The following is a 115,343-nucleotide window of genomic DNA, read 5'->3' on the forward strand; positions in this document are numbered from 1 at the left end:
TTCGCTAAAATATTTAAGAGGCCATCCTGATTGCCCGCGCAGAACCGACTCGAACTGGGTGCAATCGATGCTGTCGCCGATTCCTGTTTTCTGGGCCCGGATATAGGCCGCTAAAGCTGCCCAGGAAGCGTATAGCGCGGTTGTTGCGTCACACATGTAAGGGTTCGTAGCCATTGGGACGTCTTCTGTTCCATTCACGGAAACGAGGGTGCCAAAGGCCTGGCCGATGGCATCCCAGGAAGGCCTTTCCACGTAGTTCGGATCTCCGCTTAGGCCGTAGCCGGTTACGTGAACGATAACCAGCTTCGGGTTGACTTCCCACATGGTTTCATCGGTTATTCCCCAGCGTTTCCATTGACCCCCTTTTGAGTTTTCAATAAAAATATCGGCCTCTTTGATCAACTTGTAGAAAACCTCCCGGCCTTGAGGAGAAGGAATATGCAAGGCCAAAGCTCTTTGGTTGCGATGATCCTGCTTAAATGCCGAACCACCGGCAGCCCGGCTTTGATCAGGCACAACAGCACTTTCGATATTGATGACTTCAGCTCCGAAATCAGACATCATCGTAGCCGCATAGGGGCCTGCTGTAGCAAGTCCTGCACAAATTACTCTGACCCCTTGTAAAGGGCCGAATTGTGGAATCTCTGCACGTTTCATTAAAGCCACTCCCTTATTGTTTTTTATTTTTACTTTTTATATTTCTTCAAAATAGCCCGTCCGGCGATATGAACCATGATTTCATCAGTACCCCCACCGATCCGGTTGGCACGGCAATCCCTCCAGAATCTTTGAATCCTGGTCTCTGTCGTATAGCCGATACCGCCAAAGATCTGCATCGCATCATCAATGACCTCTTGGGCAGCGCGGGCAACATAGTACTTGCATAAGGCCGAAGAAATCTGAACGGATAGACCGTTTTCTTTCTCCCAGCAAGCTTTGTAAAGCATGCTGCGCACTGTCTCCAGCTTAATCTGCATTTCGGTGATTTTCTTCTGAATCAGTTGAAAGTTCCCGATGGGTTTCCCAAATTGCACCCTTTGGTTGGCGTAACGGACCGCATCGTCAAAGGCCCCCTGAGCCCACCCCAAAGAGGCGGCAACGCCGGCCAGTCTCTCAATTTCAAAGTTTTTCATCAGTTGGAGGAAACCTTCGCCCTCAACTCCTACCAGGTCTTTTTCTTCGACTTCCACATCTTCAAGATAAAGTTCATAGAATTTGCTCATTTTGAAACCAACTTTACCGACAGCTTGCAGCTTAATGCCTGGTTTGGTCATATCCACCCACCACATAGAGATGGCTTTATGAGGGTTAGGCGCCTGGGAATCCCGGGTTAAAAACAGGCAATAAGGGTATTCGCCGGCATTGCTGATCCAGGTCTTATGGCCGTTCAGGTAAACTTTGCCGTTTCTGCGGGTAGCCGTAGAGGCGATGGCACTGTCGTCCGACCCGGCTTGAGGTTCCGATATTCCCAGGCTGAAAGCCATTCTGCCCCGGCCGGCGTATGCCATGGTGATGCGTTTCTGTTCTTCATTGCCAAAGGTCAGCATATCGTCGATCAGCATCGCATTGGTAAACATATAAGCAGGCCCGCCTGCCCGGGCTAATTCCTCAATGACCATGATCTGGGTCAGAACGTCGCAGGGTGTGCCTCCGTACTCTTCCGGCACTCCAAGAAGTCCGAATCCGTTATCCATCAGGGCATCCGCCAATTTATCCGGGAACACATGGTTTTCATCGCATTCCGCAAGATAACTCTCCGTTATTTCATTGGCCAGGACTTGCCGCAAGCTTTCGATTAACAGCTCCTGTTCTTCTGTGAGTCTAAAATCCATTGTTCAGTCCTCCGTTTTTTTCCGGTCAGCCTAACACCGATAGTTGATTTAGAAGAAGTCAGGCACCCCAGGAATTTTTCAGGTATTTATTTTCAGATATTTACTAAATAACTTTTTGCTTTTCCAGTTCCTTGATCTGCTCTTCGCTGTAGCCGATAGCTTTCAGGACTTCTACCGTATGCTCTCCGTAAAGGGGTGGCGGGCTATAGATCTGAGCCGGGTTTTCAGCAAATTTTACCGGGAAGGCAAAGTTGCGTATCGTCCCCTCCACGGGATGTTCCACATCGACGGTCAGGTTTCTGGCTTGAACTTGTGGATCCGCCAAGGCCTCTTCGAGATTTTTAACCGGTGTAAAGCAGATATCCAGCGGCATCAGCAATTCCGTCCACTCTGCCTGGGTTTTGGTTTTCATGATGGCACTGACCGCTTCGATGAGCTCCGCCCGTTCCGGGTCCGGGGAATATTGCAGGGGAGCCAGTTCCGGGCGGCCGATGCCCTGGCAGAAGCCTTTCCAGAACTTCGGTTCGGCAGCGGCCAGTGAGACATAACGGCCATCCTTGGTTGCGTAGATATGGCAGCAGGCATCGACACCCGTGGTCACTGTTTCGCCGCGCTTGGGAACCCCTCCGCCCGTGAAGTAATCACCGGCATACAAGCCAAGGAAGGGCATAACTCCATCCATCATAGCCACATCGATATACTCGCCCCGGCCAATCGTCCTGCGACCGATAATGGCGGCCAGAATACCGATGATAGCCCACATGGAGCCGCCGGCGATATCGGCAATCGTAATTCCCGGCATAACAGGCGGCCCGTTGCGGACGCCGATAGAGTCCAAAACTCCCGCGATGCTCAGGTAGTTCGTATCATGTCCTGCCATGGTGCGGTAAGGCCCATTTTGCCCGTAGCCGCTCAAGGAGCAGTAGATTAGATTGGGGTTGACTTCCCTGACATCCTGGTAACCCACCCCCAGTTGATCCACCACCCCAGGCCGGAAAGATTCCAGTATGACATCATAATCCTTCACCAATTGCAGGAAGATATTTCTTCCCTCATTGGTTTTTAAATTAAGTCGCATACTCTTCTTGTTGCGGTTATGCATCAGGAATTCCATGGTTTCTTTCACCACCGGTTTACCCATGGTCCTCATATAGTCGCCGCCTTGGGTATCTTCGATTTTCAGGACTTCGGCACCCATGTCCGCCAGAGTCATGGTGCAAAAAGGCCCCGGCAGCAACCGTGATAAATCTAAAACCCGTATACCCTGGAGCAGCATGGCCATTTCCAACACCTCATTATTTATTGCGATATTTTTTCAGGATAGCTCTGCCGGCAATGTGAATCATGATTTCATCCGTACCTCCGCCGAAACGGGTGTTGCGGACATCCCTCCACAAACGGGATATTCTGTGGTCTTTGGTGTAGCCGATGCCCCCCATAATCTGCATAGCGTCATCAATGACTTGGTTTGCTGCCCGTACGCAATAATATTTTGTCGTTGCTGAGGAAATCTGCAACGACATGCCATTCTCTCTCTCCCAGCAGGCCTTATAAACCAGGTTGCGCATGTTCTCAATTTTGATGGCCATTTCCACGATCTTTTCCTGGATCAGCTGGAAGCTGCCAATTGGCTTGCCGAATTGCACCCGTTGATTGGCATAGACAGCGGCATCCTCAAAAGCAGCTTCAGCCCACCCCAAAACACCGGCAGCAATCTGAATGCGTTCCACCTCGAAATTTCCCATCAAATTCATGAAGCCTTCCCCTTCGACACCGACCAGATCTTCCTCCTCAAGTTCAACATCTTCCAAATAGACTTCATAGGTTGGGGCCGTATTGCCGCCAATCTTTTCCCAGGGCATCACCTTAACACCCGGCTTGCTCATATCAACCCACCACATGGAGATCGCTTTATGGGGATTCGGCGCATTAAGCTCCCGGGTAAGGCAGAGCATATAGGGTCTTTGTTTGGCCTCAGTGATAAAGGTTTTATGAGCATTGATATAGACCTTGCCGTTTCTGCGTGTTGCCGTAGCCATCATGGTACTGTCATCGGAACCCGCACCCGGCTCAGTGATACCAAGGCTGAATGCGCATAGCCCTTTCTTGGCATACTCCATGGTTATCGCTTTTTGTTGCTCATTGCCAAAGTGCAGAATATCATCAATTAACAAGGAGTTGGAAAAGCAAGGAAAGGGTACGCCGAATTTTGACATCTCTTCAGTGACAAGCATCTGAGTCGTAATGTCGCATGGGGTGCCGCCGTATTCCTCCGGAATACCCAAAAGGGCAAAGCCGTGTTCAACAAAGGCGTCCGCAATTTTTTGAGGGAATGCGTGGTTGTCGTCACACTCTTTCAGATACTCATGGGTGGCCACCTCTTTGAGCACCTCGCGCAGTCCTTCAAGCAGCAATTCCTGCTCTTCCGTCACTCTGAAATCCATTTTTCCATTACCCCTTTTCATCTTTTTTGACTAGTCGTAGTACAATGCAATGCAATTAACGTGCCAGGTTTCACAAGTCCTTTAGTCCCTTATTTACTAGGGCGAGACTTTGACAATCTCAAGAAAAATGACCGAAATTCAAGACATCGGGCCAACTTGTCTCAAATATCGGTCATACCCATCCCAAATCCCAGGGATTCTTTGAATTACTGTCGAAATTAAATTCTGCAGGGCAGTCCAAGCTTGTGCTATAATGATCAATGTAAGCATCAGCAACTTAATGGTATCCGTAAGGAGGCGACATTGAGTGTTTGCGAAATACAATCATGAAAAAACCAAAACAATCTATTATGACTTTATTAACAATCATGCCAATGTTGAATTATCTTATTTAAGAAAGGATATCATCCATTCCTGGCAACGCTGCAATTCAGCGCCTATTGATCCCTTCAAATCCAAATTTTCGTTTCCAGCGGAATTTGCTGATCTTGATTCTTTTACCAAGCAAGAATGGGATTATGATCGATTTGTGGTCAATAATAAATTGGCATTGGAATTTTATGATTTTTTAATATCGATTCACGCTGCCATTTACTATACTGATTTAAACTTGAATATCATAAGAAGTTATGGGGACTCTGATTTACTTAAACGATTAGCCAAACTAAATTGGGATATCGGAACCAACTTATGCGAAGAAAATATTGGCACCAATGCAGCTGCTTTATCCTTTCAGACCAAAAAGTTAGAAGTCGTTGTCGGTGCAGAACATTACTGCAAAATATTGCACCCCTATGTCACGGCATCCTGCCCATTTAATTCTTCGTATTGGGTTATAATCGCCAATCATTCCAAGTTTTCCCCTTTTTTAAGCAAGTATATCGAATTGTACACAAGCTATCTTAGTTATAGAAATCAAGCGGAAGAAAATAAGCTGGCTCTCGCCATATCACCTCTATATACCGAAGATAAGCTAAACCCCAAAGCTAAAATCCTGATCAACGAAATTGGCAAAATCATCGATGTCAGCAAAAGAGGTCTCCGCTTTTTCAATCTTCCTCCTAATAGCTTTAAGAATAAGTATCTAAAAACACTAATTCCTGATTTGGAGCCTGCTTTGCGTTGCTTAAGCTCCAATGACATTCATCATTTGGACTTAAACGTACAAAATGTTCCTATGCATGTATACTGCCAGTCGGTTAGAAATAATGAAAGCAACATCTATGGCATGGTTATTACTCTGGAATCCAAGGAGCCTCTTAACCACAAAACACGCAGCACTTATCATTTCAGTGATTTAATTGGAGTGAGCCCCCGCTTTATGCGTATTAAAAAAATGGCGGAACGTGCTTCTTTAAATTCCAGCAATGTCCTCATCTATGGAGAGAGCGGGACAGGAAAGGAATTATTTGCCCAAGCCATCCATAATAGCAGTGAACGGAAACATGGTCCTTTTATCTCCATAAACTGTGCTGTTTTACCAAAGGAACTTATTGCCAGCGAATTATTTGGGTATGCAGAAGGTGCTTTTACTGGTGCCCGCAAAGGAGGCGCACCGGGAAAATTCGAATTGGCGCAAGGCGGAACTCTTTTTCTGGATGAAATCGCCGAGATGCCCATCGATATGCAATCTGCTCTATTACGGGTATTGGAAGAAAGACGAATTACGCGGCTCGGTGATGATAAACTTATTGAGCTTGATGTTCGGATTATAAGTGCCACAAATAAAAATCTAAGTGAAGCTATAGCTAATAAAACGTTTCGCTTGGATTTATATTATCGGTTAAATGTTATTCCACTCGAACTAATCCCCTTGCGTGAGCGCAGCGAAGATATCCCCCTATTGATTGAATACTATGTAAATCTTTATAATGAGCAATTTCAGACGAATATTGCTGGTTTTACACCGGATGCTCTGGCTATGCTGAAAGAATATAACTGGCCCGGCAATGTGCGGGAACTTCGCAATATAGTCGAGAGAGGAATTAATCTGTGTTTCTCCGATTATATTACTGTTGAGGACCTTCCCACTGAAGTTGCAGAGTATACTTTCAATAGGGAAAACCTAAGTATCAATCATAGCAATAACACCGTCTTTCAGGAATACAAAAAAAAGATCGCAGAGATGAATCAAATAAAAGATTCACTTGCTAAATGCAATGGCAATAAAGTAAAAGCCGCTCATCTTATGGGTCTTTCACGGTCAAAATTCTATCGTAAGCTGAAAGAATACAACTTAGTGGAAAAATGAACAGCAACCGCCGCAGGCGGGCCAGTTTTCATCACCATACACAGCACACACCGAAATCTGACCACTATCCGGGTAGCCGACCTTCCCTACTGCCCTTCAGATGCAGATACTCAAGCTCCCGGGATTGTCTTGCTACAAAGCAATCCCAGGAGCTGACTTTTTTTGCATGTAAAGCCCCCATAGGGCCGCTTATCTTTAAAAGTATATTCTGCTCTATCAGGATTTACCGATGGTCTCTACTTATTTGATTCTCTTTTTTGATTTTCTTAAAGTGCTTGAGATGCACCCTTTCATCGGATCAGCTGTTGAAAGATCCGCTGCTCAAGCTGCTCGGACGGTGTGTCTATGCGTTCACCGTCAATGGCGGCATACACTCCTTGGCCGGGGTGATTTTCCTTTAAGCGGATGGTTCTGGCCGTGACAAAGGAGTCCATTTTCAGCTTCCGGATCTTCCCGGAAAGTGCCGCGAACAATTCCCTTGAACCTTGAGCCGTACATTTATCACAGGTACACAGAGTAAGCTCATGGGTTACAAAAGCGGAATCCGCCATTCTACGGTCATGTTTGGCAACAGGTTCCCTTTTCACAGCTTCATAATGGGTGTGCAGCAATTCGTGGGCCAGGGGTGAATTGGCTTCTCCGTAATACTCATCATAAAGGCGCAGGATATCGGGGTTTTCCTGAGATTTGCGATACCGGGAGGTTTGATCGATATTGACGAGAACCTGCTGCCGCTTCTCCAGAGTATCGATCTTCTCCGGCACCGGATGTCCCGCTCCGCAGATACAGCCCCCCGGGCAGGCCATCACTTCGATCAGATCATAGCCTACTTCCGTACCTTCAATGATCTTCTCCAGAATCGGCTCAACATTGTGCAGTCCGCTGATCACCGCTACATTGACCTTCTTGCCTTTGGCTTCCACGGCAGCCTCTTTGATCCCCTGGAGTCCGCGCACTTCCTGATAATCCAGCTGGTCTGTCAAGACCTCCCCGGTCAGTTTCTCCACCGCCATCCGCAGAGCCGCTTCCGCCACGCCCCCTGAGGCCCCAAAGAGAATCCCCGCCCCGGATACTCGTTTATAGGGTTCGCAGAAATCCTGAGGCTCCACATCGGCGGGCTCGATCAACTTAATATCCGCCATTTCCAGCATTTCGGTAGAGGTCAACACAGCATCCACATCCCGGATTCCCTCTGACCTGAACTCCGGTCGGGCTGCCTCATACTTTTTGGCTATGCAAGGAACAATGGAAACCACATAAAGATCCTTGGGGTCGATTTCCGTCAGTTCCGTAAAGTGATTTTTCACCGTAGCTCCCATCATCATCTGGGGGGATTTGCAGCTGGAGAGATAGGGAATGATTTCCGGATAGCGGCGCTCCACGAAATTGACCCAGCCCGGACAACAGGAGGTGAACTGGGGGATCCGCTTATGGCTTTGCAGGCGGGTTAAAAATTCTGTGGTTTCTTCCACAATGGTCAAATCCGCCGCAAAGGTAAAATCAAAAACTTTATCAAAGCCGATCTTTTTCAGAAGTCCGGCAATAAACCGGGAAGCCTCCTGATAGGAAACCCCATACTGGGAAGAGACCACACTGCGCACTGCCGGAGCTACAAACGCTACGGTGGTTTTGCCCAGATCATTGAGGGCTCTGAATACCCTGCCGATTTCACTGCGGTAGTCCAACGCGCCGCAAGGGCAGGCATTCACACACTGGCCGCAGCTGACGCAGTCGGTCTGATCCAGGGGCAGTCCGCTCTTCGTCCCCACCAGCTGACGGCCATGCTTCATATAGAAGCTCAAAATATCGGGACCTTCCACTTCTGCGCAGGCGGCGATGCAACGGCCGCAGGAGATGCATTTGTTGTGATCGCGGATGATAATGGAATGATCCTCGACAATAGGGATATAGGGCCGTTCATGGACCGGTTTCTTAAACTCAATATGGTGCAGACTAGCTTCCTGGCGCAAGTCACAGTCATAACGCTCATAGCAGCCGCATTTTAAGCAGCGCCGGGCTTCCGCTCTTGCTGTCTCTTCACTGAGCCCTGTCTCCACTTCCCGGAAATTATCCCGTCGTTCCGCCGGTGGCAGTGCCGGCATGGGGGCCCGTTTCAGCCGGGGAATCTTCTCAAATTCCCACTGGGGCAGATCTTCCAGGGACCCGCGGCTGCAGCTGTAATCCACAGGCTGCTCCTTGACATAGCCTTTCATCAAAAAGCTGTCCATAGCCTCCGCCGCATGACGTCCGGCCGCCACAGCCTGAATAACTGTAGCCGGACCTGTGACACAGTCGCCGCCGGCGAAGATATTCATCTCAGAGGTCTGCATGGTCTTGCCGTTGATTTCGATATCTCCCCACTTATTCAGCTTGACAGGAAGATCATGATATAAGAACTGGGTATTGGTGCTTTGACCGATGGCCCCGATAATCGTATCCGCTTCAAAGGCCGTCTCGCTGCCTTCAATGGGAATCGGCCGGCGCCGGCCGGAACGGTCCGGCTCCCCAAGGGTCATCTTGATACAATGAAGCAGCTTGCGCCGGCCTTCGGCGACGATCTTATGGGGGGCGGTTAAAAAGTACATTTCAACTCCCTCGTGAATTGCTTCTTCCACTTCATAGGATTCCGCAGGCATTTCTTCCCGGGTCCGGCGATAGACCAGTTTGACGGAGCCCGCCCCTTTGCGCAGCGCGGTCCGGGCGCAGTCGATGGCCGTATTGCCGCCGCCGATGACGACCACATGCTCACCCAGCTTAATGTCCGCTCCTTTCGTCACCTGCTCCAGGAAGTTGATGCCCAGCCAGACTCCTTCCAGATTATCTCCTTCGATCTGCAGGGGTGTTGCCCGCCAGGAACCAATGGCCAGATAGACTGCATCAAAGTCCTGATGCAGATCCTCCAACCGGATATGAGTGCCCAGGGCTTTGTTGGTCATGATTTTGACGCCCAGATCGGCAATCAGCCCGATCTCCCGATCCAGAGTCTCCTTGGGGAGGCGATATTCCGGAATTCCGTAGCGCATCATGCCCCCGGCCCGGGGGTGGCGTTCGAATACTGTGACATCATGTCCCTGAATGGCGCTGTAATAAGCAGCACTCAGCCCTGAGGGACCGGCGCCCACCACGGCAATTTTTTTGCCGGTAGATGCTTTTTTACGAGGTGCCCAGGGTTGTTCATGGGCAATATCCCAGTCGGCAATAAATCGTTTGACATGATTGATGGCCACCGGCTCATCGATTAAATTCCGGCGGCATTGGGCCTCACAGGGATGAGGGCAGACTCTTCCGCAAACGATGGGAAAAGGGTTGCGCTCCTTAATGACCTTAATCGCCGTCTCAAAATTGCCGTTGCCGGCATGGCTCAGGTAAGACTGGATATCGATATTGGCCGGGCAGGTCATGACACAGGGCGCCACACAGTCGGCATTATGATCCGCCAGAATCTGCTCCAGACGAATTTTGCGGTAATGCTCCAGCCTCGGACTGTTGGTATGAATGATCATACCTTCCTGAATCGGAGTATGGCAGGCTTTCACATCCTGTTGTTCGCTGCCTTCTCCCAACTCCACCACACATAGCCCGCAGTTGCCATTGGAACGCTCCAGCCGGATATCGTAACATAAATGAGGGATATGGATATCCTCCTGAAGCAAAGCCTGAAGAATCGTCAGATCACCATAGACTTCCATCTGTCGTCCATTGACGGTTACCCTGATGCGTTGCTGCTTCGTTACTTCTTTCATTCCTTACTCTCCCTTCGCCGCCTTTTTCTTAATCGGTCTATGTTTGCAATTGTAGTAATTTTCACTATTTTTTACTGTTTTGTCAAGCCCCTATTTGCTGATTACAGTTTTATCTATAGTTTAACCGCGCCAGAGTGGCGCGGTTATTACGGTAGCCCATAAAAAATTCAACTCTTGATTAGCGCATAATTCCCGTCCAGAAACCTTAAATAGGTACCCTCCACCTCGTTGATAAACCTCAAGGTGTCATCATAAACGCCCAGCTCTTTTAACAACTTAACATCCTTTATCTCATAGAGTAATATCCTCCATCTGTCGTTGTCTTTTTTACATATCTTCTCCCCTTTTTGCAGTTCTTTCAGTCTTGTCCTTCTTATTTGACTCGGCAATTCAGTCCAAAACTCAGCGATTGACAAGTGTTCGATCATCACCAGCTCGTCACTAATCAGGCAGCCCAGAGAGCGGAAAACGCCCTTTTCCGTGTATTCAGCCTGCATCCTGCAAAGGGTAAGATGCTTTAAGACCTTACTATCGTCACCTCCATCACCCAGCTCATCCAAATAACGTTTTAGGACAGGTTCCACATAGGTTTGATTAAAATGAAAGGGATTCAGCTCCTCAAACAGCCGGTACATGCATCCTTCCCAATCATATCGTCGGAAATGATAGGTTCCCATATCCACATAGCTAATGCTTGCCTGACTTCCCCAATCATATTTTGTGACATACTTAATTTTGCTGGAATTATCTCCCCATACATCCTGATAGTATTCTGCCAATTCTTTCTCATTGCATCCCATAACCATAATAGAAGCATGACAGAAGATAAAGAGTGGGATATGGAGAAAACGCACCCATTGCTCATCTCTGATCAGCAGATTCTCAGAAACAACTTCATAAAATTCAGGGTCATGTTTCAGATAGGATAGATAAACATCCTCCGCCAAGAATTGATTGACCCGCAGCACAGGCTCATCCCGATACATAAACATAATAAAGCTTTCCGTGCAAAAGTTTATGAGCTTTTTTATTAATTCCAGGTCTTCCCGGCCAATATAGGACAAGAGCATCATATAAAGACTGCTTTCCCGTTCAGGAAGATCATCTCCCGATGTTTCCAAAGTAGCCAGAAGCAGTTCGACAGATTCTTTGGTCTGCAGAAAGTTATAGATATAATAGGGCGTCCCCGTATTAAGGGTCTTTTTCAGTTCTTCTTTCAGCTGCGGATTGAGGCCGCTCTCAGCAATCATCTCTACAATCTGTTCCTCTTCCAGGTCGGTTTCGCCTGGGCCCAAAAGCCAGGTTTCAGCATCTTCCTTAACGGCTTCAAGGGCCCTCTCTTCCTGATCCATACCCCCATGTGACGGCTTGGCGTACGCAGCTTTTTTTCTCGTTAAAGGCACCGGTTCTCTGCCGCATAAGTCGAGTACCTGCCGTCCGAATTCTTTGGTATAGCGCAGGCCGAATTCCTTAAGAAAGTCCGGTATATCATCGACCAACCTATCCAGCTGTATATCCATTGCGAATTCTTCAAGAAACTCCAATTCAGAAAGGATCGTATTCTTTAAATTCTTTTTTATGCGTGGAAAATAAGTCTTATAAAATACACCGTACTCTTCCGGAAACACGTCCCGGAATTTTTCCATAGCCCGATAATGATAGACGCTGAAGGCTTCCTCATAGTAGTTATCAATCACGGCCTTGCCGTTGAAAACCATCCCTTTTTGGCTACAGCGGCCAATAATATCCGGCAGATTATGTAGGTCTGTGTATTGAGCTTCCGGATCACTGCTGCCCATCGTTAAGCAATAATCCTTTATCTCCCTTTCTAAAAACCGCCCAAGGGCAGGATGTCTTTCCGGGTTGTAACAGCGCAGCAGATGAAAAAACCTATGCAGGTGTTCGTATTCATAGGGAAATGTGTCCACATCCCAATTCCAACTGCCGTCATAGTCCCTATAGCTGTCACCATAGTCCTGGTAATGTAAGATACATTCCTCGACAATAAGATCAGCAACTCTCCTGCTGCACTTCATGGATAGATGTTCCAGGAGAAATTGCAGCTGGTTGTATAACGTGCAGCATTGTAAAAGGAGCGGAATATAGTGCTCACCGTTTTCTTCAAGGTGCTGATACAGAAAATCCTGTACGGCCGGCATGCTGAACCTTAACATAACGGCTTCTTCTTCCTCGTCGTAAAACGATTTAAGCATCGTCTTCTCCAGTTCCGCTATGGTCTCGCTCAAATTCTTTACCGTAGTTTGCCTGGTGCAATCATGAATATATTTTTGGTAGCAACGAGCCATATCCGTTAAAAGCATGGGGGTCGAAGAAATCAGCAAAAGCATGGCCACAATTTGGGCTTCCGGAGAGAGATCAACGAAAATAGCTTTCCAGAAAGCACTGGGGTTGTCAAAGTAGTCACATAACTCCTCATAATAGTCTTGAGGAGAACACTCTCTGTCAGGTTCCCTGGCCAGAAATAGCGCCAGCACACGCGGGTTGTAATTCCGGTGACTTACAATCTCACTGGACTTGGCGAACAAATAATCCACATAGTGATAATCAAGCTGTGAGGCATAAAGATGACGAAACAGGATGCTGGCCTTTTCATCCTCGCCGTACTCTTCCATGGTGCAGATTAATGCATATTGAGCCAGGGTTTCTCTGAGGGCAGGATGTTTTTGTAAGCCTTGTTGGAGAATATATTCTCTTGTAGTAAGAATCAGGCGCTTCTGGCCCTTGGACTCAATAATACGCCTGATCAGCTTGTCCAGGCGATTTTCATCGTTTCTTCGTGTATAGTCATCATGAAAGATGCTGCCCCAAAAGTCATCCAGAATGATGACTTGCTTTTGCTGATCATCCATCATCGCGTAGACATCATGAATGGAATTGGCCCAGATGAATCCGGCCAGATTATCCGGCTGCAGGTAGGCCAGAGCCAATAGGTAGGCCATGGTCGTTTTGCCTACGCCGGGCTCCCCCGAGATCACAATGATCTGGTTCTGAGACCACTCCCGCAATGCCTGGCGGTAAATCCTGGTGGGGGCAAAAACTTTTGACGCTTTAATAGCATCTTTCAGATCTTCCGACGACTCTTTGTAGGCAGCCCGGTGCACAGATTCTTTTAACAACTTTTCCAGAACGGCAAGGTTAGGTGACCAGAGCTTGGGATAGGCATACTGGATGTGCTCATAGGATGGCTCTCTGAGCAGACGGTTGATATCCTTGCTGCTTAAAATATCCCTGGTGTTGGTGATATACCCTGCAAAGAGCTCTACAATCTTTGTCTTCTGCTCGGGATTAAAGTCCATTGAGACACCCAGGATATAACGGTCCGGATTCAATTTTTTTACTTTGGGCAATTCCCTATGCTGCAGGCCGCGATACAGCTTATTAAAATCCTGTGGGCAGCGTTTGGCCTGAACAATGATCCTTTGTGTGTTATCCGTATAGGAACCGTCAATCCCGGAATCCCGCCCTTCCTTATAGGTTTCCAGAAAGATGTTATCCCGGAGCTGAAGATATCGCAAACCAGATCTTGAAATTCCAGCGGTTCTAACAAAGCATGAAAATCATAATTGGACATGTTTTTTCCTCCCCAATCGAGTTACCTCAGATCATTGTCAGAAAACTCAAAAGCGTTCTCCCTGAAATAAGAAAAAAACCCCTTTATTCGAATATTATACCATTCGAATAAAGGGATTTTCATGCTGTTCTATTTTTTATTGATTTTGCCAGGTTGTTCCCTTCGCCGCTCAAATTGGCAAGCGCTTGCCAATTTGGTAAGGCGGGACTTTCTGGAGCTCTGTCTTTCCTCCACGACCCGATCCGGTCTGCGGTAAACCGTGCCCGTTTCTCCTTGGGAACGTCTTAGCGGAATGCTCTCCTGAGTGTACTCCAGATCGGCAAGCGCTTGCCAATCTGGTAAGACAGACTGTGGAACCTATACTCCATCAACATTCCTGCCTTTACTCGGAAATTCCCAGCTCAGCCATTAACCCTTCCTTAAGGATTTGGGCGAAATTCACCTTATTTTCTTCTCCCAGATCCTTTAACCATTTGGGAATCATGATGTTTTTGGGAACTTTTTTTCTATCAATGGCCTGCCGGACCTCCAGCGTATCAGCCTCCAGCACAATAACCTCGGCCCCCTCCCGCTTCGGCCAGTCAACAGGATCAGAAGCTTTCGGGATGGGTTTGTTGTCCTTCTCCATATGGTACAGATGAATCCCCAAAGAAAGTTCCGCATCATGATAAGCGTCTTCCTGAGTTTCCCCCTGACAGATCAGGCCCGGCAGATCCGGGAAAATGACAATATATCGACCCGACAGGGCATTGCGCTCCATAGTGGCCGGAAAAACATACTTCATGATCATAATTACCAGTCCTTTTCGGTCGCTTTACTCATAGTCTATGTGGCCAAGATATTAAGTGTGACAAACCCGGTAGACAAATTCCAGGAGTAATCATTTTTTAACGAATCAAGACATCGATGATGTGGCGGCAGCTTTGCGAAGGGTCATTGGTCCATATCTTAAAACAAGAGGCGGTCCCCTGACCGCCCCTTGAGCCTCTTAATTATTTATTACCATAATGCGTACGACAGCTTGCTATAACGATTATCCCATCAGTCATACGATAGACAAGCCGGTTCGTGTTATCGATACGGCGGGAACACCACCCGGTTAAATCGCCGCGCAACTGTTCCGGTTTACCAATTCCATCATAACCATTGTGCTCAATATCCAGTAAAAGTTGATTTATTCTTCTCAGCGTTTTTTTATCTTGACTTTGCCAGTACAGGTAGTCTGCCCAGGCTTGGTCAGTCCATAACTTTTTCATCACTTAATCACCAAGTAAATCATGAGCGGTCAACTTACCTTCGTTGGCATCCTGAATGGATTGTCGTAGCATTTTCATATTCGTTGGGTTATAAAAACCATCCGTATTCAACGTAATATCAAAAGGTATTCCACCTTGGCGAAGGGATTGCCGCACAAAAATATTAAACGCCGTTGTCATATTCAAGCCTAACTCATTGAAAAACGCTTCAGCCTGCTCTTTCAGCTCTTTATCAATCCGGATATTCAAGTTGGTCGTTTCAGCCATTTTATTCAAACCTCCTTACCAATATTTATTGGCTATTACTTATATTTTACTTCATTTTATGTTCAAAATCTAATCTTTGCACATAAATTTATAGACAAATTCAACCACTATACGTAAAATTACTTCCCGCCTCTCTCCCGGAAATATCCAAATAAAATGTCATGATAGCGAATACAGCAACTGTTCCAAAATAAGCATACAGGGCAATAGCCAATACAGCCAAAATAGCTGAAGAAGTAATGAGTGCACTCACTGCGAGGCCTATTAAAGTTGTAATAAGGGCAATGGGTATGATGAATAAAAGCACTTTGCCTAAATCGGATTGAATCCGGGCCAAGGAAATTTGGGCTGCCTCGATAAGTCCAGCATTATCAGCAACGATAACATAATCCCAAAAAATTAGGTAAAAGGACAGAATCAGCAAACCTATCATGAGAAGCAGTGCAAGGGGCCCTAAGTCGATCCAGAACGGCGCGGAAACCAATAATAGAATGAGCATGAGTAACGCCTGTGCCAGAAAACGGCCAAAAAATTGTTTTCCTGTTTGTATATAGGTGCTTGCACTGACTTCCTGCTCATTAATTCCTGCCAGGATACACCCCAGAAACCCTCCTTTGAGAAAAGCGCCGGCCAGTAGATAAAGTACAGCTATCAATACAATCAAAAAAACATTGTCTAAATAGCCATAAGGTAAATTAATGTTAAAGGTATCCGTACCCTGATTCGCAGTATTTAAGACCTGGGTAATGCTTGGCAGCGCCGAGGGAATGGTCAATTTAAGGGTAATTCCCTGTACAGATCTCAGGATAGTCCCCAGTTGCAAAAGATCAAGAATTATGGGAACCAACAGCAAGGGATAATACTTGTTGGCCAAATGAAAGCCTTTGCTCAGATTCATCTTTTCATCTCCTCCAAAGTTTCCTACATTAGTATAGTTCAGTGTTTTTCCCTTATTTCCTTCCAATTTCAGCAAGTCAAGTAAAAAGAGCCCCCTTTCAATTCATGAGATTATAAAGGGCTCAAAAGACCAAAGGCATATCGCTAAACGTTCACAGATTTGTTAACTCTATTTCTCTTTCTCTCTTAACTCCCTAGCAGCAAACGCAATCAACTCCTTCACAGTTGGTACACTATTCTCACGCTCAACACTTTCCTGAACCATCTTTTCTCTTTCAGATCTACTCGGCCTATTATAGGCATGCTCAATTGCAGCCTGCATATCTCTTTTAACTTCCGTAGCAGATACCCCATGCTTTTTGGCTACCTTGCGATAAATTCTTCTCATATTCATGGTCAATCACCTCATCAACTAATCTCATAAGACATTAATTAGATTATAGACGATTAAATAATACATTTCAGCATATTTATTTAATTTAATCGTCCGATATCACCAATACTATCTATTAGAATCAGATGGAGGTGATCTTATGGACGATAGCTTTATTCGCAGCAGAATCAGTGAATTACGGATTCAGAAAAATGTTTCCGAACGAAGTATGAGTATTGACCTAGGGCATAGTCCCAGCTATATACACAGCATAGTTTCCGGCAAAGCTCTGCCATCCATGACCGAGTTTCTCTACATCTGTGACTATTTCAGGATCTCCCCAAAAGAATTCTTTGATGAAGGAACAAGCTATCCGACTTTAATCAAAGAAGTCATTAATGATTTAAAGGCCTTGGACGAAAAGCAAATAAGCAATATTCACGAGATCATTAAAGGTCTAAAAAAATGAAGCAAGTTAAACAACCTGCTTCATTTTTTATTATTTAGTTTAAACTAACTTCCTGCCCCTAGTGGTTCTGCAAGAAACTCAATTCGGGATAGCTGTTGTACAGAAAACACTCTTATGTTTGGAAAAATATGCTACACTAACAGTACAGGCTGCTCTGGGACGGTTAGCTCCTTCCTTTTCGGAAGGGGGTGGTATGATGACGGTTTACGAAGCACTGACATTTGCGATTGCATTTGCCACGCTTATAGTATTAGTCATAACCAAAAAGAAATAACCGCCCCTGCTTAACGCGGCGGTTATTCCTTAATATAACCAACAAATTGAGCTAACCGTTTTCCGGTTAGACAGCCTGTAGGGCTGACGTGTTTGCACCACGTCGGTCCTTTTCTTATATTATATCCAGCACCAGAAGAATATGCAAGTATTCGAAAAATGTGTTAGAGATAATCACAGCCGCAACACAAACCACGCAAATAACGAGACAAAACATAAACCTCAACAAACCAATTCCACCATCATAAATAAGAAACTTCTCTAACTCCTCAAACTGTCTTTGCACAGTTATTACCAAACATAAGCCAATAAAACAGCACATACTATTTTATCACGTATTCTATATTAGGAGTTGATAAATTATGAATTGCCCTTTTTGCCATATCCATAATCCAATCGTGGAGAACGAGCTGGCCACTACTTTCTACGACAGTCACCCTTTAAATCAAGGGCATCTTCTGATTATCACCAAACGGCATGTCAGCACTATCTTTGATGCGACTCCTCAGGAAAGGCTGGCTATTTTTTCCCTGCTTGATATATGCAAATCCCTGCTTGATCTTGCATTTGAACCAAACGGTTATAATATCGGCATGAATTGTGGCGAAGCAGCTGGGCAGACTGTTTCCCATTTGCATATTCATTTGATCCCCAGATACGCGGGTGATATGGAATCTCTTAAAGGAGGAATAAGAGGATTGATCCGGAGGGACGGAGGAATATACGGCCTTTCCAACCAGGATAAACAACGTGTTCCGATGATAGGAGCATCCTTTTCCACTTGAGCAGAAAACACCTCTTTTTTCCAGGTGATATACCCAGGAATAGAGGTGTTTTCTATAACTAATGAACAGCCCATTTTTTCTGGAAAGATTTGCAGCTCCACAACTTTTGCCGCTACTCCACGAAGGTGATTTTATCCTTGTCCGGGACATGGGGTGGTTTTGTCGTATTGGCATGCCCTAACAGCACCGAACAGCCAAAAGCATAGCCTTCAGGGAACCCCAACCGCTTGCTGAATTCTTCTGCCCGCAGGCCGCTGGCAAAGGCCAGGCCGGTATACCCGCACATAATATTGGCTATCCCCAGGGATGTGGCGGCCAGGGCGATAGTTTGGCATAGGATACCGCAGTCCACCAGGGCGGGACCATATTGGGTCGGATCAATCGGGACAACAATCATGCAGGGGGCTCCGTAGAACAGCCTGCCGCCCCGCTCCATAATTCTGTTATAAGAGGATTGATCCTCCATGCCGGCAAGATAGGCCAGCCCTTCCGCTTCCATTTCCTGCATCAGTTCTTTGTTCTTGACCACAATGACCCGCCAGGCCTGACGATTCATACCACTGGGAGCCTGTATCGCTGCTTCGGCTATGGCCTGCAGCAGTTCATCCGAGGGCATTTCATTCTTGAAATCGCGGCAGGAATACCGCTCGGCTATTACCTTCAAGGTTTCATTCATCATGCATTCCCCTTTATTCTATAGTATTTTTCTTGATTCTATAGTATTTCATAGAAGCATTCTTTAGATACCAAGGCTTAAAATGCTTCAGCTGCTTCGGGCCGAATGATTATTACTGTTCCTTCTCCTCACGTTCCTCACGAAGGTCTTCCTTCATGATCCGGTGGAGTTTATCCAAGAGTGCAATCAGGGTCGCCATATCCTCTTCCCCCATCTTCTCCAAATAAATCTCCAACTTTTTCTGCATCTCATGAAAGGCTACGCCCAAGGCTTCTTCCCCAAGCTCAGTCAAACGGACATAGACCATGCGGCGGTCACTTTTAGGCGTAATCCGCTCCACATAATTCTTGTCTTCCAGGGAGTTAATCATTTGTGAAACCGCCGGTTTGCTGATCTCAAGGTGCGCACTCAAGGACGAAATGGTTATTCCTCCCTCGCCTGAGTGATGCTTAATCAGCTTCAGCATCATAATTTCCCGGTGAGGAATTTCCCCGTTTCCCCGGAAATTCAAGCTCAGCTGGCGGAACTTTTTGATGCTCTCTAACAATCTCACCGTCTTACTTTCCTGCATGAGGCTTCCCGTCCTTTCCTTATGCTTTCCTTCTATTTCTATATTTCATTTAAATTTCCCTTTTTTATCCCGGACTAGATAACCGGACCGCTGCCCAACGAACATCAATTCGCTGCAACGGTCCTTTTGTTTAGGAAGAGCTCATCCCTCCACAAAAATCCTACCTCAGCTCTACATCACAGATCATTCCCGCCTTAAACAGGCTATCCGGATTCTCAAGCAGAATTTCGATTTGGAACATGCCGGTTTTAGCATCTGAGGCAGGAGCGATATTGACCACTTTACCTTGGGCGGCGGCATTAATAGCCTGCACTTTAACCTCAGCTGTACTGCCGACTTTTATCTTCGCAATATTCGTTTCGGTCACATTGATATGCACTTTTACCTGTTGAGTATTGACCAAGGTCATGGCGGCTGCTTGGGGCGAAGCCATCATACCCACCTCAATGGTTTTGGCCGCTACTTCACCAGCCATCGGCGCTCTCACAATACAGTCGTCCAATTTCTTTTGGGCAATGTCCAATCCGGCCTGAGCGCTGGCCATTTGAGCGGCGGCTGCATCAACAGCTCCTTTAGCTGAATTCTGAGCCGTTTGCAGTTGGGCATGGGTGATCTCCACTTTGTCTTGGGCATTGTTCAGCTCTACCTCTGATACCGCTCCGCCATCATAGAGTGCCTTGATGCGGATATAGTTATCCATCGCCTCATTATAGGCAATCTGGGCTGGGGTAACAGCGGTTTGGCTGTCATAGGAAGCTTTATTATGATTATAGGAAGCTGCGGCTGCATTATAATTGGCAGTAGCCTGCTTTACCTGCAACTCCAGATCCGTGCTGTCCAGTTGGAACAACACATCTCCCTTTTCCACACGCTGGCCGATGCTTACATTAATCTTGCTGACTTTACCGGCAACATTGGGGATGATCCCCATCTGCTCGGCGGCTTCAAGGACACTGCTGTAATGAACAGCCTGCTGGGAGTCGGTGTTTTCGCCCCCTTGAGCACCTGACGGAGTGTTGACAGGTTCTTCCTTAATGTGAATTTTCACTGTGGCATTCATCCCAAAGGTCAAAGGCAGATTATCCTGGTTGTCAATCACCACTTTGACAGGGATCAACTGGGTTACCTTGGCATAGGTGCCGCTGGTACTGAAGCTTGAGGCGCCGGAGAAATACGTTTGGGTAGCCCGGTCGATCTCCTGAACCCTCCCTGGAAAGGTTACACCGGGATAGGCATCCAGCTTTACATCCACCCGTTGTCCCACCTTAATCCTGGCAATATCTGTTTCTTCGATATTCACCCCGATATAAAGGTGATCCGTATCCGCAATGACCGCCAATTGGGAAGCAGGGGTCACTGCTTGCCCTTGAATTGAGTTATTTTTAATGACCGTGCCCTGAATCGGTGAAGTGATATAGGGTAAAACTGCCTGGCGTCCGAGAACTTGATTCTTCTCTACCAGATCACCCTCTTTTACCTTCCACTCCAGCAACTCCCCTGAAGCATTGGGGGTGATGGTATACATTTTCGCTGTGACTTTAGCATTATCCGTGGTGAAATAGCGGCTGTTCTCATTAAAATAGTAAAACCCTGCACAACCGGCAATCAGGACGATAACCGTTAAGATGGCCAGAACTATCCCTTTCCTGCTTTTTTTGCCTTTGACTTGCTCTTTCAGCTGTTGCTGTTCTTCGCTCTTTAATTGCACTCCCATGATACGCTCCTCCTTTTTTCAATCCAAGGAAATCTTAAACTGCTTCGGCCTCTTCAAACTGGCTCTGATAGAGATCGGCATAGAATCCATTCTGGGCTAACAATTCCTCGTGATTTCCTTGTTCCACGATATCGCCGTCTTTTAATACTAAAATCATGTCCGCATCCCGGATCGTGGAGAGCCTGTGGGCAATCACGAAGCTGGTCCGGTTGCGCATTAAGTTTTCCATGGCTTTTTGAATCAGGATCTCCGTTCGGGTGTCCACGGAGCTGGTGGCCTCGTCTAAGATCAAAATCTTCGGGTCGGCCAGGATGGCCCGGGCAATGGTAAACAACTGCTTCTGTCCCTGGGAGATATTGCTGGATTCTTCATTAAGAACCATATCATAGCCCCCCGGCAAAGCACGGATAAACTCATCACAATGGGCCGCCTTGGCTGCTTCCATGACTTCTTCATCCGTCGCCGCAAAGGTACCGTAGCGAATATTTTCCTTAATCGAAGCATTATAGAGCCAGGTATCCTGAAGCACCATGCCAAACAAGGAGCGCAGATCATGGCGGCTGAAGTCATAAATGTCATGATCGCTGATCAGGATTCTGCCACTGTCAATTTCATAAAAGCGCATTAAAAGTTTCATAATCGTGGTCTTGCCAGCCCCGGTGGGACCGACAATGGCGACTCTCTGGCCGGCTTTGATGTCCGCGGAGAAGTCATGAATAATTTGTTTATCCTTGCTGTAGCCAAAACTCACATGTTCAAAACGGACATGGCCGCTGAACTGATCCAAGGTGACCGGATGAGCTGTTTCCGGGGTTTCTTCCCCTTCCGCCAAAAATTCAAAGACCCGTTCCGCCGCTGCCGCTGTGGACTGCAGGGTATTGGAGATGGAAGAGAGCTGGGCTATGGGCTGGGTAAAGGAACGCATATATTGAATGAAAGCTTGAATGTCCCCGATGTCCACGACCCGTTTAACAGCCAGGTAGCCACCGAGAATACTGACCACCACGTAACCCAGGTTGCCTACGAAACTCATCACCGGCATCATAATGCTGGTGACAAATTGGGATTTCCAGGCCGAATGATAGAGTTGGTCGTTGACCCGTTCAAAAAAAGCCACGGACTCCGCTTCCCCATTAAAGGCCTGCACAATAGTGTGACCGCCGTACATTTCCTCAATATGGCCGTTAAGCTCGCCCAGGGAGTGTTGCTGTTCCCTGAAGAAGCGCTGAGAGCGTTTAATCACCACGCCCACAATCCCCAGGGATAAGGGGATAACCAGCAATGCGGCCACGGTCATCATCCAGCTGATGGACAGCATCATGATCAGAATACCGACGATGCTGGCCGCTGAAGTGATGATTTGATTTAAACTCTGATTGAGGGTCTGGTTGATCAGATCCACATCATTGGTGATCCTGGACAGGACCTCCCCATGGCTTCTCGTATCATAATAATTCAAAGGAACTCGGCTCATTTTCTCCGCAATCTCTTTGCGCAGCCGGTAAGTGACATCCATGGCCACCCCGGACATCAGGTACCCTTGCACGTAGGAGCAGATGGAGGAGATTACATAAAGCACCACCAAGGCCCCAATAATTTTACCGATATAATTGAAATCCGTCAGAAGCCCCGTCTGGTTATACCAGGCGAATAACCCTTCCGCCAGTTTCGTGGTGACTTTACCCAGCAATTTTGGTCCCACAATCGTAAATACAGTGGAGAAGAGGGCAAAGAAAACCACGATGGAAATCGTTGTCTTATGGGGAGTTAAATATCCCGTCAAGGTGCGGAGTGTTTTATTAAAATCCCTGGCTTTCTCGCCCCCGCCGGGCCCACCGGGCCCTCCAGGGGGACCGCCAAAAAATCCTCTGCCTCCCCCCGGACCCTGGCGACCAGGCCCGAAACCTGTTTGTTTTTCTGCAGCACTCATCTCGCCAGTTCCTCCTCACTTAATTGCGAATAGGCGATTTCCTGATAGACTTCGCATGTTTGCAAGAGTTCATTGTGAGTCCCTTTACCTACAATACGGCCATTGTCCAGGACAATAATTTGTTCGGCATTCATAATCGTACTGACCCGCTGGGCTACCAAAAGGATCGTGCTGGTCCCGGTTTCCCGCTGCAAAGCCCCCCGCAGGTTCCGATCGGTCTTCAGATCAAGGGCGGAAAAGCTGTCATCAAAAAGGTAGATTGGTGCATTTTTTACCAACGCTCTGGCAATGGACAGACGCTGCCTTTGGCCTCCGGAAACATTGGTGCCGCCCTGGGCGATGACCGAGTCATAGCCTTCTTCCTTGGCCGCGATAAATTCGGTGGCCTGGGCAATCTCGGCTGCCTTGGCTAAGGTCTCCTGGGTGGCCTTTTTATCTCCATAGGATAGGTTGGAGCGGATGGAACCCGAGAAAAGAGTGCTCTTTTGGGGAATATAACCGATCTTTTCCCGCAGGGATCGCCGGGTGACGGTGCGGATATCCTGGCCGTCCACCAGGATTTCACCGGCAGTTACATCATAGAAGCGCATGAGCAGATTCAGCAGGGTGGATTTACCGCTGCCTGTAGAGCCGATAATGGCTGTGGTCTGACCTGCTGGGGCAAGAAAATTAATATTATGCAGAACCGCATCTTCCCCTCCGGGATAAGCAAAGTTCACATTCCGGAATTCAATCGTCGGCTGAAACTCTTCCCGGAAAGAGGCCGGTTCCTCAGGGTCGGCAATGCTTTCCTCTTTCTCCAGAACCTCGGCAATCCGATCTGCCGCCACCGCTGCCCGGGGGAACATAATAAACATCATGGACATCATTAAAAAGGCCATAATGATCTGCATGGCATATTGCATATAGGCCATCATGTCGCCGATACCCATTTGAAAAGCTGAGACATGTTTGGCACCCACCCAGACGATAATCACCGTAACCAGATTCATAATCAGCATCATGACCGGCATCATCAAAGCCATAGCCCGGTTGACGAAAAGGTTCGTCTCCAGCAGATCCCGGTTGGCTTTGTCAAAGCGGGCGCCCTCGAACTTTTGGGTGTTGAAGGCCCGGATCACCAGCATTCCTTCGATGTTTTCCCGAGCCACCAAATTCAAGCGGTCGATCAGGGATTGAATGAGTTTAAACTTGGGGATGACCACGATAAATAAGATGACCACGACCCCGATGAGACAGAGAACGGCAATCCCGATAATCCAGGACATGGACGAACTGCTGGAAATGGCTTTGATGACCCCGCCCACTCCCAGAATCGGAGCATAAAACACCAGGCGGATCATCATGACTAACACAGTTTGCAATTGGGTGATATCGTTGGTGGTCCGTGTAATTAAGGAAGCCGTGGAGAAATGATCGAACTCAGCATGAGTGAACTGCTCGACTTTCTTAAAAACGCCCGAACGCAAATCCCGGGCCACCCCTGCCGCCGTCCGCGCAGCAAAATAGCCCACCATCACGGAAGCGGCCGTTCCCAGGAGCGTGATCAGGAGCATGGTCGCCCCCGTTTTCAGGATATAATTCGTATTTCCGGTCATGACTCCGGTATTGACGATATCCGACATATAATCCGGTAAAGCCAAATCACAGTTGGCCTGTAAAAACAGCAAGGCAACGGCACCAAGAATATACCCGTAATAAGAGCTAAGATACTTAACTAATTTAACCATATAACCTCCTCCACCCCATGGTCAGGTAATTTGTCCAATTATTAGCATTGAAAATGTCATAGAGTTTTTTCCTGCAGTACTTACGGGCTATTCGGTAAGTATATTAAAAGTTAATTAACTTAATAATTAACGTAGTCAAGTTTAATATTCTTATCTTCTTTTGTCAACAGGGTTAAGATATGTGAATTTTTAGGTTAAATGAGAAAGTATAGTAGGCAAGCTATGCCTTCTGGTAGTAAATAAAAAACGCCCCTGCGAGGCGTTTTAAGAAATAGGCAGCATAATTATATCTATCATTCCGGTACACTATAGCTTATATTTTTTCAGTTTCACATCAAGCTCTTGCGTGATCTCATCTAATTTACGGGTAACTTCATTCATCTCTTCCAATATGGATACCTGACCGCCGGCTGCAGCAGCGATCTCCTCACTTGAGGCAGCAGCCTCTTTCGTAACAGCGGAAATATTCTCAATAACCTTTAAGACCTCATGGCGATGATTCTGAATTGAGGTCATCCCTTGCTGGATCATGGCGATTTTCGAACTGATCGATTCGGTAGCTTCGGTGATATTTTGGAAAGCGTCATTGGTATGTAAGGCAGCTTCATTCTGCTCCTGGGAGACAGCCTGAACCCGCTGCATGGAAACGATAGTCAGGGTTGACTGATTTTGAATGGTGTGTACCAAGCTGCCGATTTCCACAGTGGATACCCGGCTTTGTTCAGCTAATTTCCTGATCTCCTCTGCCACTACAGCAAATCCCCGCCCGGATTCACCGGCCCGGGCTGCTTCGATCGCCGCATTTAAGGCCAGCAAATTGGTTTGTTCGGCAATACCTTCCACCGACTCCAGAAGCTGCTCAATATTCTTAGTGGAGTTGGTCAGGCTTTCGATGGTTTGATAAATCTGTGCCAGAGCGGCATTGGTTTCCAGAGACTTTTCCTGAAGAAGGTTGACCGACTGCAGCCCGACGCTGTTCAGCTGCTTGATGTCTTTTGTATCATCGCTTACTCCCTTGAAACGGTCCGACAATAATTCGATTTCCTGGGAGAGGTTTTCCATTTTCTCTACCCCATACTGAACCTCATCGGCCTGCCTGGAAGTGCCCTTGGCAACTTCTTCAATGGATTCAGAAATCTGGCTAACTGAGCATAAGGCTTCTTCAGCTTTGCTCCTGGTTTCCTTGGAAATTTGAATAATGGCATGAAAAACCTTGACAAAGCTCGTAAGTGAACTACCCCCGCTTACGCCTCGCTAAGAAGCGGGGGCTTCTTGGCAAAAGTTTGGACGTTGGCTTCCTGCTTCATCGACCGCCGCCCTCTGCCTTAGCATTAGGTCTTACACGATTTCCACAGGCGTAACTTCGGGCGGTTCCCGCCCTATAGAAAACTTATACTTAGGCTATTTTACTCAGACCACGGGCCAGGATGAGCTTGGAGCTTACCAAGTCACGATCCATCACTAATCCACAGGACGGGCACTCATGGACCCTGACGCTTAAGTCTTTGGGGACTGACTCTCCACATAAGCAGCTCTGTGATGTGCCCTTGGGGTCAACCAGGATGAACTGTTTTCCTTGGCGTTCACATTTATACCGGATGTAATTTCTGAACTGACCCCAGCCCGCATCATGAATACTTTTGGCTAACCGCCGATTCCGAACCATGTTGTGTACCTTGAGATCTTCCATGACGATAAGATCATAGCTTCTGACCACTCTAACGCTTGCTTGATGGAGAAAGTCCTTGCGCTGATTCGCTATTTTTGCATGTATTTTAGCTACTTTTACCTTGGCTTTCCCTCGGTTGTGTGAACCTTTCCTTTTGCGGGAAAGCCTCCGCTGGGCTTTAGCCAGTTTTTTCTCCATCTTACGATAATACTTCGGGTTATCAATCACCTTTTCGTCAGAAAGCACAGCAAAATGATTCAAGCCCACATCGATCCCCACAGCTTGGCTGGGATTTTCAACGGGGGCAACATCCGGAATCTCAGCAGTAAGATTGGCGAACCATTTTCCTCCATGATATTTGATATTGACACGTTTTATCGCTTCCACCGGAAATTTCCGGTGAGTCTCCATCTTCACAAAACCTAGTTTGGACAAATAAATATAACCTGCTCTACCGAAGGTTCTTTTCACGTTATCGACTTGAGGGTAAGTCAATGATGAATAGTGATCGCGGTTTTTGAAACGGGGATACCCGGCTTCCTTGGCAAAGAAATGCTGATAAGCGCTATCTAAGCGGCGTAGAACATCTTGGAGAACTTGACTGTGAACTTGGCTGTACTCGGGATGGGCTTTCACGAATGCCGGTAAGGCATTCTGCTGCTGGTTATAGGTTAGGCCATGACCAGTTTCCTTGTAAGTTACCTGCCGTTCGTTCAGGGCGTGGTTGTAGAGTTTGCGGCAAAGCTTCAGGGTATGAAACAGCTTTTGTTCTTGTTCGCGGGAGGGATAGACCTCATAGCGATAGACCATTTGCACAACCTCACCTCTTCTCCCCTTGAGATTCGATATATTTTTTGAGACTATCCAAAGGTGCTCCGCCGGTTGTCACCATACAGTAGCTTTGAGACCAGAAATACTCCTTCCAGAGTTGGTGACGAAGGTGAGAGAATTCTTTCTTGATCAGCCGGGATGATGCGCTCTTGTAAGCATTGATGTACTTGGATAGCTCAGAATTAGGATGAGCTTTGAAGACGATGTGAATATGATCACGATCATGGTTGTATTCCAAAAATGTAATATGATAGTTTTTTCCGATCGATTCCCCGATCTCCCTTATACGGAGGGCAATCGTATCATCAATGGCCTTTCGGCGGTATTTAACAACCATAACTAGATGATAGGTAAGTAAGAATACTGAATGATTGTTATTATCCAACTTTGCCATATAATCAGTCCTTTTTTATCTACGACTGATTATATTATATCGGAATATTCTACCAAACACTATGGATTTTTGTGAATGCGCATAGAGCGATTCATCCCCCGCCTGTGGAGGACGGGGGACTTCTCGCAAGTCATGTTCATCCCCCGCCTGTGGAGGACGGGGGACTTCTCGCAAGTCATGTTAAACCCCGAATATCTTCAATAATCTCATTAAAAGATGACGAGATTTTACCGATAAAGCCAAGATCCTTAAATTCGGCAAGGCTTGAATAATCCCCTTCTCTGAACTGAAGGATTTGCTTTTCAAATTTGGCTAACAATTTTTTGTTGGCAAAACCGGAGAAAATGGCAATAATGCCGTAACCGACGGTACGATCAGCAAAAGCAAAGGGATAATATACCAAATATCAAGAATTCGCCAAAGAATAACCCCTAAACCCAAGCTCAATAAAAGATTGACCATGAATGAGATAAATTTAAAATTGCCTATAAATTTTTTGTAATTCATTTTAAATTTCATAGTTCATTGCTAATAAACATCTTAATTGCTGATAAACACCTAATTGCTGAATAAAACCTTTATAGCAGACAATGATGCTACAGCATCCTTTTGCTCCTCCGCCAGCATGATATGAATGGAAGTACCAAATAATGCACCCAGGGTAATCCTGGATAATAGTGACGGCGAATAGCCTTCACTATTTTGTGTTGGGGCAATATCCTTGATAATGTATTTTTCAATCAATGCTGTAGAGTCGTCGAAAAGCTGGCGAAGAGGTTCCCTGAAGGTATCGGACCAAAGAGCCATGCTGGTCACATCAAAGAGCAGCTTGAACAATCCCGGATTCTTGAGAAGCGTGTCCTGAAAAAACTCGATCAGGCAGGCCCTTTTCTCTTCTTCCGATTTGCCTTGGCTTAATTTATCTTCTAATTCCTGCAAATAGCGTTGAGCCAAAGCCCTGATGACCTCAATGAATAATCCCTCTTTGTTTTTATAGTAATAATTGACCTGACTCAGGACGACTCCGGCCTCATCGGCTATATCCCGCAGGGAAACACTGGCATAGCCCTTTGTGGATATACATAGGACAGCTGCATTGAGGATTTTTTCAGACTGACCGATTTCTTTCTTTTCATACATAATGATTCGCTCCTCTGGGTGGATCTAAACACTACAGACTTAATTCGGACGTACGTATGATTTGAACTTAGCATGAAACTGCCAGAGAGTCAATTGCCTGCGCCATTATATTTAACCCTTAATCTGTTCCCCTCATTCGTACTCCGGCCTGTAAAACACCTTTGCCAAATCCAGATTCAAGCCGGGGAAATCAGGATGGGCAAACATATCCCCCGGACCACTGACAACTATCAGAACATAACGCTCATCTCTAAGCACAAAAGCTTCCAGGATGTTCTCTTCAGGATCAACAAGCCAATAATGGGGAATCCCTGCCCGGCGGTAAATCTCCAACTTGCGGAGACGGTCTTTCCGGCGATTGGAGGGTGACATGACTTCCACCACCAGATCACAGGGTCCGTCAATACGCTCCGGACGCATGATGCTTCTGCGGCTGCCGGAGATAAAAAGGATGTCCGGCTGCACTACATTCCTGGAGGTCAAGGTAACATCCAGAGGCGCCATAAACAGTTCACCCTCCGGATCAAAGCCTTCAAAGAAATCAGCCAGCTGCCGGGACAAAGCAAACACAACCCTCTGATGATGGGTGGTCGGTGACGGTTCCCTGATCAACATCCCTTCCAGCACTTCGAACCGGTAGCCCGGTTCTTCCGGAATTCTGACATAATCTTCATATGTATACTCGCCTTGTTTGGCATAACCAAAGCTTTCTTCTTTGACAGGCAGGTCTTCTGCAGATATCTTGCCTGCGGTCAGAGCCGCCAGCACAGCCTCTTTTTCATAGCGGTATTGTTTTTTGCCCAACTCCATAACAGGTATCTTTTTTTGCCGGGTATATCTCCAGACTGTATCCACCGACAAGTTCAGCATTTCCGCCACTTCCTGGGCCGTCAGCAAACTACCCATAGAGCCGCCTCCCTTATCTTTTATCAGTATAATTATACAACTGGAAACAACTATAATCAATTATGATCAATTAAAACCAACTTTATAAATACAGGACTCTGCCTTTTAAGTATAAAATATTTTATATCACCTTATATCACCGCTCTAAAAAACAAGCGATGGCAGAAAAATCTCCATTGCTTATTCCGTCAATTCTTCCCTAACATGAGTCAGCTTTTCCGGAACCTCCCATTGATTATATAATTTCTTCTTCAGGCTGCCGTTCTTTATTTCTTTTCCTAGTCGGAGAGTTTCCAACAACGCCCAATATTTATCGATCAGTGCTATGATGAGAGCTTCTTTATATTTGGGGGGCGTCACAGTCAAAGGCCACATATGCCTAAGGATAATGTCCTTTTCCCGATCATTTAACTCAAAAAGCTCATAGGCATTTTCCAGAGCCGTCAGGGGATGGGTAAACCCGTGCAAACCATTGTCAGGTTTGGTGGTATGCCAGTCATACAGGAAGAAATCATGCAGCATTCCTCCTCTGGCAGCCGAACGCCAATCAAGCCCCAGCAGCCTGCAGACTTTATACCCGGTGTAAGATACGTATAAACTGTGTTCCAGGCAGGTTGTCCGGCCATGCTGGATGAAGTCTTCCATCATCAGGACTGATTCATGATCCAACAAACCCTGAAGGCACTCCTTATATTCAGCCAAACTATTGAAATTTGCTCTTGAGCTCAGTCTTGAGCTTATCCACTTTTTCATTGAGGATGCTCCTTACATCACGATTGATGATGTCGGCATTTAAAATGAGCAGGCGTGGGAAAGCCTGAAAAATGCGCCTGTAACGAAGAATTTTCTCATAGTATTTAAGCAGTGAAAAGCTGCTGTGGTTTAGAATGGCATTGCGTAAGTCTAAAGTATCGGCTACTGATTTAATTGTATCGACGAGGAAATAGACAAAGAGCAATGCGGAGAGAGCTATTTTGATCTCTGACGGTATGAAGAGAACGAGCCCGGCGATCCCGGGATGAACGATTTCCAGCAGAACCAAGGCCAGCACTCCCCACAAAAGGGAGTACTTCAGGCAAATATAGCCGTGGAGGTTAGCAAAATCTTCACTGTAATCCCACCATTTGCAATGGAATACTTTTTCCAGCATAAACCCGGTAATGTATTCAAGCGTCGTGACCAGGATAACCGCCACAGCAATGCTGGCGATACCTGCTGCTAAGGCGCCAGAGAAAATCGTTCCTACCCAGGTTGAGGATACTATAATTAAAACGGCACCCAAACCATAGATGGGACAAAAAAATCCATTTAAAAATCCGCGATTGACAAATTTCTTGTGCGTAATACTGGCATAGATCGTTTCCATAATCCATCCTAAACAGGAATAACAAGCGAAGAGCAAAAAGATATCCAAGTAATTCATAACTCCGGTTTCCTTTCTTTTTACGCAGCTTTGTATTATGGAAATTTAATTCGGACGTATGTACGAATTGATTTTAACATAAAACTGCCGGAGATTCAAATGGTGCACCGGTGCAACATTTGAATTTTCTTCCCCCCTCAAAAATTACACCCCCTCAAAACTTCAGTCTGAGGGGGATTGCTTACTTGTCTAGGCTTTATTGATTTCCCAAAAGCATCGTTTCGGTGAAACGATTTTCTCCTCTTTCTTGAGGGTATTCATAACCTTTTCAACCTCTTTCTTATCAATCCCCGTGGCTTCTGCCACATCTCCGGTGCGGGCCGGTTGCTCAGCCTTGGCGAAGAAGTCCAAGACGGCCTTATAATTATCCATTTGAAGTCCCCCTGTTTTTTCGTTTTTTGAGATTGCTTCGCTTGAATCCGACTGCTGTAATTGTGGAATATTATAACACAGAACTTCAGAATTTATAAATATTCATAGGGTTTTACAATTTAAGTTTGTTCAGCTCATCCCGGAAAGCCGGCCTTCTGGGGTACTTGAGAAGCAGGCTCTGCACCACATCCCGGGCTTCTTTTTTTCCGCCTGCCTTCTGCAGTGTCCGGATAGTGGCACAGACTCCCCGATAATGACTGCGGGTATTGGCAAGGGCTGCAGCCTGTTCAATATTGTGCTGAAAGATCCGGCAGACCTCTTCCCGGTATTCAGCCATCAGATATTTATAATACGAATCGATACTGTGGGGATTGGCAAAGACATATTGCATGAGTCTCTCCCACTCCTGCTCTTCCACCAGGATCTGGGCGTATATTCCCCGGTGATCCCTCTTTCTCCCGGCCAAACGCTCAATCAGCTTCGGATAGACATCAGACCATTGATCTGTGGAATAGGTACTTTTCAGATCCTGATAATGCTGGAAGCTTCCCTCCTCCACAAACTCCAGAGCCAGGCTGCGCCGATTATCCAACTGACCGGTACGGATATAGGATTGGTAGCGATGTTCCCTCCAGCGATTCAGCAGTCCGGAGTAGCCTTTATCCTTTTCTTCCCCTTCCAGGCAAAGCTGGATGATTCTTGCTTCATCCCCTTCCCCCATAGCCTGATGAATGGCCATTTCCCTGAATTTGCTGTAGTTCAGATGCTTATTGAGAAAAGCAGTGGCTTGGGCCTCCCCTTCAAATCGGCAATGCAGTTCATATTGAATCAGGAGGATGTTTTCGTTCAGATATTCCGAAGTCCAAGAGTCTTTTTGACTGGCGGTTATAAGTTTCTTCAGGCAATTCTCCATACGCTCTCTTTCCGCCGGTGTAACGATAAACCCGGCACTGCGCCGGAGAAGATCGATTTGGCAGTCGATCCACCCTCGATAACGCCTGTTATCCGCTTCTTCCATGATGAGTGCGAAAATCTCTTTCCGCTCGGTCTCGGTGAGATCCTCCAGCTCCTCCCTCACTTCATCCAGCACCTCAAATCCGTCTCCCACCGCTACGCCAATTCCACCGTCGGAGTCGTCACCATATTGAGTCATATCCACCGCTTCCCCGATCACCAGCAAGGCTAAGCGAACGGCTTGCACCGCCTTGCCCTTGCCCAAGACATCCCTGCTTTTTTCCAGAACCAGCTCTGTTCCCTTTAAAGCTTCCCACATCTGGTCGTACCCAATAAATCCATGGCGGTCCGAATTCTTATCGATATAGCTCTGAATCAGCTTACGGCAGCGCTTGACCTCCTGTTGATCGTTTTCGTCACCGAAGGCCAACTCAATTCTGGTTTTTAATTCCTCGGACTCTTCAGCCAACATAAGCAAAAAATCAGCCAACGCTTCTTGAGAAGCCTTCTCCAGCATTTTCTTGATGGCCTCCTTTTTGGGGTCCTGCCGGCTTTTCGGCATCGGAATAACTTGCTGCTCCTGAACCTCTGATTTCCTTTCCCGTAAGGCAAAATAGACAGCTGCTTCGTGTTTGCAGAACTCACCCAGGTCATAGGGACAGTCACACTCACTGGCTAGAATAGTGTTATCTTCAGCCAATTCTACATAGATCCGATATCGGGCATTTCCCTCCACCTCAGCCTGATAAAGGCCGGCTTCCGTTTCTTTTAAAGAACGGATATGACCATCCTGATAGTATTGATACCCTCTCTCCAGGATCTTCTTTTCCATCTCATGCTCAAAGCTATCCAAATTCATGATTCTGCGCCCTTCTTTTTGTTCACTTAGTGCCTCAATCAAAATACTTCTGATACTTCAAAAACTCATCCTCTGCCAATACATCCAGCTTACCGCCGGTCTGCTGCAGGATTACTTCACGGCAAAGTCCCATGCGGTGCAGCATGGGGGCGATGATCGAGTTGGTCTGCTGCAGGTAGGCGGATATATCCTCAACGCTGATGGGCAGTTTATAACCTTGAGGGCTGCTGGCCAGAACGACCCGGGCATCCCTTAAGGGAGCGACGATTTTCCGATACAAAAAATCTTTGCTGAGCCGGGTATCGGCATATTTAGAAAGCACGGACAAGATCTGCTTTGAAGTAATAAATTTATAGGGATTGCCGTATTGGGCTTCAAAAATCAAATACTTGAGAAAGCTGACCTGGAGGCGTTTCTCCAGCTCCCCATCCCTCTCGTGTTCGCGGATATACCCTCTGGCCTTGCGGAAAGCCAGGTTGGCAATCTCTTGGTTGAAGCGGCTGTTGTCGGCGGCGGGATTCAGGTTCACAGCATTGTCACCGGGAATCTTTTCAATGTTGAGGATTTTCCAATAGAGGATATTCAGATAATCCCCAGTATTTTCTCCATGGAGCTGTTTACCCACCGTTCCGCCGAGCCATTCTGCCAGTTGCGCCGGTCCGCTGTGCCGGCTGGCCACGAAATCAAAATCATACTGGTCAAACAGATTCTGTACCGGCCGCTCTCTTCCGACATAGTCCTTAAATCCGGCCTGAAATTCAGAACGTCCTGTTGGCTCTTCCGCAATCTGCAGTTTCGGATAAGCATGATAGAGATTTTTATAGAGCTGATCATAAAGATGCTTGACAAAGGCCCCTTTAAAGTTGGTCACGGGAACATCCCGAAAGAAACGGCCTTTGTCGGCAATTAAAAAAATCAGATTAAAATCCAGGGGGATCAGCTCATTCAAAACCTTGACCCGCAGTTGCTCCTCCTCAGTGAAGCCGATCTTCTCCAGGGATTTTTCCAACTGGGGAATAGCTGAGTTGGCCACGATGACCGCGCACACAATGTAGAACTTAGAAGTATCCTCTTGGCCGAAATCGAATCCGAAATCCCCCCACTCTTTTATGAAAGCGGTGCGTCCAGGCTGATCGTTCACTTCTGCCCTGTTCAAATCATCCAATGAGATTTGTTGTTTCATGTGTACCTCCCCCGCTTTTTACAGCTTTACCCGGGAATTTTTGCAATTATTCTCCAGGCCCTTGTCATATTCCTGCTTATACCAATTCTATCTCCTGCCTACCCTCTTATTTACTGCCTAAAGTAAACCCGGCAGGCGTCGTGAAGACACTGCCGGGTTATTTATTAACACATGCCTCGTTAGCGCTTAGGATGCCTGGGTCGCATACAGCCGTGCATAAATGCCCCCACGCCGGATCAGCTCATCATGGGTGCCCATTTCCGCGATGCCGGTCCCTTCCAGCACTACGATCGAATCCGCATGCCGGATGGTGGACAGCCTATGGGCAATAATCAATGTAGTTCTTTCTCTGGAGATTTCATCCAAGGCCCTTTGAATTTCCTTCTCGGTGCTGATATCCAAAGCCGAGGTGGCTTCATCCAGAATAAGAATAGGGGAATTTCTCAGGATCGCTCTGGCAATGGAAAGGCGCTGCTTTTGCCCACCGGAAAGCCGCACACCCCGCTCGCCGATCACCGTAGCATAACCGTTTTCCAATCCTTCAATAAAGCCATGGGCATTGGCCGCCTTGGCTGCGGCAACCACCTGCTCCTGGGTGGCATTTTTCCAGCCATAGACGATATTGTCATACACCGTTCCGTTAAAGAGAAAGGTATCCTGCAGCACCATGGAAATATTGTCCCGCAGGCTGGATAAGGTCACATCCCGGATATTCACTCCGTCGATGAGCAGCGTTCCCTTCTGAGGATCGTAGAAGCGGTTGACCAGGCTGGCAATCGTAGTCTTCCCCACCCCTGTGGTGCCTACCAGAGCCACCGTTTGCCCGGGTGAAATCTTAAGATGAATATTCTCCAGGATGGGAAGCTGCGGATTATAGGCAAAGGAGATTCCTTTAAATTGTATCTCTCCCTTGACCCGGGGAAGGGTTTTCGCCCCTCGTTTTTCCTTTACATCCGGCACTTCGTCCATGACCTCAAAGACTCTTCGGCATCCGGCCGTGGCCTCCCCGGCTATCTCCATAAGTCCGGCCAGGCTTCTGACCAGATTATAAAACATGCTCAGATACATCACAAAACCGACAATATCCGCGATAGCCAGCTCCCCCAGGGCGACAAGGCGCCCGCCGCCAATAATAATGCCGACAGTACCCAGGGCGGTGATGAAGGCCAGCAGTGGATAGGTGGTCTCAAAGAAGAAACTGGCCCGCAAATAAGCCCTGGTATGGCGCAGGGATATGCCGGCGATTTTGGCTTCTTCCTGGGATTGCCGATTGAAAATCTGAATCTCCTTGATACCGGATAGGTTATCCTGAACCGTTCCGGAGAGCTCCCCCCGTACTTTAGCATTTTCTTGCCAAAGGGGCGCAAGGTATTTGCTCTGCCACAGAGTGATGGCCAGCAGGAAAGGAATCGTGGCCAGACTTAACAGGGCCAGTTTGATATTAATGGTTAAAAGGAGAATGCCCACTCCCACAAAGGTCAACCCATTGACCACAAAATCCGGAATAACATGGGCCAGCAGAACCTCTGCCTCCATGGCATCGTTCACCACCCGGCCGGTCAAATCCCCGGTACGGCTTTTGTTAAAATAGCGCAGGCTCATATGCTGGAGCTTGCTGTAAAGCTGAGTCCGCAGATCGGCCACATAATGCAGAGCAGCATAATGATTCATATAACCGGAGACGGATTTTCCCAAAGCCTGCAACGCTGTGGCCCCCAGCAGGAGCAGTCCGATCAACAAGGCCTGGGCCGCAAAATCCCCGCTGTTTCCTGTGGCCAGCTCAGTCAAATCACGCAGAGCCCAGGGAGAATAAAAACCTGCCAGAGTAGATACGACAATCCCTATAAACCCTACGATCAAGTGCAGCCAGTAAGCTTTTGCGCCTTTTAAGACCCGAAAGGCAATCTTCATATGGCCATTTCTCCTTTTCCCACCGGTTCCTCTCCCCGCAGCAGCTCATAGGTCAGACAGACCAAACGGCCGGTGCGGCTCTCCCGGACGATCTCCGCATCAATCGAGAAAACATCCTTTAATACCTCAGCCGCCATGACCTTGTCCGGGCTGCCATGCATAATGATCTTTCCGCCCCGGATGGCGATCATCGTGTCGGAGAATCGTGCCGCCAGATTCAAATCGTGGAGCACCATGACAATGGTAACTTTTTGCTGGCGATTCAGGTCATAGAGCAGCTCCAGGACTTCCAGCTGATGAGCCAGATCGAGATAAGTGGTGGGTTCATCCAGCAGAATCAAATCCGTTTGCTGGGCAAGGGCCATGGCGATCCACACCCGCTGACGCTGGCCACCGGAAAGAGTATCCACCTCCCGATTCTCCAGCTCAGATAATTTGGTCACCGCAAGGGCCCAGTGGATAATCTTTTTATCATCTGGGGTCAGCTTGCCGAAGCCCCGCTGGTGAGGAAAGCGCCCGTAAGCCACAAGCTCGCTGACCGTGAGACCGCTGGGCGCTGTAGGAGTCTGGGGAAGGATCGCCATCTTTTTCGCCACTTCCTTAGTGGAAAGCCGGCGGATATCCTCGCCGCTTAAATACACCACCCCGGTCCTGGGCTTGAGAATACGCCCCACAGCCTTGAGGACTGTGGATTTTCCGCAGCCATTGGGACCGATGATCGAGGTGATTTTTCCCCGGGGAATAGTCATATCCAGATCGCTGACGATCAGCGACTCATCATAGGCTATAGCCAGTTTTTCTGTGGAAATGCTGTTCATATTGACCTCCTAATTCGCTTTCGCCAACAGATACAAGAAGTAAGGGGTACTGAGAACTGTAATGACGATGCCCGTCGGCATATCCATGCCAAAGCTGATGGTCCGGGTGATGGTATCCGCCAGCAGGACCACCAATGCTCCCACAAGACAGGAGGCCGGCAGGAGCAGCTTATGGTTCGGACCCACCAGCTTCCTGGCCATATGGGGGGAGATCATGCCTACGAAGAAGAAATTGCCCCCAAGGGCCACGCTTCCCGAGGATAAGGCCACCGCCGCCAGGGCAAGCCCCAGGAACTTACGTTTTATGGCCACGCCAAGTCCTGTAGCCGTCTGGTTCCCCAGATGAAGGGTGTTGAGGACACGGGATTTATAAAGCACATAAGCGCAGAGGATTAGAGTCCAGGGAGCCAAAATGGCCAGATACTGCCAGTCATCCCCCCATAGGCTGCCCGCCTGCCAGCGCAGCATAAAGTCCATCTGATTCTGGTCCAGCTTCAGGGTAAGCAGGGTGGTCAAGGCCCCGTAACCGCTGGAAAGAGCCACACCGGTCAGGATCAGCCCCGTGGGGGACATATCCACGCCCCGGCGGTAGGACAGCAGGAAGATCAGAGCCGCCGCCGTAATTCCGCCGACAAAGGCCAGCAGGGGCAGGACAATGGCCGAGGACATCCCGGACAAAGAAAAGTAGACCACGAAAAACAGGACAAAAAGGCCGGAGCCGGCGCTGATCCCTAACGTTCCCGGGCTTGCCATATCATTGCGGAGGAGGCTTTGCATAATGCAGCCGGAGGCCCCCATGCCCAAGCCCACGAGAAGGGCCAGAACAATACGGGGCAGGCGAAACTCAAAGATGATCAGATGCTGCTTAGCCGTCCCCTGACCAAGGACCACATTCAGAACTTCTCCGGGAGACAGATTCATCTTTCCGGAATTGATGCCGATGACCGCAATGACCAGAATCAACACCAGCATAGTGAGCAGGATGAAGATTCCGCGCTTCATGGTAAAACGCTGCTTTCTCATTCAAACTCCCTCCTTTGCTTGCGGGCAAGATAAAGGAAGTAGGGCACACCGATCATCGCAAAAATAACGCCAAGGGGAGTTTCATAGGGTTTATTGAGCAACCGCCCCGCCAGATCTGCCGACACCGTCAGCAGAGCACCGTAGAGGCCGGATGCAGGAATAATATAACGATAATCCACCCCAACCAGATAGCGGATAATATGGGGGGTAATGAGCCCGACAAAACTGACCGGACCCACGACAATAACCGAAAGACCGGTGAGCACCAGCACGATCAGGGTGGACAGTCCTTTCACCAAGCCGGTCTTCAGCCCTAACCCAGTGGCTACATCTTCTCCCATACTCATCACCGTCACGGAAGGAGATAAGGCTACCGCTGCCAAAACCCCTCCGGCAAAGAAAGGGGCGATCATGGCCAGCTCGCTCCACTTGGTCCCGGCTGTCCCACCGGCTGTCCAGTAGAGAAGCTCATGCCCCAGATTATACCTGATGGATAGATACTGGGAAAAAGCTCCGAACAGCATGGAAATGGATAACCCCGCCAACACCAGGCGCTGAGGAGTCATACCGCCCCGGCCCAGGGAGGCGATGAAATAGGTTATTCCTGTGGCAACTGCTGCACCCAGACAAGAAAAAAGCATCAACTGTCCATAGGTGCGGCTGGGCAATAAGGCCATGGCCAGAGCCATGGCAAAAGTTGCTCCGGAGCTGATGCCCATCAGACCTGAATCGGCCAGAGGGTTTCTGGTAGTGCCTTGCATGAGGGCGCCGCAAATGGCCAGGCTGCACCCGACAATAATATCGGCCACGGTACGGGGAGAACGGAGGGTCTGGATGATCTGGTGCTCTGTCAAGGCGGGGTTGAAATCAAAGAACGCCCCCCAGGCCGTGGACAATTTCATGTCGGCAGCACCGAAAGAAATCGACGACGCCGACATGGGAACCAGCAGCCCAGCTCCCACCAGCATATATAAGGTAAAGAGCGCTGACCCTTTACGCCGCTTGGTCAAAGGCTGTTGCATGAACTATGTTCCTTTCGGAGGCTATTTTTTTAGTGTATTGAGGGCATCCACAATATAATCGAGCTGACCTGTTAAGCTCAGGACATCGGAATAATAGAACAGTCCGCTCAGCTTTCCGGGGATGGTGACCACATTGCCTGCCTGCACAGCAGGAATGCTCTTCCAGATCGGACTCCTTTCATATTCAGTGGGGGTCTCTTCTGCCCCGTTATCCTGGCGGAACCAGAGGACATAGTCGCCGAAATACTCTGCCGCCACTTCATAGCTTAAGCCGCCCCGGCCTTCCCCGGTCCTGGCAACGAGCTCTTCCAGTTTGGCAGGCTTCTGCAAGCCCAGGTAATTGTAGACCAGGGTCCCGCCCCTGGATCCTGTCTCATAATAAACCCCATAGGAACCGGAGCCCCAATCTTCGTTAATGCTGAAGGTCTTCCCGGCAAATTGCTCCCCATGCAAAGCCTTTTGCGCGGCGGCAAGTTTGGTCTCGAATTTCTCTACCACTGCTTTAGCCTCTGCCGTCCGGTCGGTGGCTTCACCAATGAAGGCAACCCGCTCCAGGGAATTTAGATCCCCCTCCGGAATGACCAGCACTGGAGCAATCTTATGGAAAGCGTCGTAGTCGTCCATCTTATAAGTAATAATCAGATCCGGATCAAGCTTTAAAATATCCTCCTGATCCCAGGTTTCGATCTTGGTGGTTGAGGCTAATTTCTCATAGAAAGGCATGGTTTCATGTTCCCAGCCATAATACCCCGCTACATTTAAGTCCAGAGCAAAAACATCGCCCACATACCAGTTGACGATGACCCGCTGTGGCTTAAGAGGAACTTCAATATCCCCCATCACCGTGCTGACTATGCGGGTGGTGCTTTCCGGTTCTATAGCCTTGTCATCAGGCTGTGCCGACGAGCCGGACGCAGCGTTGGAATTCTGGCAGCCTGCGGCCGTCAGCAGCAGAGCCATGCCCAGCATCATTGGTAGCAAGCGTTTCATCAGTGTTCTCATGTTTATCCTCCCTGGCATTCATCTTTATAACCAAGCCGGGCGCGCGCTGCCGGAGGAGTTAGCGTCAACTAACTCTTTTGTATCCTATCACGCTCGCATTTTTGCTGTCAATCATCCCCATAGAGCAGCAGGGAAACTCAACTGTTCCTGACCCCCTCGCCAATCCTCATTGAGCAAGGGATTTTTCCGGCTTCATGGCGATTCATTTTGGATTGCCCTTATCACGTTTTGGATTATATTTCAATTGAAAATCATTCTCAACATTTGCTATACTATATTCATTGAAAGAATAGAGCAGGGAGGGCTACTATTGACACCTACATATCAGCCGCTCGGCTGGGAAGCATGGGCAGAGCACTTCGGCTTTGCGATCAGACATCATAAGCATTACGCCCATTATACCCTGCCCTCCACCTGGAAAAACGGCTGGCTCAATGAAGTCCGACCTATGCCGGGCTTATACGCTTCCAGCGCTTGGTTTACCCCGGAAAAGACCCTGGACTATACCATGAACATCGCGCAGCCCTGCCTCTGGATTTTTTGCATTGACTGCGGTGATATCACTCTGACCCAGCGCGGCAAACCTGCCCGAAAACTGAGCCCCTTCACCCAATTATTCGTCAATACAGGCAAGCCCTTCCGTTTGACCTTTCCGGCCGGTGTTCACGCCTGCTTTACCAGTATCCTGATCTTCGACTCCTGCATCCAATCCTTTCTTGAAGCCCATGGCTTCAACTATCCGATTGGGGTCCAGGATGCCAAACAGTGGAAAACTCCCCATGTGGACAGTCCTAACGTCATGATGGTCATGGAGCAGATCCGCTGGGGTGTACGGGGGAACCGCCTGCCACCTCCAGCCTACCTGTGCAAAGCCATGGAGCTTTTGTGCATTTTCGCCCATAATCTGGATCAGGAACGGCATAAGCATACACGCCGCCACTATGTCACCTGGAACGATGAAATGAAACTCTACCGGGTCCGGGACCGGATCGACACGAACCCCCTTGAGCCTCCCTCTATAGAAGAGCTCTGTTATCTGGCGGAAATGTGTGAAAGCAAGCTGCGCATATCCTTCAAAAGCCTCTATGGCACGACCCTTTACGCCTACACCCGGGAGGCGGTCATGAAGCGGGCCATGCAGATGCTGGCCAATGATGAGCTGAATATCAAAAATATCGCCGCCCTGTGCGGGTATGAGAACCCGGCTAAATTTGCCGCAGCCTTCAAAGGAGTGCACGGCATCACTCCCAGCGATTTTCGCAAATGTTTTGGACTGTAAAAAGCAACAACTTCAATATAATAGACATATCATAATGGACATATCGTCTTAAGTACGAATTGAAGTGGAGCTATGCTATACTAAAGCATCAGAAAAGCCTAAAAACGTCATGTTTCGATAAATATCGATAAATACCGACAAAACAGCAAGGTCAGCGGAAAGGAGTTATGAACACTATGGCTATGGACATCGATGAACTTATCGAGTATTACTCTTATGCCCAGCCCTCATTGAAGGATACATACAGGGAATCCATGCCTCCTCAGGAGAAACTATACGGGCATTATACCAACTCATCAGGCAGCGGGCTGCTCATCCCCTTGAGCGGTAAAGCTTGCTACACCCTCAATGGCACCCCTTATGAGCTGAAGCCGGGGATCATCCTTCATGCCGGAGCCTATATGAATCTGGATAAGGAGATTATCAGCGACCAGACCTGGCATTACGTAGTGGTCCATTATAATATAGCCGAGCAAGACACCGCCCTTTTCCCTTGCTATGATTCTCATTTTCTGATCGAAACCGGAATCAATGCCAAGATCGCCAATTACGGGGAGCAGCTCAACAGAATTGAACATACCTACGGAAAATTGTCTTCCCTGCAGCTAAGAACGCTTTTTGCCGCCTTGCTGGAAGAGATTGTGACCTCCGCTATACGCTATCAACAACGGGATGATGAAAAAATCGTCGCTGATGCGGTTAATTTTATCCATGAGAATTACACAAAAGGTATCACCATCGGCCAGTTGGCAGAATTTTACGCTATAGACATCAAACGCTTCAGTTATCTTTTCCAGAAAAATGTCGGTGTCCCCGCCCTTGCCTATTTAACCCGGCTGCGCATAAACCATGCCAAGCGATTGCTGCAGACATCTTCCTACACAGTGGCGGAAATTGCTGAAAGCGTCGGCTATCATGACAGCTATTATTTCAGCAGATTGTTTAAAAAACAGACCGGCCACTCGCCGACCGGTTTTGCTATGTTGGACGCGAAAAAATCCATCACAGGTTAGAAAACGTCCATTTCCTTCCCTAAGCCAAGTTTGCTACAATAAATACGGTTCACGGGCTGACGAAAAAGCAGTTTTTTTTGAACCCAAAGTTAGCTCAAGCTAACTTCAACTAGCGAAAGAGGAGTTGCGTCTAAGTGAAATTCAAACCTTTGCAAAAATGGCTGGGCCTGAGCTTAAGTCTTTTCCTCACCCTGGGACTGAGCGCCTGCTCTCCATCCCCGGCAGCTCAACAGCCCGGGAACGGTTCCCCGGTCCAGTCAGGTGAAACGACACCACCGGCTTCTGCGGCAACAAGAACCACTTATCCTTTGGAAATCAACAATTTTGATGGGGAGGGCAATCCCTTCACTCAAGTCTTTGCCAAGGCTCCGGAACGGGTTGTCGCCACAACCCAGGCAAGCATTGAAATCCTGCTTAAGCTGGGTCTGGGTGATAAAATCGTCGGTGTTGCCAATATTATCAGTGATTTCCCTGAAGATATACGGGCTGAAGGGCAAGCCCTGCCTGTGATCGCCGATCAGTGGCCGCCCATGGAGCTGGTTTTGGGCGCATCCCCTGACCTGGTTATGGGCCGGGCTATGGACTTCCATGAAAGGGAATACGGACTGGGAACAGTGCAAGCTTACAACGATATAAAAATCAACAGCTACATCTGGGCCTCCAGCAGCTTGACCGGCTCTCCCACCATGGAAGATATCATCCGTGATATCCGTACCATCGGTCAAATCTTCGACGTTCAGGATAGAGCCAACGCCTATGCCGATGAGCTTCAAGGTAAGCTGGATAAAATCATCACCACCCGTCCAACGGGTGGTTTGCTCTGAGGCTATAAGCCTCTGTTACCGGCCAGCGCCTAAAGACGCTGGCTTTCACTTCGTTCAAGCTACTTTGCCTTTGCCACTTTTGCAGCCCCTAAAGGGACATTTGTATTGCTTACTACCCCTTGAAGGGGTCCTCATACTCCTTCACACTTAATTTATCCAGGGCTATATCATGCTTTTCTTGTTCTTGGATATACTTCGTTATGGTCGCTTCGTTTAGCCCTACTGTGCTCACATAATACCCTTCCGCCCAAAAATGACGATTGCCAAACTTATATTTCAAATTGGCATGTTTGTCGAATATCATTAACGCGCTTTTTCCCTTTAAATATCCCATAAAACTCGACACACTTATCTTGGGCGGGATACTTACTAACATGTGTACATGATCCGGCATGAGATGCCCCTCAATCACCTCTACTCCCTTATACCCACACAGTTGTTTTAGAATCTCTCCTATGCTTTCTCGATATTGATTATAGATTATTTTTCTTCTATACTTAGGAGTGAAGACGATATGATACTTGCACATCCATTTTGTATGCGCTAAGCTATACTCTTTGTTAGCCATGAAAACACCTTTCCTTCCGTTAATTTAGTAGCTTGAACATCTCTACTTTAACCGGAAAGGTGTTTTCTTTGTATAACTTTTTGTCGCCACCCGCGTAGCAGGTGGTTTTTTGTTTCGCTCTCGCTCAACAGGCTAAAGCCCATAAATCAAGGCTGCCCTGGAAGGCCAGCCCAGCGGCAAAACCGCTCTGATGATTACGGATTTTGACGGCAGTACCTATGGGCAATATGGCGCCAAAGCCAAGCTGCAAAATGACTTCCTGGCCAAACTTGGCTACACGAACGCTACTGAACAAGGGGGCACCGGCCTGGGCCTGGAAAACATGATCGCCATCAACCCCGACATCATTATCTACATCGACTATGTGGGCAGTGCCCTGAAAGCAGAGGAAGACGTCTCTAATCTACTCTCCCAGGCCCCACTGCAAAACATTCCGGCTATTGCCAACAAGGCCGTCTATCTTGTGCCGTTCAACGATATTATGGGCCATGGCTATTGTACCCTCGAGGGTCTGGCTAAACTGGCCGAAGAAATCTACCCGGGCTCTATGAATTAATCACTGAGCGGCAGCAGTCCGATCCGGACCGGCTGCCGCGATGTTTTCCTAGCTGGAGGTGACCTGGTGCTTCTCATCAATAAAACTCTGCTGAAAATGGCCAAGGGGCTTTGGCTCTGGATCTTCACTACCCTGGGGCTTAAGCTTTTTACCTTGGCTGGAATCGCCCTCTTTGCCCGAGCAGCCTCGGGTTTTCTGGCTTCCATGGCTATCTCCCCGGAACTTACCGACGGTCTGGGGGACGCCCTCCTATGGGCATTGGCGGCTTCCCTCATGACTCTGACAGGCGAGCTTCTGGTGGGCGAGGCGGAATACCGCTGTGGCGCTAAGGCCCGCCTTATGTTCCGTGACAAGATTTTCACCAAGCTTCTCCAGCTGGATACCGGAAATCTGGAGAAGATCGGGATGTCCGCCGCCGTGGCCGCAACGGTGGATGGTGTGGAAGCCATGCAGATCTATTATTCCAGATATCTGCCCAGCCTTTTGTATGCTCTGAGCGCACCCTTTTACCTGTTTTTCCTTCTCAAGGACGTTTCTTTGCCCGTGGCCGTTTTCCTGCTGTTGGTCACACTGGTGCTGCTGCCGGCCAATAATCTGTTCAAAATAATTATTAAAGGACTTAAGGCCAACGTCTGGGACAGTTTCCGGGAGCTGACAGGATATTATCTGGAAAGCCTGCGCGGCTTGACCACCCTGAAGCTCTTTAATCAGGATCACCCCAGAGAGGACATCATCCGGGCTAAAGCCAATACCTTCAATCTCCGGCTCATGGAGATCATCAAACATAATTTTGTCTCTTTTCTGCTTTCCGACGGCCTTATTTATCTTTCCGTCTTCCTGTCGGTGATTTTCATCTCTGGGCAGCTCAGCCGGGGCCAAGTCCCTCTCGCCAGCGCCCTCATGGTCCTGATGCTGGGCTACGGGTTCTTTGCCTCCATCCGGCATCTGATGGAGATCACTCATTTGGCCCTCAACGGCATTGCGGCTGCTCAGAACATAGGAGATTTGTTGCAGATCGACTCCTCAAGACCCATTCTGCCCCCTGGCAATTCCCCAAAGGTTCCCTCTCCTGGGGGCATCCACCTGGAGAAGGTATCTTTCGCCTATGCCGGCAGAAAACCCGTCCTTGACGCCATTACTCTGGACATCCGCAAAAATCAGGTAACAGCGCTGGTCGGAACCTCAGGCAGCGGCAAGAGCACTATGGCCGGATTGCTGGTCAGGTTTATGGACCCCGGCTCCGGGAGCATTTACTTGGACGGTGTCGATTATGCTTGCTATGCTCCGGATACCCTGCGCCGGCAGATCGTAATGGTACCGCAGCAGGTAGGCATCTTCAGCGGCACCATTGCCGAGAATCTCCGCATCGCCGCCCCGGCTGCCGGCGATGAACAACTGTTGGATGTCTTGGAACAGGTCCGGCTTCTGGACTGGCTCCTCACTCAGCCGGAAGGCCTGAATACGCAAGTAGGCGATGCCGGGGGCAAACTTTCCGGCGGTCAAAAACAGAAACTGGGGATCGCCCGGGTCCTGCTCTGTGACGCGCCTTATATCATTTTTGACGAAGCAACCTCTAGCGTGGACCCGGAGAGTGAACGAGATATCTGGGCCTGCATCGCTGAACTCAGTCAAACCCGCACCCTGATCATCATCTCCCATCGACTGTCCACCATTCGGGATGCTGATCAGATCTATGTGCTGTCAGAGGGGCGGGTGGCCGAATCCGGGCAGCACGCCCAGCTGTTGGACCATAAAAAACTGTATTATCACCTTGTCCAGGAGCAGTCCGCCCTGGAACAGCACGGTGCACAGCAGCAGATGGAGGGAAATGCATCATGACGAAGACTCCGACCCCTACCTTGACTCTTGTCCGTCGCCTCTTCCGGATCGCTGCCTCCGAAAAGCGTGATTTGACCGTTTCCACCCTGGCCAGCATCCTCGGCAATCTTGGTCATGTCGGCTTGATGGGGTCAGGTGCCCTGCTGATTTCAGCCAGTGCCGGACTGCTGACTTCCCCTCCCGCCCTCTGGGCAATATTGATGCTGATCTGCTCCTTGGGAATCGGTATCTGCCGCTATCTGGAAGGCATTTACTCCCATACCGCGGCATACAGGCTGTTGGCGGATATGCGGGGGGATCTGTTTACAGCGCTGCGGCGCCTAGCCCCGGCCCGTTTGATGGACAGGCAAAAAGGCGACATCCTTTCCGTAGCCATATCCGATATTGAGACCATTGAGTTCTTTTTTGCCCATACCATCGGCCCCCTCTTTACAATGATCCTGCTCCCCCTTCTGACCCTGCTTCTGGCCCTCTCCATCCACAGTTCCTTTGCCTTGGCTCTGTTGCCGGTTTATATCATGATCTGTGTGGTTCTTCCCCTGCTGGCCATCCGCCTGGGGCGCTCTATCGGACAGAACTACCGGGAACGGCTGGGCAGGCTGAACTCTTTTATGGTGGAGAGCATCACTGCCTTTAAAGATATCCAAATTTTTCGCTTCGGCGAGAAACGGGCTCAGCTGGGTGCGGAAGAAACCCGTGGCATCAATCGGGCCGCTCATGCCCTGACCATCCACAGGCAGCTGGTTGTCTCCGCTCCGGCCTTTTTCATCTATCTGGCCCGCATCCTGGTGCTGGCGATTGCTTCCCTGCTGGCCGCCCGCGGCGTGACCCATCCTGAGGACATCATCCTCTTGTCTTTTGTGGTCTCCGCATCCTTTTCCTCCACCCAGTCCCTGACCACCGTCATCTCCAATCTTTTAGAGACTTTTGCCGCTGCCCAGCGCTTTTTCGCTATTCTGGACGACGAACCGGAAGTCAGGGAGGCCGAAGATGCTCTGGAGCTGGAGAGTATAGAGCGGATCGAGTTTGCTGATGTATCCTTTGCTTATCACAAAGAGCAAAACCCGGTTCTGCAGCACTGGAATCTGACCATTGAAAAGGGAGACAAGATCGGCATTGCCGGTGCAAGCGGGATCGGTAAATCCACCCTTACCCGCCTGCTTCTGCGCTTTTGGGAGCCAACCGAAGGGGAGATTCGAATCAACGGCATTCCCCTGCAGCGCCTGTCCCTGCAGCGCCTCCGTTCCCGCATTGCCATGCTGGAGCAGGAAACCTTTATCTTTGACGATACCATCACCGCCAATATTGCCCTGGGCAAGCCCGGGGCTACCCGGGAAGAGGTAGTGCTTTCCGCCAAACGCGCCCGCATTCATCAATTCATCGAAACTCTGCCGGAAGGCTACGATACCCGGATGGGAGATTTGGGCGGCCGCCTTTCCGGAGGGGAACGGCAGCGGATCGGGATAGCCCGGGCTATGCTCTCCAACCCGGATATGCTGGTCATGGACGAACCGACCAGCAGTCTGGATATTCTCAACGAAAAGAGTCTTCTGCAGACCCTCCGCGAGGAATACGCGGAGACGACGCTGCTCATCGTCTCCCATAGAAGCTCCACCCTGGCCGATTGCAACCGTATCCTGCACATGGAAAATCAAAATAACACCCTCATCAGGAAGGAGTCCACCTAACATGGAGCATGCCAGCGCCCAACGTCAAAAGACCACAACCAACAAGAATACGATCTTTGTCTTTTCCCTCCTTGTTTTGGGGGTTCTGATCCTGCTTTCCATGATTCTCTCCACATCTCTGGGCCAAGTGCAGATTCCGGCGGCTCTCACCTATAAGATTCTTTTCTTTAAACTGACGGGGGTAGCCCTTGGGGATATCTCAGAAATCACTGCCGGGTCCTTGCAGTACATCGTCTGGGATATCCGCCTGCCCAGAGTTCTGACCGCCCTGCTGGTAGGCGCCGGTCTGGCCATGTGCGGCACCATGATGCAGGCCGCGGTAAAGAATCCTCTGGCCGATCCTTATATCCTCGGCGTTTCCTCCGGGGCCTCGCTGGGAGCGACCTTCGCTATTTTGATCGGCTTTGGGGCAGCGGGCCTGCTTTCCCAGATCAGCGTAGCTTTCGGGGCCTTTAGCGGAGCCTTTGCCGCCTCACTGGCGGTTCTGGCTCTGGCGGAGCTGAGCGGGAAATCCACCTCCACCAAGCTGGTATTATCCGGCATGGTGGTCAATGCCCTATGCAACGCCTTTGCCAACTTTATCATTTTCTTTGCCAATGATTCAGAGGGGATTAAAAGTGTCACCTTCTGGACTATGGGCAGTCTGGCCGCCGCCAAATGGGAGAAGCTCCCGGTTCTTTTGATCATCATCCTGGCGGCTTCCCTCTTTGCCTTATCCCAGTCCCGGATTTTAAATACCATGTTGATGGGCGATGAGGCGGCAGTCACTTTAGGCGTAAATCTCACAGTCTACCGCCGGGTCTATATGGTTATCTCCTCCCTGATCACCGGGGTGGTGGTTTCCTATTGCGGTATGATTGGTTTTGTGGGCCTGATTATCCCCCATATCGTCAGGGGATTTCTGGGGTCGGATCATCGCCGGTTGATGCCGGTTGCCATTCTGACCGGGTCCTTGTTCTTAATCTGGGCAGATCTCATCGCCAGGATTATTCTGCCGAAGACGGAAATCCCGATCGGTATCATCACCGCTATGGCCGGTGCGCCGGTCTTCATCTATATGCTGATCAAACGCGGTTATCGGTTTGGAAAGGAATAATTATGAACTTGGAAGTCAAGCATATTTCAACCACCTTAGCACGAAAAGAAATTGTCAAGGATGTTTCTCTGCAAGTGGAGAAGGGCCGCTTTGTCGGCCTGATCGGTCCCAATGGCAGTGGGAAATCCACCCTTTTGAAGACACTGTACAAAGCCCTGCCCGCCCAGGGGGGAACGGTTTTTCTGGATGAGTGCGATGTTCTGGGTTCCAGCCCCAAAGCTGTGGCCAAGCATATGGCTGTGGTCGGTCAATTTAATGAATTGGATTTTGATTTTACCGTCCGGGAAATGGTTATGATGGGCCGAACCCCTCACAAAGCCTTGTTGGAGGCGGATACAAAAGAGGATTTCGTCATTGTTGATGCCGCTCTCCGGCAAGTCGATCTCCACAGCTATGGGGAACGGAATTATTCTTCATTGTCCGGAGGAGAGAAGCAGCGGGTCATCCTGGCTAGGGCTGTCGCCCAGCAGCCTGAGTTTCTCATTCTCGATGAACCGACCAATCACCTGGATATCCGTTACCAGCTTCAGATCTTATCCATAGTCAAAAAGCTGGGCATCGGTGTCCTGGCGGCTTTACATGATCTGACCCTGGCTGCGGACTATTGCGACTATCTTTATGTGCTTGACCGGGGTTCCGTCGTAGCCCATGGCGAACCTCCAGCGGTCCTGACCAAGGAGCTGATTGAAGAGATCTACGGTGTCCGCTGCGAAACCTATCCCAATCCGGTTACCGGAAAATTCGCCGTGGCCTATTTCGCTGACTGATCCAGTCAACCAATCAAAGTCAATCAAATCTTCCGCAGAAATCTCCGGGTGAAAGCGGTTATCCATAAGCAGCAAATCAGGAATCCTGCCAAAAAAGAAAACCAGTCCGCCCCCTGCCCTACTATTTTCCCCACCCAATAACCAGGCAGAAAGGCCCCCAGGTATTGATAAGGCCTGGGGACAAACCAGACCATCAATAATCCCAGCAGATTGAGACTGGTCAGTTTGGAAATGGCCAGGCCCTCGACCCGGTTGCCGGCTAAGGATACCACCATCATTGCCAGCGCGGCCCCTGTTAAGGTGCTGAGCAACCCGGCGGCGAGGATCTGCAAGAAGGTGAGATGGGCTATGCCGCAAAGCATGGTCACCACGATCAGACAAAGAAAAGACCACACCATCGGCAAGCCTATCCTCGCCGCCAGATAAGCATATCCCTCCAGAGGAGTTATTTGATAATAAGCCCCGGTTCCTTCATCCCTTTCTTCAAGCAGCAGAAAGGCACTGACCATGGCTAACAGCATCGGCGTTAAGATAATGATCATCCCATCGGCTAAAGAATACCATGGCTTTATCGACAAGGCCCCCTGCTGAAACAGCCAGGCATCGGCCTTGGGAATGCCTATTTTGACCAGCAAGCCGAATAGGAAAGGCGCGGCCAGCAGGACTAACAGCATGCCATCATAGGTTATTTGCCGCAAGCCGATTTGGAATAACTTGAGGGTTTGCTTCATAGCTTGCCGCCCCCTTCCCCTTGCAAGGCTGAGGGAACACGCAGCAAGGCAATCCAGATGGAAATCCCCAGCCAAATCATCAGTCCAAATAAAAAAACTATACTTCCCTGTTCAAGCTGGCCCTTAATTGAACCATCGATCAACCGCCAGAGGATCGTGCCCGGCATAATCTCCAAAACCGGATGGCTGATCTGAAAAGCCACTAAGAGGGGCGGGAGTATCAATATCATTCCCACCGGAACCCCCTTGACCATATAGCTGTTGACCGAGTTGGCATAGGTGGCCATCGCCAGGCCCAAGAGAGTAAAAATACAGGAGCCTACAAAGATGCTGCTGAGCAGCAAAGGATAGTCCGCTGAGCCGGGATGGCTGAAACGAACAATAAAGAAAGCGGACAAGGTGGAGATCATGGCCAAAGACAACCCTTTGGCCAAAATATATTCAATTGGCTTCAGCGGCGAAATGCCGTAAAACCGGTGGATTCCTTCATCTTTTTCCAACAGCCAAATGCCCCCGACAAAGAAGAAGCCCAGGGTTGCCGGATCGGTCAGCAGGATGAGGGAGGCACCGATTGCTTTGTGTTGATCGGGTAAAAAGTACAGAATAGCACAATACAATACCGTAATAAAAGCATACAGAAAGTAAAAGCCGTATTTGGCCTGATAGCGTATATCATGAACTGTCGCCATAAAAAGCCTCATTGCAGCTGCCTCCCCGTCAAAGCTATAAAAACCTCCTCCAAGGTCCGCTCTTTGGAGTGAATCCTTAGCAGTGAACCGTTCTGCAAAGCCTTAACAAACTCATCATCCTGGCCCAGTTGGGTGAGGGTGCTCCGTCTGTCCACCGTTCGGCCATCCCTTCTATAGGAATAATTGACTTCCGCACTGCTGCTCCGCTCCACCTGAAAAGCCTGGGGGGTATTCAGGGCTCTAATTTTACCGTCCACAATAAACGCCACCCGATCGCACAATTCCCCGGCATCATGCATGTTATGGGTCGTAAGAATGATGGTTTTTCCTGCTTCTTTCTGCTCCAGCATTATATCCTTTAAGATTCTGGCATTGGCAGGATCCAGGCCGCTGGTGGGCTCATCCAAAAAAAGCAGCTGGGGATTGTGCAGCAGGCAGCGCACAAAACCCAGACGCATCTTCATCCCTTTGGAATAGCTGGCTACTCTTTTATGGGCATCATTCTGCAGACCCACCTGCTCCAATAAGGTCAGCGGGTCCAGAGTTTTTTGATGGTAAAGGGAAGCAAAATACTGGAGGTTTTCCAGGGCTGTAAACTTACCGTAGAAATTGGGGAATTCAAAATCCACGCCAATCCTTTCATAAAATGAACTTTTACGGTGTTTCATTTCCGTGCCCAAGACCTGAACCTGGCCTTGATAGTCTCTCAACACTCCTGTGAGGATTTTTTGCAAAGTGCTTTTGCCGGCTCCCGACGGACCGAGAAAGCCAAAAATCTCTCCCTTCCTGACTGTGAAGCTGATGTCCTGAATAACATCCCGCGGAGCACCCGGATACTTATAGAATGCACCTTCTACTTTAATCATCATAGCTTGCCCTCACAATCTGTTCAATCAGGCTATCCAGCAGCAGGTTTACGACCACAGCATGGTCCGCTTCTTCCTGCTGCAGATAGGCAATTGCCACATATAAGGCCTGAAACGCCTTAGCCACCACGGGAAGTTCATAAGCAAACTGAACCCCGTATTCCTGCAATTTGACCAGTGCTTTGCTGTCCTCAAACCCATGGGCGTCCAGCACATCCTGGGGCAGCTTGCGCTGCAAATAACTCATGACAGCAGAATCCGTTTTAACCAGTATGGGATACTCCTTTACTCCCTCGAGCATCCGGCCAAAAGACCGCTTCGTCAGCTCCTGAGGCCGGAGATCCTTATGGTCTGCCAAAAAATCGTCCAGTTCCTGCCACAGCTTCATCTGACACTGTTCAATAATATCCATATATAAATGTTCTTTATTGGTGTAAAAAGCGTAAAAGGAACCTTTGGCAATCCCAGCCGCCTGGACTAAATCATCCACCGTTACTTTCTTCACCCCATGAGCTACAAACAGCCTCTCTCCTTCCCGCAAAAGCTTTTCTCTGATCATTTCTTTTTCCGTATCAGAAAATCTCGGCATCTTCTCACCTCATACAATCCATATGACTAAAACATTATTTTAGTCATATGGATTGTATCCCTTTGCCAGGAAGAAGTCAATATCCTCTTGCCAGGCTTCCGGCCTGCCTTTTCTCACACATGAAAAAACGCCCCCTGAGGGACGTTTTTAGAGAATAAGCGCCATTATGATGCTTTATCCCGAGTGGGAGCGGATTTTTTCCACATTGCGATTCATCAGCTTACGCCCGATAGGTTCATTTTAAGTGGGAACTTAAGTGAATTATCTTAATTTCTTTTCAGCATTATTCAAATGTACTCTCATAAATTTGTAAGCATTTTGCTTGTCTCCGTTTTTAATAGCCTCCAGAACATTTAAATGTTCCTTAATAATTCCTTCTTTTCGGGATGTAGTTAACTTATATTGTTGATAGTTAAGTTCAAAGAAATGCTGGATTTTTTGCTTGATATTGGCAGACACTTCTACAAACACAGGATTACGAGTAGCCGTTGCAATCGCCTGATGAAACTCAAAGTCGAAATCTGAAGCCTCTCCACGATATCGTAAATCATTTACTATTCTCTGATGGATATCTTCAAGAAGGAAAATATCATCATCCGTTCGATTTTCTGCAGCCAGACCAGCAGCCTCCACATCAACAGCACGGCGATATTGATACCAATGGAGAAGTTCCAAAGAGTTGTTAAGGCTTAATCCCGCCGTAGGATCTAATGCGGAAGGTAAAGCTTTTATATAGGCCCCACTACCATGCTTGATTTCCATTAAGCCGAGAGCAGACATAACACTTAGAGCCTCTCTGATCGTCGGCACACCCACCCCGAAGGCATTACTTAAATAAGAGAGGGAAGGAATTTTATCCCCAACCTTAAACCCTCCCTGAACTATAAGTTCGTTAATTTTTTCAATAATTTCTTCATGCAATTTCTTCTTTTTTATAAGCAAGTTTGGTTGCACTCTTAAATACACCTACCTATCAACAAAGGAAGCTATAAATACTTCCTAATAAACTCCTGCTGTCCTATTAATATTTTACTCTATTTTGCTCTGTTGAAACATTCACCCAATATATTTCTTCCCAAATCATGATAATCCTTTTTTGTTGTAGTCTAATATCATAATATTACATCCTGATTCTATAATAAAAGCAATCCTGACACTTTTCAAGTAATGGGGATGAGTCCTGCCGATCATCATAAATAAATAAAAAACCGCCTTGGATCTAAGACGACTTTTCCAGCCTACCTAAATATATTAAAGGTTGATTTCATAAGAGTTTTAAACATATTCCTGAAACTTGGTATTTAGATTACTCCGAAGATTACTCCTGCTAAAATCATCACCGCCACCATTCCAAACCCCCAGAGGATGTTGAAGCGCTGATGATCGGAATAGTTCACCTTAGCTAGGGCAGCCAGAAGCAGTGGAGAAGCCAGCAAAGGACTTAAGCCGTAACCGATTTGCCCTAGGAGAGCTGCCCGGCCAATCGCTGCCGGATCAATTCCGAAAACTGCACCCGTCTGAGCGAGAACAGGCACAACGCCATAATAGAAGGAATCCGGAGTCATAACCAAAGTGGAGATAAAGCTAATCACCGCAGTAAATACAGGCAGGAGTCCGCTCAATGCTTCAGGGATGACAGTGACCATTGAAATGGCCATAGCATCGATCATTTTAGTTCCTGAGAAGATTCCTGTGAAAATTCCGGCGGCCAACATCATAACCGTTGCAAAGGTGGCATTGCCTGAATTGGCTGTGATACGTTCTTCCATTTGCTTAAAGTCACGATAGTTAATGAAGATCCCGATGGCAAAAGAAACCATGAACAAGACAGCAGGCTTAGCAACTTTAAGAACCAGGCAAACAATACAGCCCACAACCAGGAGAAGGTTGAACCATCTTAACTTAGGACGTTTAATGGATTGATCCTGTTCTCCGAGAATGTTTGCCATATCTATGGTTTCAATTTCAGCAGCCGCTCCTTTAACATACCCTAATCTCTTGCGCTCTTTAGTCCCTAACATATAAGCCATAAACAGGAGATAAATACCACCGGCAATCATAGCGGGAATCAATGGCGTAAAGAGTTCACCGACTCCCAGATCCAATACAGCCATAGTTCTTGCCGTAGGTCCCCCCCAAGGGGAGGAGTTCATGAGATAAAACCCTAAAGCAGCAAGACCTGTCAAAATCAAAGGATTCATACCGACTTTCCTGTATAAAGGAAGCATTGCCAGCGTTACAATCATGAATGTTGTCGGCCCGTCACCGTCCAGGGAGACACACAAGGTCAAAAGGGCTGTGCCAATGGCAATTTTGACCGGGTCATTCTTGGCAAATTTCGCAATAGCTGCAATAAGAGGATCGAACAATCCGGTATCGATCATAATTCCGAAGAAAAGAACTGAGAACATGATCATAATAGCCGTCGGCGCAACGGTTTTGATGCCATCAAACATCATAACCCCCAGATCCGTAACACTTACTCCGAGCAATAAGCCCGCAGCAATGGGTACAAAAACCAGCGCCGTAATAACATGCAAACGTTTTGTAAGAATCAATGTGATAAAAACAATCAGGGTTATGAAACCTAATCCTGCCAGCATTTGAACACTCTCCTTCTCTTATGAATTGTTGCACTAACAAACAGGAAACCTGCGGCATCCCCTCCTTGAGGATTGATAAAGGGTTTTATAATATGAAAGTCAGAAAGTCTTATTCAGACTTTCTGACTTTCATATTATATCACAATTATTTCTTTGTCAATTCTAAATTTACTCATTCAACCAATTTTTTTGACGATTGTGAATAATACATGTCGAAAATGCTCTTGAGGTCTTAGAAGTTCAACAATAAATTGCCTTTTTCGTCAAAAGGTATTGCCATAGGCTTGCTTAAAATCTTCACACCTTTAGCAATAGCTTCATCCACCATGTTTTCAGTAATATAAATATGCTCTAAGTCCTTTGTATTTTTTAGGACACTTAAGCGCAACTTTTCATCATGCAATACATTGGCTGTTTTAATCGCAGCCTGAAGCACCTGCTTGTCGTTAGGCAGGACCATGGGAATATTTGCCGTTTTGATTACCGTAGATGTAAGCACATTGGGATACATATTCTGGAAGTTTATCTTGTCATAGAGACGCTGGGTGATCACGTCACCGAATCCGACACCAGCCGCATTGCCATCGGATTTGTCCGTCAAGGACAGTATCCCGATTTTAGAAACACTGATATCATTTTTAAAGAAATCCGTATTAAACCGTCCGGTGACATTGGGATCTAACCCCGTTCCGGAAATGTCCTTCCCCATGGAGCAAACAATCAAAACATCAGCTTGCTTCCAAAAATTTTTAGGAAGGTATTCATTCGCTAATTTTAATAGCTCTTTTTCCTTTTCCAGGATTTCCTCAGGATCCAAACAAGCGATTCTGGCTACCTTATTGTAGCCATTTTCTATTGTGCCTACGCCAAAAATGACTTTATTCAGGCGCAGGACCTCTGTGCCCACTTCCTGGACGATCCGTGGCATTTGGCCGAAGCCGGTTTTATGGTAGTTTTGAGCTCCATGCTGTTTGCCCAGACCGATAGCCATCATTTTCATTAAACCGCTTTCATAAGGCCCTTTAAACGAAGTATGAGCCTTGATACGGTTGATTAAGATGATCCCGTCGGCTTCATAGGCGTAACGGTCCATAAAAACAGGACGGCCGTCCGAAATCCTGCCAACTTCAACGACCTCCATAGAAGATTTTATGGGAACGCCCATGGTCGCCTCGCTTATCCCATTCATTTCCAAAACATGAATCTGTCCCTCTGCGGTGGCTCCGCCGTGACTTCCCATAGCCGGAAAAATAAAGGGATGGGCACCTCTTTCTTTAACAAGGTCACAGACAGCTTTGGTGATTTCAGCAATTTTATGAACCCCTCTGCTGCCTCCGGTAATAGCAATGGATTGGCCCGGTTTAATATTTCGGTAGCCTCTGGAGTTTATCAATTGTTCTCGAACACAGCCTTCGATATCTTCTATATAATCCTCATGAAATCTTTGTTCAACCTTCACCACCTTGGGGATAGGCACCGGCTCTAAAATACTCTCAATAAATCCCATGATAAAAACTCTCCTTAATTTGCAGTACCTTTCCCTAAGCAAAAGGGTACGCTGAACGCACTTATCCGAGACGGCAGGCTATCCTTCGTACCTAATGCTTAAAAGAAACTGCAAAATAATCCTCTCAAATCAGATCACTTGAGCTGTTTCTAAAATTCTCCTGATTTCTTCCCTTTTCTCATCACTTACTTCTTGAAGAGGTTTTCTTACATACCCCCCTTTATATCCCATCAACTCGCAGGCTCTCTTCAGGCCGGAGATACCGTAGGTGGCCGTGACTGCCGTGTTAATCGGAAATATTCTCTGATATAAATCACGGGAGGCTTCTCCTTCACCTTTGTGATACAAATTATTGATCTCCACGCATTCATCGGGGTTGCAGTTTGCCAGAGCCAGTATTCCCCCGTCCGCCCCTAGGGTTAAGGCCGGATAAAGTGCTCCGGCAGTTCCTACAAAAAGGCTAAAGTCATCCTCCTGAATTAAGCGAACTAAAGAGGCAAACTGAACCATATCTCCGGAACTGTCTTTGAGCCCAATGATATTCGGATGCTTGGCCAATTTGGCAATTAAGGCAGGAGCCATATTTACATGAGTAAATTTCGGAACATTATAAAGAAGAATAGGGATTTGGGTTCCATCGGCGACCATTGTAAAATATTCTTCCAAAGCGGCTGAAGTCATGGCCTGATCATAAAAGCTGGGGGTCAGGATTAAGGCGCAATGAACGCCCAGGTCGGCAGCCTTATTGGTTAAGGCAATGGTCTCCCGGACCGTTTCCATTCCGGTTCCGGCCATAACTAACTTGCCATTGGCATTGTCTACAGTGATCTTAATCAGTTCCAGTTTTTCTTCTTCACTGAGCAGAGGGGTTTCACTGTTGGAGCCTAGGACCAAAAGTCCGCTCATTCCCGTTTGAGCCCATTTCCGGACATTGAAGGCGAATGCGTCGTAATCCACATCACCATTTTGTTTAAAGGGTGTGATCATAGGTGCCATAATACCTCTAAGTTTCTCCATTTTCTCTCTCCTTTTATTAGTTTGCTCTTTATAAATCTCTTCGGCCCACGCAGAACAATTCGTCGGCTCCAATCCATTCGGATTTGGTTTTCTCGCCGTTGGCTATGCGGATCACCATATCCAAAAGTTCCTTTCCTTTTTCCTCAATGGAAGTCCCTTGGGAAATAATATCCCCGGCATTAAAATCGAAGTTATCTTTCATCTGCTCAAAAGTAAACTCATTGCCGGTGATCTTAACAACCGGTGCAAAAGGGAATCCTGTGGGATTGCCGCGGCCGGTTGTAAAGGCCACGATTTGAGCTCCGCATCCGATCATCCCTGTTACGACTTCACCGTCATGGCTTTCATAATTCATTAAAAACATGCCTTTTTTACCAGACTCCGGGGGAACCGCGTATTCTAAGACATCCACAATAGGAGAGCTCCCTGACTTATGAACGCCGCCCATAGCTTTTTCTACAATGGAACTGACTCCGCCGCTGAAGTTTCCTGGAGAAATCAGAGCGTTGCGCCCTTCATAACGCTCATCGATGCGATTGCGCAGGATATCCTCCACCTCATAAATAGCGGCATACACCTTTTTAGCTACATCTTCACTAACTGCCCGTTCCGCCAGAATATCTTCCGTACCAAGCAATTCATTAAGTTCCGACAAAATTGCGCTTCCGCCTTGCTCACAAAGCAGATCCGACATCGCTCCCAGAGTAGGATTGGCTGCAAGTCCGCTGGTTGCATCAGTTCCGCCGCATTTCAGGGCGACCATCAATTCGGAAATATCGCATTCTTCACGAGGGCGGTTAAACTCTTGACGAGCAAATTCCCGGACTATGCCGACCCCTTTTTCAACGGTGGGAAGGGTACCCCCTTCTTCCTGAATGATAATCATCTCCACAGGCTTACCCGATTTCTTAATCCCTTCATACAATTCGTTGGGTGTGAAACGCTCGCACCCTAACCCTACAACAAGGACCGCCCCAATATTGGGATGAGTTCCCATGGCAATCAATGTCCTCGCCGTCAGTTCAAAATCGTAGCCAATTTGCCCGCAGCCCAGGGGATGGCGGAGGGCGATTGCTCCTTCTACCTTACCGGCAATAAGTTCCGCTGTTTTATTGGCGCAAAAAACCGAGGGAATAACGGCAATATAATTACGAACACCTACTCTTCCATCAGGACGTCTATATCCCCTAAACTTCATGCCCATTTATTTCGTCTCCTTTTTCGTTCCGCGAATGCAGCTCATATTATGGCTATGAATCCAGGTGCCCTTGGCAACAGCATAGTTCATACGTCCAATTTCCACACCGTACTTAATCACTGCTTCATTCTCTTTTAAATCAACCATCGCCACTTTATGGGCAAACTCAATATCTTCTTGGAGAACTATCTCTCCCTGAGGGGTTTGAATACTATCCCCTTTGCCGGCATTTTCATAAAGCACCGCAACATTGTCTCTCGGGTCAACAATATGACTTCTTCTTAACATCAAATACGCCCCTTTATAGGTACTCGGCAAACTCTGCCAGAAACTCATCGATTTCCCGGCTGTTTTTTTCCGTCACATGATAAGCCGGCCGGCGGCAATAGCTGGATTTCAGGATCCCGCGCCGTTTGAGAATCTCCTTTTCAATCGCCAGGAGGGACTCCGGGTTAATCATCCAATCGCCAAGGTATTTTTCCATCTTACCGTAGATTTCTTTTGCTTTTTCCTCATTGCCGGCATCCAGCTCCTTGAAGATTGCCGCATAGAGTTCGGTGAAACCACCTACAGTCATTACCCCCCTGACCCCGATTTTATAGAGCTCGACAATTTCCAACCCTGCCCACCCTGTCAAGATGGGCATATCCGGTTTCAAGTCGAGGAATTTCTGCATAAAATCTTGCGCCGGGCGATACTCCATCTTAAAGGCCGCGTGAGGATACTTATCGGACATGGCCACCAGTTCTTCTTCAGGCAAATACAGCTTTGTGGCTAATGGGGCATATTGAATAAGCACAGGAATATCAACCGCTTCCAGTATGCAGATCATATGCCGGCGCACTTCCTCTACGGAGGGAGAAAAGTAGAAGGGGGGCATCACCATTAACATATCCACCCCAAGAGCTTGGTATTTTTGGGCCGTCTTTACCGCCACATCCGTGCTCCAGTCTGTAACAGACAATACACTGACCACCTTCCGGCCTTTAAGGGTATCCAAAAATACTTGGGTCAGCTCTGTTTTTTCAGCGTCGGTAAGCTTATGGTATTCGCTGGTCATGCCATATAAAACAACGCCCTCAGCTCCGGTTTTGGACAGATAATTAAGTTCCTTGGCAAATTCCTCATAGTCCACGCTTCCATCCTCTTGAAAAGGTGTAAATGCAATCGTATAGGAACCTTTAATTCTTTGCATTAAATCAGACATTATATCCCCTCTCCTTCCAAAGCAAATGTGTTCTCGGCACTCTTAAACAGACAAAGTCTGATTCACACTTCTAGGGATAGACTATCATAAAATAAATTTTTTGTCTATTCAAAGTTTTGCTCCCTATCACCTAATTCTTATCATTCAAAGGGAATCATCTGATAAATGAGAATGCTAAAAAGGCCTAAGTCAATCTCACTATGGAGACTTCTTTAGGCCTTTTACCTTGTCATGATTTTTGCTATTTTTTCTGAGCATTGCCATGCATTTAAAAGGTGTTATCTGGATGTAGCGCGATCAGCTGCTCCGCTCTCGCTAATTAGTCACTTATGAACAGCTCTCCCACTTGCTCTTCCTTCCACTTCAGTACAAAATGGTCTCCAGCAGCGGCTACACCGACACCGGCAGGCGTTCCGGTGAAAATAATATCCCCTTCAGCCAATCCGAAGTGTTGGGCACAGAATTCTATGATGGTGGGAATATCAAAAATCATCTCCTTGATATTTCCTCTTTGCACTTCCTGTCCATTCTTCTCAAGGGTAAAATCATGGCCGGCCGTCCCCTCCAGCCCTTCGAAAGGCAGCCATCGGGATAGTACGGCTGAATTAGGGAACCCTTTAGCCAGCAACCAGGGCAGTCCTTTTTTCTTCAGCTCATCCTGAACCTCTCTTAAGGTAAAGTCAATCCCTACAGCTATTTTATCAATAACCGCTTCGGCTTTCATGCCGGGTTCATAGTTTTTGCCCACATGAACAACCAACTCCACCTCGTAATGAACATCACCTTGGCCTTTGGGCATAACAACAGCCTGCCCCTGACCTTCCACCAGAGCATGAGTGGGCTTGGCAAAGAGAAAGGGGGAAGTTGGAACCGCATTGTTGAGTTCCTTGGCATGCTGCAGATAATTGCGACCGACACAATAAATGTTTTTTACTACCATATGTACCCCTCCAAAACGTTTCATTGAGTTTAACATAAAATAAATTATAACCTACATTAGGTACTACTGTCACTCCTTGACATATTTTTCAAATGCTTATGAATAATCCACCCAATAGATAAACCCGGGACAAAACATGATCATCGATCCGTTTTGTCCCGGGTATTCACGCTTAGCTATCTCCGCCTTGGCTATTTTAGCTGTTTATCTCCCGGCTAGTTTAGCTGTCTATGCTTTGAGTGTCCTTGCTTGGTAAGTCAAAACTCTTTCTGTCATGCATGCCTTTGCCAAAGCCCTTGTCTCCGGGGGCAAAGGTACCGTTCTTCATCGCCTCTTTTTGCTCATCCAGGCGGGCCTGAGCCTCGGTCAGCCATTCGGCAATCTGCTCATCCGTCATCTTTCCGGAACTTTTCATGGCTTCTTCCTGATCCTGCAAACGGGCCTGGGCTTTTTCCAGCCATTCAGTGATCTGTTCTTCGGTCAGGGGCTCACCGGCTTTGAACATCATGGTGTCGTGATGTTTCTCCAGACCCAGCCCCAGTCCCGGTACCTGGCCCTTATCCAGAGCTTCTTCACTGTGCTGCTTCCTCTGGCTGATGGATTCTTTCAGTTTATCCGCCTGTTCCTGAGTCAGGAGACCGGCTTCCACCTCTTTGTCCACGATTTGCTGCTGAATTCCAAACATCTGCTGAGTCAGGCTCTTGATTTCCGCCAGCTTGGCGGAATCGACCGCATCCGCTCCCAACACGGTGGTTGCCCCGGCTGCCAGAAGCACCGCACTCAGCACTCCGACCATAAGTTTTTTCTTCATTAAAAATTCCCTCCTTTTTTCGTCTTAACCCTTTATGTACGCCTTGGTCAAGACTACTCTTTCAGCATAACCCTCTTTGCTGAGAAAACGCTTAAAGCAACCTGAGTATCTCTTTAAGGCTTACTGAAAGTTTGCTGAAAAAGTGGAGGAACTCTTTGAACGCCCCGATCCTTAGCAAATGGCTGCAGCCTATTCGAGGCAGCAGCCATTTGCTAATTTGTTCAAGTGTTAATGTTGATGTTGATGTTGATGTCCAGACATGGCCTGTTCAAATCCAGGTTGTGTCACCAGGATATAGCCTGACAGCAGAATCAATAAGATACCTATCACCGGACGCAGCTGCTGGGTCCACCTGTTCATCTTGAATAATCTTCTTACCCCGGGGACAAAGGCCATAGCCAGCAGGAGGCTATGCCCCAGCCCAAAGGCTCCTAAAGCTAAGGAAGAATAGATCATGTGACCACTGGCCATAGCCGTTCCGCTCATCATCAGAATAACCGGTGTAGTACAAGGAGAGGGGGCCAAAGCGAAAAAACTGCCCAGGACCCAGGGGCTCAGGCCTTTCTGGTAAATATGCCGGAGGGGGCCGTTTTTCCGGGTAACATAAAACCCCGAGACCTTGACGGGAAACCGGAAACCCAGCAGGATTGCCCCGGCAGCAAGGTATAAAACGCCTAAGAAGATCGCCCAGTACATACCGGGCAAACGGAAAAGTATCCCCACCCGGGCGGCCAGAGCACCGATCAGCATCAGGGTTAAGGTAAACCCTAAGATAAACTGAATAACCCGGCTATACCCTTCCTGACGTGCCCCACCTATTACTAAGGGGATCATGGCTCCCATGCAGGGATTAATGGACAGAACAATTCCTCCCATAAACATGGAGACCATTAACCACCAGGAGCCATTTTCCATACCGAGCATCAAAGAGTGAGCTAAGGAATCCATTCTTCACCACCCTTTCTTGACCTTTTAAGGTATTTTTATGTCCAAGAAAGAGGTTAAAGAACCAGAAACGTCCTCATCCCGCTTTGTTTTCGGGAACAATATATTCAGCGCAAACCAATCTTCTGCGGCATCTATGCTGACATTCCCTCCGTATTCCTGTACGGCGAGATCGATGATGGAGATTCCGGCTCCATGACCATCGGGATCCGGCTTCGTGGAAAGCAGCTTCCCTTCATGCCACCTCAATCGACCGCTGTAATAATTTTCAAAGCGCAGGATCACCCAGTTATCCCCTTCAGAAACACGGATGGTCAGCTCTTTTTTGTTTTCTTCAACGTATTGCAGGGCTTGAATCCCATTATCGATGGCATTGCCGAAAATAGTGGCGATGGCCAGAGGCTTCAGAAAGCTGAGCAGCTTGCCATCCAGCAGCATAATCATCCTTATCCCCATTTGCGAGCATTCCATTCCTTTGCTGATCAGGACGACGTCAAGTGCTTCGTTGCCGGTATGGTGCAATTGGTCGTAAGCATTTATTTCCTGTTCGATCTGCCGGATATATTCTTCGCGTTCTTTGCCATGTTCAGCCACATCAAGGCAGAGCAGATGGTTTTTGAAGTCATGGTACCTGCGGTTCAGGATATCCACCGTTTCTTTCCTGAGCCGGTATTGCTCGTGCTGGCTTTGCAGCATGGCTTCCATGCGTGCCAGCTCGATTTCCTTTTGACCGAGGGCCAGAGTATTGTTGTATCCCATGACCACAACCAGACCGCAAAAGCTGCACACTTGAGCGATGATCGCCGTGGTCAGAGGCAGGTTTGTTTGCTCAAAGCCCATGATAAGCCCCAGATTGGTAATATAAATCACGGGGATAATCGCAATATACAGCCAGAGCAATTGACGCCAGCTCTTTTTCTGGTTGGTGTGCATTGATTTGTTAACAAGCCGGAAGCTTGCCTGCAAAAGCAGAAAATAGAGTGCCGTATAGACAATGCGCAGGGTAACGGAGGCCTCGGGAACGGTAAAATTAACCCCATGCAGGGCAAAGGATAAGCGCATGACCGTTTGGCGGAGGGCATGAACACAGAGAAAGATCAGCAGCAGGTAATACACGCCGTTATTGGGCGATATTTGGAATTTAACCATGATATAAGCATATAAGAGGGAATAATAAGCGAAGGTAATGTAAAAAAACTCGTTTTCAATGTCAGGGATTAAATAGACCATTTCCCGGGACAGCATCAGCAGAAAGGCAAATGTCAAGGTCAGGCCTATATTGATCAGCCTATGCTCTTTTCTTTTTTTACAGGCGGAAAGAAAGGAGGCAATTGCCGTTAATTCACAGATTCGCAAACTAAACAAAAACAGATTGTTAAGAACAGAAAGCTCCATTTTAAATCTTGCTCCCCAAATAATTTCCGATGGCGTCCAGAAACGCTTTGCGGCGATGCTTGCTGACAGGAATTCGGGCCGAGCCGACCATGGCATAGTCTTTGCCGACGGACCGTACATAGGCCACGTTAACCAGGTATCCGGCATGGCATCTGAAGAAACGCCCGTCATTCAGCTTTTCTTCAATGCTGTGCAGTGTATCGTTGCAGCGGTAAATCTCCGTATCCGTATGGATGAATAACTTACGCGCCACAATCTCGAAGTACAAAATTCCGGAAAGCTGCAGGTTGACAATTTGGTCAAGCACCTTGAAGCGTACACAGGAGTGGCTAGTGCGGTTCAGGCGTTGAGTCGCCCGATAGAGCTTCTGGGCAAAAACACTGTATTCCACAGGTTTGACGATAAAATCAAAGGCCCGCACGGAATACCCCTGCACGGCGTACTGCACAAGGTTGGTTATGAAAATAATAAGCACATTTTCATCGCTTTTCCTGATCTCCTGTGCTGTCGCCATGCCGTTCATATACTGCATGTGAATATCCAGCAAGAGGATGTCAAATTTACCGGAGCTGAACGATTCCAGAAATTCCTCGCCGTCCGGATACACGTGTACAAACAGGGGCTCCTCTTTTTCTGCTTGGAAACGGTCCAGATATTCCTTTAACAGTTCCCGGTCTTTGTTTTCATCTTCAACAATCGCAATATGGATCATGTCAGCTACACCCACCGTATTTGCTTTTGTATCAACTTAATTGGCAAAGATAACTTTCTGTATCTCATCGATGTGAAAAAGCCCTTCTTCAGTGGGTACATACCTTCCATCCAGACAGCTTATAAAGGATTGCTTCAGCAATAGTTGCAGAGACGGACCCATTGCCGCCCCAGCTCCTTCTCCAAAACGCGCAGCAAATTCCTCCTCCGAAAATCCTTCCGCTAATTGCAGCCGCAGAGCGGCGAAGCGTTTCTGCCGGGCCTTCTCATCCAAATACAGCACATTTTCCGTAATCTCTTCGTATTGACCGGCCCATTTCAGATATTTTGCCAAATCTGTCGTATTCGTAATTCCGTATCCGTCCACATAGGACTTGGCCCCGACGCCAAACCCGATGTGATCCATACCTTGGCTCGTATAATAAAAATGCCTGCTTTCATAGCCCTTTTTGGCAAAATGTCCGGCCGCGTATTGGCAGAAGCCTTTTCCTTTCAGGTATTCCAGGCTATACCGGTATTGATCCCTGCACTCCTCAGCGCTTACCCCCTCCTGCTCAGACAGTTCAAACCGTCTCAGAGTGATATGGGATAGAGCCGGCAAGGCCAGGCATGTAACAAGGGAGTTGCGTAATGCGGCTTTGGTCTGACCGGGAATCCCATACATCACATCAGCGTTGACATTCCTATAGTTGAACATCCCCAACATAGTCAAGCCATCTTCAAGATCCGCCAGTCGGTAGGACGTGCCCAGATAGTCCAGCATTTTGTCACTGGCGCAAAGGGCCTCCACGCTGATCCGGTTGAAATTGCACATATTCAGCCCCGACAGGCAGGGCGATACCAGAGTTTCCGGAGCAGCCGCGATGGTCAGCTCCAGATATTCAGCCATTTGATACGCTCTCTTAAAGCGGAGCAGCAGCCGCGCCAGCTTATCCGGGGACAATACGGTAGCTGCTCCGCCGCCCACATAGATGCTTTGGACTGTTTTCCCCTCCAGCAGCTCCCCGGCATGATCGATCTCCCGTTCCAAGGCCTCCAGGTAAGCATTGCGGGTTCCTTTCCCCGCAGGCCGGATATGAGAGGATTCGCCTCTGCGCCTTCTGATGCAAAAAGGGATATTGACAAACACGGTCACTGAACTCATTGGCACAGCCTCCATCCAACCAGATCTTGTAACAAAAAGCACACACGCTGTCCGAAAGCGGAGCCAGGAAATCCTTTGCCTCCGGACAGCAGCATGCCTAATGAGGGTTTGCTAGATGCCTTGGGCGGCATTCTTTCCTGCCAGCCAGCCGTGGGTCATGGCCATGCCCAGGGAATTGCCGGCCATCGGGGTGACGTATTCCAGTCCATAGCGGTTGCCCAGGCAATTTCCGCAGGTATAAAGCCCTTTGATGGGGTCTTCCTTGTTCCCCGCCCGGGCAACCCGGAATTCCTCGTCGGCAACCACCCCTGCCAGCGTGACCAGGCCCAGGCTTGGCTTGCTGTTCAGCTCGCTTTTACCGCCGTAAAAAGGCGCTTCGTCTACAGGGATCATCAGGTTCTTCTGCTTGCCGTAATCAATATCCCCTTCCGCCGAACGGCACAGCTCATTGTAGTGGGCAACTTCCGCCAGGAAGGTTTTCTTGGCGTCTCCCGTATAACCCAGAAAATCAGCCAGTTCATCCAGGGTATTGGCGGCATACACCGTTCCTTTCATATAAGCCAGGCTTTCCGCCACGGCGACGCCGGAAATCTGGGTACCTTCCGGATTGCCGACCTCTATGCTGTTGAAACCCTCCAACATAGCGTCCGCCATTTCCTTCCAGCCAAAGTTAGGGGCTCCGTGGTCAAGACCGCCCTTAAACAAGGTTTGGAACACCTTTTTATCCGTGACGAAGGAGGCCAAACCCTGGGGCTGGCGGAACATAATGCCGCTTGCCGTCGCTGTACCTGCTTCATTATGGAAGCGCCTGCCTTTTTTATTGAGCTGAAGAAAGGGGCCTGCTCCCCATGGTCCGGAAGGACCGGATTTTTTGCCCATGCAGCCTCTTGGCGTCGTTTCCATGATTCCGCCTGCCCAGCACATCATTTTATGTCCGGTCCCGCTGCGGGTTGAGGTATATTGCCAGTCGGCCACTGTCTGGCCGGAGCGCTCCGCCCATTCCATGTACTCATTAAGAAGAGCCCAGCACATCTCGGGATTCCCTTTAAAATCGCCGGCCGCCATGACAACCCCTTGGCGGGCATTAAACTGCTTGTAAGTACCGGGGCTGTTCAGATCCTCGGCAATTACGCCCGTCACATGACCGCCGGCGTCTTGAACAAGCACAACCCCTGTATGCTCAAAGTACCAGGTGGCGCCGTGTTCCTGGGCGTAATAGCAAATGTATTTATTGAAATACTCGATGTTGTTCCCCTGATGTCCATAAAACTGGATATTGCAGGGCCAGGTCTTATAATCGCCGACCTGCATGGGGTAAACCTGGTCTTCGTCATGCTGGTGATGGACGACGGATAAAGGATATTGGGTCATATCCGAATAATCCACCGTGACATCGTCTTTGCCGTGCAGCTCTTTTTTCACCACAACGGCGCTGTCCTCCTGAATCCGCCTGTCCCCCATGCTGGCGTAGATTTCCATCATCCGGTCCAGCATGGGGCCGGAATTCTGAACGTATTTCCTGATTAGATCAGGATCGCAGCGACCCATGGTGCGCTTGACAAACTCATAGGCGATCTCGCCGGTATTGTAAGGACCAAAGCCGCGTCCGATCAGCCATTTGGAATTGACATGGCCGATATCCTCGCCGTACCAGCCGCTGCGGTTGGTGCCATCGCCTTTAAGATCAACGAATGAACTCCAGGGCTGGGTTTCAATTACGGCGACGCTGGCGCCTTCATCCACCGCTCCCAGAGCCGCCAGCAGGCCGGAATGACCGCCGCCAACCACCACCACATCTTTCTCGATCACTTCTTTGATGGCGGCCGCCTCGATCTGAGGCGCCTTTCCCAGCCAATCGCCGGTGCTGCACATACCAAAGATGCGCTCACCCTCTGAAGCCGCAACTGGTGCGCCATTTCCCTCAGGGGCCGGTGCCCCGGCCGGTGCAGAACTGTCGCAAGCGGTCAATACCCCCATGGCGGCAAGACCGACCGCTCCCACCGCACTGCTTTTCAGAAAGTCTCTCCGGGAGAATCCTTTTTTTACTTCGTGATTGCTCATAAACTTTCCTCCTTTGTACAGTTAGACCCCTTGGGCGCAGTTTTTGCCGGCGGCATACCCGTAGTATACGCAAAGGGAATGGCTGATTCCGCGCATACAAATCGGATATTCCACAGCGAAGCGGTTGCCCATGACGTTGCCGCATACATAGAGTCCGGAAATGACCTGCCGCTCCGGATTTTTGGCATCCACAGCCGTGAAGGTACGGCAATCCTCATCGCTTTCCAGGCCGCCTATGCAGACGAGCATGGCGGCCGTCCCCCATTTGGTGGCATAGAAAGGAGCCTTCTCAATGGGGAACATTCGCTTGGCGCTTTTGCCGAAATCTTCGTCCCTGCCGGCTTTGGCCAGTTCGTTGTAACGCTGGACAGAGGCAAGCGCCCTTTCCAACCCTTCCCCTGCAAAGCCCAAATTGCGGAGGAGCTCTGGGATGGTATTGCCCTGGGCGGCAAAACTATCCGCTTTTTTGGCTGATAGCTTGGTGTACTGGCGATCGGCAAAGTTGGGATTGGACTCATCCTCATCTTCCGGAATGATGTAGCAGAGACCCCCGTGGGCCGGAGCCATAAAAGGAATCTGCTTACCCCAGTCGGAGTCAAAAATCTGAAACGAAGTCAATTCCGGCTGCAGTTCAATCTGGTTATGCAGCTGCTGGCCGGGAATATCCTCGTTCATGAACCGCTCACCATGCTTGTTGAGCTGCAGGAAAGGGGTGACTCCCATACCGCTGCCCATATGATGGGTCATCGGCGCATGATAATCCTGAACTTTAGCGCCAATCCAGGCTCCCATGCGCAGTCCGTCACCGGTATCGACGGGATTGCCCTCCACATCCTTGCCCAACATGCCCATGGCACCCATATTCCCAACACCCTTTTCGATAACCTCAGGGGCAAAATGCCGCAGGATCTTCTCATCGCCGGCATTATCACCCGTGGCCAGAACAACTCCCCTGTCGGCATTAAACTGCAGGTATTTGCCGTTTTTCGCGTCGCGCACGATGATCCCGGTCACACGTCCCGTATCATTTTTCAGCAATTTGGTGCCGAAGCAGCCATAGAAGACCTTGGCTCCCTTGGCCAGGGCGGCATTAAGATTGGCTTCCACCACAAATCCCTGCTGATCCCTGCGGCTGGAGCGGAATTCCATGGATGACGGGAAGGTGGGAAAGTCTTCTTCCGCATAATTGTAGCCTTCCGGCAGAGGCCAGGACAATGGCACCAGAATCCCCTTATCGAACTGCTCCTGGGTTACAGCCTGGCGTGTGGTAGTGCAGATGGTAAGGTCCGGATAAGCTTCGATGAACCAGTCCATGACCTCGTGAGCATGCTCCGCCCATTTCTTCAGAATGGTACGCTTGTTGCGGTATGTGCATTCCTTCATGAGGCGATCCACAACCACATCGGTGGGTACAATATTTTCACGTCCCCACCGCTTGTTCAGGGTACCGTTTAAAAGGGCGTATTCCCCCGAACGGCAGTTAAATGATTCCGATTTTTCGATAATGGCGACCCTGGCACCTTCTTCAGCCGCTGCCCGCGCCGCGCAAATGCCTGCTAACCCTGCGCCGACAATGACCACATCAAAGGTCTGGGTCTCTGCTATGGAACCTGTTGCCGGTTCAGGGCCCAGCCAATCGTCAGCTGTTGCCCCCGGGGCGGGCTGTTCGGTTTCCGGTGTTGCGGCAGCCGGTGCTTGAGGAGCGCAACCGGCCAAACCTGTGACCGCGATTGCGCCGACCGCTCCCGCGGCTCCTTTGAGAAAACCGCGCCGAGAAATTTCGTTACTCATGACAATCCTTTCCTCCCTTATAATCTGAGAAGTATACCAGCTTAAGGGGCTGATTCATTCCTCCTTTCTTATTGTTTATATTTTATAACTTTTTTCACAAAGTATAAGCTTCGATGTTTACTTGGTCCTGAATCGTGTTTATTTGGCGCAACAAAAAAGAGCCGACTCAGGATGCCCATTTTGCGCCACCTGAACAAGCTCAGTGTAAATCTCAAATTGCTTATTTTCTTCTACAGTATTTCGTCGTTTTTATCATCCAGTCCCTGAATCGTGACAATAATTTTATTGGGTAAGCAAACGATGGCTTGGCTTGGCCTGGCAATCCAGCTGGTTTCCGAGCAAATCCTCTCGGGGCAAATCTCTTTAGGCATCTCCAGCATTCTTACTTTACCGTTTTTCACTTCAAGATAACCGGTTTGCTCTCCAAACTTAAATTCATAGGTTTGCATTTCCTCTTCAACCACGAGAGGGATTCTTTGCTTTACTTCATTGTCAATGACAATAACAATGCTGGCATTTGCCTGAGCGGTTTTTGCCAGGGTCATCGTGCCCAGCAAAATACTGCTTATGAGCACGATGCCGATAACGAGCAACTTCTCAACTTTTTTCATCTTTAATCCCCATAAGTTATTTCCAAAAGGTTGTTTCCATAACATTGGCATTATAGCAGGCAAATTTGATTACTTAGTGAATGAGCTGTGAATAACTTATGAAGAAATTATTGCTCTATAACATTTAGAAATTAGTACCCTATAGCATTTAGCAAATGATCGGGATAACCTATTCTCGATAGTTTGCATTATGGCTCAGTGGCTCCCGTTATTGATCCACTTATCTAAAAGAGGGATATGTCTCTTTTATAGAGAAAGACATTTCAAGGTATTGCCTTATAAGACGTATGAAGGTATGAACGTCTAATACATATGACAGAGGCGTTCATGGAGCTTGGGAAAGGAGCAAAAAGGATGAAAAAATTTCTGCTCATCATAATGTGCTTTGTAATCTTGGGCGGCTGTGCAAAACTTGGGAAGCCGGAAACGTTCCTGTTTACGGAGGAAAACTATCCCCGCATCGACGGCTCGACGGCTACGATTCCGCTGATTGAGGCTGTGGAGTGCGCACTGCTGGGGAAGGCCCGCACAGACGTTAAGGTCAATGTGAGCAAGACCAGCGGCGCCTATGAGGCCCTCGCAACCAACAAAGCGGACCTCCTGCTGGTGTATGACGGGGGCGATGAGACCCGGAAGCAGGTCAACGCCGATGAACTGTTTGAAACCGCCCCCATCGGGAAGGACGCTCTTGTCTTCCTGGTCAACCAGGATAACCCTGTGGAAAACCTCACCACCGAGCAGGTACAAAAAATCTTTTCCGGCGAATACACTAATTGGAGCCATTTGGGCGGCAACGATGAGCCCATCAGAGCCTATCAGCGCGGAATCGGCTCCGGGAGCCAGGCGTTGATGGATAAGCTCGTCATGCAGGGACTTCCCATGGCGGAGCCTGCCAAGGTGCGGGTGATTGAAAGCATGGGCGGGCTGATTGACGCCGTTGCGAACTTTGTGGGCGGCCCCACGGGAATCGGTTATAATGTATTTTACTATGTGACGGAGATGCGGAAGAACAACTATATCAAGCTCCTGTCCGTCGACGGGGTAGAGCCCACCTATGAAAGCATTCAGTCGGGGGCTTATCCTTTTGTCAGCGAATTTTACTCCGTCATCCGCAAGAGCGAGCCGGCGGACTCCCCCGCCCGCGCTCTGCATGAGTGGATGCTCAGCGATGAGGCCCAAAACCTGATGGCAAGCGAGAAATATGTGGCCCTTCACGCCAATCCTAAGGCGAACACCCCCCATGTGGACGGAAACTATGCCATGTATCCCCAGGGCGAGGAGCCGGTCTATTTTCCAGGGACAAATCCCTATGCCCTGACACCGTCCAAGGCTTACGGTAAGCTGTACTTTTACCTCGGAGCCATCCATAGCGAATCGTCCTCATCGCCACAATTTTACGGTCTGTGCACCGCGGACGGAAAAATCGTCACGGAGCCGATTTACACTGTCGCGACCCTGCTGACGGACAGCAAGGGCAACACGGCCTACCTGTGCTTCCGCTCCGACCTGGCACGGAAGACGCTCAGCAATCCCGCCATTCTGTTTACAACAGATGGAAGCTGGGTCAAGGACTATGACGACGCCCAATTCTGCTACGGTTTTAACGGAGCGGCCGATTCGGTCATCAACGCAGACTTTATCGCTGTGAAGAAGGATGGCCAGTGGGGCGCTGTGAACATGAACGGGGAAACCGTGCTCCCTTTCGACAGGAGCACTCCCGACGGTATCTATGGGCAGCCGGACTTCAGAAACTCAGGGCCAGAGCTGATGCTGGGAATCACGGCGGACCGGTATCTGGCCAGCGGGAAGCTTTACGACGCCAAGGGCAGGCTGATTGCCGACGACATCAAAGGCCTGCCCATGGCGGCGGCCGGAAACTACTTTGTGACAACAGATTTTAGTGCACAAAGCGCTCCAGTGGTCATCTATACCTACACCCTTGACGGAAAAATGCTGGCAAAGCTGGAGAGCAGCTCTGAGTTAGTCCAATGGGCTTCACCTTGCGGGGACTATGTGCTGGCGCGCCTGGAGGACCGGATTAAAGTCTATGACAGGCAACTCCAAGAGCTGTATGAACTTCCCCTCAGGCTTGATGAAACGGAGCATCGCTACGCCTATATGCGGCAAGGAGCAGGCGTGCTGTATGATTCTAACCTGACTACGAAATTCCACCACACCTACCTGCCGGACGGGACAAAACTGGTCACCTGGTACGACCCCGACATGGGGGAAAACTTTGCGCAGTAAGATGCCCTATTTTAGTTCTTGTTGTTAATTTCTTTCTCCATGCGCAGGATTTCTTCCAGTGGAAGATGAGTCGCTTTAGCTATTACTTCCGGACTCATTCCCATGGTCAGCATGGTTCGGGCGGTTTCCCTTTTCTCCTCTTGTCTGCCTTCTTCCCGGATCCATTGTTCAATCTGGGTCATTTTCAACACCTCCAACAATTTCCTTTTGTTACTCTCGGACATAATCTTGTCGGTGATCACGATCAGCGCGGCAATGGTGAATAGTTTCGTCTTTTCATCGGCAGCCTTGGCCAGCTCTGCCGCCATTTTTGATCGTTTACCTGCCCCTCTTCGCGAAGAACAATCTCTTCGATCGACGGTTCGATTGATTGAACCGTCTCTAAAATTATGGACTTATAACGACTTTCAAGCCAATCCAGACAATTATCATCAGCTCAGTCACGGAGTGAGGATAATAAAGCTGAGATACTTTCCGCCAAGCAGGAAATACGGGAAAAGCTGAAAACCTTCGTTCGCCGGCGAACCGGCAGGAGTATGGCGTGGATAACACAGGGCATACTCTATGCCAAAGAGGGCTTCTGGCATCTGCCAGTCGCCCTCTTTGGTTATTTTTCTGACTGTCTTACTGCGACAGCGCCTTTCGTATCTATCAGGATTCACTCTCCGCACTCACCATGATGTTGGTGGTCATGGCAAACGGAACCGGTGGATTTAAGAGTCCCTTTAAGATATTCTTCCACAACATCCTGGGTATTGCCGGCTGCTCCCGTGATCACTTCGATGCCCTTTTCATTAAAGATATCGATGGCACCTGCCCCCATGCCACCTGAGATGATCACATTGACGCCCATGTCATTAAGGAAGTTAGGCAAAAAACCAGGCTTATGCCCAGGGTTTGGCAGGCAGCCGCTCTTAACAATCCGGTTCTCTTCGGCTTCAAAAATATTGAAGTTTACGCAGTGGCCAAAATGCTCCGCCACTCTTTCCATTTCACTTGCTACTGCAATTTTAAGCATCTTTCATTCCCTCCATTTTTTCCAATAGTTCAGCTGCCAGGTCAAACCAATTTACCTCAACCTGTTCTATGGTTCCCTGATCGCAGGCCGCGGCTATTTGGGGTTCAATCGGCAATTTGGCGAGAATCTTTAAATGATGTTCAGCGGCGATCTCTTCAAGATGACTGTCGCCAAAGATCTGATACTCTTTGCCGTTGTCAGGGCATTTAAAATAGGACATATTTTCAACCAGACCCAGAACAGGAATCTTCATCATTTCCGCCATCTTGACGGCCTTGGTGACAATCATGGCTACCAGCTCCTGCGGAGAAGTGACGACGATAATTCCATCCACCGGCAGGGATTGAAACACTGTGAGGGGAACATCGCCGGTTCCGGGGGGCATGTCGATGAACATGAAATCCACATCCCTCCAGATGGCATCTGTCCAGAACTGCTTGACGATCCCGGCGATAATCGGTCCCCGCCAAATCACAGGATCGGTATCCTTTGCCAAAAGCAAATTAATCGACATAATATCAATACCGGCTTCACTTTTAACAGGAATCAGGCCGGATTCACCGCCCCGGGCTTTCTCCTTAAGACCAAAGGCTTTGGGAATGGAAGGTCCTGTCACATCGGCATCAAGAATCGCCGTATGGTAGCCTCTTTTCTTCATGGCAACGGCAAGCATGGAGGTGACAAGGGATTTTCCCACCCCGCCTTTGCCGCTGACGATACCGATAACCTTTTTGACCCTGCTCTGCTCATGGAGCTTTGCGGAGAAATCGGGGTTGCCTTCTTTGCGGTCTGCGCAGTCCTCCCCGCAACTGCTGCAGCTTTCATTGCATTGTTCGCTCATAGTTTTGTCTCCTTTATTATCAGATTAGATCCATCACATTGTTATAAGGTTCATCACCTTGTTGTAGACCTCTCTTACTGCTGTTCCCGATGCGCACTCACTATCGACAATCGTCAGCCCCTTATTGATAGCTTCAACGGCAGCGGCATCAAAAGGAATTTTTCCCACCAAGGGCAGTTCCTGTCTTTGGCAATACTCCTCGATTCTCTCCGTATGGTCGGGGTTGGTATCCGATTTATTGATACAGATGGCAGCTTTCGTACCGAATTTGGCCGCTGTGTTGATGATGCGCTCCATGTCGCTGATGCCTGATAAGGAAGGTTCCGCCACAATCAAAACCATATCCACGCCGCTGAGGGAGGCTATGACAGGGCAGCCAATTCCGGGGGAGCCGTCAATAATCGCCAGCTCGGCCGCACCCGCCGCCCCTTTCAGCTGCTTCTTGACCTCTGTGACCAACTTGCCGGAGGTCCCGCTTCCCATCTTCAGTTGTGCTGTTGAAAATACCTTTTCCTGATGGATATACAGCATCAATTCACCGGCCCCGGCAGGCTTTAGAGTTATGGCCCCGGCCGGACACAGAGCCTGACAGACCCCACAGCCTTCACAGGCAAAGGGATCTACCCTATATGTACTCCCTGCTGAAACAGCCTCAAACCGGCAGTTTTGTCTGCATTGATCGCATTGGCTGCACAGTTCGGGATCTATCTGGGCTTTGGGCAGCCCATAGTAATCCAGCTTCGCTGGTTCTGAGCTCTGTCCTGCAATGAGGTGCAGATTGGGAGCATCCACGTCACAATCCCCATAAGCCCTGGCGTCGGCAAGCTTTATCAAGGCACTGGCTATGGTGGTTTTTCCAGTACCTCCTTTCCCGCTAAGAATAAGCAGCTGTTTCATGCTGCACCTCCTTGGTTACTGTTTCTAGGAGAGCGGAAAACAGAGCCTTGTATGGTTCACTTTTCCTGACGGCAATTTCGGCATTGGAATTCAATCTTCCCAACTCATGATCAAAAGGCAGGCGGCTTAAGATCTTAATATTTTTTTCTAAGCAAAACGTTTCAGCTGGATTTTCTCCTTCCAGGCTTTTGTTCAGCACAACCCCGCAGGGCTTATTAAAGATCTTGACCAGCTCATGGACCATATTGAGATTATGAACGCCAAACAAGGTCGGCTCGGCAACCAACAGGCAGTAATCCGCATCCTTGATGCTCTCCATAACACTACAGGCACTGCCCGGAGGACAGTCGATGAAGGTGAGTTGGTCGGATTCCGGTTCGTTCTTATCCGATTTATTCTCATTGAGAAGCTTTTTTATGATCGGGACACCTGAAACTTCACCGATATTGAGCACTCCGGTATAGACCCTTACCTGATCAGACAGCCCTTTTTGAACTTTGCCGATACCCTTTTCTTTCTCAGTCAGAGCCTTTTCGGGACAAAGGAGGATACAACCCCCGCAGGAATGACAAACCTCTTCAAACACGAGCAGCTTTTCTTTTATGTAGGCAAGGGCATTGAATTGGCAGAAATCCACGCATCTTCGGCACCCCTGGCACAGTGTATCCTCAACCCTGGGAATTTTGACTGTTATTTCTTCCTCCTGAAGGATTTCAGGTTTAAAGAAGAGATGTCCATTGGGTTCTTCAACATCACAGTCTATATAGGTGGAGCGCTGGGCTGCCGCAGCCAAGTTCACCGCTACCAGTGTTTTGCCGGTGCCGCCCTTGCCGCTGAGAACAGCTATCTTCATACTAATGGCCTCCGTGGCCATGTAATCCGGCATGAATTTCATCAAGGGCAGGAAGTTTTCCGGCCTTAAAAGCATCAATATTATCTTTGGCCCAAAGGGTTGTGGTTTTAAACAGTTTAATCTCAGCCGCTCTTAAGACCTCGGCTGCATTTTCTCCGCAGCGGGGCACAAGCAAAGCGTCAACCTTATGATCGACGATGATTTGAGCAGCTTTAACCCCTGCGCCTCCTGTGCTTGCCGCTGCGCTGTTGCTAAAAAAGCTGCCTTCTTTGGTTTCCAGATCATAGATAAGAAAATAAGGAGCCCGTCCGAAGGATACACAGACATTGGTCCCTATATTTTTCTCATCCACAGGTATAGCTATCTTCATAAGAATCCTCCCTTCTTTCTCACTGAAATAACTTCGCAGATACTCAGTTCTCTCCCTCCTCTTTATCTGAGCAACCCATTCTTCGTCTGCGCTTATAGCAGCCCTGGCCGCAGCCATTTCCTAAGCCGTCGCAAAGCCGGTATTCTCCTCCTTCGATCTGCAGCACTTTACCATTCACTAAGGATTCAGCCAGTTTCTTCCTCGCTTCGATATAGATCCCCTGAACCGTAGTGCGGGCGACATTCATCTTTTTCGCACACTCTTCCTGGGTAAACCCTTCCAGGTCAATAAGCCTTATGGTTTCATATTCGTCAACTGTCATCTTTACCTGGTTCTGATCACCTGCATTCAAGTCCAGAGGACCGAAGCGATTGCTTTCAGGCAGACAGCAAACCTTTCTCCATTTCATGGGTCTTGGCACCGAGTTCACCTCCTCAGAGTTTATGACATATGTCATCTATGCTTAGTATACTCCATTAATGACATATGTCAATATAGATTTTATTTTTTTTAATTTTACGGGCTTTCATTCATAGCGGGTGGGCAATCCGAGAAGACTCAGAATGGAAAACCCCCGATCACTTCCTGTGACCGGGGGCTGACTATAGGACAAGATGTTTTAATTCAGGTACACACTGCGGGGGTATCTCTCTTTTTAGTCCGATGAGCAGGTTTTCTGCTGCCATCCTAGCCATAGCCAAACGAGTCCTGGTAGTTGCCGAACCAAGGTGGGGCAGGGTAACCACGTTCTTAAAGCGGAGCAAAGGATGATCCGGAGGGATGGGCTCCTTCCTGTAGACATCCAGGCCGGCACCGAGAATCCTTCCTTCACGAAGAGCCTCCACTAAGGCCTCCTCATCCACCGTCTCCCCCCGGGAAGCGCTGATAAATACAGCCGACCGCTTCATAAGCCCGAACTCCCGGCCACTCATCAGATTCACTGTCTGCGGGGAAAGAGGGGCGAGAAGCACTACAAAGTCCGACCTTTGCAGAAGCTCTTCCAAGGTACAATAGCGCGCATCAAAACGCTGCTCCGCTTCAGGATGGCGGGAACGATTATGATATAAAATGTTCATATCGAAGCCCCATTTCCCTCTTTGGGCAAGGGCTCTGCCGATCCGGCCCATGCCGATAATGCCTAATGTTTGATGGTGAACATCCATACCAAAAAGATCCGGGGTAACTGTTTCGTTCCACCGTCCTGCTTTGACATAGCGATCCAGCTCACATAAACGGCGGGCGGTGCTAAGCATAAGTCCAAAAACCAAATCGGCGACGGTGTCATCCAATACATTGGGGGTATGAGTGCCGAGAACTTTCCTGGCTTGCATCTCCCCTATATCGAAATTGTTATATCCTACAGATATATTGGCGACGATTTTCAGCTTCGGGGCTGCATCAAGAAGTTCTCCATCGATCTTTTCCCGGTTGATTAAAAGCCCATCCACATCTCCCAACTGTTTCAGCAGTTCACTCCGGGGGATATCCCCGCTGCCTTCCCATTTTGAATACTCACAGTGCCTGCCGATCCATTCTTCAACTTCCTGGGGAACTTGGCGGGCGATCAAAACTTTGGGCTTGCTTCCATCCTTCAAAATACCGCACTTACTCACCAATGAACAGCTCTCCCACTTGCTCTTCCTTCCACTTCAGTACAAAATGGTCTCCAGCAGCGGCTACACCGACACCGGCAGGCGTTCCGGTGAAAATAATATCCCCTTCAGCCAATCCGAAGTGTTGGGCACAGAATTCTATGATGGTGGGAATATCAAAAATCATCTCCTTGATATTTCCTCTTTGCACTTCCTGTCCATTCTTCTCAAGGGTAAAATCATGGCCGGCCGTCCCCTCCAGCCCTTCGAAAGGCAGCCATCGGGATAGTACCGCTGAGTTAGGGAACCCTTTAGCCAGCAGCCAGGGCAGTCCTTTTTTCTTCAGTTCATCCTGGACCTCTCTTAAGGTAAAGTCAATCCCTACAGCTATTTTATCAATAACCGCTTCGGCCTTCATGCCGGGCTCATAGTTTTTGCCCACATGGACAACCAATTCCGCCTCGTAATGGACATTCCCCTGGTCTTTGGGCATGGCAACGGTCTGCCCCTGACCTTCCACCAGAGCATGAGTGGGCTTAACGAAAAGAAACGGGGAAGTTGGAACCGCATTGTTGAGTTCCTTGGCATGCTGCAGATAATTGCGACCAACACAATAAATGTTTTTTATCATCCGATGTATCCCTCCAAAACCTTGCATTTCCGTTTAGTAAGGTTAATTATAACCTAAAATCTTTTTTCAGCGTATTTTTTCTGGTATATCTCCGGAGAGAAGAGATGAAATGTTTTCAGTGCTTTTCAGGTAGTAGAGCAGGAGGAGCGAAACTTAACGGCAGACTTCCTGGGTGTGCTTAATAATGGCCGCCAGCAGCTCCCTGTCTTCGTCACCTAAGGGCATCAACGGCTTGCGGGGTTCACCGCCATACAGACCAATCAGCTCAAGGGCCGCTTTCAAACCACCGACACCCCAGCGGGCGGTTACTGCATTATTGGCTTCGATCAGATTCAACTGCAGCTCCTTTGCTTCAGCAAATTTACCCTTGTCAACAAGCTCCTGAAGCCGGGCGCACTCGTTGGGGAACACATTGGCCAAAGCCAGGGTTCCACCGGCAGCTCCTAAGGCCAAGCTGGCGAACAGAAAGCTGGCCGAGCCGGCAAAAACTGCAAAGTCATCCGGTGCGGAGTGAATAATTTCCGCGATTTGGACAATATTGCCGCCCGAATCCTTGATTCCGATAATATTAGGGTGGTCAGCCAGTTCGGCTACCAATTTGGCGGAAAGATTGATGCCGGAGTTCCCTGGCATATTATAGAGAATGATCGGAATCGGGCTGGCCTCTGCTACTTCCAGGTAGAACTTTTTCAGCACAGTATCATTCATGGCTTTTTTGAAGTAGTTCGGGCTTAATACCAGGGCTGCGTCAGCCCCTGCTCCGGCGGCAAAATGATTGAACTCAATAGTTTCCTGAGTGGACTCACACCCCGTTCCGACAACGACCGGTTTCTTACCCTTTGCCTGAGTGCAGACGGCAGTGATGAGTTGACACTTTTCTTCCGGACTGAGCATGATAAATTCACCGTTGGAGCCCATGACCACAATTCCCTCCAGTTGGGAAGCCAGCCAGAATTCCATATTGCCGGCCAGCTCATCAAGGGCAATTTTATTATCCTTAAAGGGGGTAGGAATGGGAGCATATATACCATGAAGCTTGAACATAGTCTTACCTCCATACTTTCATATAAATAAGAGTTTTGTATTTGACGGCTCCAGTTCCAGGGCTGTTATGCTCCAGTTCTAGGACTGTTGAGCACTTTGCTGCTCAAGTAATTTCTCGGCACGCTTCTGGTTAAAAATGCCGCAATAACAGGGTTTAGCCAGAATTTTGGACGCTTTCTCCGGAGTCATCCGTCCCTCAGCAACCGCCTTTTTCACTTGTTTGACAAGGCCGGCAGCGATCATGCCATGACCGCACATGGTGGTAAAGCACATAATCTCTTCTTCCGGAAGCAAAGCTGTGGCACCATGAACACCTAAGGAAATCCCTACTGAATGAGGTTCCAAACCCACTTCTTCACAAATTCCTTCCACTTGATCCACAAGCCCTGTGACCACCACGGATAATCCCACTTCTTCTTCTTTGAGCTTTTTAAGGACATTGACGATTTTTTCCCGCTCATGGAAAGCGCACATCACCGGCGAATTGTCCTCAGTTTTAGCCATTAGTTCCTGAGGATCAATGCCCATTGTGAGGTTTTCCTGGGTTGTCAGGGAACCCAGATTGGTAGGTCCTTGCTCGAAAATGATTTCCAGGGTGCGCTGAACCTTAGGAGTACAGCCCACATGGTTGATTCCCATAGCCGGCCTGGATATAAACACAAAATCCTCAGCAAAACTCTCTTCCGGACCTACCCGGTGCAGTGAATGAGTCATCGCTTAATCCTCCCCCTTCGGTCGTCCCAGTCCCACATTGACCTTCATATTCCTGGGTACATCGATGCCCAGTTCAGCCAGACGCTCCACCACAGGCAAGGTGCCGTCGGGTTCATACCTGGCCACAATCCCCCAGGAGAACATACATTTAGCCTGGCTTGCCGCTCCCCTGATTTTGCCGACAAAATCCTCCAATTGGGCTTCGGGAATGACGAATTCCACAATGGCCGACAAGACTTTCTCGTTGCGCACTTCTTCTTTGATAACCCCCGTATGAACATCTTCCATAAGATAGGTCAACGGGTTATTGGGCTCGAATTCGATGCCTGCCTGAGCAAGGGTCGTGGTAAACACCTCCACATCCCCTATGCGTGTACCCACCCCAGGGCGTCCGAATTCCAAGGCCATACCATAATAGCCCCGCTTAAAGCGGGCGGTCACATCATTGGTTTTGACTTCTTCCGTGCCCCGGCCGCGCACTCCGGTGTTTTCATGCTTTGCTGTGGGATCGCTGAAGACCTTGCGCAGGGAGCGGGGCCACATCATGGTTTCGGCCGGTTCATAAAAGGCCTCAACGGGGCATTCAATCTGGCGGATGCAGATACCGCATTCCACACATTCATCCTGATTAATCTGAGCCGTATCCCCCATTTCGATAGCTCCCATGGGGCAATAGGGAAGACATTCACCACAGCTCAAACATAATTCTTCATTGATTTTCAATAGTATCCCTCCCCGGTCCTTAAGATTTAACTTCTATCAAGCGGCCGCTTTGCCGGAATTTTTGATTACCTGAATGCCTTTCCTAATGAAGGGCCAAATAATCGCCAGGATGGAAATAACCAAGATCGTTCCGGAAATAGGTCTGGTAAAGAATACGGCAGGATTACCGTTGGAAATGATCAGGGATTGTCTCAAGGATGTTTCCAACAAGGCACCCAACACCAAGGCCAACACCATGGGGGTCGCAGGGAATTCCAACTTCTTCATGAAGAAGCCCAATATCCCAAACAGAATGGTCAGACCCACATCGAACATACTGTTATTCAGACTGTAAGCACCTATAAGAATGAACGCCATGACGACAGCGTTGAGAATCGGGCTGGATACATTTAAGACCTTGACAAATAAAGGAACGCAGAGCATAGCAGCGATCAGCAGCAGGAAGTTACCAATATACATACTGCCGATAAGGCCCCAGACAAAATCCGGATTGTTCTCAAAAAGCAGCGGTCCCGGTGTTAAACCAAACATCATCAAAGCACCCATCATAACCGCCGTACTTCCTGACCCGGGAACACCTAATGTAAGCAGAGGAACCATAGCCCCCATGGAAGCGGCGTTATTGGCTGATTCCGGGGCTGCTACCCCTTCAATAACCCCGGTTCCGAATTTATCCCCGCGCTTGGAGATTTTCCTGGCTATCCCATAAGAGATAAAGGAAGCAATGGTGGCACCCGCTCCAGGGAGCATGCCGATAAAGAACCCGATTCCGGTTCCCCGGGCGATATGGGGGCCGGCGTATTTCCAATCTTCTTTGTTAGGCAGCTGTTTGCGCCAGGTTAAGTCTTTTTTGCTGACCTTGATCTTTTCTCCCCCTTCAGAGATCACCAGCAGTTCCGCAATACCAAAGAGTCCCATGGCTACCGGGATAAAGTCAATCCCCTCATAAAGTTCATAAGCTCCGAAGGTGAAACGGGGAATCCCTTGAACCAGGTCCAGACCGATGGTCGCGATAAAGAGGCCTACTAAAGCCGACATATAGCCTTTAGCCGGAAATTTTCCGGTCATCCCCCCAATGGTGGTCAAGCCAAGGACCATCAGGGCGAAGTATTCCGGTGGGCCAAAAGTAATGGCGAACTCTGCTAAAGCGGGAGCCAGGAACATAAAGAGCACAACGCAGACGGTTCCCCCGATGATCGAGGCAAAGGCAGCCATACCCAGGGCTTGGCCGGCCCGACCCTGCTTGGCCAGGGGGTGACCATCCAAAGTGGTCATGACAGCGGAAGCATCACCAGGTGTATTGATCAGAATGGATGTGATGGACCCGCCATACATAGCGCCATAATAAATACCGGCCAGCATAATAATCCCTGCCACGGGATCAGTGCCAAAGGTCAAAGGGAGCAGGATAGCAATCCCTGCCGAAGGCCCAAGCCCTGGAAGAGCACCGATAACGATTCCGAACATTACCCCGATGACGCAATAGAGTAGATTCATGGGGTCAGTTGCTACAGATAAACCCATGGCCAGGTTTTGTAAAGTTTCCATTCATTTCACCCCTAAAACCCAAATATGCCGTTAGGCAGCGGTACCCCGAGAATCATGCCAAAGAGAACATAAGCCCCAATAGGGGTAACTATTGTTATGGCAATCACCTTTTTCCAGCTTGTCGGACCGGTGAACTTAGCAATGGCTCCGGCCATTATACCAATAGCCAGACCAAGGCCGAGGAATTTCGTCACCAACATGACGAAGATGGCACCGCCGATAATAATACCGGCATTTTTAAACTCAGCTGCATTAAAGGGATGCCTTTCTTTACTTTCGTTTTTGGAAAAACTAAGGAGCAGCAAAACTAAAGCAAGAACCATGATCAATAAGCTGACCCATCTCGGCAGGAAACCGGGGCCGGGAATACCCTTAAGCATATAGTCCAGTTTCATGGCCCCGATGAAGACATAAAGACCGATCAGGAAGATAATGATGCTGGCGATCCGATTAGCCATGCGCATACTTAAAAATCCTCCCCTCCAACTTCTACCGCAGATGCAACCTCAGCTGTAGATGGAGCCACTCTTTCCAGGATGGTTTTGGCGCGTTCCGGGTTGTAGATACCGCAGATACAAGGATGCCCCACTTTCAAGGCTCCTTTCTCCGGCGACATTTTGCCCTGACGTACTTTGGTGATGGTTTCCGCCACTAAAGTTTTGGAAATCAGGCCGTGGCCGCACATGGTGAGAAGCTCCAACGCCTCCTCGGGAGGCAGCTTCTCCTTTTTGCCCCAAATATCCAGGGAGAAGTTAATGGAATGAGGCTTGATCCCATAATCCCCGCACATTTCCAGAATATCCTGAGTAGGACCGGACACGGTGACCGACATTCCTAAATCCAATTCCAGCAGGCGTTCAATAGCCTGACGAATTTTCTCCTTACTGGCGAAATTGCAGCGCACACGGGGTACTTCCATTAAATTGGCTCTAATCTCTTCAATATCCACACCGGAAAGAATCGTTCCTGTTTCATTGGACCCGATATTGGTAGGGCCGACTTGCCAAACTTCTTCCAGGACCTGCCGCAGTTTATCCTTCGACCCCACATGATTGATTCCTGATGCTGCCGTGACCAGGAGCACATAGTCGTTTTTCAGATCGGCTTCCGCTCCCCGGCGATGTAATGAATGCGTCATGTTTTATCCCTCCTATGCCTCACGTATGATTTTATAAGGTCTGCCCATTCCCAAGTTGACTTTGGCATTGGCTCTGGGTTTCATCCCTATACGTTCCAGCTCCGTCAATACCGGTATACTGCCATCTTCTTCGAAGCAACAGATCAGATCAAGGGAGAAGACCGTATCCAGTTCCTTTGCTGTCTCCTTAATAGTTTCTAACAGTTCAGCCATTTGTTCAAGCTTCCCATTGAATTCCACAATGGCGGAAAGAACATTTTCCTGTTTGTACTCCTCTTTAAAGGTTCCTTTAACCCGGTCTGCCATTAAATGAGTCAGAGGATTGCACTCTTCATAGTCAACATGGTGTTTGGCTAAGGCCATGGTCACCTTTTCCACTTCAGCAAAAGTGGTTCCCACACAGGGACGTCCCAACTCGATGGCAATGCCGATTTCCCCGCGGCAGACACGGCCTGTGACATCATTGGTCTTGACTTCCTCGGTTCCCCGGCCGGGTACTCCCGTAACGCCATGGGTGGTGGCGGGATCACTGAAGAAACGTCTCACTTCTCTTGGTGTTCCCTTGATTTGCTCATAGGGCTCATAGATGGCTTTGGTCGGGCATCTTACGACCCGGGGACGAATGCAGGTACCGCATTCTACACACATTTCCTGGTTAATGCTGGCTTTTTTATCCGCAACACTGATGGCTTCCATGGGGCAATAAGGTACACAGATACCGCAGCCAATACATTTTTCTTGATCAATCAGCATGGATTTCCCTCCTTGAAATGACGAATCACGGCAATTTCTATCATATTTTTAGTGAATATATTCACATATAATTTGGCTTATCTTTAGGGAGGAGAATGAGGGGACCTTCAACCTTGGCAAGCCCCCTCTTATTCAGTTCATTTTGCTCCCTAAGTACTATTCAATCTTATCCAAGTACTTAGCATACATTTCGCTTTGCTTTTCGCTGGCTTTCAGGAACTCTTCAGGTCCCATAATCTCTTCTTCCATAAAGTTATTGGCGACGAATTCCTTCCAAGCCGGGGTATCGACGGCTTTTTTAAACATATCATGGAGATAATCCACTGCTTCCTGAGGGATATCCGCGGGAGCTACAACCCCACGCAGTTGGGATAAGACCACATCATGACCTATTTCTTTCAGGGTGGGCACATCGGCCAGCAGACCACCGGCCCGATCTTCAGTGGAAACAGCCAAGGCTCTCATTTTGCCCGCTTCGATCTGGGCGGCTGCTTCGCTTGGTCCTAAGAAACCAAAGGTAACATGGCCGCCCAGAACTGCCGTCATAGTTTCCCCGCCGCCGGCAAAGGGTACATACTTCATCTGTACTCCGGCGCTTTCACTGAGGGCATAGAAGACAACGGCATCCATGGAGAGACCGCTGGAACCACCGGCACTGATGGAATCGGGTTTGGCTTTGGCAGCTTCCAGCAGTTGTTCCATGGTTTGATACGGAGAATTAGCCGGTACAACTAATAAAGTCGGATCTTCGGCAACAGCGATAATATGGGTGAAGTCTTTATAAGATACAGGGGATTGTCCCGATATCGGACCGGTATAGAAACTGGAACTCACTGTACTTAACTCATAGGGGTTTCCTTTATGATCCTTGGCTACGTAGGACCAACCAATGGAACCGGAACCACCGGGTTTATTGACGATGGTAATGGTGGTTGGACAGAGCTTATTGTCATCAACGGTTTTGACCAGAGTACGACAGAATACATCACTGCCGCCCCCTGCTCCCATGGGTACGATAAACTCAAAATTCTTTTTGGGAAAATCTGCTGCAGCGGCTCCGGTACCGGAATTTGATCCTTGGGCTTGATTGCTGCCGCAACCTGCCAATGAACCTAACAAAAGCATCAATGTGGCTAAAATAGCAATCATCCGAAAATGCTTTTTCATGTCCCCAACTCCCTTTTTGTTTTCTGGTGATTCTTAATTTCCTTCTTACCGACTTGTTTTATTGAGTAAGAACCTCGACCCTTCCTCCTGTATAGTGCTTGTTACCTGGTTTAAACCCCCATCACCTCCCTTCAGAAATCCTGCCGGTGCCCCTTCTATTCAAGAACCGCCCCTTTATCTGCCTGACTGACATTGCGGGCATACACCCCTAAAAATCCTTTATTTATGGGACTTTGGCGCGGCGCAAGCTCCGCCATGCGTTTCGTCATCTCGCCGGGGCTCAGCAAAAGGTTAAGAGACTTATGTTCGATATCGATTTCAATCTGATCCCCATCCCGGACGATGGCAATGGGCCCTCCTGCATGGGCTTCCGGGGCAACATGGCCGATGCAGAAGCCCCGGGTTGCTCCGGAGAAGCGTCCATCGGTAATCATGGCCACACTGTCTCCCAGACCCATGCCGGTAAGCAGCGCCGCCGGAATGGACATCTCTCTCATTCCCGGGCCTCCGGCAGGTCCTTCATTGCGAATCACCAGCACATCCCCCGCTTGGATTTCCTTGGTCATGATGTGCTCCAGGAGATGCTCTTCCGATTCAAAGGTTTTGGCCGTTCCTACCTGACGTTTTGGCCCACCCTTAACACCGCTGACCTTGATCACAGCGCCGTCCGGGGCCAGACTGCCTTTCAGGACGACGATTCCCCCCTTGGGCTGGAGCGGATCATGCAAAGGACGGAGGGTTTCCCAGTTCTTCACCTCGCAGAAATGTCCCTCAATGGTCCCCCCGGTTACGGTCAGGGCCTCCTGATTAAGCAAGGGGGCCATGATTTTCAGAACGGCTCCCACTCCCCCTGCCTGATAGAAATCCCATAGGGTGTATTTGCTGGAGGGTTTATACTTGGCAATACAGGGAGTCTGCTCGGAAAGCCTGTCGATGTCGTCGAGGGTTAACTCCACTCCCGCTTCCCTGGCAATGGCCGGCAGATGCAGCACCGTATTGGTTGAGCCGCCAATAGCCATAACAAAGCGCACGGCATTGGCCAGGCTCTCAGCCGTCAGGATCCGGCGGGGTCGCAAATCCTCTTTGACCATTGCCATGATCCGCTGACCCGTCTCTTTGGCCTGACGTCTTTTTTCGGCATAAACCGCTGGAGTAGTCGAGGTGCCCGGCAGGCTCATACCTAAAGCTTCAATCAGGCAACCCATGGTATTCCCTGTTCCCATCATGCCGCAAACACCCACTGTGGTGCAGGTATCGGTTTCAATGGCCGCAAAGAGTTTCTCATCGATGAGCTGCTTCTTGAAAGCTCCCATGCCTTCCTTGATATCCGACATCACCCGCTGCTGTCCTTGTTCGTCAAAATGAGAAAGCATGGGACCCGGTGGCAGAAAGATGGCCGGCAGATTGAGGCGGGCGGCCGCCATCAGCATTCCTGCGGGAGATTTATCGCAGGAGGGGAGAAAGACCAGTCCATCAAACCCGCCTGAACCCACCATCAGCTCAATTTCCGCGGCGACGATTTCCCTGCTGGGCAGGGAATAGTGCATGCCCATTCCCTGGGCTATAGCGTCACAGACGGCAATAGTGTGAAACTCCACAGGTGTTCCGCCGGCTGCCCAAACCCCTGCTTTGACGAATTGAGCAAGCTCCTTATTCGGGTAGCTGCCGGGATGGATCTCCGACCAGGAACTGACAACCCCGATGACCGGTTTGCGAAGATCCTCCTGGGTATAGCCTACGGATTTAAACATGGCCCGGGGATAGGCGCCTTTAATGCCCTCAAACAACTCCTGGGAATTGACTAACATTGGGGTATCCTTTTTCATCCCTTATCCCTTCTCTTTTTCCGCATTTTTAATCGTCATTCAGCAGTTGTTGGATATAGGTGTACGCTTTGGCGGCAGCTTCATAGCAGCTGGGAGACTGCTCGATTTCCATAGAAAGGTAGCGATTATATCCTAAAGCTTTGAGGACCCGGATCATATCGGGAAAATTCAAGTTCCCCGTTCCCGGAACACCTCTCTGATTGTCTGCCAAATGCACATGGATGTTATAATCTTTTGCTTCAATAAAGCTGGCCGCGATGGATTTATCTTCAATGTTCATGTGGAACACATCCAGCATCAGCCGCAAATTGGGAAATTGCTTTGTTCTAAGCCAGACCAAGGCTTCTTGGGTGGATTTAAGATTGTTAATCGCAAAACGGCATTGGGGCTCCAGGGTAATCCATACCTTCTGCTCCTCGGCATACCCGCAGATCTCCTGGAACGCCTGATCCCGTAAAAACTCCGAACGTCCTTCATCTCCCCGGGCAATATCTCCCCGCAGTTTGCCCACGTTGACCTGAGCGCCAAACCGGGAAGCCAAATCAATGGCTGCCTTGGCCCTGGTGATGGCCTCCCTGCGGATCCTTTCATCGGTGGAAGTAAACCGCAATTGGTCTTCAGCAAACATCGGTCCTGTACCAATGGCTGCTAACGCCAAACTATAGTGCTCCAAATGCCGTCCTAATGCCCCCGGGTCAATTTCCCGGGGATCCCGGACAAATAGTTCGATTCCCTGGTATCCAATCTCGTGCAGGCTGGCACACATGTCTGCCAAGGGGCCCTTATAGGCCAGATAGTCAGCCTTTGTTTCAGGGCCGCATACAGTATAGGCCAGTTTCATCCTTATCCGCCCCTTTATACTGCCGGAATCACATTCCGTTATTCTTCTAGGGAAGGCTTGCGGTAGTGTACCTGAAGCAGGTCTTCAAATACCCCGATCATACCGCCCTTATCCCGATCTCCTAATCCCTTAAGCAAGGCCATTTGGTAAGTGGTCGTCGCGGCGCCGAGCACAGGCATGGGGATGCAAAGGCTGGCGGAAATTTCCGCTCCGCTGACCAAATCTTTATAGGCGTGCTTCATCGGATACCCGTCCGTAAAGCTGCCCTTGAGAATCATGGGAATAAAGAATTCTGAAGCATAGCTTCTTCCTGTTCCGCTGTTGACCACCGCTCCTACCTTTTCCGGGTCAAGGCCCAGTTTTACGGACATAGGGAGGATCTCGGCCAGGGCGGCCACATTGATATCAAACAAAAGTTGATTGATCAGCTTCGTCAATTGACCGCTGCCGGGCTGGCCCATGTAGAGGATTTTGTCAGCAAAGCACTGGAGGTAAGGCTTCACGTTTTCGAACAACTCCTGCTTGCCGCCGCACATGGTGGTGAGAGTTCCCTCTTTAGCCCGGGACTCCATACCGGATACAGGAGCATCCATAAATTCCACTCCCACAGACTCCAGCTGCTTCCCGATCTCCAGGGTTGTGGAATAGTTGATGGTACTGGTATCGACGATTATCTGCCCTGCCCTGAGAGCCTTCTTAAGACCCGTCTCTCCCAGCACTACCTGACAGACCACTTCGCTGTTGGGAAGTGAGCAAAAAATGATATCGGCCTCTGCCACATCCTGGATTTGGGCAGCTGTGCGTGCCCCCCGCTGTTCAAACTCCGGATAGCTGGCCGGACGCTGATCATAGACAATCAGTTCCTCACCGCTTTTGAGCAGATTCAAGGCCATATGTTTCCCCATTTGTCCCAGGCCAATAAAACCCAGTTTCACAGATCAGCCCTCCTTAACCCTTGCCAGCTTATCCACTGCAGCCATTTTGACCACAAGCCCATAGGAATTCCCCCATGCTCCGGGATTGGCAATTCCCTTACCGGCAATATCGAAGGCTGAGCCATGGGAACAGGTGGTCACCGGATTGGGCAAGCCGGCCATGACCGTAACCCCCTGATCAAATCCTTTAAGCTTCATCGCAATCTGGCCCTGATCATGAAACATGGTCACTGCCGCATCGTATTCCCTGTTGAAGAGCTTAATAAACAGAGTGTCCGCCGGGAAAGGACCGTCTGTCTCAATCCCCATGGCTTTGGCTTTTTCCACTGTGGGAGCTATGACCTCAACCTCTTCCCTCCCGCAGGTGCCCCCTTCCCCTCCATGGGGATTCAAGGCGGCTACGGCAATGCGGGGCTTGGCAATACCGGCCCGTTTCAGAGTGTCATTGACCAGATGGATGGAGTTAAGGATTCCCTCTTCAGTGAGCCGGGCACTGATGTCTTTAACAGGGATATGGCTGGTGACCCGGGCTGTCCAGACATCATCCAGCACATTCAGCTCTCCCCGGTTGCCTGTGAATTGGAAAAATCCCGCCAGCAAATCGATCGCCCCATGCAGAACAAACCCCGCTTTTTTCATGGCCGCTTTGTTGTTGGGTGCAAAGCAAATTCCGTCCATCAAGCCCTGCCGGCAATACTGCACACAGGTTTGAATGTTGGTGGCGGCATCCCGTCCGCATTCCTCCCTTAATTCTCCCATCACCAAATCCGCAGCATCAAACTTCCGGGTATCTAAAACAACGATCCCGTCCATGGTTAAGGCTTCCTCTAAGGTGGCGGCCACTTGAAAATCGACCCTCACCTTGGCAATTTCCATACCGCGCTTGAATAAACGTTGATCCCCAACAATAATGGGATGAGCATCCTTAGCTAAGATTCCTTGGGCAGCGGCTTTGGCGACAATTTCCGGCCCTACTCCCGCAGGGTCTCCCATAGTAACGCCGATGACTGGTTTGTATCCTTTGCTTATCAATCAAGATTCCCTCCCACGTCTTAATCCTGACTGATTAAAAATGCAATATCCATGCCAACTATGGAGAAGTGTTGGAAAACTTTTTATTTTCAAATGCCGGATTCTCGCCTTTCCCGCCTGCTGCCTGAAGTTTTAGACTTATCTCACTCTTTGGACCGGTTCTGAATTCCTTGGTTAAATTATCAATGGGTTTTAAATTTTCCAATAACTTGGACATTTTTTAGAAAATTGCCAGTTTTCTCGAAACATCAAAACGTTTCATTTTGTTGCACTTTGTTGCATTTGTTTCATCGTTTCAGCTGCCCGGTTATATTGCACAAAAAAATAACCATACTTCCGCAAACGACGGCATGTATGGTCTTAAAGATTTTCCCCATCGGCCTTCATTTCCTGTCTTTGTTTTCTGCGCCATAATGTTGTACGGCTGATTCCCAGCATTTCTGCCATTTGCTGCTGGGTCATTTTGCTCGGTCTTTCCTGATGAGACGAATTTTGCATGGCCGCGGTCTGAGTGATCAGATTCAAAGGGGGCTCTTTTTTTATATTCAATACTTCTTTTACTTCGTGAACTCCGCTGGTTTTGTTCTCAGAGAGCACGGATAGCCGTTCACAGACATTGCGCATTTCCCGGATATTGCCCGGCCAGTCATAGCGCATCAGTTCCAGGAGCCCTTCCTGACTTAAGCGGATGGACTGCTGACGGTTTTGGGAAAATTCAGCCAAAAAGGTTTTAGCAATGGCCTTAATGTCTTCGCGGCGCTCCCGCAAGGGTGGAATGCTTAAACTCAACACATCGATACGGTAGAGAAGGTCCTGGCGGAATTTACCTTCTTGCACTTTTAAGCGCAAATCCTCGTTGGTAGCGGCGATAATCCGCACATCAATGGGGATAATCTTGTCATCTCCCAGCTTACGGATTTCCCGTTCCTGGAGGACACGCAGGAGCTTCGCCTGCAAGCCCATGGGCATTTCGGCAATTTCATCCAGAAAGAGGGTCCCTTTATGGGCCAATTCAAAAAGGCCCACCTTCCCTCCTTTGGCAGCTCCGGTAAACGCTCCTGCCACATAGCCGAAAAGTTCGCTTTCCAGCAGCTGCTCGGGGAGAGCTGCGCAATTGATGGCCACAAAGGGCTGGTTTTGCCGCATGCTGTGGTTATGAATACTTTGCGCAAAAAGCTCTTTTCCTGTCCCTGTTTCGCCGATAATCAGCACATTGGAGTTGGCAACGGCGTATTTCTTCGCCACGCGGATGATTTTCTGGACCACCTCACTCTGACCGATAATCGCATCAAAGGTATACTTGGCCGCTAACCCTTTCTTGTTTAATTTCTGGCGCACATCGATCTCTGTTTTTTGCAACGCGTCCACATTTTGCAGCATTAAGACCGTGCCCAGGTTATTGTGTTCAATGATAATACTTCTTTTGTTGATCACGACCTTGCGGTTGTTGATGGTAATGATTTCATTGGCGGAGAAAGTTTCTTCAGTGAGTTGGGCTTCCTTAAATTGGGGCAAAAAAACAGAGAGCTCTTTTCCTGTAAGGATCTCGTTGGCGGGGAGATCCAAAATATCATAGATCCCTTGGTTATAAGCCATAACCAATCCTTGATTATCGTAAGCGAGGACAGCTCCATCCGTGTTTTCCAGAATAATTCGGAAAAGCTCATTTTTCCTGCGCTCTTTAATAATGGCTTTGGCCACACTAAAGGCTTCGGTAATCGCTAAATAGTTGGCCTCATATCCCATGGTAATGGCTACAGAATTGATTCGCTCTTTCTGGGCCATGCGAAAAACCGTAAACCCGCCCAGGACGGCATCAAATCCCAGGCCCTTTACATAGTTGAAGACTTCATCCACATGGTCATAGTCTTTGACCGGGAAAACCGTCAGCTGTACATCCAAAATGTCCTCAATGAAGCTTTTCTCGACCTGAATGGTTTCTGATAGGATGATGGCAATTTTTTGGGCCTGATAGTTGTTTTTACACTCCACAATTCCCCGCAGAATATCATACCCGGTGACGGCCAGCTCAATCACCCGAGCATGCTTAAAGCTTTTACTGAGGGTCAAGTAATAGATGCCGCGGGCAATGACAATGGTGTTTTCCAGATCATACTCCATTAAGGCCTGAGGGCTGGCCGTTTCCAGCACTTCCACAGAGACATCCTTTGACTTTTTGGCATGGATCAATTGATTGATAATATCCCGATTATGGCCAAGTGTCATAGTATAGACAATTCTGATCATAAGCAATCCTCCATACGGCAGAAAGACAATGTGGCTGATTCCAAATGCATGCTAACCTAAATTAATAGTTAACTCCTGAGCAATGGTTTGCAGGGCTGCCTGCAAGTCAGCGTCAAGGATAATCCCTTGGGCCTCTGTATTTTGCTGTTGTTCCCAGGAACGTTCCCCAGGCAGTTTGATTTCTTTCGTGCCAGGAGCTAAGGGAATCTTTTTAATCTCTTCAACAAACTGTTCCGTGCGCTTGTGATAGTCTGCCATCTCCATAAAAGCATCAGCCTTGACTAAAATAATAAAATGGCCTACATTGGCGGGTTTGTTCCCCTCACTGTATTGCCATGCCACATCTTTGCCGAAACCGGCTCCCACCAGAACGCCGGCCAAATGCTCCACAACCAGGCTCAAGGCATAGCCTTTGGCACCTGCCATAGGCAGTAAGACCCCGGCCAAGGCAGCCTGGGGATCTGTCGTAGGCAGGCCTTCCCTATCAAGAGCCCACCCTTCGGGAATTTTCTCTCCCTGAGCCGCCGCCCGGATGACTTTCCCCCGGGCCGCCAATGAAGTAGCCAAATCCACTATGATATGAGGTTTTTGTGCCCGCGGCAGGCCAAAGGCCATTGGATTCGTTCCGAAATAAGCCTCCCGGCCTCCCCAGGGCGGAGTAGCCGGAGGACCGTCCGTTAGAACGATGGAGACCAGGCCTTGCTCCGCGGCAAGCTCACAATAGTAGCCGGAAGCTCCGCAATGGTTGCTCCCTTTGATCCCGACGGCACAGATTCCCAACTGCTCAGCCAGCTCCATACCCCGGTTCAGAGCATGCACCATAACCACGGAACCCAAGCCGTTATCCCCATCCACTTTAAGAAGTACCGGAGTCCTCTGCTCCATGCTTATTTGAGGCTGAGGGTTTACCGCGCCCATTTGGATGCGTCGCAAATACACAGGAAAACGGCTTACACCATGGCTCTTGATTCCCCGCAGTTCCGCGTAGAGCAGGTTATCTACTACAATTTGCCCATCGGCTTCTGATACCCCGCAGGCGGTAAAGGCTTGCTCCATAAACCTTCTCAGGGTATTGACTTCATATCTGCTGCTGTATTGCAATACTGCCACTCCTTCCGACACCGATCATCTATTGTCCGAACAGTCAAATCCATTTTAACATTCAGAAACCTTTTTTCTCAATAAATTAATTATCTTATGATGTTCAGACGAAAAAAGGGGCCAGCAACGGGATGCAGATGATGATAATCAGCAGGCGCACCAATTGCAGTATACTGATGGTCAGGGAATCGGCCTTCATCTCTTCGGCAACCACAAGCATTTGATTCAGGCCGCCGGGCGCCGAACTCAACAGACAGGTGATCATATCCCAATGGGTCAGGTGACGGATATACCAGCCCACAGCAAGATTGCTGAGCACAATCAGGAGAGAGAACCCGACAATCGGCAGGAGCATCTCCCGAATCGTCCGGACTATCTCCGGCGAAAACTCCAACCCAATACTCATTCCAATTCCCAGTAAGGCGATTTGCATCACACTATTGGGGAATTTATACTGCTTTTTAAACAGTACATTGGTTATGGCCAAGGCAGCCATAGCTCCGATGACTCCACCCCCGGGAAAGTTCAAAGCCAGCAGAAGCAATCCTCCCAAAGTGCCTATCAGGTAAAGGGGAAGGATTTGCCAGGTGGTTAACGCGGATACCGGCTGCTCCTGAGCAGTTTTTGACTCCGGCCCCTGGGAATCTTCCAAGTCCGCTCCCCCCAGAACAGCTCCGGCAGGCTCTTGATCAACCGCGAGGTCTTTGCTTTTCTGTCTTCCCTGCAGCCAACGGGCGATTAAAGGCACCACACTGATAATGACCACTAAACGTACAAATTGATAAGTGGACACAATGGGCACCGCGGCGTCGTAAACTAAGGCCAGCACTGTCATTTCCGAAATTCCGCCGGGGGCAGCCGCAAAAAGAGCCGTGGCCATATTGGGTGTGAATTGATGAATAATAAAGGTCATGCCAAAGGTTGACAACAAAGTCCAAACTGCGATAACGAGAGACGGCCGCAACACTTTACCCAGATCGGCCAGCTTCTGATCATTGATTCTGGCCCCTAAAGACAGACCGATCACGATCTGCAGGATATTAACGATGGTCAGGGAGAATTCAGGGAGTCCTCCTCCTAAAACCTGATATATTCCTAAGATCATCATCGGTCCCATAATGGAAGGCGCCGGAAAATTAATCTTCCTAAACAATCCATAGCCTGCAACTGCCAGGCCAATCATCAAGCCTAAATCCAATAAAAACAACATCGCTTTACCTCTTCTTTAATCCGTTCTTTGCTTATTTCTTCCGATTGCTATATTCAGCCTATTCCCTTGGATTTCCTTCCGGGAAGATAAAATTTCATTTTTAGTAAGAATCACGGCAAGAACCGTCACCCTTGAGAGCGCCGAATAACAAAGCCGGTTTTTGGCAATAAAAAAGGGCGGCAGCTTGACGATTGCTTTCCCCCTACTTTAATTATACCATTAAATTTTTTCAAATAACATTCTTATAATCCCCAGCCATTATGTGTAACATAGGTGAAGAAATGTCATGAACAGGGGGTTGGGCTTTGGAGAAAATTCAAGTGGAACAAGAATTGGAAAACAGGCGTCTGGAACAAACCCTAGCCATCGTCGAGGAACAATTGGCTGCAGCCAGACTAAGAAGCGAGGATAATAAGGCTGAGATACTTGCCGCCAAGCAGGAAATGCGGGAAGACACCTCTCATTCCATCTCCGGCCTCTGGTCCATGGATAATTTTCACGCCCTTGTGGAGTTAAGCCAGTACGCCAATCCCGTGTCGGCAAAAGTCTCCGAATATGAACGGGATGCCAACAAGATCCTGATTCTGGAAAAAATGCTTGATTCCCCTTACTTTGCCCGCCTGGATTTTACGTTCGCTGACGAGGAATCCCCGGAGCAGATCTATATCGGGCGGTCTTCCCTTCAGGATGACAAAACCCATGACATCACTATCTATGACTGGCGCTCGCCTATAGCCAGTGTCTTTTACCGTTTCGGCACGGGGGAAGCCTTCTATGAATCCCCCGGCGGCAGAATAAGCGGAATGGTCAGCTTAAAGCGTCAATATGAGATCCATAAAGGGAAACTGGACTATTTCTTTGACGCCGATCGGCAAATCATGGATGAGTTCCTGCGCAAGCTGCTTTCCCAGAATACTTCCCCGACCATGAAAACCATCGTCGAGACCATCCAGCAAGACCAGGATCGGGTGATCCGCGATCTGGAAATGGAATTGCTGATGGTCCAGGGAGCTGCCGGCAGCGGCAAAACCTCCGTCGCCCTCCATCGCGTCGCCTATCTGATGTATCAGGGTCTCGCGACTAAATTATCCAACAACGACATCATCATTATCTCCCCCCATACCCTCTTTGCAAAGTACATTGCCCATGTCCTGCCCGAACTGGGAGAGAGCAATGTTCATTCTTTGGTAGTTGATGAAATACTGCGCAAGGTGCTGCAGCGGGAAACCATCCAAACCAGGAATCAATTTCTGGAATCCCTGCTCTCTCCCGGCCGCTCCCAAGACGGCCCTCAAAAGAGAATGCTCCTGAAAAACAGCCTGGCCTTTAAAGCTTCGAGCCAGTTTGCTGAGATCTTAAAGCGTTTTATTGCCGACTTGCCCCAGCGCTGGAACCGGTTCAGCGATATCTATTATGACGGGAAGTGCCTGGCCAGCCGGCAATTATTAAAAGCACAACTCCTTAAAGACCAGAAACGGACTCCTGCTCCCTTAAGCTATTCCCTGCAGCACCTGGAGAAATCCATTTTAAAATCCGTCCACAAGCAGCGCACACATCGTCTGGAAAAGCTGAAAACCTTTGTTCACCAGCGAACCGGGCAGGAGTTTGGCGTGGAAGAAAGGGCCCGCAGGTTATCACTTCTGGAAAGCACCGCTTTGCTTAAGCAAATACAGGAATTCACCCAGTTCGATTGTGCCGGACTTTATCAAAAGCTCTTCAATGACAAACCTTATTTTTATCGTTTGGCCAAAGGCTTGGAACTGCCCGACTGTATAGAGGAGATTATTGATTTTACCTGCGACAATCTTAACCGGGATGTCCTGGCTTATGATGACGCCCTGGCCTTGACCTTTCTCCACCTGAAGGCAAAAGGTTATAACGGCTATCAAGGGATCAAGCAGGTGGTCATCGACGAAGCTCAGGATTATGACCCTCTTCATTTCGAAATCTTTCAGGCCCTGTTTCCCCAATCCCGCTATACCATTTTAGGGGATATCAAGCAAACCATCGGCAAGCAGGAAGATCTATCCCTTTACGACCGGGCAAGGCAAATATTCAATAAGCAGCACTCAGCCCTGGTAACCTTGGATAAAAGCTTCCGCTGCACCAAGGAGATCTTAGAGTACAGCACCAGGTTTCTCGAGCCAAGCTTTAAACTCAACAGCTTCAGCAGAAAAGGCGATCCTCCGGCCGTCCTGACCGCTCCCGATCAAGAGAGTCTTGATCAGCTGATCATTAAGGAGATTAACGCTTGCCGGGAAAAGGGATATCCATCCATCGGGTTAATCTGCAAAACTGAGCAAGACGCCGGCTCTCTGTATGAGCGGCTGAAGGAGCAGGTTCCTCTTCAGTTGATCAGAAACGACGTGGAGATGGAGTTGAAAGGAGTGTTCGCCATCCCCGTCTATTTATCAAAAGGCCTGGAGTTTGACGCTGTACTCATCTGCGATGCCGATCAAGAGCATTATGACAGTGAAGATGACAAAAATCTTCTCTACATCGCCTGCACCAGAGCCCTGCACCGTCTCAACCTGTTTTACACCGGGGATATCAGCCCCCTGCTCTAAAGCAAAGCTTTTAGGTAAAGCACTTGGCGCTGCCCACAGGGCATGTGTACAAAGGAAGACCTGCCCTTCAAGAGAGCAGGTCTTCCCTATTATTCTAATCCTTTACTGATTAACGATTATTGATTACTGATTGGCAGCTGCATACATTTCCGCAGCGATGCAGAGGTAGTAGCAAAGCCCCAGCTGCTGGCTTTCCAGCATACCGCGATGAAAATCATCCTCCAGAAAGAATCTGGCTTGAGCGGCAAAGGTTTGGGCATCGATAAGATGTCCATGGTCCTTTAAAAAGGCCAAATGCTCCTCTATCTTCTTGTGCAGCCTGGGATCATTCCCTTTCCAGCCGGCCCGCAGGGCCTCAGCCAGGAAATCCAGAAACTGCTTGGCTTCAGCGGCACTATCGTTCATCTCATCGGTTTGCTCAGTCTCTACTTTGGGCAGCTCATACCCATAGTGATCCTTAAGGTATTGACTTTGCTCCGCCAGAGCGGTATTCCAGGCATCGGCGTTAAGTCCCTGAAACATTGCTGATTTTTCCATAACTTCTCCTTTCTTGGTGAGGACAATCGACTCGCCAATGGTCTTCAGCAAACAATCCAGTCTCTGCCTGCGCGCTATAAGCAGTTCCTGTTGTTTGGTCAGACACATCAAGCGGCCCGGTTGGTCCTCCAGGGCTTTTTGGATATCGCTGAGGGAAAAATCAAGCTCACGGTAGAACAAGATCTGTTGTAAACGCTCCAGTTCCTCCGCCCCATAGAGACGATAGCCGGCATCCGTGATCTCACATGGCTTGAGCAATCCTATTTTATGATAGTGATGGAGCGTTTTGACCGTAACTCCCGCCAATCCGGCGACTTCTTTAACCGTGTACAGCATCATTCTTCACCTCGTGCTAAGCATAAGCCCTCCTCCAAGGTAAGAGTCAAGGCTTTTTCCCACTGTCTTGGAGACCGCTTCTTCATCCCTCTACTTACAGGACAGCTTCTTAATCCTATACTTACAAAAGTTTTCGTAAGGCATTCACCTCTTGGGCTTTGCGCAGATACTCTTCATGAAGGCTTTTTTTATCCTCTTCTCCCAACCTTTGATTGAGCTTTCCGCCGAGGCAGGCCAAGTCACATTCAAGCTGGAGAATGCGGTTGCGAATTGTGACAAAATCCAACCCGCCCTTATTCTGTGCCCCTTCATTTTTTCTCTTGCGCAGATAATCATCATAATTTCCCTCATAGATCGTTAACGCTCCCTGCTCCAACCGCATAATTTTCGCGGCCATCCTTTGGACGAAATACCCATCGTGAGAAACCAACAAAATGCCGCCTGCATAGCGCTCCAGGACCGTTTCGATTTTTTCCTTAGCCCCCATATCCAAATAATTGGTCGGTTCATCCAAAACCAGAAAATTGGCTCCGGAGAGAATCAGCCTGGCCATGGCGACCCGGCACCTTTCCCCCATACTCAGCCCCTTAACCTTTTTAAAAACATCGTTTTTCCTGAATAAAAGGCAGGCCAGCAGGGTTCGGATATCTTCTGCCGATTTATCGAAGGTTTTCATGTTTTCCAGGATCGTACCGCCCAGGTCAAGTTCTTCAAATTCCTGGGAAAAGTAACCGATGCGCAGGGCCGGGTCCAGGGAGAGCTGCCCCTGAAAATTGCGGTCAACCCCACAGAGAATTTTTAAAAGCGTGGTTTTTCCCGCTCCGTTATCCCCCAGCAAAGCTGCCTTTTCACCCCTGCCCATGGTAAAGGATACATCGGCAAAGACGGTATGGTCTCCATAGGCCTTCGTTAATTGGCTGGCGCGTATGACAAGGGGCGACAGCTTCTGGTTCTGAACAGGAAATTTGTTGATAAAGTCAAAGGCCGGGAGGGGGGCTTGCCGGGGTTTGGGGATTTTGTTGCTTAATAACCGGGCCAGCTCTTTTTCTTTGGCTTTAATGGCGCTGGCCTGAGTTTTGGCGGCATTCTTATAGTCGGAGTTTTTTTGAGCGCCGGCCAGCCAGCTTCTTCGCTGGCGAATCCCTTCGGTCAACTGCCTGATTCGCAATCGTTGCTTTTCATACTCTTTGGCGGTATGCTTCTCTTCATTTTCTTTCTGGGTTTTATATGCGGAGTAATTGCCTTTATAGGCTTTCAAACCTGAGGGCGTCAGTTCCCAGATCCGGTCTGCCACACGGTCCAGCAGGTACCGGTTGTGGGACAGGATTAAAACAGATTGTTTGATCCCTTGAATAATCCTTTCCAAGGTCGCCGCACTATCCATATCCAAATGATTGGTAGGCTCATCAAGGATCAGCAAGTCAAAATCCCTGGTCAGGGTTTTACAGAGCATCAGCTTGGTTTTTTCGCCGCCGCTCAAACTTGCTGCCGGGAGCCCCCACAAAGATTCATGGATCTCGAATTGATGCAGGGATTTCTTTACCACGGTGTCCAGCGGTCCGTAGACATTGGCATTTTTACGGACTGCTTGATAGAGTTCCTCATACACGGAAGCACCTGGTTGAAAATCGGAGTATTGCTGCAGATAGATGATCAGCCCATTAGGGGGCGTATACTCAATACTGCCCTGATCCGGGGTTTCCGCGCCGGCCAGGATCCTGGCAAGGGTCGTTTTCCCTATGCCATTGCTGCCAATCAGACCAACCTTCTCCCCTTGATTTATGCCACCGCTGACATTTTGCAGGACCATCCTGTCATGGTAACTTTTAGACACTCCCTCAAATACTACATTCATTTGCCCTAGCTCCTTTTTTAATGTTCTGGGGAGAAGGGCACAAAAAAAGACGATAGAGAACATCTTCGTCTTGGTTGCTTAACCGGATTTTGTAACTGGATTAATAGCCTAAGAAAAAGGTATAGGAAAAAACAGTCAGCAAACTAAAGATGTGCCCCCTCCTGAATTTCTGGATTTAATTTGTGGTTCTTCAAAATCAATTCAGTGTTACACATCGTTCTGTACCTCCTGTTCTTAAGGATAGATTAACCATACCATAGCTGATTTCATATTGCAAACAGCAACAAGCAAGCCCTCAGTTTAAAAATCGGCTGTTTTAAAAATGACGAAGCCTGCTTCCTCATTTTTAAAACAGCTGAATTTTAACACAGGGTATAATCCATAACTGTATGAACTATTCCTGGTCCCTGTACTTCACCTTCTTTAAGTTACGGATTTAATAATATGTTAAGGATTAATAATAATTTGTTAAGATTTTACTGCTATAATTAAATTAGTCAGATCTTTCACATACCATATCACACAACACTACATAAAGAAAGGAGGTCACATCCAGCTTATTTTGTAATATTTTTCACTATAATGTAGTTTAAGGGAGGCTAAACAGTATGGATCTGATTGACCGAATCACCAATGCTAAACTAAGCCGGCGCTCCTTCATTTTAGCCAGTGCCGCCGCCACCGCCGGCCTGTCTCTTACCGGCTGCGGCAGCAGCTTAACCCAGGCCACAGCCGATCAAGCCGCCGGCAAAGAAGGCAAATGGATCACCGCCGCCTGCTGGCATAACTGCGGCGGGCGATGTCTTAACAAGGCCTATGTGGTGGATGGGGTGGTCATCCGGCAAAAAACCGACGACACCCACCCGGACAGCCCGGACTATCCGCAACAACGGGCCTGCGTGCGGGGACGCTCCCAACGGCAGCAAGTCTTTGGCGCCGATCGCTTAAAAATACCCGATGAAGAGAAAAAACTGGGAACCGGGCGGGGGCAAGAAAGAGCTCCGGGGCCGGGATGAATGGGTGAGAATCTCCTGGGATGAAGCCCTGGACTCCATCGCCGGCGAAATTAAACGCATCAAGTCCGAACAAGGCAATCGTGCTTTCTTTGCCGACGGCGGCCCCGCTGCCAAAGTTCTGGCCCTCTATGGCGGCTATGTAGCCAATTGGGGGACAACTTCACTGGGTTCATGGACTTATACCCCGGGTCCCGTCGGTTTCAGCTCCTCCAGCGGTGACAGCATCAATGACAGGCTGGATATGCGCAATTGTGACACGGTGATTATGTTCAATATGAATCCTGCCTGGAGCTCTGCCGGTAATCCGGTCTATCATTTCCTTCAGGTTAAAAAAGCCGGAGCCGATTTTATCGCCATTGATCCCTTTTATAACGATTCCTACGGCCTGCTGGAAGCCGATTGGATTCCCACCCGGCCGGCTACGGATACAGCTCTGATGATTGGGGTGGCCCACACCTTAATCGTCGAGGATGATCCCGTCAAAAACCCCTTAATTGACTGGGATTTCCTCAAAAAATATACCATAGGCTTTGACGCCGACTCCATGCCCCCAGGCACCGATGCCAAGGACAACTTCAAAGACTATGTTCTCGGCACCTATGACGGTGTCCCCAAAAATGCGGAATGGGCTGCCGAAATCAGCGGCGTCGCCCCGGACAGAATCCGCTATCTGGCCCGGGCCATGAACAAAAACAAAAAAGTAGCCCTTCTCTATGCCTGGTCTGCCGGAAGAACACAAAATGCCGACAACTTGCCGCAAATGGCGATGATTCTCGGGGCCATGACAGGCCATATGGGGAAATCAGGGCATATGTGCGGAGTGAGCTGCCACAGCGGTGCCGCTAACGGCGGGGATACCTTAGTATCTCCGGGTAAAAACGGCCTGCCTACTGTAGACAATCCTGTCAAAGACAGTATCAACCATACCGAAATGTGGCGGGCCATCGTCGATGGCAAATACAATTTTACAGGCAACAAAAAATTCCTGAAGGGCGAAATGAAAGATATCGATATCCGCCTCATCTATCATGATAATAATGCCCGGCTCCAATCTGCCGACGGCATGACCAAAGGGATCGAAGCTCACCGCAAAGTGGATTTGGTCGTCAGTCACGGTCAGTTCCTCACCACTAACGCCAAGTATTCCGATTTTGTCCTCCCCGTCACCACGGAATGGGAAAAAATCGGCGGTTTTTTGACCGGTAATCGTGAAATGTTGATCATGTATTCCCAAATTACCGAGCCTCTCTACGAGGCCCAAAGTGATGAATGGATTGCCAGAGAACTGGCCAAACGCCTGGGTGTAGATGCTTCTAAAGCCTTTCCCATCGACGCCAAGCAGCAGTTCTTCAACCAAATCGCCGGCAGCACCGTCATTTTGCCCGATGGTAAAACGGCCGCTCCCCTTGTCACCATTACGGCAGAAGATATTGCCCAGTGGGGTGTCCAGGGCAAACCACAGCAAGGCCAGATCAGCCTCAAGGAATTCCAGGAAAAAGGACTCTATCAGATTGAGCGAAAACCGGGAGATAACTACGGCTACATCGCCTTTAAGGATTTCTGCGACGATCCCGAGGCCAATCCCCGTCCTTCCGCCAGCGGTAAACTCGAATTCTACTCACAGGTATTGGCCGACACGGTCAATGCTATGGGCTATAGTGAGATCAAGCCCATACCCACCCATATTCCCCCCGTCGAAGGTTATGAAGCCACCTTTAAAGACTGGCAAGGCAAAGTCAAGGGGGATTATCCTTACCAGGTGATCAATCCCCACTACCTCCGCCGCTCCCACACCGTCTTCGACAATGTCCAGTGGCTCCGCGAAACCTGGCCTAATCCCGTCTACATCAGCACCCAGGATGCCAGGGAAAAAGGACTCAACGATGGGGATACGGTCTTACTAACCAGCCAGCACGGCAAAACCCTGCGCACCGCCTGCCTTACCGATCGCTTTATGCCCGGCGTCATTGGTCTGCCCCATGGCTCCTGGGTCGATATGGATGAAAAAACCGGCATCGATACCGGAGGAGCGGACAATATTCTCTGCGGACCGGTCTCCACCGGCCAAGGGGTCTCCGGCTGGAACAGCTGTATCTGCAACATGGAGAAATACACCGGCGCCTCCCTGATCCCTGATGTACAAAAACCCCAGCGGATTATTCTCTAAGAAAGGAGCGTGAAGGATCATGAGTCAATACGGATTCTATTTTGATATGACCTCTTGCATCGGCTGCCGCACCTGCCAGGTGTCCTGCAAGGATAAAAACGATCTGAACGTGGGAACGCTCTTCCGTCAGGTCAAAGCCTTTGAAACCGGTTCCTATCCAAAGCCAGGGATTTTTCACTATTCCGGCACCTGCAATCACTGCGAAAACCCCAAATGTGTCGAGGGCTGTCCCACCCAGGCCCTGCACAAGCTGGAAAACGGCATTGTGGATCATGATAAAGCCAAGTGCATCGGCTGCCGCTACTGTACCTGGAACTGTCCTTACGGGGTCCCCCAATTCATCCCCGAACTGGGACAAATCAGCAAATGCAACATGTGCAAGGATCTCATCGAAGCAGGGGAAAACCCTGTCTGTATGGATGCCTGCCCTATGCGCGCCATCGAATGGGGGGACTTGGACGAACTCAAGGCCAAACATGGGGACAGCGTCAGCGAATTGCCCTTCCTGCCTGCTTCGGCCGTCACCAAGCCCGCTCTCCTGATTCAAGCCAAAAACAACGCCCTGCACAACGATTTCAAAGGGAAGGAGATCTAACCATGGCTGAAACAAGTTTATTGATCTTTTCCTTATGCATGCAAGCCGCCATTGGGATCATGCTCTTTATCACGCTCAGCAAGCAGCTTTACAAAGAAAAGACCTTCAAAACCGCTTCCTATGTCGCCGCAGGGTTGAGCATCGTCGGCATTCTGGCCTCCCTGCTGCATTTGGGCAGACCCACAGCGTTCTTGAACTCCCTCTCCCACCTGGGCACCTCCTGGTTAAGCAATGAAGCCCTTTTAAGCGGTCTCTTCGCCGGCATCGCCATTGTCTATGCTCTGGTGCAATACCTTAAGCCGGACAACGCCGGCCTGGATCTGCTCCTGCGTTGGGCGGGCAGTCTTATCGGCCTGGCTGCCGTCTTTTCCATGGGGAAACTCTATTCCTCCACCACGGTGCCGATTTGGCAAGGAGCCCATACCTTCATCGATTTCTATGCCACGACCCTGGCTCTGGGTGCTCTTCTCTTTATCGCCTCCAGCCTGAAGGAGTTGCAGAATATGGATAAAAAGATCTACGGGGCCATTGTTCTGGCTGCTGTGATCTTCCAGGCCGTCTCTGCCGTTCCCCACGCCTTAAGTTTAGGCAAGGCGGGTATGGCCGCCCAAGCCAGCGCGGCCATCTTAAGCGGCATGACCATGGTCATCGTCCTCAAATGGCTTCTTATCCTGGGGGGAGCCGTGCTCCTGCTCTGGCCGGGCAAACAGGCAACCGGCAGCGGCTTTAAAGCCGGCCATGTCTATCTGGCCTGTGCCTGCCTGGTTTTAGGCCAACTGATCGGGAGGTATGTCTTTTACGCGGCGATCGTGACCACAAGTATCGGCATAACCTGAGCGTTATGAGCATCATGGGTATCATGCCCAAGTAAACGCTAAGGCCCTTAACCTTTCCGTCAGGAAGTGTTAAGGGCCTTAGCTTGATCCTTAGAGGCCGCCACAGATGGCGGCCTCTAAAAACTAAAGAGCAGATCTTATGCAAATAATAATCTCCCTTTGGGTTTGGGAATGGTTCTTCCTAAAGATTTTGCAGTTTCTATCCATTCATTTATAACTATTTCGATATTCTTTAAAACTTCCTGGTGTGTCCTGCCATCAGCACAACATCCTGGTAATTCCGGCACTTCTGCAATATATGCCTCGTCTTCATCGCTCCAGTATATGATTATCTCATATTTATGCATCAATACCACCTCCAAGCTTATATTTCAAAATAATTTGTCTTACCTGTTTAACTTGATACGGCTTTGCTTTAGACCCATTTGGTTGAATATTTATAATTTCGTCCATACCGTCTTTATAAAAAATATGATGGCTACCGCTAATACGTTCCTTAAAATCAAGGTGTCCCAACACTTTGCAGAGATCAGCAAAATCTATATCTTTATCTTTTGTTCCACATAGTATTTTTAGTAATATCTTTTCGAATTGACCCATCTGCCCGCTCCTCCTACATGACCATTATACCAGTTTTCCGTAATTCTTTAATCATTCCTTTCGACAGCTCCTCACCCGCATTGGCAATGCATATATTCAAAGCAGACAAAGTGATTGACTGTTTCAATAATATCGTCAACATTTGCTGCTTCATTTCCTTTTCTTCCAGCAGCCGAGCCAATAAGCGTTGCTGCATGAGCCCCACTCCCCTCTTCCTTCTATTATACCATTTTCTAACTCTGATATCATCTTTTTGGCCGGTCAATGACCGGTCAACGGGATTCAACAGCAAAATACGCAACAGATCATCCTCCTTATCCCCCCACTTCGGGCCAAAATGCAATTTTAATACTATGTTAATGATTAATAATAATCTGTTAAGATTTTACTGCTATAATTTAGCTAGTCGGACTTTTCACAATACAAAATAACCCACTCAGCAGAGAGAGGAGGCCACATTCATTCAGCCTATTTAGTAATATGTTTCACTATAATCTAGTTTAAGGAGGCTTAACAGTATGGATTTCATTGACAAAATCACAGGTGCTAAATTAAGCCGGCGCTCCTTCATTTTAGCCAGTGCCGCCGCCACAGCCAGCCTATCTCTTGCCGGTTGCGGCAGCAGCTTAACCCAGGCCACAGCCGATCAAGCCGCCGACAAAGAAGGCAAATGGATCACCGCCGCCTGCTGGCATAACTGCGGCGGACGATGTCTTAACAAGGCCTATGTGGTGGATGGGGTGGTCATCCGGCAAAAAACCGACGACACCCACCCGGACAGCCCGGACTATCCGCAACAACGGGCCTGCGTGCGGGGACGCTCCCAACGGCAGCAAGTCTTTGGCGCCGATCGCTTAAAATACCCGATGAAGAGAAAAAACTGGGAACCGGGCGGGGGCAAGAAAGAGCTCCGGGGCCGGGATGAATGGGTGAGAATCTCCTGGGATGAAGCCCTGGACTCCATCGCCGGCGAAATTAAACGCATCAAGTCCGAACAAGGCAATCGTGCTTTCTTTGCCGACGGCGGCCCCGCTGCCAAAGTTCTGGCCCTCTATGGCGGCTATGTAGCCAATTGGGGGACAACTTCACTGGGTTCATGGACTTATACCCCGGGTCCCGTCGGTTTCAGCTCCTCCAGCGGTGACAGCATCAATGACAGGCTGGATATGCGCAATTGTGACACGGTGATTATGTTCAATATGAATCCTGCCTGGAGCTCTGCCGGTAATCCGGTCTATCATTTCCTTCAGGTTAAAAAAGCCGGAGCCGATTTTATCGCCATTGATCCCTTTTATAACGATTCCTACGGCCTGCTGGAAGCCGATTGGATTCCCACCCGGCCGGCTACGGATACAGCTCTGATGATTGGGGTGGCCCACACCTTAATCGTCGAGGATGATCCCGTCAAAAACCCCTTAATTGACTGGGATTTCCTCAAAAAATATACCATAGGCTTTGACGCCGACTCCATGCCCCCAGGCACCGATGCCAAGGACAACTTCAAAGACTATGTTCTCGGCACCTATGACGGTGTCCCCAAAAATGCGGAATGGGCTGCCGAAATCAGCGGCGTCGCCCCGGACAGAATCCGCTATCTGGCCCGGGCCATGAACAAAAACAAAAAAGTAGCCCTTCTCTATGCCTGGTCTGCCGGAAGAACACAAAATGCCGACAACTTGCCGCAAATGGCGATGATTCTCGGGGCCATGACAGGCCATATGGGGAAATCAGGGCATATGTGCGGAGTGAGCTGCCACAGCGGTGCCGCTAACGGCGGGGATACCTTAGTATCTCCGGGTAAAAACGGCCTGCCTACTGTAGACAATCCTGTCAAAGACAGTATCAACCATACCGAAATGTGGCGGGCCATCGTCGATGGCAAATACAATTTTACAGGCAACAAAAAATTCCTGAAGGGCGAAATGAAAGATATCGATATCCGCCTCATCTATCATGATAATAATGCCCGGCTCCAATCTGCCGACGGCATGACCAAAGGGATCGAAGCTCACCGCAAAGTGGATTTGGTCGTCAGTCACGGTCAGTTCCTCACCACTAACGCCAAGTATTCCGATTTTGTCCTCCCCGTCACCACGGAATGGGAAAAAATCGGCGGTTTTTTGACCGGTAATCGTGAAATGTTGATCATGTATTCCCAAATTACCGAGCCTCTCTACGAGGCCCAAAGTGATGAATGGATTGCCAGAGAACTGGCCAAACGCCTGGGTGTAGATGCTTCTAAAGCCTTTCCCATCGACGCCAAGCAGCAGTTCTTCAACCAAATCGCCGGCAGCACCGTCATTTTGCCCGATGGTAAAACGGCCGCTCCCCTTGTCACCATTACGGCAGAAGATATTGCCCAGTGGGGTGTCCAGGGCAAACCACAGCAAGGCCAGATCAGCCTCAAGGAATTCCAGGAAAAAGGACTCTATCAGATTGAGCGAAAACCGGGAGATAACTACGGCTACATCGCCTTTAAGGATTTCTGCGACGATCCCGAGGCCAATCCCCGTCCTTCCGCCAGCGGTAAACTCGAATTCTACTCACAGGTATAAGAACGGATCAGATGAAGAGTGCTAGTGTGGGCGCCCTGCCGAAGAGTGAGGAGCCACCAGGATTGAAAGGTCTATCAGATTGAGGAAAAGGAGATAACTACGGCTACATCGCCTTTAAGGATCTCGACCCAGGGCCAAAGTCTGGCAAGAGCGGCCGTAACGCGTTTGGTTGGTGTACGCATGCGCTCAGAGAGTCGATCAGTTACCTTGTGCCACCGTGTGTCTCGGCTTCAATGTGAATTGCCAGACCATAGCCATCGAGACAATCAGCGAATCCTCAGGTATGCGAGAGAAAGGAGGTCCGAGCTGAAAAGGCTGTCTTTACTCAACCAGGCATGCCGGCAGGCACAACGATGCGATACGCCTGCCTTACCGATCGCTTTATGCGCAGCCGCCTGTGAGTTGATCTGCCCTGGGTCGGCATGGCAGTCAGAAGGAGACATGAATGCCGACGGAGGAGCGGACAATATTCTCTGCGGACCGGTCTCCACCGGCCAAGGGGTCTCCGGCTGGAACAGCTGTATCTGCAACATGGAGAAATACACCGCCCCCTCCCTGATCCCGAGCAAAAACCCCAGCGGATTATTCTCTAAGAAAGGAGCGTGAAGGATCATGAGTCAATACGGATTCTATTTTGATATGACCTCTTGCATCGGCTGCCGCACCTGCCAGGTGTCCTGCAAGGATAAAAACGATCTGAACGTGGGAACGCTCTTCCGTCAGGTCAAAGCCTTTGAAACCGGTTCCTATCCAAAGCCAGGGATTTTTCACTATTCCGGCACCTGCAATCACTGCGAAAACCCCAAATGTGTCGAGGGCTGTCCCACCCAGGCCCTGCACAAGCTGGAAAACGGCATTGTGGATCATGATAAAGCCAAGTGCATCGGCTGCCGCTACTGTACCTGGAACTGTCCTTACGGGTCCCCCAATTCATCCCCGAACTGGGACAAATCAGCAAATGCAACATGTGCAAGGATCTCATCGAAGCAGGGGAAAACCCTGTCTGTATGGATGCCTGCCCTATGCGCGCCATCGAATGGGGGGACTTGGACGAACTCAAGGCCAAACATGGGGACAGCGTCAGCGAATTGCCCTTCCTGCCTGCTTCGGCCGTCACCAAGCCCGCTCTCCTGATTCAAGCCAAAACAACGCCCTGCACAACGATTTCAAAGGGAAGGAGATCTAACCATGGCTGAAACAAGTTTATTGATCTTTTCCTTATGCATGCAAGCCGCCATTGGGATCATGCTCTTTATCACGCTCAGCAAGCAGCTTTACAAAGAAAAGACCTTCAAAACCGCTTCCTATGTCGCCGCAGGGTTGAGCATCGTCGGCATTCTGGCCTCCCTGCTGCATTTGGGCAGACCCACAGCGTTCTTGAACTCCCTCTCCCACCTGGGCACCTCCTGGTTAAGCAATGAAGCCCTTTTAAGCGGTCTCTTCGCCGGCATCGCCATTGTCTATGCTCTGGTGCAATACCTTAAGCCGGACAACGCCGGCCTGGATCTGCTCCTGCGTTGGGCGGGCAGTCTTATCGGCCTGGCTGCCGTCTTTTCCATGGGGAAACTCTATTCCTCCACCACGGTGCCGATTTGGCAAGGAGCCCATACCTTCATCGATTTCTATGCCACGACCCTGGCTCTGGGTGCTCTTCTCTTTATCGCCTCCAGCCTGAAGGAGTTGCAGAATATGGATAAAAAGATCTACGGGGCCATTGTTCTGGCTGCTGTGATCTTCCAGGCCGTCTCTGCCGTTCCCCACGCCTTAAGTTTAGGCAAGGCGGGTATGGCCGCCCAAGCCAGCGCGGCCATCTTAAGCGGCATGACCATGGTCATCGTCCTCAAATGGCTTCTTATCCTGGGGGGAGCCGTGCTCCTGCTCTGGCCGGGCAAACAGGCAACCGGCAGCGGCTTTAAAGCCGGCCATGTCTATCTGGCCTGTGCCTGCCTGGTTTTAGGCCAACTGATCGGGAGGTATGTCTTTTACGCGGCGATCGTGACCACAAGTATCGGCATAACCTGAGCGTTATGAGCATCATGGGTATCATGCCCAAGTAAACGCTAAGGCCCTTAACCTTTCCGTCAGGAAGTGTTAAGGGCCTTAGCTTGATCCTTAGAGGCCGCCACAGATGGCGGCCTCTAAAAACTAAAGAGCAGATCTTATGCAAATAATAATCTCCCTTTGGGTTTGGGAATGGTTCTTCCTAAAGATTTTGCAGTTTCTATCCATTCATTTATAACTATTTCGATATTCTTTAAAACTTCCTGGTGTGTCCTGCCATCAGCACAACATCCTGGTAATTCCGGCACTTCTGCAATATATGCCTCGTCTTCATCGCTCCAGTATATGATTATCTCATATTTATGCATCAATACCACCTCCAAGCTTATATTTCAAAATAATTTGTCTTACCTGTTTAACTTGATACGGCTTTGCTTTAGACCCATTTGGTTGAATATTTATAATTTCGTCCATACCGTCTTTATAAAAAATATGATGGCTACCGCTAATACGTTCCTTAAAATCAAGGTGTCCCAACACTTTGCAGAGATCAGCAAAATCTATATCTTTATCTTTTGTTCCACATAGTATTTTTTAGTAATATCTTTTCGAATTGACCCATCTGCCCGCTCCTCCTACATGACCATTATACCAGTTTTCCGTAATTCTTTAATCATTCCTTTCGACAGCTCCTCACCCGCATTGGCAATGCATATATTCAAAGCAGACAAAGTGATTGACTGTTTCAATAATATCGTCAACATTTGCTGCTTCATTTCCTTTTCTTCCAGCAGCCGAGCCAATAAGCGTTGCTGCATGAGCCCCACTCCCCTCTTCCTTCTATTATACCATTTTCTAACTCTGATATCATCTTTTTGGCCGGTCAATGACCGGTCAACGGGATTCAACAGCAAAATACGCAACAGATCATCCTCCTTATCCCCCCACTTCGGGCCAAAATGCAATTTTAATACTATGTTAATGATTAATAATAATCTGTTAAGATTTTACTGCTATAATTTAGCTAGTCGGACTTTTCACCAATACAAAATAACCCCACTCAGCAGAGAGAGGAGGCCACATTCATTCAGCCTATTTAGTAATATGTTTCACTATAATCTAGTTTAAGGAGGCTTAACAGTATGGATTTCATTGACAAAATCACAGGTGCTAAATTAAGCCGGCGCTCCTTCATTTTAGCCAGTGCCGCCGCCACAGCCAGCCTATCTCTTGCCGGTTGCGGCAGCAGCTTAACCCAGGCCACAGCCGATCAAGCCGCCGACAAAGAAGGCAAATGGATCACCGCCGCCTGCTGGCATAACTGCGGCGGACGATGTCTTAACAAGGCCTATGTGGTGGATGGGGTGGTCATCCGGCAAAAAACCGACGACACCCACCCGGACAGCCCGGACTATCCGCAACAACGGGCCTGCGTGCGGGGACGGGCTCAACGGCAGCAGGTTTTTTGGCGCTGACCGTCTGAAGTATCCGATGAAGAGGAAGAACTGGGAACCGGGCGGAGGCAAGAAAGAGCTCCGGGGTCAGGACGAATGGGTGCGGGTATCCTGGGATGAAGCCCTGGATGCCATTGCCGGAGAAATAAAAAGAATCAAAGCGGAAAAGGATAACCGTTCACTTTTTGCCGATGGCGGCCCCGTCTCCAAGGTTTTGGCTTTATACGGGGGATATGTGCCCCATTGGGGAACCACATCCCGGGTAAACTGGACTTATACTCCCGATGTCATCGGTTACAGCCCGGAGTCCAATTCGGGGATCAATGACAGGTTGGATATGCGCAACTGTGATACCGTTATTATGTTTGGCCTCAATCCGGCCTGGAGTTCAGCCGGCAATCCCGCCTATAATTTCCTTCAGGTGAAAAAGGCCGGGGCCGAGTTTATTGCGGTTGATCCTTATTATAACGATACTTATGGCCTGCTGGAAGCGGATTGGATTCCCTGCCGGCCTGTTACGGATACGGCACTGCTTCTGGGAGTTGCCTATACTTTACTGGAAGAAGACGATCCGGTTCACAATCCTTTAATTGACTGGGAATTCCTGAAAAAGAATACCCTCGGTTTTGATGCTGAGAGTATGCCGGAAGGCACCAACCCCCAAGACAATTTTAAAGATTATGTACTCGGCACCTATGACGGTATCCCCAAAAATGCAGAATGGGCTGCCGAAATCAGCGGCGTCGCTCCGGACAGGATCCGCTATCTGGCCCGGGCCATGAACAAGAATAAAAAAGTAGCCATTTTAACCGGCTGGGCCTCTGCCAGAACTCAAAATACGGATAATCTGCCCCAGCTCTTTATGACCATCGGAGCCATGACCGGACATCTGGGAAAATCCGGCCATATGTGCGGAATCAGTTGCCACAGCCGCTCCAGTAACGGGGGCGACATGCTGGTAAAACCCGGCTCCAATAAATTGCCTTCAATTAAAAATCCAGTTGACGACAGCTTTAATGATACGGAAATGTGGCGGGCGATTGTCGACGGCAAATATAACTGGACAGGTCATCAGAAGTATTATAAAGGGGAAACACGGGATATTGATATCCGCCTGATTTATCACGACAGCGGTGCGGCCTTGCAATCCAGAGACGGGATGACCAAAGGCATTGAAGCTCACCGCAAAGTGGATTTGGTCGTCAGTCACGGTCAGTTCCTCACCACCAACGCCAAGTATTCCGACTTTGTCCTCCCCGTCACCACGGAATGGGAAAAAATCGGCGGGTTTTTAACCGGTAATCGGGAAATGGTGATTATGTATTCCCAAATCACCGAACCCATGTATGAATGTCAAAGTGACGAATGGATTGCCATCGAACTGGCCAAACGCTTAGGGATCGATCCGGATGAAGCTTTTCCCATCGATGCCAAACAACAGTTTTTCAATCAGATTGCCGGTGCAACCACCACCCATGAAGACGGGATAAGCAAAATCCCCATGGTCACCATCACGGAGGCCGATATTGCCGAATGGGGTGTTCAGGGCAAGCCTCAGGAAGGACGGATTGGTTTAAAAGAGTTCCAGGAAAAGGGTATTTTCCAAGTTGAAAGAAAACCGGGAGACAACTATGGCTTTATCGCCTTTAAAGAATTCAGAGATGACCCGGCAGCCAATCCCCGCCCCAATTCAGCCAGCGGTAAGATGGAAATCTACTCTCAAGTGCTGGGAGATACCATCAATAACCTGGGCTATAGTGAGATCAAGCCCATCCCCACTCATATTCCCCCTGTGGAAGGCTATGAGGCAACCTTTAAAGACTGGCAGGGTAAAGTCAAAGGGGACTATCCTTACCAGGTGATCAATCCCCACTACCTCCGCCGCTCCCACACCGTCTTCGACAATGTCCAGTGGCTCCGCGAAACCTGGCCCAACCCGGTCTACATCAGCACCCAGGATGCCAAGGAAAAAGGGCTTGCCGATGGGGATACGGTCTTACTAACCAGCCAGCACGGTAAAACCCTGCGCACCGCCTGCCTTACCGATCGCTTTATGCCCGGCGTCATTGGCCTGCCCCATGGCTCCTGGGTCGATATGGATGAAAAAACCGGCATCGATACCGGAGGAGCGGACAATATTCTCTGCGGACCGGTCTCCACCGGCCAAGGGGTCTCCGGCTGGAACAGCTGTGTCTGCAATATGGAGAAATATACCGGCGCCTCCCTAATCGCCGATGTGCAAAAACCCCAGCGGATTATTCTCTAAGAAAGGAGCGTGAAGGATTATGAGTCAATACGGATTCTATTTTGATATGACCTCTTGCATCGGCTGCCGCACCTGTCAGGTGTCCTGCAAGGATAAAAACGATCTGAACGTGGGAACGATCTTCCGTCAGGTCAAAGCCTTTGAAACCGGTTCCTATCCAAAGCCAGGGATTTTTCACTATTCCGGCACCTGCAATCACTGCGAAAACCCCAAATGTGTCGAGGGCTGTCCCACCCAGGCCCTGCACAAGCTGGAAAACGGCATTGTGGATCATGATAAAGCCAAGTGCATCGGCTGCCGCTACTGTACCTGGAACTGTCCTTACGGGGTCCCCCAATTCATCCCCGAACTGGGACAAATCAGCAAGTGCAACATGTGCAAGGATCTCATCGAAGCAGGGGAAAACCCTGTCTGCGTGGATGCCTGCCCCATGCGCGCCTTAGAATGGGGAGACTTAGAGGAGCTCAAGGCCAAACACGGGGACAGTGTCCAGGAACTCCCCTTCCTGCCTGCTGCGGCGGTCACCAAGCCCGCTCTGCTGATTCAAGCCAAAAACAACGCCAAGCAAAATGATTTCAAAGCAAAGGAGATCTAACTATGGGCGAAACCAGTTTATTGATCTTTTCCTTCTGCATGCAAGCCGCCATTGGGATCATGTTCTTTATCACCATCAGCAAACAGCTTTACCAGGATAAGACCTTTAAAACAGCTTCCTATGCTGCCGCAGGGTTGAGTCTCGTCGGCATTCTGGCCTCCCTGCTGCATCTGGGCCGACCCATGGCTTTCTTAAATTCCCTCTCTCATCTGGGCACCTCCTGGTTAAGCAATGAAGCCCTTTTATGCGGCTTCTTCGCCGGCATCGCCGTCCTCTATGCCCTGGTGCAGCACTTTAAGCCTGGCAACGCCAGCCTGGATCTGCTCCTGCGCTGGGGAGGCAGTCTGGTCGGTCTGGTCGCCGTCTTCTCCATGGGGAAACTCTATTCCTCCACCACGGTTCCGGTCTGGCAGGGAGCCAATACCTTTATCGATTTCTATACCACGACCCTTGCCATCGGCACTCTGCTCTTTATCGCC

104 protein-coding genes and 4 pseudogenes (2 of these 108 running past the window's edge) are annotated in these 115,343 nt (G+C 49.0%); 23 read left to right on the forward strand and 85 right to left on the reverse strand.

The genetic code is table 11. From position 1 onward, the window contains the following. From DESLBE_RS06765 to DESLBE_RS06780, 4 genes are all read right to left on the reverse strand, one after another. Positions 1 to 657 carry the 5' portion of a CoA transferase gene (locus DESLBE_RS06765; RefSeq protein WP_144675880.1) on the reverse strand. 549 nt of this gene lie to the left of the window's left edge, so 657 of the gene's 1,206 nt are visible here — the first part of the coding sequence; it begins with the start codon at positions 655 to 657; its stop codon lies off the left edge, out of view. A gap of 29 nt (positions 658 to 686) precedes the next feature. After that, positions 687 to 1,832, reverse strand: coding sequence for an acyl-CoA dehydrogenase (locus tag DESLBE_RS06770; protein ID WP_144675883.1), 1,146 nt, complete (start codon positions 1,830 to 1,832; stop codon positions 687 to 689). 103 nt (positions 1,833 to 1,935) lie between these two features. Further along, positions 1,936 to 3,114: a CaiB/BaiF CoA-transferase family protein gene (locus tag DESLBE_RS06775; protein ID WP_144675885.1), complete on the reverse strand. Its 1,179-nt coding sequence runs from the start codon at positions 3,112 to 3,114 to the stop codon at positions 1,936 to 1,938. A gap of 13 nt (positions 3,115 to 3,127) precedes the next feature. Next, positions 3,128 to 4,276 (reverse strand): acyl-CoA dehydrogenase, encoded by a 1,149-nt coding sequence (locus DESLBE_RS06780; protein WP_144675887.1) that lies wholly within the window; start codon positions 4,274 to 4,276, stop codon positions 3,128 to 3,130. A gap of 307 nt (positions 4,277 to 4,583) precedes the next feature. Between DESLBE_RS06780 and DESLBE_RS06785 the strand changes: the two genes are divergently transcribed. After that, the gene (locus DESLBE_RS06785; protein ID WP_144675889.1) at positions 4,584 to 6,527 is read left to right on the forward strand and encodes a sigma 54-interacting transcriptional regulator; all 1,944 of its coding nucleotides are present in this window, start codon (positions 4,584 to 4,586) and stop codon (positions 6,525 to 6,527) included. Positions 6,528 to 6,817: 290 nt separating this feature from the next. On the opposite strand, the gene DESLBE_RS06790 is transcribed toward DESLBE_RS06785, so the two are convergent. From DESLBE_RS06790 to DESLBE_RS06820, 7 genes are all read right to left on the reverse strand, one after another. Beyond that, entirely contained in the window at positions 6,818 to 10,270 is a 3,453-nt protein-coding gene (locus DESLBE_RS06790) for an NAD(P)-binding protein (RefSeq protein WP_144675891.1), read from the reverse strand. 167 nt (positions 10,271 to 10,437) lie between these two features. After that, positions 10,438 to 13,806, reverse strand: a complete 3,369-nt coding sequence (locus tag DESLBE_RS06795; RefSeq protein WP_243131249.1) for an AAA family ATPase — start codon at positions 13,804 to 13,806, stop codon at positions 10,438 to 10,440. A 438-nt stretch (positions 13,807 to 14,244) separates the two neighbouring features. Continuing rightward, positions 14,245 to 14,652, reverse strand: a complete 408-nt coding sequence (locus DESLBE_RS06800; RefSeq protein ID WP_005813977.1) for a type II toxin-antitoxin system HicB family antitoxin — start codon at positions 14,650 to 14,652, stop codon at positions 14,245 to 14,247. A 202-nt stretch (positions 14,653 to 14,854) separates the two neighbouring features. Beyond that, a complete protein-coding gene (locus DESLBE_RS06805; protein WP_005813975.1) occupies positions 14,855 to 15,118 on the reverse strand; it encodes a Txe/YoeB family addiction module toxin in 264 nt (87 codons plus the stop codon). A gap of 3 nt (positions 15,119 to 15,121) precedes the next feature. Continuing rightward, a complete protein-coding gene (locus DESLBE_RS06810) occupies positions 15,122 to 15,385 on the reverse strand; it encodes a type II toxin-antitoxin system RelB/DinJ family antitoxin (protein WP_005813972.1) in 264 nt (87 codons plus the stop codon). 100 nt (positions 15,386 to 15,485) lie between these two features. Further along, a complete protein-coding gene (locus DESLBE_RS06815; protein WP_242662025.1) occupies positions 15,486 to 16,283 on the reverse strand; it encodes a hypothetical protein in 798 nt (265 codons plus the stop codon). 168 nt (positions 16,284 to 16,451) lie between these two features. After that, a complete protein-coding gene (locus DESLBE_RS06820; protein WP_005813969.1) occupies positions 16,452 to 16,676 on the reverse strand; it encodes a sporulation initiation factor Spo0A C-terminal domain-containing protein in 225 nt (74 codons plus the stop codon). Positions 16,677 to 16,815: 139 nt separating this feature from the next. On the opposite strand from DESLBE_RS06820, the gene DESLBE_RS06825 reads away from it, so the two are divergent. Then, positions 16,816 to 17,124 carry a helix-turn-helix transcriptional regulator gene (locus tag DESLBE_RS06825; RefSeq protein ID WP_005813967.1) on the forward strand — a complete coding sequence of 103 codons (309 nt, stop codon included), beginning with the start codon at positions 16,816 to 16,818 and terminating at the stop codon, positions 17,122 to 17,124. Positions 17,125 to 17,759: 635 nt separating this feature from the next. Then, a complete protein-coding gene (locus tag DESLBE_RS06830; protein WP_144675893.1) occupies positions 17,760 to 18,182 on the forward strand; it encodes an HIT family protein in 423 nt (140 codons plus the stop codon). A 112-nt stretch (positions 18,183 to 18,294) separates the two neighbouring features. Here DESLBE_RS06830 and DESLBE_RS06835 read toward each other — a convergent pair whose 3' ends face one another. The 20 genes from DESLBE_RS06835 to DESLBE_RS06935 all read right to left on the reverse strand — a co-directional run bounded on the left by DESLBE_RS06835 (position 18,295) and on the right by DESLBE_RS06935 (position 40,310). Further along, a complete protein-coding gene (locus DESLBE_RS06835) occupies positions 18,295 to 18,858 on the reverse strand; it encodes a nitroreductase (protein ID WP_172625395.1) in 564 nt (187 codons plus the stop codon). Between the two features lie 112 nt (positions 18,859 to 18,970). Continuing rightward, a complete protein-coding gene (locus DESLBE_RS06840; RefSeq protein ID WP_005813957.1) occupies positions 18,971 to 19,429 on the reverse strand; it encodes a MarR family transcriptional regulator in 459 nt (152 codons plus the stop codon). Between the two features lie 160 nt (positions 19,430 to 19,589). Beyond that, a complete protein-coding gene (locus tag DESLBE_RS06845) occupies positions 19,590 to 21,143 on the reverse strand; it encodes an efflux RND transporter periplasmic adaptor subunit (protein ID WP_144675897.1) in 1,554 nt (517 codons plus the stop codon). A 34-nt stretch (positions 21,144 to 21,177) separates the two neighbouring features. Further along, a complete protein-coding gene (locus DESLBE_RS06850) occupies positions 21,178 to 23,073 on the reverse strand; it encodes an ABC transporter ATP-binding protein (protein ID WP_005813953.1) in 1,896 nt (631 codons plus the stop codon). Next, positions 23,070 to 24,803: an ABC transporter ATP-binding protein gene (locus DESLBE_RS06855; protein WP_005813950.1), complete on the reverse strand. Its 1,734-nt coding sequence runs from the start codon at positions 24,801 to 24,803 to the stop codon at positions 23,070 to 23,072. Before DESLBE_RS06855 ends, DESLBE_RS06850 begins: the two co-directional genes overlap by 4 nt. Before the next feature lie 306 nt (positions 24,804 to 25,109). Further along, entirely contained in the window at positions 25,110 to 25,865 is a 756-nt protein-coding gene (locus DESLBE_RS06860) for a methyl-accepting chemotaxis protein (protein ID WP_005813948.1), read from the reverse strand. 334 nt (positions 25,866 to 26,199) lie between these two features. After that, positions 26,200 to 27,288 carry an RNA-guided endonuclease TnpB family protein gene (locus tag DESLBE_RS06865; RefSeq protein ID WP_011459437.1) on the reverse strand — a complete coding sequence of 363 codons (1,089 nt, stop codon included), beginning with the start codon at positions 27,286 to 27,288 and terminating at the stop codon, positions 26,200 to 26,202. A gap of 4 nt (positions 27,289 to 27,292) precedes the next feature. Beyond that, entirely contained in the window at positions 27,293 to 27,697 is a 405-nt protein-coding gene (gene tnpA / locus DESLBE_RS06870) for an IS200/IS605 family transposase (RefSeq protein ID WP_144675899.1), read from the reverse strand. 558 nt (positions 27,698 to 28,255) lie between these two features. Further along, positions 28,256 to 28,837 (reverse strand): TetR/AcrR family transcriptional regulator, encoded by a 582-nt coding sequence (locus DESLBE_RS06880; RefSeq protein ID WP_144675901.1) that lies wholly within the window; start codon positions 28,835 to 28,837, stop codon positions 28,256 to 28,258. Between the two features lie 132 nt (positions 28,838 to 28,969). Beyond that, positions 28,970 to 29,743: a Uma2 family endonuclease gene (locus DESLBE_RS06885; protein ID WP_144675903.1), complete on the reverse strand. Its 774-nt coding sequence runs from the start codon at positions 29,741 to 29,743 to the stop codon at positions 28,970 to 28,972. A gap of 180 nt (positions 29,744 to 29,923) precedes the next feature. After that, positions 29,924 to 30,496: an HD family phosphohydrolase gene (locus DESLBE_RS06890; RefSeq protein WP_144675905.1), complete on the reverse strand. Its 573-nt coding sequence runs from the start codon at positions 30,494 to 30,496 to the stop codon at positions 29,924 to 29,926. Next, on the reverse strand, positions 30,447 to 31,166 hold the full coding sequence (locus DESLBE_RS06895) for a putative ABC transporter permease (protein ID WP_144675907.1): 720 nt from the start codon (positions 31,164 to 31,166) through the stop codon (positions 30,447 to 30,449). The genes DESLBE_RS06890 and DESLBE_RS06895 overlap by 50 nt, the downstream gene beginning before the upstream one ends. Positions 31,167 to 31,355: 189 nt before the next feature. Then, entirely contained in the window at positions 31,356 to 31,538 is a 183-nt protein-coding gene (locus tag DESLBE_RS06900) for a FaeA/PapI family transcriptional regulator (protein WP_005813931.1), read from the reverse strand. Positions 31,539 to 31,650: 112 nt separating this feature from the next. Further along, entirely contained in the window at positions 31,651 to 33,351 is a 1,701-nt protein-coding gene (locus DESLBE_RS06905) for a hypothetical protein (RefSeq protein ID WP_144675909.1), read from the reverse strand. A gap of 34 nt (positions 33,352 to 33,385) precedes the next feature. Further along, on the reverse strand, positions 33,386 to 34,534 hold the full coding sequence (locus DESLBE_RS06910; RefSeq protein ID WP_144675911.1) for a hypothetical protein: 1,149 nt from the start codon (positions 34,532 to 34,534) through the stop codon (positions 33,386 to 33,388). Positions 34,535 to 34,720: 186 nt separating this feature from the next. Then, positions 34,721 to 36,445, reverse strand: a complete 1,725-nt coding sequence (locus DESLBE_RS06915; protein ID WP_144675913.1) for an ABC transporter ATP-binding protein — start codon at positions 36,443 to 36,445, stop codon at positions 34,721 to 34,723. Beyond that, positions 36,442 to 37,263, reverse strand: coding sequence for an ABC transporter ATP-binding protein (locus DESLBE_RS06920; protein ID WP_144675915.1), 822 nt, complete (start codon positions 37,261 to 37,263; stop codon positions 36,442 to 36,444). The genes DESLBE_RS06915 and DESLBE_RS06920 overlap by 4 nt, the downstream gene beginning before the upstream one ends. A gap of 9 nt (positions 37,264 to 37,272) precedes the next feature. After that, positions 37,273 to 38,286, reverse strand: coding sequence for an iron ABC transporter permease (locus DESLBE_RS06925; RefSeq protein WP_144675917.1), 1,014 nt, complete (start codon positions 38,284 to 38,286; stop codon positions 37,273 to 37,275). Further along, entirely contained in the window at positions 38,283 to 39,308 is a 1,026-nt protein-coding gene (locus DESLBE_RS06930; protein ID WP_144675919.1) for an iron ABC transporter permease, read from the reverse strand. The genes DESLBE_RS06925 and DESLBE_RS06930 overlap by 4 nt, the downstream gene beginning before the upstream one ends. A 21-nt stretch (positions 39,309 to 39,329) precedes the next feature. Continuing rightward, on the reverse strand, positions 39,330 to 40,310 hold the full coding sequence (locus tag DESLBE_RS06935; RefSeq protein ID WP_243131250.1) for an ABC transporter substrate-binding protein: 981 nt from the start codon (positions 40,308 to 40,310) through the stop codon (positions 39,330 to 39,332). Between the two features lie 310 nt (positions 40,311 to 40,620). Here DESLBE_RS06935 and DESLBE_RS06940 point away from each other — a divergent pair, with 310 nt between their 5' ends. From DESLBE_RS06940 to DESLBE_RS06950, 3 genes are all read left to right on the forward strand, one after another. Further along, positions 40,621 to 41,589 (forward strand): AraC family transcriptional regulator, encoded by a 969-nt coding sequence (locus DESLBE_RS06940; RefSeq protein WP_144675921.1) that lies wholly within the window; start codon positions 40,621 to 40,623, stop codon positions 41,587 to 41,589. A gap of 176 nt (positions 41,590 to 41,765) precedes the next feature. Beyond that, positions 41,766 to 42,602, forward strand: coding sequence for an AraC family transcriptional regulator (locus DESLBE_RS06945; RefSeq protein WP_172625396.1), 837 nt, complete (start codon positions 41,766 to 41,768; stop codon positions 42,600 to 42,602). A gap of 134 nt (positions 42,603 to 42,736) precedes the next feature. Continuing rightward, complete coding sequence (locus DESLBE_RS06950; RefSeq protein ID WP_144675925.1) at positions 42,737 to 43,426, forward strand: ABC transporter substrate-binding protein; 690 nt, start codon at positions 42,737 to 42,739, stop codon at positions 43,424 to 43,426. A gap of 112 nt (positions 43,427 to 43,538) precedes the next feature. Here DESLBE_RS06950 and tnpA (DESLBE_RS06955) read toward each other — a convergent pair whose 3' ends face one another. Then, positions 43,539 to 43,994, reverse strand: a complete 456-nt coding sequence (gene tnpA / locus DESLBE_RS06955) for an IS200/IS605-like element ISDha13 family transposase (RefSeq protein ID WP_005816675.1) — start codon at positions 43,992 to 43,994, stop codon at positions 43,539 to 43,541. 157 nt (positions 43,995 to 44,151) lie between these two features. Between tnpA (DESLBE_RS06955) and DESLBE_RS06960 the strand changes: the two genes are divergently transcribed. The 5 genes from DESLBE_RS06960 (at position 44,152) to DESLBE_RS06980 (ending at position 49,940) form a co-directional block, all read left to right on the forward strand. Then, the gene (locus tag DESLBE_RS06960) at positions 44,152 to 44,550 is read left to right on the forward strand and encodes a hypothetical protein (RefSeq protein WP_348981681.1); all 399 of its coding nucleotides are present in this window, start codon (positions 44,152 to 44,154) and stop codon (positions 44,548 to 44,550) included. Between the two features lie 66 nt (positions 44,551 to 44,616). Next, a complete protein-coding gene (locus DESLBE_RS06965; protein ID WP_144675929.1) occupies positions 44,617 to 46,389 on the forward strand; it encodes an ATP-binding cassette domain-containing protein in 1,773 nt (590 codons plus the stop codon). After that, positions 46,386 to 48,077 (forward strand): ABC transporter ATP-binding protein, encoded by a 1,692-nt coding sequence (locus DESLBE_RS06970; RefSeq protein ID WP_144675931.1) that lies wholly within the window; start codon positions 46,386 to 46,388, stop codon positions 48,075 to 48,077. Before DESLBE_RS06965 ends, DESLBE_RS06970 begins: the two co-directional genes overlap by 4 nt. Before the next feature lies 1 nt (position 48,078). After that, a complete protein-coding gene (locus DESLBE_RS06975) occupies positions 48,079 to 49,173 on the forward strand; it encodes an iron ABC transporter permease (RefSeq protein ID WP_144675933.1) in 1,095 nt (364 codons plus the stop codon). Between the two features lie 2 nt (positions 49,174 to 49,175). Continuing rightward, positions 49,176 to 49,940 (forward strand): ABC transporter ATP-binding protein, encoded by a 765-nt coding sequence (locus DESLBE_RS06980; RefSeq protein WP_144675935.1) that lies wholly within the window; start codon positions 49,176 to 49,178, stop codon positions 49,938 to 49,940. A gap of 23 nt (positions 49,941 to 49,963) precedes the next feature. On the opposite strand, the gene DESLBE_RS06985 is transcribed toward DESLBE_RS06980, so the two are convergent. The 20 genes from DESLBE_RS06985 to DESLBE_RS07080 all read right to left on the reverse strand — a co-directional run bounded on the left by DESLBE_RS06985 (position 49,964) and on the right by DESLBE_RS07080 (position 70,756). Continuing rightward, a complete protein-coding gene (locus DESLBE_RS06985; RefSeq protein WP_144675937.1) occupies positions 49,964 to 50,671 on the reverse strand; it encodes a hypothetical protein in 708 nt (235 codons plus the stop codon). Further along, positions 50,668 to 51,372 carry an ABC transporter gene (locus tag DESLBE_RS06990; RefSeq protein WP_144675939.1) on the reverse strand — a complete coding sequence of 235 codons (705 nt, stop codon included), beginning with the start codon at positions 51,370 to 51,372 and terminating at the stop codon, positions 50,668 to 50,670. Before DESLBE_RS06990 ends, DESLBE_RS06985 begins: the two co-directional genes overlap by 4 nt. Beyond that, on the reverse strand, positions 51,369 to 52,229 hold the full coding sequence (locus tag DESLBE_RS06995; RefSeq protein WP_144675941.1) for an ABC transporter ATP-binding protein: 861 nt from the start codon (positions 52,227 to 52,229) through the stop codon (positions 51,369 to 51,371). The genes DESLBE_RS06990 and DESLBE_RS06995 overlap by 4 nt, the downstream gene beginning before the upstream one ends. Further along, the gene (locus tag DESLBE_RS07000; protein ID WP_144675943.1) at positions 52,219 to 52,815 is read right to left on the reverse strand and encodes a TetR/AcrR family transcriptional regulator; all 597 of its coding nucleotides are present in this window, start codon (positions 52,813 to 52,815) and stop codon (positions 52,219 to 52,221) included. The genes DESLBE_RS06995 and DESLBE_RS07000 overlap by 11 nt, the downstream gene beginning before the upstream one ends. A gap of 261 nt (positions 52,816 to 53,076) precedes the next feature. Continuing rightward, positions 53,077 to 53,769, reverse strand: a complete 693-nt coding sequence (locus DESLBE_RS07005) for a FadR/GntR family transcriptional regulator (protein WP_172625397.1) — start codon at positions 53,767 to 53,769, stop codon at positions 53,077 to 53,079. A gap of 347 nt (positions 53,770 to 54,116) precedes the next feature. Continuing rightward, positions 54,117 to 55,418, reverse strand: a complete 1,302-nt coding sequence (locus DESLBE_RS07010; protein ID WP_144675947.1) for a citrate:proton symporter — start codon at positions 55,416 to 55,418, stop codon at positions 54,117 to 54,119. Positions 55,419 to 55,650: 232 nt separating this feature from the next. Next, the gene (locus DESLBE_RS07015) at positions 55,651 to 56,925 is read right to left on the reverse strand and encodes a lactate racemase domain-containing protein (protein ID WP_144675949.1); all 1,275 of its coding nucleotides are present in this window, start codon (positions 56,923 to 56,925) and stop codon (positions 55,651 to 55,653) included. Between the two features lie 129 nt (positions 56,926 to 57,054). Beyond that, positions 57,055 to 57,942, reverse strand: coding sequence for a dihydrodipicolinate synthase family protein (locus tag DESLBE_RS07020; RefSeq protein ID WP_144675951.1), 888 nt, complete (start codon positions 57,940 to 57,942; stop codon positions 57,055 to 57,057). Positions 57,943 to 57,970: 28 nt separating this feature from the next. Then, entirely contained in the window at positions 57,971 to 59,146 is a 1,176-nt protein-coding gene (locus DESLBE_RS07025; protein WP_144675953.1) for a UxaA family hydrolase, read from the reverse strand. After that, positions 59,147 to 59,428 carry a UxaA family hydrolase gene (locus DESLBE_RS07030; protein ID WP_144675955.1) on the reverse strand — a complete coding sequence of 94 codons (282 nt, stop codon included), beginning with the start codon at positions 59,426 to 59,428 and terminating at the stop codon, positions 59,147 to 59,149. Between the two features lie 13 nt (positions 59,429 to 59,441). Then, a complete protein-coding gene (locus DESLBE_RS07035; RefSeq protein WP_144675957.1) occupies positions 59,442 to 60,347 on the reverse strand; it encodes a dihydrodipicolinate synthase family protein in 906 nt (301 codons plus the stop codon). Positions 60,348 to 60,666: 319 nt separating this feature from the next. After that, positions 60,667 to 61,311 carry a fumarylacetoacetate hydrolase family protein gene (locus tag DESLBE_RS07040; RefSeq protein ID WP_144675959.1) on the reverse strand — a complete coding sequence of 215 codons (645 nt, stop codon included), beginning with the start codon at positions 61,309 to 61,311 and terminating at the stop codon, positions 60,667 to 60,669. Positions 61,312 to 61,507: 196 nt separating this feature from the next. Continuing rightward, a complete protein-coding gene (locus tag DESLBE_RS07045; RefSeq protein ID WP_144675961.1) occupies positions 61,508 to 62,098 on the reverse strand; it encodes a DUF2680 domain-containing protein in 591 nt (196 codons plus the stop codon). A 228-nt stretch (positions 62,099 to 62,326) separates the two neighbouring features. Then, positions 62,327 to 63,046, reverse strand: coding sequence for a cytochrome c biogenesis protein CcdA (locus DESLBE_RS07050; RefSeq protein ID WP_144675963.1), 720 nt, complete (start codon positions 63,044 to 63,046; stop codon positions 62,327 to 62,329). 24 nt (positions 63,047 to 63,070) lie between these two features. After that, positions 63,071 to 64,438, reverse strand: coding sequence for an ATP-binding protein (locus tag DESLBE_RS07055; protein ID WP_144675965.1), 1,368 nt, complete (start codon positions 64,436 to 64,438; stop codon positions 63,071 to 63,073). A 1-nt stretch (position 64,439) separates the two neighbouring features. Next, positions 64,440 to 65,150 (reverse strand): LytTR family DNA-binding domain-containing protein, encoded by a 711-nt coding sequence (locus tag DESLBE_RS07060; RefSeq protein ID WP_144675967.1) that lies wholly within the window; start codon positions 65,148 to 65,150, stop codon positions 64,440 to 64,442. A 36-nt stretch (positions 65,151 to 65,186) separates the two neighbouring features. After that, positions 65,187 to 66,293 carry a coproporphyrinogen III oxidase gene (locus tag DESLBE_RS07065; RefSeq protein ID WP_144675969.1) on the reverse strand — a complete coding sequence of 369 codons (1,107 nt, stop codon included), beginning with the start codon at positions 66,291 to 66,293 and terminating at the stop codon, positions 65,187 to 65,189. Positions 66,294 to 66,404: 111 nt separating this feature from the next. Then, complete coding sequence (locus DESLBE_RS07070; RefSeq protein ID WP_144675971.1) at positions 66,405 to 68,354, reverse strand: FAD-binding protein; 1,950 nt, start codon at positions 68,352 to 68,354, stop codon at positions 66,405 to 66,407. A gap of 21 nt (positions 68,355 to 68,375) precedes the next feature. Continuing rightward, the gene (locus DESLBE_RS07075) at positions 68,376 to 70,145 is read right to left on the reverse strand and encodes an FAD-dependent oxidoreductase (protein WP_144675973.1); all 1,770 of its coding nucleotides are present in this window, start codon (positions 70,143 to 70,145) and stop codon (positions 68,376 to 68,378) included. Positions 70,146 to 70,375: 230 nt separating this feature from the next. Beyond that, positions 70,376 to 70,756: a NusG domain II-containing protein gene (locus DESLBE_RS07080; RefSeq protein WP_144675975.1), complete on the reverse strand. Its 381-nt coding sequence runs from the start codon at positions 70,754 to 70,756 to the stop codon at positions 70,376 to 70,378. A gap of 354 nt (positions 70,757 to 71,110) precedes the next feature. Between DESLBE_RS07080 and DESLBE_RS07085 the strand changes: the two genes are divergently transcribed. Next, positions 71,111 to 73,003, forward strand: coding sequence for a substrate-binding domain-containing protein (locus DESLBE_RS07085; protein ID WP_144675977.1), 1,893 nt, complete (start codon positions 71,111 to 71,113; stop codon positions 73,001 to 73,003). An 11-nt stretch (positions 73,004 to 73,014) separates the two neighbouring features. On the opposite strand, the gene DESLBE_RS07090 is transcribed toward DESLBE_RS07085, so the two are convergent. The 25 genes from DESLBE_RS07090 to DESLBE_RS07205 all read right to left on the reverse strand — a co-directional run bounded on the left by DESLBE_RS07090 (position 73,015) and on the right by DESLBE_RS07205 (position 95,484). Continuing rightward, entirely contained in the window at positions 73,015 to 73,311 is a 297-nt protein-coding gene (locus tag DESLBE_RS07090) for a hypothetical protein (protein WP_144675979.1), read from the reverse strand. A gap of 132 nt (positions 73,312 to 73,443) precedes the next feature. Further along, on the reverse strand, positions 73,444 to 73,590 hold the full coding sequence (locus DESLBE_RS26510; RefSeq protein WP_172625399.1) for a hypothetical protein: 147 nt from the start codon (positions 73,588 to 73,590) through the stop codon (positions 73,444 to 73,446). Between the two features lie 71 nt (positions 73,591 to 73,661). Next, entirely contained in the window at positions 73,662 to 74,021 is a 360-nt protein-coding gene (locus DESLBE_RS07095; protein ID WP_015943773.1) for a NifB/NifX family molybdenum-iron cluster-binding protein, read from the reverse strand. Next, a complete protein-coding gene (locus DESLBE_RS07100) occupies positions 74,014 to 74,862 on the reverse strand; it encodes an Mrp/NBP35 family ATP-binding protein (RefSeq protein ID WP_144675981.1) in 849 nt (282 codons plus the stop codon). The genes DESLBE_RS07095 and DESLBE_RS07100 overlap by 8 nt, the downstream gene beginning before the upstream one ends. Before the next feature lie 33 nt (positions 74,863 to 74,895). Further along, positions 74,896 to 75,759, reverse strand: a complete 864-nt coding sequence (locus tag DESLBE_RS07105) for an ATP-binding protein (protein WP_144675983.1) — start codon at positions 75,757 to 75,759, stop codon at positions 74,896 to 74,898. Continuing rightward, a complete protein-coding gene (locus tag DESLBE_RS07110; protein WP_144675985.1) occupies positions 75,737 to 76,612 on the reverse strand; it encodes an ATP-binding protein in 876 nt (291 codons plus the stop codon). The genes DESLBE_RS07105 and DESLBE_RS07110 overlap by 23 nt, the downstream gene beginning before the upstream one ends. A gap of 1 nt (position 76,613) precedes the next feature. Then, on the reverse strand, positions 76,614 to 76,982 hold the full coding sequence (locus DESLBE_RS07115) for a NifB/NifX family molybdenum-iron cluster-binding protein (protein ID WP_015943770.1): 369 nt from the start codon (positions 76,980 to 76,982) through the stop codon (positions 76,614 to 76,616). A 43-nt stretch (positions 76,983 to 77,025) separates the two neighbouring features. Then, the gene (locus tag DESLBE_RS07120) at positions 77,026 to 77,403 is read right to left on the reverse strand and encodes a DUF134 domain-containing protein (protein ID WP_144675987.1); all 378 of its coding nucleotides are present in this window, start codon (positions 77,401 to 77,403) and stop codon (positions 77,026 to 77,028) included. Between the two features lie 181 nt (positions 77,404 to 77,584). Beyond that, positions 77,585 to 78,598, reverse strand: a complete 1,014-nt coding sequence (locus tag DESLBE_RS07125; RefSeq protein ID WP_015943768.1) for a D-glycerate dehydrogenase — start codon at positions 78,596 to 78,598, stop codon at positions 77,585 to 77,587. After that, the gene (locus DESLBE_RS07130) at positions 78,588 to 79,232 is read right to left on the reverse strand and encodes a fumarylacetoacetate hydrolase family protein (RefSeq protein WP_144675989.1); all 645 of its coding nucleotides are present in this window, start codon (positions 79,230 to 79,232) and stop codon (positions 78,588 to 78,590) included. The genes DESLBE_RS07125 and DESLBE_RS07130 overlap by 11 nt, the downstream gene beginning before the upstream one ends. Before the next feature lie 126 nt (positions 79,233 to 79,358). After that, positions 79,359 to 80,249: a dihydrodipicolinate synthase family protein gene (locus DESLBE_RS07135; protein WP_005813878.1), complete on the reverse strand. Its 891-nt coding sequence runs from the start codon at positions 80,247 to 80,249 to the stop codon at positions 79,359 to 79,361. 78 nt (positions 80,250 to 80,327) lie between these two features. Beyond that, entirely contained in the window at positions 80,328 to 80,963 is a 636-nt protein-coding gene (locus DESLBE_RS07140; protein WP_144675991.1) for a hypothetical protein, read from the reverse strand. Between the two features lie 3 nt (positions 80,964 to 80,966). Beyond that, positions 80,967 to 81,686, reverse strand: a complete 720-nt coding sequence (locus DESLBE_RS07145) for a 4Fe-4S binding protein (protein WP_018213286.1) — start codon at positions 81,684 to 81,686, stop codon at positions 80,967 to 80,969. Between the two features lie 36 nt (positions 81,687 to 81,722). Next, a complete protein-coding gene (locus DESLBE_RS07150) occupies positions 81,723 to 83,234 on the reverse strand; it encodes a tripartite tricarboxylate transporter permease (protein WP_005813871.1) in 1,512 nt (503 codons plus the stop codon). Positions 83,235 to 83,245: 11 nt separating this feature from the next. Then, positions 83,246 to 83,698 carry a tripartite tricarboxylate transporter TctB family protein gene (locus DESLBE_RS07155; RefSeq protein ID WP_011461124.1) on the reverse strand — a complete coding sequence of 151 codons (453 nt, stop codon included), beginning with the start codon at positions 83,696 to 83,698 and terminating at the stop codon, positions 83,246 to 83,248. Between the two features lie 2 nt (positions 83,699 to 83,700). After that, a complete protein-coding gene (locus DESLBE_RS07160) occupies positions 83,701 to 84,372 on the reverse strand; it encodes a hypothetical protein (protein ID WP_005813868.1) in 672 nt (223 codons plus the stop codon). 12 nt (positions 84,373 to 84,384) lie between these two features. Beyond that, positions 84,385 to 85,125, reverse strand: coding sequence for a 4Fe-4S binding protein (locus tag DESLBE_RS07165; RefSeq protein ID WP_018305242.1), 741 nt, complete (start codon positions 85,123 to 85,125; stop codon positions 84,385 to 84,387). A gap of 156 nt (positions 85,126 to 85,281) precedes the next feature. After that, on the reverse strand, positions 85,282 to 86,292 hold the full coding sequence (locus tag DESLBE_RS07170) for a tripartite tricarboxylate transporter substrate binding protein (protein ID WP_005813864.1): 1,011 nt from the start codon (positions 86,290 to 86,292) through the stop codon (positions 85,282 to 85,284). A 155-nt stretch (positions 86,293 to 86,447) separates the two neighbouring features. Then, complete coding sequence (gene ilvD / locus DESLBE_RS07175) at positions 86,448 to 88,118, reverse strand: dihydroxy-acid dehydratase (RefSeq protein ID WP_144675993.1); 1,671 nt, start codon at positions 88,116 to 88,118, stop codon at positions 86,448 to 86,450. 28 nt (positions 88,119 to 88,146) lie between these two features. Then, on the reverse strand, positions 88,147 to 88,959 hold the full coding sequence (locus DESLBE_RS07180; RefSeq protein WP_005813860.1) for a sugar phosphate isomerase/epimerase: 813 nt from the start codon (positions 88,957 to 88,959) through the stop codon (positions 88,147 to 88,149). A gap of 38 nt (positions 88,960 to 88,997) precedes the next feature. Continuing rightward, positions 88,998 to 89,894, reverse strand: a complete 897-nt coding sequence (locus DESLBE_RS07185; RefSeq protein WP_144675995.1) for an NAD(P)-dependent oxidoreductase — start codon at positions 89,892 to 89,894, stop codon at positions 88,998 to 89,000. Positions 89,895 to 89,897: 3 nt separating this feature from the next. After that, positions 89,898 to 90,926, reverse strand: coding sequence for a 4-hydroxythreonine-4-phosphate dehydrogenase PdxA (locus DESLBE_RS07190; protein WP_015943767.1), 1,029 nt, complete (start codon positions 90,924 to 90,926; stop codon positions 89,898 to 89,900). A gap of 360 nt (positions 90,927 to 91,286) precedes the next feature. After that, entirely contained in the window at positions 91,287 to 93,173 is a 1,887-nt protein-coding gene (locus DESLBE_RS07195) for a sigma 54-interacting transcriptional regulator (protein WP_144675997.1), read from the reverse strand. A gap of 51 nt (positions 93,174 to 93,224) precedes the next feature. Next, positions 93,225 to 94,274 (reverse strand): Ldh family oxidoreductase, encoded by a 1,050-nt coding sequence (locus DESLBE_RS07200; protein WP_144675999.1) that lies wholly within the window; start codon positions 94,272 to 94,274, stop codon positions 93,225 to 93,227. Between the two features lie 103 nt (positions 94,275 to 94,377). Beyond that, on the reverse strand, positions 94,378 to 95,484 hold the full coding sequence (locus tag DESLBE_RS07205) for an AbrB family transcriptional regulator (RefSeq protein WP_018305237.1): 1,107 nt from the start codon (positions 95,482 to 95,484) through the stop codon (positions 94,378 to 94,380). 305 nt (positions 95,485 to 95,789) lie between these two features. Here DESLBE_RS07205 and DESLBE_RS07210 point away from each other — a divergent pair, with 305 nt between their 5' ends. Then, positions 95,790 to 98,051, forward strand: coding sequence for a UvrD-helicase domain-containing protein (locus DESLBE_RS07210; protein ID WP_144676001.1), 2,262 nt, complete (start codon positions 95,790 to 95,792; stop codon positions 98,049 to 98,051). 123 nt (positions 98,052 to 98,174) lie between these two features. On the opposite strand, the gene DESLBE_RS07215 is transcribed toward DESLBE_RS07210, so the two are convergent. Together DESLBE_RS07215 and abc-f are read right to left on the reverse strand one after the other, a co-directional pair. After that, on the reverse strand, positions 98,175 to 98,927 hold the full coding sequence (locus DESLBE_RS07215) for a MerR family transcriptional regulator (protein ID WP_144676003.1): 753 nt from the start codon (positions 98,925 to 98,927) through the stop codon (positions 98,175 to 98,177). 118 nt (positions 98,928 to 99,045) lie between these two features. Then, on the reverse strand, positions 99,046 to 100,779 hold the full coding sequence (gene abc-f, locus DESLBE_RS07220; protein ID WP_144676005.1) for a ribosomal protection-like ABC-F family protein: 1,734 nt from the start codon (positions 100,777 to 100,779) through the stop codon (positions 99,046 to 99,048). A 608-nt stretch (positions 100,780 to 101,387) separates the two neighbouring features. On the opposite strand from abc-f, the pseudogene DESLBE_RS07225 reads away from it, so the two are divergent. The 3 genes and pseudogenes from DESLBE_RS07225 (at position 101,388) to DESLBE_RS07235 (ending at position 105,393) form a co-directional block, all read left to right on the forward strand. Continuing rightward, positions 101,388 to 103,962, forward strand: a pseudogene (locus DESLBE_RS07225) (molybdopterin-dependent oxidoreductase). 19 nt (positions 103,963 to 103,981) lie between these two features. After that, positions 103,982 to 104,557, forward strand: coding sequence for a 4Fe-4S dicluster domain-containing protein (locus DESLBE_RS07230; protein WP_144676007.1), 576 nt, complete (start codon positions 103,982 to 103,984; stop codon positions 104,555 to 104,557). A gap of 2 nt (positions 104,558 to 104,559) precedes the next feature. After that, positions 104,560 to 105,393, forward strand: a complete 834-nt coding sequence (locus tag DESLBE_RS07235; RefSeq protein ID WP_144676009.1) for a DmsC/YnfH family molybdoenzyme membrane anchor subunit — start codon at positions 104,560 to 104,562, stop codon at positions 105,391 to 105,393. A gap of 137 nt (positions 105,394 to 105,530) precedes the next feature. Here DESLBE_RS07235 and DESLBE_RS07240 read toward each other — a convergent pair whose 3' ends face one another. The 3 genes from DESLBE_RS07240 to DESLBE_RS07250 are packed head-to-tail and all read right to left on the reverse strand — an operon-like array spanning position 105,531 to position 106,294. After that, positions 105,531 to 105,740, reverse strand: coding sequence for a type II toxin-antitoxin system HicB family antitoxin (locus DESLBE_RS07240; protein ID WP_144676011.1), 210 nt, complete (start codon positions 105,738 to 105,740; stop codon positions 105,531 to 105,533). Continuing rightward, the gene (locus DESLBE_RS07245) at positions 105,733 to 105,993 is read right to left on the reverse strand and encodes a type II toxin-antitoxin system HicA family toxin (protein ID WP_144676013.1); all 261 of its coding nucleotides are present in this window, start codon (positions 105,991 to 105,993) and stop codon (positions 105,733 to 105,735) included. Before DESLBE_RS07245 ends, DESLBE_RS07240 begins: the two co-directional genes overlap by 8 nt. 13 nt (positions 105,994 to 106,006) lie before the next feature. Continuing rightward, positions 106,007 to 106,294, reverse strand: a complete 288-nt coding sequence (locus DESLBE_RS07250; RefSeq protein WP_144676015.1) for a hypothetical protein — start codon at positions 106,292 to 106,294, stop codon at positions 106,007 to 106,009. A gap of 217 nt (positions 106,295 to 106,511) precedes the next feature. On the opposite strand from DESLBE_RS07250, the pseudogene DESLBE_RS07255 reads away from it, so the two are divergent. The 4 genes and pseudogenes from DESLBE_RS07255 to DESLBE_RS07265 all read left to right on the forward strand — a co-directional run. Continuing rightward, positions 106,512 to 108,545, forward strand: a pseudogene (locus tag DESLBE_RS07255) (molybdopterin-dependent oxidoreductase); the annotation flags it as partial. Positions 108,546 to 108,989: 444 nt separating this feature from the next. Further along, positions 108,990 to 109,154, forward strand: coding sequence for a hypothetical protein (locus tag DESLBE_RS26515; RefSeq protein WP_172625400.1), 165 nt, complete (start codon positions 108,990 to 108,992; stop codon positions 109,152 to 109,154). Between the two features lie 6 nt (positions 109,155 to 109,160). Then, positions 109,161 to 109,734 (forward strand): annotated as a pseudogene (locus DESLBE_RS07260) (4Fe-4S dicluster domain-containing protein). 2 nt (positions 109,735 to 109,736) lie between these two features. Then, positions 109,737 to 110,570: a DmsC/YnfH family molybdoenzyme membrane anchor subunit gene (locus DESLBE_RS07265; protein WP_144676009.1), complete on the forward strand. Its 834-nt coding sequence runs from the start codon at positions 109,737 to 109,739 to the stop codon at positions 110,568 to 110,570. A gap of 137 nt (positions 110,571 to 110,707) precedes the next feature. On the opposite strand, the gene DESLBE_RS07270 is transcribed toward DESLBE_RS07265, so the two are convergent. From DESLBE_RS07270 to DESLBE_RS07280, 3 genes are all read right to left on the reverse strand, one after another. Then, positions 110,708 to 110,917 (reverse strand): type II toxin-antitoxin system HicB family antitoxin, encoded by a 210-nt coding sequence (locus DESLBE_RS07270; protein ID WP_144676011.1) that lies wholly within the window; start codon positions 110,915 to 110,917, stop codon positions 110,708 to 110,710. Continuing rightward, positions 110,910 to 111,089, reverse strand: a complete 180-nt coding sequence (locus DESLBE_RS07275) for a type II toxin-antitoxin system HicA family toxin (protein ID WP_243131251.1) — start codon at positions 111,087 to 111,089, stop codon at positions 110,910 to 110,912. Before DESLBE_RS07275 ends, DESLBE_RS07270 begins: the two co-directional genes overlap by 8 nt. A gap of 95 nt (positions 111,090 to 111,184) precedes the next feature. Continuing rightward, positions 111,185 to 111,472, reverse strand: a complete 288-nt coding sequence (locus DESLBE_RS07280; RefSeq protein ID WP_144676015.1) for a hypothetical protein — start codon at positions 111,470 to 111,472, stop codon at positions 111,185 to 111,187. Between the two features lie 219 nt (positions 111,473 to 111,691). On the opposite strand from DESLBE_RS07280, the pseudogene DESLBE_RS07285 reads away from it, so the two are divergent. The 3 genes and pseudogenes from DESLBE_RS07285 to DESLBE_RS07295 all read left to right on the forward strand — a co-directional run. Continuing rightward, positions 111,692 to 114,269: pseudogene (locus DESLBE_RS07285) on the forward strand (molybdopterin-dependent oxidoreductase). A gap of 19 nt (positions 114,270 to 114,288) precedes the next feature. Beyond that, positions 114,289 to 114,864: a 4Fe-4S dicluster domain-containing protein gene (locus tag DESLBE_RS07290; RefSeq protein ID WP_011461140.1), complete on the forward strand. Its 576-nt coding sequence runs from the start codon at positions 114,289 to 114,291 to the stop codon at positions 114,862 to 114,864. A gap of 2 nt (positions 114,865 to 114,866) precedes the next feature. Next, positions 114,867 to 115,343, forward strand: partial view of a DmsC/YnfH family molybdoenzyme membrane anchor subunit gene (locus DESLBE_RS07295; RefSeq protein WP_144676017.1) — the 5' portion only. It continues 357 nt past the right edge of the window; the window shows 477 of its 834 coding nt (coding positions 1–477); the start codon lies at positions 114,867 to 114,869; the stop codon falls past the right edge of the window.

The sequence above is a fragment of the Desulfitobacterium sp. LBE genome (genome assembly GCF_007830365.1).
GTDB classification, from domain to species: domain Bacteria; phylum Bacillota; class Desulfitobacteriia; order Desulfitobacteriales; family Desulfitobacteriaceae; genus Desulfitobacterium; species Desulfitobacterium hafniense.

Excerpts from the sequence above, each read along its gene's own strand:
- DESLBE_RS06770 (WP_144675883.1), bottom strand. The coding sequence starts at position 1,832 with ATGGATTTTAGACTCACAGAAGAACAGGAGCTGTTAATCGAAAGCTTG.
- DESLBE_RS06775 (WP_144675885.1), bottom strand. The coding sequence starts at position 3,114 with ATGGCCATGCTGCTCCAGGGTATACGGGTTTTAGATTTATCACGGTTG.
- DESLBE_RS06780 (WP_144675887.1), bottom strand. The coding sequence starts at position 4,276 with ATGGATTTCAGAGTGACGGAAGAGCAGGAATTGCTGCTTGAAGGACTG.
- DESLBE_RS06790 (WP_144675891.1), bottom strand. The coding sequence starts at position 10,270 with ATGAAAGAAGTAACGAAGCAGCAACGCATCAGGGTAACCGTCAATGGA.
- DESLBE_RS06800 (WP_005813977.1), bottom strand. The coding sequence starts at position 14,652 with ATGATCATGAAGTATGTTTTTCCGGCCACTATGGAGCGCAATGCCCTG.
- DESLBE_RS06805 (WP_005813975.1), bottom strand. The coding sequence starts at position 15,118 with ATGAAAAAGTTATGGACTGACCAAGCCTGGGCAGACTACCTGTACTGG.
- DESLBE_RS06810 (WP_005813972.1), bottom strand. The coding sequence starts at position 15,385 with ATGGCTGAAACGACCAACTTGAATATCCGGATTGATAAAGAGCTGAAA.
- DESLBE_RS06815 (WP_242662025.1), bottom strand. The coding sequence starts at position 16,283 with ATGAATCTGAGCAAAGGCTTTCATTTGGCCAACAAGTATTATCCCTTG.
- DESLBE_RS06820 (WP_005813969.1), bottom strand. The coding sequence starts at position 16,676 with ATGAATATGAGAAGAATTTATCGCAAGGTAGCCAAAAAGCATGGGGTA.
- DESLBE_RS06825 (WP_005813967.1), top strand. The coding sequence starts at position 16,816 with ATGGACGATAGCTTTATTCGCAGCAGAATCAGTGAATTACGGATTCAG.
- DESLBE_RS06830 (WP_144675893.1), top strand. The coding sequence starts at position 17,760 with ATGAATTGCCCTTTTTGCCATATCCATAATCCAATCGTGGAGAACGAG.
- DESLBE_RS06835 (WP_172625395.1), bottom strand. The coding sequence starts at position 18,858 with ATGAATGAAACCTTGAAGGTAATAGCCGAGCGGTATTCCTGCCGCGAT.
- DESLBE_RS06840 (WP_005813957.1), bottom strand. The coding sequence starts at position 19,429 with ATGCAGGAAAGTAAGACGGTGAGATTGTTAGAGAGCATCAAAAAGTTC.
- DESLBE_RS06845 (WP_144675897.1), bottom strand. The coding sequence starts at position 21,143 with ATGGGAGTGCAATTAAAGAGCGAAGAACAGCAACAGCTGAAAGAGCAA.
- DESLBE_RS06850 (WP_005813953.1), bottom strand. The coding sequence starts at position 23,073 with ATGAGTGCTGCAGAAAAACAAACAGGTTTCGGGCCTGGTCGCCAGGGT.
- DESLBE_RS06855 (WP_005813950.1), bottom strand. The coding sequence starts at position 24,803 with ATGGTTAAATTAGTTAAGTATCTTAGCTCTTATTACGGGTATATTCTT.
- DESLBE_RS06860 (WP_005813948.1), bottom strand. The coding sequence starts at position 25,865 with ATGGAAAACCTCTCCCAGGAAATCGAATTATTGTCGGACCGTTTCAAG.
- tnpA (WP_144675899.1), bottom strand. The coding sequence starts at position 27,697 with ATGGCAAAGTTGGATAATAACAATCATTCAGTATTCTTACTTACCTAT.
- DESLBE_RS06880 (WP_144675901.1), bottom strand. The coding sequence starts at position 28,837 with ATGTATGAAAAGAAAGAAATCGGTCAGTCTGAAAAAATCCTCAATGCA.
- DESLBE_RS06885 (WP_144675903.1), bottom strand. The coding sequence starts at position 29,743 with ATGGGTAGTTTGCTGACGGCCCAGGAAGTGGCGGAAATGCTGAACTTG.
- DESLBE_RS06890 (WP_144675905.1), bottom strand. The coding sequence starts at position 30,496 with ATGAAAAAGTGGATAAGCTCAAGACTGAGCTCAAGAGCAAATTTCAAT.
- DESLBE_RS06895 (WP_144675907.1), bottom strand. The coding sequence starts at position 31,166 with ATGAATTACTTGGATATCTTTTTGCTCTTCGCTTGTTATTCCTGTTTA.
- DESLBE_RS06900 (WP_005813931.1), bottom strand. The coding sequence starts at position 31,538 with ATGGATAATTATAAGGCCGTCTTGGACTTCTTCGCCAAGGCTGAGCAA.
- DESLBE_RS06905 (WP_144675909.1), bottom strand. The coding sequence starts at position 33,351 with ATGAATTTGGATAGCTTTGAGCATGAGATGGAAAAGAAGATCCTGGAG.
- DESLBE_RS06910 (WP_144675911.1), bottom strand. The coding sequence starts at position 34,534 with ATGAAACAACAAATCTCATTGGATGATTTGAACAGGGCAGAAGTGAAC.
- DESLBE_RS06915 (WP_144675913.1), bottom strand. The coding sequence starts at position 36,445 with ATGAAGATTGCCTTTCGGGTCTTAAAAGGCGCAAAAGCTTACTGGCTG.
- DESLBE_RS06920 (WP_144675915.1), bottom strand. The coding sequence starts at position 37,263 with ATGAACAGCATTTCCACAGAAAAACTGGCTATAGCCTATGATGAGTCG.
- DESLBE_RS06925 (WP_144675917.1), bottom strand. The coding sequence starts at position 38,286 with ATGAGAAAGCAGCGTTTTACCATGAAGCGCGGAATCTTCATCCTGCTC.
- DESLBE_RS06930 (WP_144675919.1), bottom strand. The coding sequence starts at position 39,308 with ATGCAACAGCCTTTGACCAAGCGGCGTAAAGGGTCAGCGCTCTTTACC.
- DESLBE_RS06935 (WP_243131250.1), bottom strand. The coding sequence starts at position 40,310 with ATGAGAACACTGATGAAACGCTTGCTACCAATGATGCTGGGCATGGCT.
- DESLBE_RS06945 (WP_172625396.1), top strand. The coding sequence starts at position 41,766 with ATGGCTATGGACATCGATGAACTTATCGAGTATTACTCTTATGCCCAG.
- tnpA (WP_005816675.1), bottom strand. The coding sequence starts at position 43,994 with ATGGCTAACAAAGAGTATAGCTTAGCGCATACAAAATGGATGTGCAAG.
- DESLBE_RS06970 (WP_144675931.1), top strand. The coding sequence starts at position 46,386 with ATGACGAAGACTCCGACCCCTACCTTGACTCTTGTCCGTCGCCTCTTC.
- DESLBE_RS06975 (WP_144675933.1), top strand. The coding sequence starts at position 48,079 with ATGGAGCATGCCAGCGCCCAACGTCAAAAGACCACAACCAACAAGAAT.
- DESLBE_RS06980 (WP_144675935.1), top strand. The coding sequence starts at position 49,176 with ATGAACTTGGAAGTCAAGCATATTTCAACCACCTTAGCACGAAAAGAA.
- DESLBE_RS06985 (WP_144675937.1), bottom strand. The coding sequence starts at position 50,671 with ATGAAGCAAACCCTCAAGTTATTCCAAATCGGCTTGCGGCAAATAACC.
- DESLBE_RS06990 (WP_144675939.1), bottom strand. The coding sequence starts at position 51,372 with ATGAGGCTTTTTATGGCGACAGTTCATGATATACGCTATCAGGCCAAA.
- DESLBE_RS06995 (WP_144675941.1), bottom strand. The coding sequence starts at position 52,229 with ATGATGATTAAAGTAGAAGGTGCATTCTATAAGTATCCGGGTGCTCCG.
- DESLBE_RS07000 (WP_144675943.1), bottom strand. The coding sequence starts at position 52,815 with ATGCCGAGATTTTCTGATACGGAAAAAGAAATGATCAGAGAAAAGCTT.
- DESLBE_RS07010 (WP_144675947.1), bottom strand. The coding sequence starts at position 55,418 with ATGCTGGCAGGATTAGGTTTCATAACCCTGATTGTTTTTATCACATTG.
- DESLBE_RS07015 (WP_144675949.1), bottom strand. The coding sequence starts at position 56,925 with ATGGGATTTATTGAGAGTATTTTAGAGCCGGTGCCTATCCCCAAGGTG.
- DESLBE_RS07020 (WP_144675951.1), bottom strand. The coding sequence starts at position 57,942 with ATGGAGAAACTTAGAGGTATTATGGCACCTATGATCACACCCTTTAAA.
- DESLBE_RS07025 (WP_144675953.1), bottom strand. The coding sequence starts at position 59,146 with ATGGGCATGAAGTTTAGGGGATATAGACGTCCTGATGGAAGAGTAGGT.
- DESLBE_RS07030 (WP_144675955.1), bottom strand. The coding sequence starts at position 59,428 with ATGTTAAGAAGAAGTCATATTGTTGACCCGAGAGACAATGTTGCGGTG.
- DESLBE_RS07035 (WP_144675957.1), bottom strand. The coding sequence starts at position 60,347 with ATGTCTGATTTAATGCAAAGAATTAAAGGTTCCTATACGATTGCATTT.
- DESLBE_RS07040 (WP_144675959.1), bottom strand. The coding sequence starts at position 61,311 with ATGAAACGTTTTGGAGGGGTACATATGGTAGTAAAAAACATTTATTGT.
- DESLBE_RS07045 (WP_144675961.1), bottom strand. The coding sequence starts at position 62,098 with ATGAAGAAAAAACTTATGGTCGGAGTGCTGAGTGCGGTGCTTCTGGCA.
- DESLBE_RS07050 (WP_144675963.1), bottom strand. The coding sequence starts at position 63,046 with ATGGATTCCTTAGCTCACTCTTTGATGCTCGGTATGGAAAATGGCTCC.
- DESLBE_RS07055 (WP_144675965.1), bottom strand. The coding sequence starts at position 64,438 with ATGGAGCTTTCTGTTCTTAACAATCTGTTTTTGTTTAGTTTGCGAATC.
- DESLBE_RS07060 (WP_144675967.1), bottom strand. The coding sequence starts at position 65,150 with ATGATCCATATTGCGATTGTTGAAGATGAAAACAAAGACCGGGAACTG.
- DESLBE_RS07065 (WP_144675969.1), bottom strand. The coding sequence starts at position 66,293 with ATGAGTTCAGTGACCGTGTTTGTCAATATCCCTTTTTGCATCAGAAGG.
- DESLBE_RS07070 (WP_144675971.1), bottom strand. The coding sequence starts at position 68,354 with ATGAGCAATCACGAAGTAAAAAAAGGATTCTCCCGGAGAGACTTTCTG.
- DESLBE_RS07075 (WP_144675973.1), bottom strand. The coding sequence starts at position 70,145 with ATGAGTAACGAAATTTCTCGGCGCGGTTTTCTCAAAGGAGCCGCGGGA.
- DESLBE_RS07080 (WP_144675975.1), bottom strand. The coding sequence starts at position 70,756 with ATGAAAAAAGTTGAGAAGTTGCTCGTTATCGGCATCGTGCTCATAAGC.
- DESLBE_RS07085 (WP_144675977.1), top strand. The coding sequence starts at position 71,111 with ATGAAAAAATTTCTGCTCATCATAATGTGCTTTGTAATCTTGGGCGGC.
- DESLBE_RS07090 (WP_144675979.1), bottom strand. The coding sequence starts at position 73,311 with ATGGCGGCAGAGCTGGCCAAGGCTGCCGATGAAAAGACGAAACTATTC.
- DESLBE_RS26510 (WP_172625399.1), bottom strand. The coding sequence starts at position 73,590 with ATGCCAGAAGCCCTCTTTGGCATAGAGTATGCCCTGTGTTATCCACGC.
- DESLBE_RS07095 (WP_015943773.1), bottom strand. The coding sequence starts at position 74,021 with ATGCTTAAAATTGCAGTAGCAAGTGAAATGGAAAGAGTGGCGGAGCAT.
- DESLBE_RS07100 (WP_144675981.1), bottom strand. The coding sequence starts at position 74,862 with ATGAGCGAACAATGCAATGAAAGCTGCAGCAGTTGCGGGGAGGACTGC.
- DESLBE_RS07105 (WP_144675983.1), bottom strand. The coding sequence starts at position 75,759 with ATGAAACAGCTGCTTATTCTTAGCGGGAAAGGAGGTACTGGAAAAACC.
- DESLBE_RS07110 (WP_144675985.1), bottom strand. The coding sequence starts at position 76,612 with ATGAAGATAGCTGTTCTCAGCGGCAAGGGCGGCACCGGCAAAACACTG.
- DESLBE_RS07115 (WP_015943770.1), bottom strand. The coding sequence starts at position 76,982 with ATGAAGATAGCTATACCTGTGGATGAGAAAAATATAGGGACCAATGTC.
- DESLBE_RS07130 (WP_144675989.1), bottom strand. The coding sequence starts at position 79,232 with ATGCAAGGTTTTGGAGGGATACATCGGATGATAAAAAACATTTATTGT.
- DESLBE_RS07135 (WP_005813878.1), bottom strand. The coding sequence starts at position 80,249 with ATGTTCAAGCTTCATGGTATATATGCTCCCATTCCTACCCCCTTTAAG.
- DESLBE_RS07140 (WP_144675991.1), bottom strand. The coding sequence starts at position 80,963 with ATGACTCATTCACTGCACCGGGTAGGTCCGGAAGAGAGTTTTGCTGAG.
- DESLBE_RS07150 (WP_005813871.1), bottom strand. The coding sequence starts at position 83,234 with ATGGAAACTTTACAAAACCTGGCCATGGGTTTATCTGTAGCAACTGAC.
- DESLBE_RS07155 (WP_011461124.1), bottom strand. The coding sequence starts at position 83,698 with ATGCGCATGGCTAATCGGATCGCCAGCATCATTATCTTCCTGATCGGT.
- DESLBE_RS07160 (WP_005813868.1), bottom strand. The coding sequence starts at position 84,372 with ATGACGCATTCATTACATCGCCGGGGAGCGGAAGCCGATCTGAAAAAC.
- DESLBE_RS07165 (WP_018305242.1), bottom strand. The coding sequence starts at position 85,125 with ATGCTGATTGATCAAGAAAAATGTATTGGCTGCGGTATCTGTGTACCT.
- DESLBE_RS07170 (WP_005813864.1), bottom strand. The coding sequence starts at position 86,292 with ATGAAAAAGCATTTTCGGATGATTGCTATTTTAGCCACATTGATGCTT.
- ilvD (WP_144675993.1), bottom strand. The coding sequence starts at position 88,118 with ATGAAAAAGGATACCCCAATGTTAGTCAATTCCCAGGAGTTGTTTGAG.
- DESLBE_RS07180 (WP_005813860.1), bottom strand. The coding sequence starts at position 88,959 with ATGAAACTGGCCTATACTGTATGCGGCCCTGAAACAAAGGCTGACTAT.
- DESLBE_RS07195 (WP_144675997.1), bottom strand. The coding sequence starts at position 93,173 with ATGATCAGAATTGTCTATACTATGACACTTGGCCATAATCGGGATATT.
- DESLBE_RS07205 (WP_018305237.1), bottom strand. The coding sequence starts at position 95,484 with ATGTTGTTTTTATTGGATTTAGGCTTGATGATTGGCCTGGCAGTTGCA.
- DESLBE_RS07215 (WP_144676003.1), bottom strand. The coding sequence starts at position 98,927 with ATGATGCTGTACACGGTTAAAGAAGTCGCCGGATTGGCGGGAGTTACG.
- abc-f (WP_144676005.1), bottom strand. The coding sequence starts at position 100,779 with ATGAATGTAGTATTTGAGGGAGTGTCTAAAAGTTACCATGACAGGATG.
- DESLBE_RS07230 (WP_144676007.1), top strand. The coding sequence starts at position 103,982 with ATGAGTCAATACGGATTCTATTTTGATATGACCTCTTGCATCGGCTGC.
- DESLBE_RS07235 (WP_144676009.1), top strand. The coding sequence starts at position 104,560 with ATGGCTGAAACAAGTTTATTGATCTTTTCCTTATGCATGCAAGCCGCC.
- DESLBE_RS07240 (WP_144676011.1), bottom strand. The coding sequence starts at position 105,740 with ATGCATAAATATGAGATAATCATATACTGGAGCGATGAAGACGAGGCA.
- DESLBE_RS07245 (WP_144676013.1), bottom strand. The coding sequence starts at position 105,993 with ATGGGTCAATTCGAAAAGATATTACTAAAAATACTATGTGGAACAAAA.
- DESLBE_RS26515 (WP_172625400.1), top strand. The coding sequence starts at position 108,990 with ATGAATGCCGACGGAGGAGCGGACAATATTCTCTGCGGACCGGTCTCC.
- DESLBE_RS07265 (WP_144676009.1), top strand. The coding sequence starts at position 109,737 with ATGGCTGAAACAAGTTTATTGATCTTTTCCTTATGCATGCAAGCCGCC.
- DESLBE_RS07270 (WP_144676011.1), bottom strand. The coding sequence starts at position 110,917 with ATGCATAAATATGAGATAATCATATACTGGAGCGATGAAGACGAGGCA.
- DESLBE_RS07290 (WP_011461140.1), top strand. The coding sequence starts at position 114,289 with ATGAGTCAATACGGATTCTATTTTGATATGACCTCTTGCATCGGCTGC.